Source organism: Nocardia sp. NPDC005745 (genome assembly GCF_040630775.1).
Lineage (GTDB): Bacteria > Actinomycetota > Actinomycetes > Mycobacteriales > Mycobacteriaceae > Nocardia.
This window is the reverse complement of record NZ_JBEXYF010000020.1, coordinates 57,672-152,844: the sequence shown is the minus strand read 5'-3', so window position 1 is coordinate 152,844 and position 95,173 is coordinate 57,672. Positions and strand designations below refer to the sequence as shown.

Genomic DNA, 95,173 nt, shown 5'->3' with positions numbered 1-95,173 from the left:
CATGCAGATCACGAAATTCGCGGAAACGGTCATGCCCCAGGTATCGAACTACGCCGACCAATGGGGTGGCTTCACCAAACGGTTCCAACCCCACGTCACCCCCGCCGTCTGCCCACGTGTTCAGTCGATCGTCGGATGGCTGCAGGATCCGAGACCTGCTGGAGGCTGAGGTCCGGACACCACAACTACAAGAACCAGTCCAACCACAGCTCAGAAGGAGACGTTAGATCAATGGACCTCAAAACCGACTTCGACACCGACCTCAAGACCGAACTCATCAACCGGGCCGAAAACCTTACCGACCTCGTAGCCGGCGAGGCAGCCGATACGGATCGGCGTGGCTTCGTCTCGCCAGCCGTTACCGAAGCCTTCTGCGATGCCGGATTCATGAAGATCCTGGTGCCCAAACGCTACGGCGGCTACGAACTCGACGTCGACACCATGGCTGGGGTCGTTCGAACAATCGCCACTAGCTGCACCTCGACCGCATGGGTGCTCGCCTTCTACATCGGCCACAACTGGCTGCATGCGCTCTTTCCGGAACGCTCGCAGGACGAGGTGTTCGCTGAACGATCCTTCGCACTGACACCGGGGACATTCGCCCCGTCGTTCACCCTCACGCCGACGGCGGGAGGCTATTTGGCGACCGGCCGTAGTTCCTGGAACTCGGGCGCAGCGGGCGCCGGGTGGTTCATGAACGGCGGCTTGGTCAAGGTGGACGGGCAACCTCCGACCCTACGGTTCTTCCTCGCTCCCAAGGCTGATGTGACCGTCATCGAAAACTGGGACGTCGCCGGCCTGCGCGGGACGTCAAGCCACGACGTCGCGATCGATGGCGTCTTCATTCCCGAATATCACACGGTAGATGCCGGCGACGTCTTGAACGGGACCTCGCCGGGCGCTGCGCTGCACGCCAACCCGATCTACTCGATTCCGGTGATACCCTTCATCGTTGGCGAGATCCTTCCCGTCGCGGTCGGAACCTACAACGCCGCCGCCAAAGAGTTCAGGCGTGTCACCAAGGACCGCTACCTGAGCCAGACCGGTGCGCGCGCTTCCAGCACGCAGACCGCGCGAATCAACGTCGGAAAGGGCGACGCTGGTGCGGCACTGGCCGATTCGATGCTGGACAGCTATCTCAACGTGCTCGCCAACACCGATCCCGCACTGCTGCGCGACCCCGTCACCCGGGGCAAACTGAAGGCCCAAGGTGCGGTGATCACCGATTTCTGCGGGAGCGGCATCAACCAGTTGGTCTCGGCCGCGGGCGCCAACGCGTACCGCAACAGCTCACCCCTGCAGCGTCATTTCCGGGATATCAACATGATGCGTGTACACGCCACGCTCGATGTTGAACGTGCGACCGAAACCTACGGCGAGGTCCTGCTCGGGCTGCCACCGCAGGCTCCGATCTAGCCCATCACGCCCCGCATCTGCGCGACACCACGCGGGGCAAGGCGACTCTGATTCGCCGAGGCGATCGGGGCCGCGCAGGCCCCGATCGCGGTCGGCGGCACGGACTACGCGGCGATAACTTCCCGCCTCAACGTCAGCAAGGAGTCATCAATGTCTCGACGAGACCAAATTCGTATGAGCAACGGGGAGATCGACGCCTATCTCGCCGCGGAGCGGATCATGACCTGCGCCACCTTGGCGTCCAACGGCCGCCCGCACCTGGTGCCACTGTGGTACGCGCCCGACACGCCCACGCGGTTGGACTGCTGGACTTACGCGTCATCGCAGAAGGTGCACAACTTGCGGTCGCGGCCCCAGGCCACCGTCCAGGTGGAGTCCGGTGACGGCTATGAGCGATTGCGTGGGGTGAGCATGGAGTGCGACGTCGAGCTCGTCGACGACGCCGACATCGTCGCTGGCATCGGACTGGCAGTGACTGCGCGCTACTCCGCGGAACTGACCGCCGATTCCGTTGGTGACGACCTCACCCAATTCGTCAGGAAGCAGGCGGCCAAACGCGTCGGTCTGCGGTTCCACCCGACCCGCATCGTCAGCTGGGACCATCGGAAATTGGGCGGCGTCTTTTGACATCGCTACCCGCGAGGCTGCGGATCGTCACGTGAGCGCAGTGCCGGAGCCTCGGTGTTTGTCATCGATGAAATGCCTCACGGCCGACAGCCCGCCCGGATGGGCAGAGTTCGAAGATTTTCACGCCGCGGCGATCGCAGCCGACAGCTGGGTGATCGACGGCGACTACTCCTGCTTCTGATCGCCAGTTCTGGATTTATATTCAACGCCGGATCCCCGGCGGCGTTCACCCTACCTAATGCCTCGTCAAGCCCTTGGGAGATAATCGGGCCGCCGGATCTCGGAGTTGACGGCGAACTCGCGTTTAGGTTGAGCATGCTGGTTGTACCACCGGACGTAGGCGCCGATCGCGGCGTCTTGTTCGTCGTGGCTGCGGTGATCGGTGCCGTTCAACGCGAAGTAGCACAAGGCCGCGAATTCGGACTCGGCGGGTAGCGGGGGCGTGTTGCCACACCCCCGCCCCCTAAGCCTCGATCCACCGATGAAGGTTCCTGAGTGGTCCCCGCGTCTGAGGCGCGGGGACCGCTGGTTTTGGGTAGTGGGTAGCCGCTGGTCTACCCAGCCTTTCCACTGTTACTCCTGGTTGTAGTGGTGTTCTGCGGTGTTCAAGCCGTCGACAGCGGGGTGGTGGTGGCGTGCCATAACTGCCGCCAGGCCCGTACCCAGGGCCAGTGAGCGGGCAGGTGCAGGACGGGTCTGCGTTGCGGTCGGGTGAAACGAGCGGGAATGTTGATGATCTTTCGGCGCCCCGCGAGCACGGCCCAGTTGCGGGTCGGCGAGCACACCTGCGGCGCGCAGCAGATTGTGGGCGATCGCGGCGCACAGCACCCAGGCGGAATTCGCGCCGAAACGCCCGGACGGCATGTGGGCCAGCGGGCCGTCGATCAGGTCGGCGAACACGGTTTCGATCACGGCGTGGCGGCGGTGAGTGAGGTCGGCGTCCACGACCGGTTCGGTCGAGTCGGTGAAGAACGGGTGATACCGCCAGACCGGAAACAGTTCGTCCTGGCGGGCGGCGTCTTTGACGCGGCGCACGATCAACCGGGCGGTCACCGCTTCGGGTCCGGAAGCGAACGCGGTATACGGGATTTCGGCGACCTCGGCATCGGAAATCCACGCCCCGGTATCCGGATCCTGCATTGCACCGGGGTATTTCACTGGTGTCCACGCCTGTCGCCGATCGAGTCGATCGCGCGCTGCACGGCCCGGTTCTTCGTCAACACCAGCGAGAACCGCGCTCCGCCACGTCGGCAGGCCGCGATGACCGCGCGGCCACCGAAGGCGGAATCCCCGCGGACCAGGATCTCCCCGGCCACCCCCGCCTCGCGGGCGCAGGTGATAGCTTGGGCGACCATCCGGGCAGCGCCTTTCGCCGAGCCGGCCTTCCCGGCACGCAGCCGCATTCCCGCGATCACCGGCGCGGACAGATCGGTGCTGATCGTGGTCGCCAGCGGCGAAAGGCCTTTACGCAGAACCGGTTTACCCGAAACCTTGGTGAACCCATAGGACGCGCCCTGCTTGGCATACCCATACACCGGCCGTAACAGGGAATCGATATCGACAAACGCCCGCCGGTCGGCGCCCGGCAGCAGATCGACCCGCTGACATAACCGGGCCAGGTGCGCCCTCAGCGCCGATTCCAACTGTCGTGCGTGACCGAAAGTGAACTCCCACAACAACGTGCCGATCGTCGAGGGCGCATACACCTGGTGGAACACCGGGGGCATGCCGCCGCTGCGAAGCACGCCGACATCGTCGATGCTGTCGGCGCCAGCGCACATCCCCGCGATCAACGTCGTCAGCTTCGGGCCTGCGTTCGCCGCTCCGGAGCGGACCCGCGGCTGGCTGATCGCTACCTTTCGCGTCAGCAGTTCACCCAGTCCGGTCTGCTCGGCCAGCCGCATCACCGGTATCAGCCCGGCCGGCGACACCAGACTCTGATCATCGAATACCGCTGACTCCGCGGCGAACCTATGCAAAACTTGCACCCGAAGTGCCCTTCTGAGCCGGACCGATCACTGCCTCGACAACAGTGATCTCCCCAGCTCAAAGGGCACTTCTCCATTCATTCCACCCCAACTCGACAGTAACCGATCGGTGGATCGAGGCTAAGGTTCCCGGACACCAGCCTGGGAATCCTCGCCGAGCGCCGGTACGCGCGGAGCGGATCACCTTCAGCCACCTCCAGTCTCGGGCACCGCGCAGCCGCACGCGGCCGACGCGGTCATGGGCGTGTTGACCCCACGCCCCTGCTGCCCCGAGGACCTGCCTACCGACGTCACCGTCCGGCAGATGCGCGCAGACGAATGGCAGGCGGTGCGCCGCATCTACGGCGAAGGCATCGCCACCCGCACGGCAACCCCCGCCACCGAGGTCCCCAGCCGCGACACCCTCGAGGCGCGATGGCTACCGCAGCACCGGTGGGTGGCCGAGATCGACGGCGAAGTCGTGGGCTGGGCCGCGCTCAGCCCCGCCTCCCGCGATGAGGGCTACCAGGGCGTCGCCGAGAGTTCGGTGTATGTGGCCGAGCAGCTGCGCGGGCGCGGCGTCGGCAAAGCGCTGCTGCACAAGCAGGTCATCGCGGCCGACGAAGCCGGGCTGTGGACGCTGCAAACCTCGATCTTCCCGGACAACCGCGCCGCGATCGCCCTGCACCACTCCGCGGGCTACCGCACCGTCGGGGTGCGTGAGCGCATCGCCCAACTCGACGGAAAGTGGCGCGACAGCGTGTTCCTCGAACGCCGCAGCCCGGTGGTTTGAGCCGGCGCGCTCGGCGGCATCGACATCGTGCCCGTGGTACCGATCTTCATCAACGGCGTCGCCACGCCGTTGGGGCCCGTCAGCCGAATCCGCGCGCTGGGCACCGCGATCGGACAAGCCGCCGCCGAACTCGACCGTCGCGTCCTGTTCCTCGGCTCGGGAGGTCTGTCTCACGATCCGCCGGTCCCGGTACTGGCCGGTGCTCCCCCGCGGGTGGCCGACGCGCTCATCGAAGGCCATCCTCCGACACCCGAGCAGCGCGCCAAGGGCGAGCAGCGGGTGGTGCAGGCCGGACGCGACTACGCCTCCGGCGTCGCGACGATGACACCGATCAATCCCGACTGGGACAACCACCTGCTCGATCTGCTTCAGGACAACGCGCTGGCCGACTTCGACGACTGGAGCGTGGAATGGATGACCGAGCAAGGCGGCGGATCCGCCCACGAAGTGCGTACCTGGATCGCCGCCTACGCCGCTCTCGCAGCCGGAGGGGACTACGAGATCGACTACCGCTTCTACGAAGCCATTCCCGAGTGGATCGCCGGATTCGCCGTGACCACCGCAAGCCGTCGATGACCCGAGGAACCGACATCACTGAGCACACCGTCGACCGCGACCTCGTGCTGCGTGCCGCCCTGCGCCCCCGCGCGACCGCTCCGTCCAGGTCGACCACCAAACTTCGACTCCGGGCTACGCGGGCGTGTACCCCTCGTTCCTACGCCACGCCGAGAACGCCGCCACCCGCTATGAGGTCGACACCTGCACCCTGCTGCTCGAAGTCGGCCCACGCGGCCTGGTAGGCGGACAAGTGGACATGATCGTCGACATCGCGCCCGACCTCCTCGACGCCGTCGAGGCCTCGGACGCTGTCGCCGCAGGAGTGCGATGAATCTAGTGCACCGCGTATTCGTCGATAATGACGACATGCGTACCGCAAGTGACGGACCGACCAGCGAGAACGAACTCGTCGCCCGCAATGTCCGCCGCTATCGGATGGAGCGCGCCATGTCCCTGGGGGATTTGGCGCGCCGCTCCGGACTGTCCAAACAGACCTTGTCCAAGATCGAACAGGGCATCGGCAACCCCACCGTGGAGACCCTGTCCCAGCTCGCCACCGCCCTCGACGTCTCCACCAGGCGGCTGCTCACCGAATGGGGCACCCCGGTCTACGTCCAACGCAACACCGACAGCATCTGGACCGACCACGACGGCCGCGCCGAACGCATGCTCGATGACACCTACGGCTCCGGCCACGTCCGCACCCTGGTCCTGCGACTCGAACGCGGCACCACCGACCCGCACCCGATCGAACCCTACCCACCGGGGACACTGCACCACATCTACGTGATCACCGGAAAACTGCGCACCGGCCCCCTCGACGACACCGTCGACCTCACCGCGGGCGACTTCGTCCGCTTCCCCGGCGACGTCGCCCACCGCCACATCTGTCTCAGCGAACGCGTCGTCGCGCACATGGTCAGCACCATCCCCCAGCTCCGCCAATTCGGCTCCACCCTCGAGGTCACGCCCGCATCGACACCGTCCGCCCCCGCGACGAGCGCGTGATGGCGCGGTAGTTCGCCCACCGCACCGTCGGATCCGGCCACGACGGCGCTTGCGCACGCCCGGCTTCGTTTTCCGGGCGCGAGCGTTCTTCGCCGATCACGGCATCCTCCACATCCAGCGGATCGTCACTGATAACGGCGCCTGTCACCGGGCGACCGATTTCTCGAAGGTGCTGCTCGGAGCCCGCCGCCAACGCATCACGCCCTACACCCCGCGGCACAACGGCAAGGTCGAACGCTATCACCGGATCCTGGCCGAGGAATTCCTCTACGCCCGGGAATGGACCAGCGAAAAACCAACTAGGCCCGTGAGACGACTACCCTCGACACGATCACGATCTCATCCGCTACCAGCGAACACCGTCGTCTGCTGCACTGGGCGCAGTGCTGGAGCGAGCGCTACTGGGCGATCGAAAACGCAGACGGGCTCGGACACCATCTCACTCGATGGCTGATCGGCCACGGCGAGAAGGTGGTCGACGTCCCTCCCACCGCTACCGCCGAAATCCGCGCCCTCTCCCGAGGGAGTCGCCGCAAAAACGACCCGATCGACGCCGCTGCTGGCGCCTGGGTCGCGGCGATCAGGGACGAGAGCCGACCTGTTGTCTCCGCGGGCCACGCAGATGCCCTGGCGTTGCTCGACGAGCGGCGCCACACTCTCAACCGGCACCGGCGGTCGGCAACTGGCACCCGCGGTGGTCGCCGACGCAGTGCGGAAACACGACGCCGCCAATCCGGATCGGCGGCTCAACGCCGGGCAGATCGGTGTCATCGAAGGCTTCGCCACCTCCGGTTTGCAAGTTCAGACGGCCAACGCTCCCGCCGGATCGGGGAAGACTACCGCCATGCGCGTACTGACCGACGCATGGCATCACAGCGGCGGCAAGATTCTCGGATTGGCGCCGACCGCGTCGGCCGCCGCCGTACTGGGCCAGTCGATCGGCGCCCGCACGGAAACCGTCGACAAGCTCCTTCACGACTTGAACCAGCACCTCTCATACGCCACCGACCCGATGCTGGACCGAGGAACGCCACGACTGCTGCCTGAATGGGCGCTGCGAATCGACCGCGACACGTTGGTGATCGTCGACGAGCACGTCAAGCTCGGCAACCGCAAACCATTGCGCCTGCTGGAATTCCTCACCGAGCGTGGCGCGACGGTCCGCTGTATCGGCGACGACCATCAGCTGCCCGCGATCGAAGCCGACGGCGCTGAAGCCGATGCCAGCGTCGCCACATCGGACCAGACGATGATCCTGACACAGGTGGTCCGATTCGCCTCGATGGGCGAAGCCGCCGCGAGTTTGCAGTTGCGCGAGAGTGATACCGCCGCGCTGGGCTGGTACCTGGACAACGCTCGCGTGCACGCCGGACATCAGGGCGCGACCCACGACGAGGCCTACACCACGTGGGTGACCGACCACCTTGCCGGCCGTGACACCCTCATCCTCGCCGCCACCCATGAGGTCGTGACGGCGTTGAACGCGCGTGCTCGCGCGGACCGGATCACGCGCAACGGTGGCGATATCGGTGCGGAATGCGTCCTCGCCGACGGTCTCGCTGCATCGGTAGGCGACACCATCCGCACCCGCCGCAACAACCCCCGACTGCGACTCGGCGACCACGATTGGGTGCGCAACGGCTACAGCTGGACCATTACCGACGTCTACAACGACGGCAGTATCACCGCACACGCCACCGCACTGGCGATGACAAAGCAGGCGAAAGTGTGCGCCTTCCCACCGACTACGTGCGCGCCCATGTGCGCCCCGGCTACGCGGCGACGGACGATTGATTCCGCGCAAGGAATTACCACGGATACGTGTCATGTCGCGCTCACCGGAGCCGAAACCCGGCAACAGTTCTGCGTCGCGATGACCCGCGGAAAACACGGCACCTACGTCTACGATCCGACCGCATTAGACGGCAACGAAGCATCGTTCTGGAGCGAACCAGCAGTGTTTCCACGCACCGCCGTCGAAGTCTTGGTACGCGTACTCGGCCGCGACGGCGCGCGAAAATCCGCGCACACGCAACTGCGCGATGCGCTCGACCCCTACGCGCGGATCGGACGCGCGCTCGATGTCTACCTCGACGCGCTCGGCGTCGCGGCCGAACACGCTCTCGGCCCCGACGGCGTGCACCGGATCGACACCGCCGCCGAAACGGTGCGCCCGCATCTCACCGACAGCCCCGCCTATCCAGTGCTGCGCCAACATCTCGCCGTCATCGCGATGACCGGACGCGACCCAGTCACCGCCCTAGAATCGGCAGCCGCGGCACGGGAACTCGACACCGCCGACGACCCAGCCGCGGTCCTCGACTGGCGTCTGGACCCCACAGGAATGCACACCAGCAACCCCGGACCACTGCCCTGGGCGCGCGGCCTACCCGCCACACTCCACACCGACCCCGTCGCTGAACACCTGCAAGCACGACAACGAGTCGTCACCGACCTCGCCCACCAAATCCGCGACGACACCCGCGGCGTCGATTTTGGTGGCGATGAAGCACGCACCGAACTATCGATAACACCCCGCTACCGCCGCGGACAGCGCCGACAACTACAAACACGCATCGACGCACTGCTCACCGAACGCATCAACCGCGACCGGCACCACACCACCGCTCACGACTCCGCCCGCAGCGCGCACCGCACCGCGATCCTGCTCGCCGGAGCAGAACACGAGTGGGACCAGATACTCGCCAACCACCCAAAGCCCCTGAGTGGTCCCCGATGACGCGACCACCCAGGAATAGAGTCGGGTGATGTCATTCGGTGTTCAGGTGGTCCCGCAGGCCACCGGGTGGTGGTGGGTGTGGGTGCAGGCGGCAGACGCATTCCCTGGGGACGGCTCACAGGCTATATCCCCCGACGCGGCACCCACGACAAGGTGATAGGGCGATGGATCGTCGAACAATCCCTCGCCCTGCTGCACCAGTACCGCCGCCTCGCCACCCGCTGGGAACGACGCACCGACATCCACCAAGGATTGCTCGACCTCGCCGCCGCCCTCATCTGCTGGCGAAGACTCCGCAACCGAACCGGATAGGAGCTCTACGTCATAGCACACATCACCGAGATCGCCGCCGCGGTGGCCGTGCTGATGTGAAATGCCCTGACCTATGCTGAGACTTCGTTACGGTCCCCGCTCCACTGGGTGTGGAACTTACCCTCGGCGTCGACGCGCTCGTAGGTGTGGGCGCCGAAGAAGTCGCGCTGGGCCTGGGTGAGCGCGGCGGGCAGGCGCTCGGCGCGCAGGGCGTCGTAGTACGACAGCGAGGACGCGAAGGCCGGGACCGGAATGCCCAGCAGGGTCGCGGTCGCGACCACGCGGCGCCAGCTGTCGATCCCCTGTTCGATGGCCTCGCGGAAGTAGGGGGCCAGGATCAGGCTCGGCAGATCCGGGTTCTGCTCGTAGGCCTCCTTGATCCGGTTGAGGAAGCGAGCCCGGATGATGCAGCCGCCGCGCCAGATGGTGGCCAGATCACCGGGGTGCAGATCCCAGTCGTATTCGGCACTACCGGCCGCGATCTGGTCGAAGCCCTGCGCGTAGGCGACGATCTTGGACGCGTACAGCGCGCGGCGGATGTCCTCAGTGAACTGCGCCGCATCGGCGGGCTTGTCGGCCAGTGCGCCGGAGGCCAGCCCTCGGGCGGCCTTGCGCTGAGCCCGCGAACCCGACAGCGCGCGAGCGAACACCGCCTCCGCGATCCCTGTCACCGGAATACCCAGATCCAGCGCGGATTTCACCGTCCACCGCCCGGTCCCCTTCTGCTCGGCGGCATCCACGATGACATCGACCAGCGGCTTACCGGTCTTGGCGTCGACCTGATTCAGCACCTGCGCGGTGATTTCTACCAGGTAGGACTCGAGATCGCCGGAATTCCATTGGGTGAACACATCGGCGATTTGCTCGGCGTCGAAGCTGAGCGCCTCGCGGAACAAGTTGTACGCCTCGCCGATCAGCTGCATATCGGCGTATTCGATGCCGTTGTGCACCATCTTCACGAAGTGGCCCGAGCCGTCGGGGCCGATGTGGGTGCAGCACGGGGTGCCGTCGACCTGTGCGGCGATCGTCTCCAGCATCGGGCCGAGGGACTCGTAGGACTGTTTCGGCCCACCGGGCATGATGGCCGGACCGTTGAGCGCACCCTCCTCGCCCCCGGAGATGCCGGCGCCGACGAAGTTCAACCCGCGCGCCGCCATCGCGGCTTCGCGGCGAATGGTGTCGGTGTAGAGGGCGTTCCCGCCGTCGATGATGATGTCACCGGGCTCCATCGCCGCGGCCAATTCCTCGATGACGGCGTCGGTGGCCTCGCCCGCCTTCACCATAATGAGGACCCGGCGCGGCTTCTCCAGTGCGGCCACGAACTCCTCGACGGTTTCCGTCCGCACGAAATCGCCGTCGCTACTGTGCGCCTCGAGTAGCGCATCGGTTTTGGCGATACTGCGGTTGTGCAGGGCGACGGTGTAGCCGTTGCGCGCGAAGTTGCGGGCGATATTGCTGCCCATCACCGCCAGCCCGGTCACACCGATCTGAGCACGCGCTTCATTGGTCACCATCAGTGATTGTCTCCTCGTTAGGGGTCGACGAATATTGCCGCAGACGGGGCAGCACATCGGAGGTGAACTGTTCGAGGAAACGTGCCTGATCGTGACCGGGTCCATGGAATACCAGGTGATTCAAGCCAGCGTCGAGGTAAGGCTGGATACCGGCCATGGCCTCGTCCGGATTCGACGCGACGATCCAGCGTTTGGCCACCTGCTCGATCGGTAGCTGATCAGCCAACTGCTCCATCTCCACCGATGATCCCACGCTGTGCTTCTGCTCCGCGGTCAGCGACAGGGGCGCCCAGAACCTCGTATTCGCCAGTGCGCGATCGGGATCGCGGTCGTAGGACAACTTGACCTCGATCATCTTGTCGATTTCTGTCGAATCGCGTTGCGCCACAGCGGCTCCCGATTCGACGGCAGGCATCAACTGCTCAGTATAGAGTTCCATTCCCTTACCGGAGGTGCAGATGAAACCGTCGCCCACGCGGCCCGCGTATTTGGCCACCATCGGGCCACCGGCGGCGATGTAGACCGGGACCGGTTGCTCCGGCCGATCGTAGATCGTGGCGTTGACCGTTCGGAAGTGCTGTCCCTCGAACGACACATCGCCATCTGTCCACAATGCGCGCATGATCGTGATCGCCTCACGCAACCTCGCGAAGCGCTCGTTGAAAGCCGGCCACTCCCGACCCGATACCGCGATCTCGTTGAGCGCCTCACCGGTGCCGACACCCAGTAACACCCGGCCCTCGGACAACAACGACATCGTCGCGAACGCCTGGGCAACGACGGCGGGGTTGTATCGAAACGTGGGCGTCAGCACGCTCGTGCCGATGCGAACCCGGCTGGTGCGCTCGATGACCGCGGCCATCCACGCCATCGCATAAGGAGCGTGACCGCCCTGATGCCTCCAGGGCAAGAAGTGATCGGACACCATCACCGTATCGAGCCCGAGTTCTTCGGCCCGGACCGCGAACTCGACGAGTTCCCGAGGCCCGAACTGCTCGGCCGATGCCTTGTAGCCCACTCGCAACGGCATGCTGTTCACCTTTCACTTTCACCGGCGGCTCGCCGGGCACATCGATAGCGGCCGATCAAGGCATTCGTCGAACTGTCGTGTTGCAGCGCACCTTCGCTGTCCAGCTCGGCCCGGATCCGTGTCGCCAGTACCTTCCCGAGCTCGACTCCCCATTGATCGAAGGAATTGACACCCCAAATCCAGCCTTGGGTGAAGACCTTGTGCTCGTACAGGGCTATCAGCTGCCCGAGCGTGTAGGGAGTCAACTGCGGCAACAGGATCGTGTTACTCGGACGATTCCCCGGAAACCGGCGATGGGGCGATACCTGCTCCGAACTGTCGGCCGGCTCCACCCGCCCGAACGCCAGCGCCTGGGACTGAGCGAACAGGTTCGCCATCAACAAATCGTGGTGCTCTGTCAGAGAGTGCCTCGGCTCGAGGATCCCGATGAAGTCACACGGCACGAGAGTCGTTCCCTGATGTAGCAATTGGAAGAACGCGTGCTGGCCATTGGTGCCGGGTTCACCCCAAATGACCGGCGCGGTCGCGACCGTTACGGCAGTCCCGGCGCGACAGACGGATTTGCCGTTGCTCTCCATGTCCAACTGCTGGAGGTATGCGGGCAACCGCGCGAGCCGTTGATCGTAGGGCAATACGGCGTAGGTCTGCGCGTCCCAGAAATTGCGGTACCAGATGCCGAGCAGCCCCAGCAGTACCGGAATGTTCTGTCGCAGGGGCGCTGTGCGGAAATGCCGATCCATCGAGTGTGCTCCGGCCAGCATCTCGCGAAATCGCTCGGGACCGATCCCGACCATGACCGACAGCCCGATCGCGGAATGCAGCGAGTAGCGGCCGCCGACCCAATCCCAGAACTCGAACATGTTCGCGGGGTCGATTCCGAAGGCCGATACCGCGTCCGCGTCGGAGGACACGGCGACGAAATGTTTCGCGACAGCGCCGGGAACATCGAGTGACGTCGCCAGCCACCGTCTGGCGGATCTGGCGTTGGTCAGCGTCTCGGTGGTGGTGAACGTTTTGGACGAGACAACGAACAGCGTTGTGGCAGGGTCGAGGTCGGCGAGTGTCCTCGTCAGATCGTGTCCATCGATGTTCGAAACAAATCGGACGCCGATAGCGGATGTCGCGAACTCGCGCAGGGCCTGGTATGCCATCGCCGGGCCGAGGTCGGAGCCACCGATTCCGATGTTCACCACAGTCTCGATCGGCCGGCCGGTCGCGCCCCGCCACTCGCCGCAACGAACGCGCTGCGCGAAATCGCTCATTCGCCTCAGCACGTCATGAACGCCGGTTACCACGTTGCGCCCGTCGATCTCCACGACGCCGTCCGCCGGTGTGCGCAGCGCGGTGTGCAACACCGCCCGATCCTCGGTGATGTTGATTCGTTCACCGGCGAACATGGCTTCGATGCCGGCTTCGAGCGAGCGTTGCCCGGCCAATTCGACGAGCAGGTCCATCGCGCGCGGATCGACGAGGTTCTTGGAATAATCCAAGACGATCCCGTCGTGTTCAACCGTGAAATCCGCTGCCCGCGTCGGGCAATCGGTGAACATGTCCCGCAAGTGGCGGCCGCGCAGGGACTTTTGATGCGCCGATAGCCCGTTCCACGCAGCAAGATCTGTGGTGCAAGTTATTTCAGTGCTCACGAGTTGCTCCGATGACGTGCCGTACTTGCTTCGACGTCAGCGATCAGGGCTCGCCAGGAATCCTGGAACATGACCACGCCTTCGCGTTCGAGTTGATCGCCGACATCGCCGATGTCGATCCCCAGGGCAGCGAGAGCGTCGATTACCTCACGCGCCTGTGCGTAGCCGCCGCTCAGCCGGTCACCACCAACTTCTCCGTGGTCCGCTACGGCGGCCAGCGTCTGTCCGGGCATGGTGTTGACCGTCCCGGGGGCGACCAACTGAGTCACATATCGAGTGTCGTCGTAATCGGGATTCTTCACGCTGGTCGACGCCCAGAGCAGGCGCTGCGGCCGCGCCCCGGCTTCCGCCAGCGGCGCCCAGCGGCTCGAACGCAGCATGTGCTGATACTTCTCATAGGCGAGGGTGGAGTTGGCGATGGCCGCGCGGCCGAGAAGTGCTTTCGCCTGTTCCGTTCCGATCTCGTCGAGTCGCTGATCGACCGCGGTGTCGACCCGCGAGACAAAGAAGGAAGCCACGGAGGCTATCCGGGAAAGATCGTGACCGTTGGCTCGTGCCTGTTCCAGACCGGCCAGAAAGGCATCCTGCACCTCGCCATAGCGCTGCAGCGAGAAGATCAACGTGACGTTGACGCTCATCCCCTCTGCCAGACAAGCGGTTACCGCGGGCAGGCCGCCCGGGGTCGCCGGGATCTTGATCATGACATTGGGCCGGTTCACCAGCCACCACAGCAATCGCGCCTCGGCGATTGTGCGTTGCGGCTGGTCGGCCCACGCCGGATCTACTTCGATCGACACGCGGCCGTCTTGGCCGGCGGTTTCCTCGTAGACCGGCTGTAAGACGTCACAGGCCGCTCGCACATCCGCGCAGGTGAGCATCCGTACGGTCTCCGAGGCACCAAGGCCGATTTGCGCGAATTCGCGCATGTCGAGCTCGTAGCTCTCGGAGTCGTGCAGTGCCTTGTGAAAGATCGCGGGATTGGTGGTCACGCCGACAACCTCACCGATCCGTGCGCGGCGCTCCAGGTCACCCGACACCAAACGGCGGCGACTCAAGTCGTCCAGCCAGACCGAGACTCCGGCGGCAGCCAGCGCTTCCAAGGATTGCATCATCAAGGTCCTTCGTGGTTAGCCCCCAGCCTGCGCGATAACGTGCAGCACTCGCGTGGAATACTGCAGGACAGCAGTGTCAATGTCAATCTTTCGAGCACATCGGTACCATTGAGGGTCCGTCAGGAGCCAAACCGATACGGAGGTATCCCTTGCTCGCCAGCACGCGCCGGCGCGAAATCCTGAGCCGACTGTTCGCGGAGGGATATGTCGAAGCCAAGCAGCTCGCCGGCGACCTCGGCGTCGACATCTCGACGATCCGGCGGGATTTGGATTCCCTGGAGCGCGTCGGCCAGGTTCAACGCACCCACGGCGGAGCTCGACCACTGCCGGGAGTCGCGGCCGAACTTCCCTATGCCACGAAAAAGGCCGAACACCTAGCAGAGAAGGCGGCGCTCGCCGAGGTCGCGGCACGCCGCGTAACGGACGGGGACACCGTCGTTCTGGACAGCGGGTCGACCACGTACGAGGTTGCGGTCGCACTCCGCAACCACAGCGAATTGACTGTGATCACCAACGATCTGCGCATCGCAAAGTACATCGCCGCTATCCAGAACTTCCGCCTACTCGTCACCGGCGGCGAACTTCTCGGATCCGTCTTCACCCTCGTAGGCGAGCGTGCGGTCGACTTCCTCCGCGACTACACGGCCGACTGGACCTTCCTGGGCGCCGACGCCGTCGATGCGGACGCCGGAATAACCAACACGAATACACTCGAGCTGCCGATCAAGCGCACCATGCTCGCGGTGGCCCGAACCTCGATCGTCGTAGCGGATCATGCGAAATTCGGGCACCGTGCGCTGGCCAAGGTAGCCGGCCTCGCCGAAGTGGATGCAATCATCACCGACTCCGGGCTCGCGGATGACGTGGCTGCGAAGTTCGGCGACAAGCTGATCCGCGCCGATCCCTAGATGGAGACCGCAACCAACCGAGCGGCCGCCTCTCTGACGTGATTCGTGGACAATGTTCGCCACACGGACGATGGCGATTTTCCCAGATCTCTTCGCAGCGAATGAGGTTCGAAGTTCGAATTGGACTGGTCAGGCACGCTCATCTTGCGCGTGCTCCACGACCCAACCCGCGATCTGGGTTCGTGAGGTGAACCCAAGTTTGGTGAGGATGTGTTCCACATGGCCCTGCGCGGTGCGCTGCGATATCACGAGCCTGGCGGCGATGGCCTTGTTGGTCAGGCCCTGCGCGATCAGGTCGGCGACCTGCCGCTCACGTTTGGTCAGGCCCGTTGTACCGCTACTGGCGGGCGGTGCCGCGGACTGGGTGGACTCGCCGAGGCCGTATGCCACGGCTTCCTCGAATCCCATTCCTGCCCCCTTCCTCCGGGCCGCCTCGAATCGCTCACCCAGTGCAGTGCGAGTGATCCGCTCGCAGTCCTCGTGGTGGACGCGCAGAGTGGGAAACAGTACCGCGGAGCTACCCACCGCGCGGCCCAGCGCCTCCGCGGCACCCATCAGTATGGCGGCGCGTCGTGCGCCGTCCTCGGCACCAGCAATCCACGCCAGAGCCTCCAGGGCCAGGGCGGCGGTGACGGGATCGTCGACCCGCCGGGTCAGCCGGAGGCACTGTTCCAGCAGTTCCGCCGCCCGGCCACGATCCCCCTGCTGCAAGACTGCCACTCCCAGCGCCCACAGCGCGTACGACCGGTACACCGATTCGCCGTGTGATGCGGTGATGTTCAGGACCTGCTGATGGCAGCCGATGGCGCGGGGAGCATCTCCCTGCAACTCGTATGCCAGGCCGAGCGACGTCAGAATCCACACCTGCGATGACAGGTCGCCGCGGGCGACGACCACTTCCAGTGCTTCTTCCAGACGGGTGCAGGCGCGGGAGAGGTCGCCGCTGACGAGGGCCAGGATACCGTCCGCATGGGTGATGCGTGCACGAGCCAGCGGGTCGGTTATCTGCTCGGCCAGGGCCTGCGCTTCCTCGACCAGGGCGGTTGCCGCCCGGAGGTCGCCCTGTGCGCCGGCGAGCGCGCTGTCGGCGTACAGGGCCTCGACTCGCGCCGCAGTCGGCTGCCCGGGCCGACGGGCCAGGGCGCGGTCGAGCCAGTGCCGCCCTTCCCGGATCAGGCCGCGGGAGAGCCAGAACGGGAAGAGGGCGGCGGCGATCCGCAGCCCGGCCTCGGTGTCGGTCTCCTCCGATGAGCAGAATTCCATCGCCTCACGCAGGTTCGGTTGCTCCCGCTCGAGCCGCGCAATCCACTCCAATTGCCGCGGCCCGATCCACTCGGCCTCCACTTGCAACACCAACTGCTGACACCACTCCCGATGCCGTCGGCGCAATACCGGGTGCTCGCCGGTCTGCTCCGACTTCTCGCGGCCATAGTCCCGCAGGATCTCGAGCATCCGGAATCGCACCGCCGCGCCCGCGTCCTCCCGGATCAGGATCGACTTGTCGACCAACGCCGCCACCGCATCGAGTAACTCCTCCGCGGCCACGTCGGCGCAGATTGCCTCAGCCGCATCCAGTTCGAAGCTGCCCGCGAACACCGACAGTCGTGCCCACAGCTGCTGCTCGAGCGGCGTGCAGAGTTCGTGGCTCCAGTCGATGGACAGCCGCAGGGCCTGCTGGCGTGTCGGTGCACCGCGGTTGCCGAGGGTCAGCAGTGTGTACCGGTCGGTCAGCCGCTGCAGAATCTGTTCGGGCGACATCGCCCGCAGTCGTGCCGCCGCCAGTTCGATCGGCAAAGGCAGCCCGTCGAGCTGCCGGCAGATTCGGGTCACCGTCACCCGGTTGTCCTCGGTGAGGTCGAATCCCGGCACAGCGGCGGCGGCCCGCTGCGCGAACAACCCCACCGCGTCGTATCGGGCCAGCTCGCGCAGCGACGGCTCACGGTCCGGGTCGGGGAGCGTCAGTGGGGGCACGCGCAGCACCGTCTCTCCCCCGATGCCGAGTGGTTCGCGACTGGTGGCCAGGATCCACAGCTGCGGGCAGATGCGCAGCAGCATCTCGGCCAGTGCGGCGACCGCATCCACCACCTGCTCGCAGTTGTCCAACACGAGCAGCACGTGCCGGGAGGCGAGGAACTCCGCCACCACGTCGTCGAGCTGTCGCGCGGGCTGATCCCGCAGCCTGAGGGCGGCGGCCACCATGCCCACAAGCAACGACCCGTCCCGCAACTCGCCCAGTTCGACCAAACAGACGCCGTCGCCGAATCTCCGCTGGACATCGGCGGCCACCCGAAGCGCCAGGCGCGTTTTCCCGACCCCACCGATCCCGGTCAACGTCACCAGACGAGAGGCCGACAGCAGGTTCTTCGCCTCGGACAACTCGTTGCGGCGGCCGACGAAACTGGTAAGCGCGAGCGGCAGGCTTCCCACCGAAGTCTGGGCGGCCGGCGCCGTCGACGGTGTAGGAGGCGGAGCCGCCGTGACCCTCCCAGGTTTCGGGCGTGCGCGCTCCGGATCCGGATCGCGACGGGGGGCGTCCGGTTCGCCGGACAGCGCCATCTCATCGATGGGAAGGCCGTGAGCGAATTGAATCCGGCGCAGATCGTCGCCGAACTCGGCGGCAGTGGCGGGACGCTGCCGCCGATCGACGGCCATGGCCCGGCCGATGACCCCGGATACGTCGTCGGGGACGCCGTGGTCCCGTAAGTCCGGGACCGGTCGGGTGGTGATCCGCAGGAACTGGGCGACTACGTGCTCATCGCTGCGGCGCTCGAACGCCGCGTGACCGGTGACGGCGCAGAACACCGTCGCCCCGAGACTGTAGATATCGGAGGCCTCGGTCGGGGGTTCGCCGCTGAGCACCTCGGGGGCGGTGAAGGCCGGTGACCCGGTCACTGTGCCGGTGGTGGTTTCGAAACCGCCGGCGATATGGGCGATGCCGAAATCGGTCAGCGCCGGCTCCCCGTAGTCGGTGAGCAGGATGTTTCCGGGCTTGACGTCCCGGTGCAAGATGCCGAGACGATGTGCGGTCTCAAGGGCACCGGCCATCTTCACACCTAGCCGGAGCGCTTCCTCCAAGGGCAGCGGGCCGTCGCGGCGGATCCGCGCGTCGAGCGAATCCTGGGGGTAGTAGGGCATCACGATGTAGAGGCAACCGCTATCGGTGGCCCCTACATGCAGTGCGCTGACGATATTCGGGTGTCCGGTGAGGCGGCCCATCGCCCGCTGTTCCCGAAAAAACCGGGCCCGATTGTCCTCGTCCAGGTCCGCGGTGAGGACCTTCACCGCCACGGCGCGGTCCAGTGCTGGCTGAAAGCAGCGGTAGACGACACCGAACCCGCCCCGCCCGATTTCGTCGGCGCCCTCGAACCCGGCAGCACTCAGCTCCGCCGTGACCGTGTGAGCCACGCCGCGCTGGGTCTCGAACGGATCACCTGCGGCCATCGTAGTGTCCTCACCGTCTCCCGAAGAGCCGAGAGAACGGGAGATGGGCGGTCCGATCTTCGAGAGGCAACATGCCACTCGAGGATCGGATGTGCTTTCAGGATACCGCCGCCGGACAGGTCACCTGAGACTGCGATCGATCGAATCTAATCGCCGATACGGGCTACAACGGGCCTCCAGCGGCGAAAGCCAACACATCAGCGGGAAGAAGGATCGAGGGCTGACCTACCATTAGGCCTCGTCGCCGTTGCGTCGCTCCCCGACCCGGTAGTCGCCAAAACCCGAGTCACGCTGGGTAAGGGCACGTCACGTCGGCCCGCAGGGCCTCCTTGCGGGCGAGGGCGGACGGGAGCATGCCACCGATCGTCTGGGATTCCGTCGTCGCGCGCAGCGACGTTCGGATTCCCATGAAACGGCCGCGCCGACTCGTCACGCAATCCCAGCGCCCTCGCCATGGCGACCAGAAGCGCTGACTCCGAGACATCGGCAAGCTCCACCAACCACATCCCGTCGGCGAACTCCCGGCGCACCGCCGCCGCCACCCGCAGCGCCAGCCGCGTCTTACCGATCCCACCGGTCGCGGTCAATGTCACCAACCGGGCCGAGTCCAGCAGGCTCTTCAGCTCCGTCACCTCTGCGCGGCGGCCGACGAAACTGGTCAACTCCAGCGGCAGAGCGCCGGGCCCGCGGCGACTCATCCCGGCAGGTGTCGCCGGCGGACGCCATCCGCGCACAGCTGGTGGCCGATCATGGGACCGCAGCCCTGGTTCGGCCTGCAACGCCATCTCGTCGACCGCGTACCCATGGCAGCGTTGCGCCTGTCGCAACGCCTCCCCCAGCGCCGCCGCCGACGGCCGCTGCTGAGGATCCCGTTTCATCGCTGTGGCCACCGCCGACACATCCTCGGCGATACCGCTGTCCCGCAGATCCGGCACCGCCTGGGTAGCGATCCGCAGGAACTGCGTCACCAGGTTCTCCCCGCTGCGCCGCTCGAACGCCGCGCGTAGTTGAGCTGGCGGTCGCCAGCGCGGGAGAGTCGATGCCGGCGAGTGTCTTCTGAGGAGACCTCGATCGGGGCCACGCCGCAGTAGGAAGCGAACGCGGCGGCGGACCGGAAGCGGCGTATATCGCTGATGTGGGCGAGGATCTTGGCCGCCACCACAGTGCCGACACCATGGATGGTGGTGAGCTGGGTGCGGGAGGCGATGACGGCAACGTCGAGGGAGTTGGTTGCGTTGTCGATGCGGCGATCGAGCCGGCGAAGCTCGCCGACCAGGTTGACGGCGATCTGCCGCAGGGTGCGGCGGCAGTGTTCGCGTGGGCGCACCGACAGAAGCAGCTGCGAGGCAGCCTCAGCGGTGAGTCGTTTCGGCAGCCCGGCCGGCACCAACCGGGCCAGCATGCCGTGCAACCGGTTGGCGGTCTGGGTTCGGGTACGGATCAGGTCGTCACGGTATTCGGTGAGTGTGCGCAGCACCTGCGCCGTATCGTCGGTGTGCACCGCTCGAAGTCCGGTGCTGTTGCGCGCGGCGATCCGACCGACAGTGCGTCGGCTTCGTCGTTCTTGCGGCCGTGACCGGTGGAAAGCATTCGCACCCGGTGGGCGAGTTTCGCTGGCACATCGAGGCACTCGATTCCGTCGTCGGCCAGCTTCTGTGCCAGAGGGGCGCCGAGACCGCGGGCTCCTTCGATCGCCCAGACCGCCTGGGGCCAGTCTCGGGCGAATCGACGTAGTCGCCGATAGCCTGCGCGGTTGACCTCGACGCGTAGCGAGTCCAGCGGCTGGCATTGTTGATCCACGATGACCGCCGTCCACGATGCTTTGTGCGGGTCGACAGCGATCACGACGCGATCGGCGGGAACAGATTTCGGCAAAGCACCTCCATGAAACCTTGAACAGAAACGGGTTCCAACAAGGAGGGCAACAACTTCGGGCGATGCAGACCTCTCTCGAGCCACTCCCGTCGGCGGCCGCGGCCGGGACGCAAGCCGTTGGATGGTCAGCCCCAGCAGGCGACAGGTGTTTGCCGAGCGACCCCGACCGCAGCCTCGAAGATCATGGCTGCAGACCACGAACTCCGGCCCCGATTCAACAAGTTGGTACCTCTCTACTCGTCGAGGCTTGACACAGAGAGGAGCCGCTAGATCCAGTGTCACCATCAAAAGGTCGGCTGGACATCCAAGCTCCTGGGATGTCTCTCAATCAAGCGGGTGAGCGCAAATCCGGGGCGGTTCCAGTCCGTCCGTGTTGCGACGTTGACTAGAATCCGCCCCGGAGCCGACCACGACGTCAGCGGTGATCGAGGACAACTTTGCCGAAAGCCTGCCCAGACTCGAGGTATCTATGAGCTTCGCCGGCTTCGGCCAACGGGAAGACTCTGTCGATAACAGGCGGATCGACCATTGACCTGTCGATCAGCGCCATCAACCCGCGCATATCGGCCAAGCTTCCCATTGTGGTTCCGATCAGCTCATACTGGCCGAAGTAGAACGGGCGTGTTTCCAGCGTGGCAGTTGGCGATGCGGAAGAGCCGAGAACAACACAACGCCCCCCCGGCCGAAGGCAAGCAATAGACTCCGACCATCGGCCGACCGGATCTAACACGACATCGAAGCCCTGCCGCCCAGTGGTCATGGCTCTAGCGTTCGCGATCCACCCGTCGCCTGTGTGCGAAGTGCCTTCCGCAGCACCGAGATCGATGGCAGACGCAATTTTCTCGGGGTCGTCGGAGGTAACCACAACTCGCGCTCCGACGGCGTCGGCGAGACGAATCGCCATCGTGGCGATGCCGCCACTAGCCCCGAGCACCAACAGAGACTCACCACTTCGTAGCCGGCCTCGACTGAACAGCGCGCGATACGTTGTCAGGCCGACCAGGGGTAACGCGGCGCTCTCCGCAATGCTCCAACCATGTGGTGGTGGCACCAGACACTTCTCGGGGACGCTGACACGTTCTGCGTACGTGCCCGGACGATAATCACCCAGGATTTCCCACTTCGGGCCCGGTGCTGCCGGTCTGTCACCCCAGAACAGTGAAGGCACAATCATCACCTTCTCGTCGGAGTCTCGTCGACGTCCGCACCCATCTGCCCCCGGTACGTGAGGTAGCGGCGACTTGTACACACCCTGTCTCACCAGCACGTCGTGCCAATTCAGAGCGCTCGCTGCAAGATCAACTTCGACCCACCCGGGTCTCTGCTCCGGATCCGGAAACTCCGCGAGGCGTAGAACATCTGACGAGCCGTACTGATCCATCACGGTGGCATACAAGCGCCGCGCTCCCTCGAATTCGTTTGTTCTGCAAATTTATGACGCCGCCTCAAGGTGACACCCGCGCACCATCGGCGACCGCCGAGGACAGGATTTCGGCGACCCGCGTGAACTGCGGAGCCGTCGAGATCAGCCCGATGTCGGTGGTCGGGTAGCTGGGATCGCCAATCCTGATCTGCTGAGCCCGCGCGACGAGTCGCTCGGCGAACTCGGGGTAGACGTCGCGGTGTACGAGCACCCCACGAGCCTGCGGTCCAGAACTGGCCCGACGTAGCGAACACTCCCGCGACAACGCCGTTGGTCGCTTGATCGAGATCAGCGTCGGCGAAGACGATCTGAGAGGACTTCCCGCCGAGCCCCAGCGTCACCGCCGCCAGATGCCCAAGGGCCGCCTGGACGACGGCCACCCCGGTTCGGGTCGAGCCGGTGAACGCTACCTTGTCGACGCCCGGATGTGACACGAGATGTGCTCCCGCCTGACGGGACTGACCCACCACCACGTTGAACACGCCCGGCGGGAACCCCGTCTCCTCAACGCAGGCGCCGAACGCGAGCGTCGATGCCGGGGTGAACTCTGAGGGCTTGGCCACGAAGGCGCACCCAGCGGCGAGTGCGGGCGCAAGCTTGAAGGCCAGCAGGATCAGCGCGGCGTTCCACGGCAGGATCGCGGCGACGGGGCCGATCGGATGTTGGATGGAGTAGACGTGGAGGTTCGGGGGTGCCTCTTGGAAGGCGCGACCCTCGATCTTGTCGGCGTGGCCTGCGAAGTAGCGCAGCCAGTCAGCGATGTAAGCGGCCTGGGCGTTGGCGTCCCGGCACGGCTTGCCGTTGTCCGGGGTCTCGACCTCCGCGAGCGCGCGCGCGTCGCGCTCAACGGCCCAACTGCGGCAGGCGTACGGGTCCTCGGACTCATACGACGCGCCGGTCGAGGAGCCTTCGAACCGTCCGTCGATGAAGAGCTCGAGCTCTGTGAGCACCTCGGAAACCATGGTCATCGGGACACGCTTCCCTCCTGAAGGAACTCCCCGTCGCGCTCAGCTTGGCTGCGGCACCGATGCCGCAACCGCCTCGATTGATGGTGGCGACGCGTGAGCTGCGCGTCGCCAGCCTGTTGCACTAGTGTCAACTTCTTCCGTCCCTTGATTCGGCGTCCGAAGGCGACACTAGAGGCGCCAGCGCGCTGCATCGCGGCCTCGCTGAGGCGACATTGTCGTTGATTCCAACGCCGATCCGTGAACCCAGGCGGATCATGGACTCGACGTGCAAGTCGGCCGCGGCAGTCTTGGTCACGCCCACATCGCCATGCGGGCAACACGTCGGCGTCACGCCACGCGCGCCCTGACAAATTTCCCAATCCGCGCCTGGTCCTGGCGGCTACGCCGCACCTCACGGGCTCCTTCGAGGTAGCCGTGCGGTAGGTCCGGGTAGGTAGCCACCTCGGTCAGGACCCCGGCCGCCCGCAGCGCTTGCACGTACGTCAGGCCGTCGTCGTCGTGGAGGATGTCGAAGATCAGCGAACACGAGCAGCGTCGGCGGGAGGCCGGTTAGGGCGCCGTGGATTGGCGACCAGTCCAGGTGCGGCGCACGGTCGTCGTCGCCGAGGTAGAGCCGCCAACTCGTGGCCAACGCCTCCGCCGTCAGCATGGGCGAGGGCGTATCAGAGGCCACCGTGCCGGATCGTGTCCGACGATGTCCGCTGCGTCAGCGGTCCGCACCCACTCTCCAAACACACGCCGCCAGTCGGGCAGAGGACGATCAGCTAGCAACGGGAGACTCCCAGGACAGGTCACCCACGAGCCGCATCGCCGAGACGGTGAGCTCCGCCCGGAGCTGCCCTCCGGCATCGTTGAGCAGGTCGAGACCGGGGAGCTTCTCGATGCGTCCCAGCCGGTAGCGCACGGTGTGAACCACCATTCAACCGAAGTTGACACGAATCCGGCGACGGCGAAGCACTTGGTTTGCGGCCCGTGGTTCGGATGGGCGGAGTCGCTGTTCGGCTGACGCGAACAGGCCGACACGTCGTCGGACAAGACTTCGTCAGCGGCGCAGCCGTCACCAGTGATGCGAATGCGGCGCCGGGGAGCAGCGCATGCACGATCGAGGCCGGCATGCTCGGACGTTCCGCAACCGGAAGGCTTGGTGAACCGGTTCCGCGACGGCTCCATGCCACACCGGACACTGTCACCTGACACATGCTCCCCGGGCCGCAATCCGTCACACGCTCATATCACGTTGTAGCGTTGACCTCATCCAATGAGGGGTAGTCGATGTAGCCATGCTCGTCGCCCCCGTAGAAGGTTGCACTGTCGGGCAAATTGAACGGACCGCCAGCCGCCAACCGGGCCGGCAAGTCGGGGTTGGCCAAAAACAGAGCTCCAAACGAAACGAGATCAGCGATACCGTCGTCGATCAGTTTGAGCCGACTCGGGCCCGCGATAGCCATAGCGGCGGGGGTGTTGGGATTGAGGATGAAGGTGCCTCCGAAGCGTCGGCGAATCTGCACGGTCAGATCACGGTCGCAACTTTCCGCGACGTGCAAGTAGGCCAACCCCATTGGCGCCAGGGCATCGGCCAGAGCGAGATAGGTATCGCGATAGCCCTCCTCGACGATGTCGAACAAGGGGTTGGCCGGCGAGATGCGCAGTCCAACTCGGTTCGCACCGATGGCTGCGGAAACTGCCTCAACGACTTCGAGAGTAAACCGAATTCGCCCCGCCACTGATCCGCCCCAGCCGTCAGTGCGGAGATTTGCATTGGTAGACAGGAATTGATGCAACAGGAACCCGTTGCCTCCGTGCACCTCGACTCCGTCGAATCCCGCGTCGATCGCGTTCCGCGCGGCCGCGGCGAAGTCTTGCACCGTGGCGAGGATGCGTTCCTCCGTCATTTCCACTGGGGCGACGAGGTCCTGCCAGCCTTGCACCGTAAACCCCTGCGCCGCAGCCGCCACCGGTGACGGACCCTCGGGCATCAACCCCTCAGGCAGCACGCTCGGGTGGCCGGCGCGGCCGGTATGCCAAAGTTGAGGAAAAATCACGCCGCCGGCAGCGTGCACCGCATCGGTGACGTTGCGCCACGCGTCGACCTGCTCCACCGAGTGCAAGCCGGGAGTATAGGGGTATCCCTTGCCGACGATCGATGGATAGACAGCCTCTGTGATGATCAGTCCCGCACTGGCACGTTGGGCGTAGTAGGTAGCAGCGGTGGGTGCCGGAAACCCGTCCGCAGAGGCTCGGCTACGAGTCATCGGCGCCATCACAATTCGGTTGGCGAGCATTTGACCTGATAGATCGAAGGGTTCGAATGCAATGCTCATTGCGTGTGTTTTCCTCTCACTATTTCGACGCCGCGGTTGAACAGCTGGCCCTGCAACACCTGGTAGTCGGCTACGTCCATCGCGTTCACTCGCGTGACCAGGGTGGCCTCTGACCTCGCGATCGATGCCATATCCTCCGGCTCCAGCTCGGGTTCAGCCTGACAGTAGGCGTCACGCCGCCTCTGCAAGTCGAGCGATAACCACCCCTTGTGCGGATCTCCAAAGCCGCCCCGATACGGGCTCGGAAGGGCCGAATCCGAACACTCCGCCGCCACCCCTGTTGGCGTAGTGGCCGAGCGGCATGCGACCGGGCAGCAGACCCGAACGGCCAAGGCAGGTCGACTGTCTCAGTGAGCCTGGTTTCCTAGCGTTTCGGCGGCAAAGGCACCCGAATTCCACCGCATCTCCCCTGTCTCGCTCCAATGACCACAGTGACCGGTCCCCGATGACGAGACCCGGTAGTTGAGTCCGGGTTGTTTTCGTCCGGATTCAGTTGATCCCGCCCGCCACCGGGTGGTGGCTGTGGCTGCAGCGGGCAGCGGGCAGCGTACTCGGCAGGGGTGAGATAGCCCAGTGCCGAATGCCGATGCCGCCGGTTGTGATCGTCTTTGACATCGCCGATCACTACGCGGGCCTCGAGCAGGCTCGTCCAGTGGTTGCGGTTCAGGCACTCGGTGCGCAGCCGCCGGTTGAACGACTCGACAAAGCCGTTGTTCCACGGCGTGCCCGGCGGGATATAGACGATCCCCACCTTGTCACCGCAGAACTGTTGCAGTGCTTGGAAAATCATCTCCGGACCGTTGTCGAGCCGTAGCACCTTCGGCGCACCTCAGACGGTGAACACCTTCTCCAGCGCGGCAACGAGGCGCTCGGCGGTGATCGAGCGTTCCACACGATGCAGCAGCGATTCGCGGGTGTGCTCGTCGACCATCGACGCGATCTTCACCGCTCGCCCGTCCGTGGTGGAGTCGAACTGGAAATCCAACGCCCACACCACTTTCGGTGCATCCGCCTCGATCGGCGGCCCCGACGAGACACCGGCCCGTTTGCGCGGGTGCTGCTCACGCACCTGCAGGCCCTCCTCGCGCCACGGCCGATGCACCCGCTTCTTGTTAACCACGCTGCCCTCGTCGAACCGCAACGCCGCCCACGCACGGCGGAACCCGTGGCACGGGTGTTTCGTCGCATACGAGCGCAGCCACGCCCGCGGACCGGCATCCGGGTCGGCCGGAGTCTGTGCCGGCCGCAACCGCCGGTAGGTGGATCTGTGCAGCCCAACAACCTTTGCACGCGAACCGTTCCGACAGGCCCACCGTTTCCTTGAGCATGTCCACGACCCGGCGTCCGGCTGTCGGGCTCACCATTTTCCCTTGGCGATCTCCCGCAGCGCGTCCTTCTCCAGCTCGGCATCGGCCAGCAATCGCTTCAACCGGGCGTTCTGCTCGCGCAACTCTTTGAGCTCTTTCGCCGCGTCAGTGTCCATCCCGCCGTACTGGCGGCGCCAGTTGTACAACGTGGCCGCCGACACCTCGAGCTCGGCGGCGATCTCCTCACCTGAGCGACCCTCAGCGGCCAGCTCGTCGGCATGGCGCAGCTTCCGCACGATCTCCTCCGCGGGATGCCGCTTGCGTCCTGCCATGTCCCTCAGTGTCCCTTCCAGCCTTCACCAGGGCCAACAGGACTCTAATACTGAGCGGCCTCATTCAATGGGGACGGTCCACTCGCCGATGCCCCCCGGCGCACCACACCGACGCCAGCGCGCCCTCTCCGTGTAGCCGCTCGGCACCAACTGTCCTGTTTGGCGTAGAGATCCTGGACCGTTGTGCTCACAGAGAATGGCAGTCGTTTCGGACCTGCTTTCCGCACGCCCCTGTCTCAGCGACGTGCTGCGGACGTCAGTCTCCGCTCGGCTTCGGCGAGAATCCGGGTGAACGACGGCGCGAGTATTCGCTCGGCGAGCACGGCGCTCACCTTACCGCCGGCAACGCGGGGAATGTCGAACGTCGTTCGCCACACGACGTGTGAGCCCTCTGCCACCGGCGACACGCGGATCGTCCCGCCGAAGTGCGTGATCGGCGGGATCGACCGCAGAATCCGGTACTCGAATGTGTGCGGTGGATCGATTACGGTGATCTCCTCGCGGAACCATGCGCCCGCCGCCACCACTTCGCGGACCGAGCCCGCGCTCCAACCACCTTCGCGGCCCTCACGAACGCGTTTGACACGCAGCACCACCGGAGCAAATCGCAGGTTTTCCGAGGAAGTGACAACGTCGAACACATCCGCGGGAGGCGCCGCGATGATCCGCTCGAGGTGAATCGTTCCCATGGGATTGTCGATCGGCATTTCCGGATCCTTCCGTTCGGCGCTACGCGCGCCGTTGTATCGAGTACGCCGCGAGCGGCGGGTGTTGACGCGCCGATGTGCGAAGCACGACTTCCGAACCGTGGTGGCGTGTGTCCGGGGTTCGTCGCCGGTGGTGATGTACTTTCGCTGTCAAGAGACCTCGTCGCCGTTGCGTCGCTCCCCGACCCGGTAGTCGCCAAAACCCGAGTCACGCTGGGTGAGGGCACTCGTCACGTCGGCCCGCAGGGCCTCCTTGCGGGCGAGGGCGGACGGGAGCATGCCACCGATCGTCTGGGAGTCCGTCGTCGCGCGCAGCGACGTTCGGATTCCCATGATATCCATCGCCCGGTGAACGGCGCGCTTGTTCAGGGCGAGGACCTCCGGCGGCACCTTGCTGATCCGTTCGGCCAAGGTCAGCACCGCCTCCTCGAGTTCGTCAACCGGGAATGAGCGGTTCGCGAACCCCAGCTCGACCGCCTCCTTTCCGGAGACCGAGTCCCCGGTCAGAACTGCCTCCATTCCCCGTCGCAGCCCGTAGATCCACGGCTGCCAGCACATGTCGGGCGGGCTGATGTCGCGCACCGGCGGATATCCGATGATGGCGTCGTCGGCGACGTAGACGAGGTCGCAGGCCATCGCCAACTCGGTGCCACCCGCGAGGCAGTACCCGTGCACCTGGCCGATGACAGGGGTGTCGTAGTCCCACACGTCGATCCAGCCGTCCACGATGTGGCGGGGCCAGTGGCCGGTGCGCCGGTTGGAGTGGCGAGACAGCGGCTCGGAATGGTCCTGGGCGAGATCGTAGCCCGCCGACCAGCACTTTCCCGCGCCGCGGATGACGATTACCGAGACGTCGTCATCCAAGTCGCCCTCGCGGAGCGCCTCCAGCAGCCTGCTCCGCAACGCGTTCGACATCGCATTGCGCTTAGCCGGACGGTTGAGCGTGATCCGTCGAACCCGCGGTCGCGGGTCGTCGGTGAGAACCAGGTCGTCCATGGTATGAATCCTCCTGAGATAGGGATGGGCGTTCAGGTTTCCCGGGCGTCCGAGCCGACGGCGGCCTCGGCGATCCGGGCCGCCTCTTGCAGGTCGGCCTTCCCGTTCGGGAACCGCGGCACCGTCGGGACGAACAGGACATCTTTCGGGACTTTGAATCCCGCCAGCCGGGACCGGACCGCGGCACGGACGGCTTGGGCGGTCAAGCTCTCGGCGGTGCGGGATACCACAGCGACCACCCGTTGCCCCCAACGAGGGTCGGTCACGCCGACGACCAGGCAGTCGGTGACCCCGTCGAGGCCGCGAACGACGTCCTCGACCTCCGCCGGGAAAACCTTCTCCCCACCGGTGTTCACGACCTGACCGCCTCGGCCGAGCGGTTCGAGGCTGCCGTCGGGGAGCAACCGGCCCAGGTCACCGAGCACGGCGTAACGTTGGCCGTCGAGTATCCGGAAGGTCTCGGCCGTCTTCTCGGGATCGCCGCGGTAGTACACGGCGTCGGCGACGGGGAAGGCAATGAGGCCGGTCTCCCCCGGCGCGGCGTCGGATGCGTCCTCCCGCAGGATTCGCAGCCCCGCGACGGGCGTGAATCGAGGGTTGCTGTGTACCGGCGTCTCGGCTGTCCACCTACTCGTCCCCATCAGGCCCTCGGTCGCACCGAACACCTCGACCAACTGCAGGTGCGGCAGGTGGGCCAAGAGCCCTGCTTTCGTCGTGGAATTCCAGGCCATGCCGGTGGACGTGACGGTGCGAAGGTTGGCAGCAGATGTTCGTCCTCGCCGCACGCGATCGTCGAGCGCCTGCAGCAACGGCCTGCCCATTGCGTCCCCCACGATCGTCATCGAAGTAACGTCTCTGCGATCGACGACGTCCCAGACCTCATCGGGATCGAACGCGGCCGATGGCACCGTCACCACCGTGCCGCCGAGCAACAGCGTGGGTAGGGCACAGGTCACAAGCGCCGCGTTGTGCATCAGCGGCGAAGCGGGCAGCCCGACCGGACTCGCCCCCCGTTCGGCGAGAGCCGCTGCGGCCTCGACGAATCCCGCGGTGCCGGGGTCGGGAAGACCCACCAGGCGTGCGAACTCGGCCACCCGCCCGCGCAGCCGCGACCGGATCGGGTAGGTGAGCGCCTTGGGCAGTCCGGTGGTCCCGCCGGTATAGACGACGAGGGGATCATCCCCAGAGCGCTTGACCGGCGGTGCCGGGGCGGCGGCCGCCATAACCGATTCGTAGTCCAGCACCCCGTCGGGCACGGGTGACGTACCGTCATCGGTGCCGTCCTGCACCATCAGCAGCAAGGACAGACTCGGGACCCGGTCCCGCACGGCGAGCACACGGTCGGCGAAGGCAGCGCCGAACACCAAGGCCTCGCACGCGCTGCCTCGCAGCAGGCTGACGAGCTCGTCCTCCGCGTAGCGGTAGTTGATGCTTGTCGGCACGCCGCGAATCTTGAGTGCGGCGAGGTAGGTCTCCAGGTACTCGTTCGAGTTACGCAGGCAGATCCCGACCGAGCCGTGCCGCGACAGCCGGGCGTCCTGGAGTTGCCGGGCGAGTCGGGAGGCTCGGTCGTCGAACTCGCCCCAGGTGCGCACGCAGTCGCCGGACACCAGAGCCGCCCGGTCCGGGCGGCTCGCGGCGATCGCCTCGAGCACGTCCGCGAAATGCGACCCGATCGGCGCATCGAGCCGGGGTTCGCGTGATGGAGCCGGGGCCCCCTCGGTCCTACGTTCAGCCGTGGACAAGCTCGCCTCCCAAAGCGTCGTGGTGCTGCGCGGGCGAGCCGAACAAGGCCTTGAACGCGACCGCCCGCTTGAGGTACCAGTGAGCGTCGTGCTCCCAGGTGATGGCGATGCCGCCGTGGACCTGGACGCTGGTCGTGGCGGCGAGCTGGAGTGTGGTCGCGGCCTGACTCCACGCCGCTCGCGGCAAGCGGGACTCGACGCCGTTCTCCAGCTCCCAGGCAGCGAGCCAGGTCGCGCGCCGAGCGAAGGTCAGCTCGATGAACACGTCTACGAGCAGGTGCTTGACAGCTTGGAAGGAGCCGATGGGCCGAGCGAACTGCGTTCGTTCCTTCGCATACGCCTGCGCCGTTTCGAGGCATTTCCCCGCCGCGCCCACCTGTTCGGCGGCGAGTGCGGTCGCGGCCTGCGTGAGAGCTCGGTCGTGTGCGCTGGCGACGCCAACCCCATGAGCCAGGAGGACGCCTGGCGTGTTGTCCAGGGTGACCGTGCCGAAGCGTTGGGTAGGGTCGATCGACACGTGAGTCTCGATCGGGGGGCGCTCGCCCAGCGGCACTGCCACGAGTTCGTCCGCGGTGGTCACGAGGAGGAGGAGATCGGCCTCGGCGGCGAATGGCAGCGGCCCGACGGCGCCGCTGACTCGCACTGATCCGGTCGAGGTCCCACCGCCGGCCATCTTCACATCGGTTCGCTCGAACGGCACGGTGACCACAAGCTCCCCCTGCGCCAGCTGGGCGGACCACTCGGCGCCCTGCTCGGCCTCCGCGGCCGCCAGCAGGTTAGGGGCCTGCACGAGCGAGGCCACATACGGGCCGGAAAGCAAGCTGCGGCCGAGCTCCTCGAAGGCGGCGACAGCATCGAGCAGGTCGCCCTCGGACCCGCCCACCGCTTGCGGGAGAAGTATCCCGTGCAGGCCGATCTCATTCGCCAGACGGCTCCAGATCTTGCGGTCGAAGGGGCTGTCCGCGGGCTCGGCGTCACGGAGCTCCCGGAGGGGATCGGCGTCGTCGAGGAACTGGCGGAGGGCGGCAGCGAAGACGCGCTGCTCGTCACTGGGGTCGAGATTCATATCGTCCGATCACGCTCCGGGACCGGCTGCGGGCTCACGGGGAAGTCCCAGCACCTGCTCGCCGATCGTGTTCTTCTGGATCTGCTCGGAACCGCCATAAATGGTTCCAGCCCGAGCGAAAAGGAAGTCCCGGGCCCAGACGTTCGTCGCAAGCGGGTCCGTGCCGCGCGGCTGAGCACGCAGAATCTCCGGTCCCGGCTCGCCGTGCAGGTCGTTGACCGCCGTTCCGAGCACGTCGATCGCGAGTTCATGGACACGCTGGCGGTGCTGGGACACGCGCAGCTTCACGATCGAGGACAGCGGGCCGACCTCGGCGCTGTTGGCGGTGGCACCGAGCAGCCACAACGCGAATGCCCGCTGGATCTCGACATCCGCGGCCAGTTTGCCGAGCCTGCGGCGGATCTCGTCGTCGGACGCCAGACCGCGACCGGCGACCAGTTTCCCCAGACGGTCGATCTCGATCCGGCTGGCCAGCGCCAGCGACAACCCGTTGGCACCGCGCTCGTGCCCGAGCAGGGTCAGTGCGACCTTGGCGCCATTGCCGACCTCCCCGATGACGTTGTCCGCCGACGCGTAGGCGTCGCGGAAGAAGACCTCACAGAACTCGGGCTCGCCATTGAGGTTCCGGATGCCGTGCACCTCGACCCCGGGCTGGTCGAGCTCCGCCACCAGAAACGTCAGACCACGGGACTTGCGCACCTCCGGGTTGGTCCGCACGAGCGCGAAAATCCAGTTGGCGGTCAGACCGGCGGTCTGCCAGATCTTCTGGCCGTTGAGCACGAACCCACCGTCGGCAGGCTCGGCGCGCGTCTTGAGCCCGAACAGGTCCGAACCCGCCTCGGGCTCGGAATACCCCTGCGCCCAGCGGATCTCGCCGCTGAGCGTAGCGGGCAGAAGTCGCTGCTTCTGCTCCTCGGTGCCCCATGCGAGCACGGCGGGCCCGAGCAGGCTGATCCCGATGCCGTCGTTGGGTGCGGGGTACTGCGGCACACCCGCGGCGACGAACTCCTCCACCACGATCGAATACTCGATCGGGCCCAGGCCCCGACCTCCGTAGGCGGCCGGCCAGTGCGGCGCGAGCAGGTGGGCCGCAACAAGTGCCTCCCGCCATTCCGCCCGGAACCTCTGGATCGCCGCCGGAGCCAGGGAGCCTTCCCCCGCCCAGTCCTTCGGGACATGTGCGGTTATGAACTCGCGCACCTCTGTGCGCAGCTGCTCGGCCGTGGCCGGTGTCGCTAGATCCATCTCTCCTCCTTCGATCCCTACGAACCGGTCAGCCGATGCGGAACGGGTCGCGGGACTCGTCGGCGATTTCGATCCACACCGACTTCGTCTCGAGGTAAGAGTCGAGTGCCTCCTGACCGTTCTCCCGCCCCAGCCCGCTCGCCTTCATACCGCCGAAGGGAACGCCGGGTGCGTTGGTGCGGTACGCGTTGACCCATACCGTCCCAGCCGCCAGCCGCGCGGCGCACCGGTGCGCCCGGCGAACGTCCCGCGTCCAAACGCCTGCGGCAAGGCCGTACTGCGTGTCGTTGGCCAACGTCACCGCCTCCTCTTCCGTGTCGAACGGCAGCAGGCCGACAACCGGGCCGAACACCTCCTCCTTCATCACCGCCATCGACGACGTCACCCCGGTCAGCACGGTCGGGCGGACGAAGTACCGGCCCACGTCCGGCGCGAGGCCTCCCCGAGGTGACAGCCGCGCGCCTGCGCCGACCGCCGACGACAGGATCTCAGCCACCCGAGCGAACTGCGGAGCTGTCGATATCGGTCCGATGTCGGTGGTCGGTTCACTGGGATTTCCGATCCTGACCTGCTCGGCCCGGGAAATGAGCCGCGCGGCGAACTCGTCATAGAGGTCGCGATGTACGAGCACCCGCGAGCCCGCGGTGCAGAACTGACCCGACGCGGCGAACGCCCCGGCTACCACGCCGTTGGTCGCCTGGTCGAGATCGGCGTCCGCGAAGATGATTTGCGGAGACTTGCCACCCAGCTCCAGCGTCACCGCCGCCACGTGCCCGAGCGCCGCCTGAGCGACGGCAACCCCGGTGTGGGTCGAGCCGGTGAACGCGACTTTGTCGACGCCCGGGTGCGCTACGAGATGTGCTCCCACCTCACGGGACCGGCCCGCCACCACATTGAATACACCCGGCGGGAACCCCGCCTCGTCGACGCAGGCGGCGAACGCGAGCGTCGAGGCCGGGGTGAACTCCGACGGCTTGGCCACAAAGGTGCACCCAGCGGCGAGCGCCGGCGCCAGCTTGAAGGCCAGCAGGATCAGCGGTGCGTTCCACGGCAGGATCGCCGCGACGACGCCGATCGGCTGTCGAATCGAGTAGACGTGGAAGTTCGGGTGTGCCTCCTGGAAGGCCCGGCCCTCGATCTTGTCCGCATATCCCGCGAAATAGCGCAGCCAGTCGGCGACATAAGCGACCTGGGCGTTGGCGTCCCGGAACGGCTTGCCGTTGTCCCGTGTCTCGACCTCCGCCAGAGCGCGCGCGTCCCGCTCGACGATATCGGCAAGGCGGAGCAACAGGCGGGCCCGCTCGCGGCCCGGCATCCTGCCCCACTCCCCGGACAGGGCTGCTTGCGCCGCGTCCACGGCGCGGTCGACGTCCTCGGTGGTGGCATCCGCTATCCGGGCCCAGCTGCGGCAAGCGTAGGGATCCTCGGACTCGTAAGTCGTGCCGGTCGAGGAACCCGTGAACCGCCCGTCGATGTACAGCTCGAAATCCGTAAGCACGTCGGTCACCGCGGTCATCGCCCCGGCCTCCGTATGCCCTGTCATCGGTCCAGCATCGCTGTAAGCGTGCGGCGACCCGCCGTGCGCAGCGGCACGCGAGGCATCCAGCGGACGCGGGTACCGCCGCAACCGGCACGGCGGAGGCTGCCGATTGTCGGCTTGTTGGAGGCGAGATTCAGCATCTTCTGTCCTTCGTTTCGGCGTCTTGGGGCGACAATAGAGGCGCAGGCGTTCCGCATCGCCGCCCCGCTGTGGGGTCGTTGTCGTGCGTTCCAATATCGGATCCGAACGGCCGGTCCGGTCTCGTAGGCATGACATCGCCGCATCGAGCGCCAGGACTCCCGAACGCGGCATTCGCGCCGGTCCGGCCCTGCGCCGACCGCTCGTCGACGGCCGGTGTCGACCATCGCCGGGCAAAGCGCCGTCATCGGATTCCTCAGTGGCGTAGTGCCGGTGCCGCGGTCTTGTTCAAGCCCATAACGGCACGGTGGCGACATAAGCGGGCGAGGTCTCGACCCGAGGTGAAGGAGTTCCGTTACGCCACGCGCGCCCGCACGAAGTCCCCAATCAGCGCGTGGGCATGGCGGCTGCGCCGCACCTCACGGGCCCATTCGAGGAAGACATGCGGGAGGTCGGAGTAGGTGACTATCTCGGTCGGGACGCCCGCCGCCCGAAGCGCTTGCCCGTAGATCACGCCGGTGTCATACAGGATGTCCAGGCCGGCGAGCACAAGCAATGTCGGCGGCAGCCCGGCGAGGTCTCCGTGAATCGGTGAGAAGTCGGGGTGCGGTGCGCGTTCGGTGTCGCCGAGGTAGAGCTGCCAACAGGTGGTCAGGGCCTCCGCCGTGAGCGCGGGCGAGGGCGTGTCGGAGGCCGTGCTCACCCGGCAGTCCGTCACCGGGTACGCGAGCACCTGTCCCGCGAGCGGCACCGCCCCCGATGCCTGTGCGGCGGCAACCGTGATGAGGTTGCCTCCCGCACTGTCGCCGCCCACGACGACCCGTGCCGGATCGTGTCCGAGCATGTCGGAGGCCTCGGCGGTCCGCACCCAGTCGATCACGGCCCGGACCTCGTCGAGTGCACAAGGGAATGGGTTCTCGGGCGCCAGCGAGTAGTCGATCGAGAGCGTCCTGGTACCGCTGTGGGCCGCCAGCGCTGCCGCCGTGCCGTCAAAGCCCGCCGCAGACCCGATGATCCAGCCTCCGCCGTGGGCCCAGACGAGCAGTCCCTCCGTGACGGGCGCACCTGCGGGAAGATAGCTGCGAACCGAGACGGATCCGGTGTCGCGGAACTCGATCTCGATGTCACGCACCGACATATCCGGTGGAACCTCGGGAGCGAACCGCCGCCCCACAGTCTCGTATTTGAGCCGCATTTCGCTGAGATCGGCAGCCGGGATGGCAGCGCGGGCGGCGATGACGATCGCGGCCTCCGGATCGAGGACTTCGATCGGAGCGGGCTGTGCGGGCACGGTCTCCTCCTGGGACGTCTCGGATGACCCGAGTCGCCCCACAGCGGGGAAGCGGTCCGGGTCTCGGACGGACCCACCGTAAGGAGGCCGAGCTTTGCCCTCCCGAGAATCGTCGACCGCGCTGTCCAAACCTCCAATCGGATGCTGTCGGCAGTCGGACGCGCCCCCGTTCACGTGGTGCCGGGGAACTCCCAAGGCAGGTCGCCCACAAGCCGCATCGCCGAGACGGTGAGCTCCGCTCGCAGTTGTCCGCTGGCGTCGTTGAGCAGGTCGAGTCCGGTGAGCTTCTCGATGCGAGACAGCCTGTAGCGCACGGTGTTCTCGTGCACCCCCAGGACGCGAGCACACCGACGCACGTTGAAGGAGTCGACGAATACACGCAAGGTGGTAATCAGATCGTCCTCCCCCACCGCGCCGTCGAGGCCCCGCAGTTGCCGACGCGCGTAGGCACGGGCCTCGTCGACGTTTACGGAGGCCATGAAGGGCAGGGCCGCACCGAACTCGCGCACCCGGGCGGCACGAGGAAACCCCGGGTGCCGGAAACGATGGACGCATCGCATCGCATGTCGACACTCGACATAGGCTTCCTTGGCGCCGCTCGGTTCCGGGAACGGGCTCGAGATCACTGCGGACACCTCGTCCAGCATGGGGTCCTCCCCCAGACGTTCGTTCAGTACGCACGCCAGCTTCGCCGCGTCAGCCGAAGCAGCGCTGAGGATGGCAAGACCTCCCCCCTCGACCGAGGGTACTACGGTCGCTGCTCCCAGGACTGAGCCCACGAGCTGGGTGAGACGCTCCTCGACCTCCGGCCGTAGCACCGTCGTCGACGGCGAGTCGAAGAGGACAAGCATGTGTGCGGTGTCGGGCCCGAAGCCGGCGGCATGGGCCCGCCCCGCCAGTTCGGCCTCGTCTGTTCCGCCGTGCACCAGGTCGCGGGCGACAGCCGAGCGCAGCGCTGCGACGGTCGTGGCCTCGCTGTTCGCGGCGGCCAGCGCCGCTCCGAAGCGGGCCCCCACCCTGGCCGAAGCTTCTGCTTCGAACGGCTGCAACGTCCTCCCGGCCTCATGGACCACCAGCACACCCCAGTTCTCGGCGCCCAGTACCACCGGAGCGACGATGCACCTCGTGTGCATGCCGATCGCAGGTAGAGGTCCGAGTATGCGGGTCTGCCCTCGACGGACCAACTCCAACTCCGCCTCGATCTTTCGATGTGACCGGACAGCGCGGTCACCGAGATCGACGTGCGGGGCGCCGACTTGACCGCCGACATCGGCAGCGCCCATCCGCGTCCAGGTCCGGTCGTACACCGTGACCGGTCTGCCGAGTAACCTGGCGGCGTTGCGTGCGTATAGCGACGGCGAGAGCCCCTCCGAGGTGAGTTTTTCGAGGAAGGAGTCGAGCCGGGACATCCGCCGTAGCGTCTCGTTCTCCTGACGGGCACGTCGGAGAGCCTCCCCACGGTCGACCAGCATCGAGGCCGTCACCAGGGACGCCCCGCACAACGCACCCAGCTGACGCGCTGCCTCGACCTGCCACGGCGAGTAGCTCACCTGCTCGAACTCGCTGTCGAGGAAGGCCAACGCGACGGTCTTCTCGCCGAAGATGATCGGAACCCCGATCATCGAGTAAGCGCCGAGCGCATTCGCGGCACGGACCAGGGGAGACAGGCGCGGATCGCCTCGGGTGTCATCGATGATCACCGGCGCCCGCCGGTCCAGCACCTCTTTGGCGAAAGCATCCGTGCCGTCGATCACGCGCTGCCCGAGTGCGGTGTAGTCCGACTTGCCGAGCGAGAGTGCAAGCCGGTACACGTTCGACGCCGGGTCCGGGAGGCGGAGCGAGCATCGGCTCACGCCCGTGGACGCCGCAAACGCGTGCGCGACGGCGCGCAGGACCCCGTCGAAGTTCTGTGCTTCGTGCACCGCCCCGGCGATCGAATTCACGGCGTCGATCACGGACGGGAAGACCGAGTCGCCGGTTCGGGGGACGCGGTAGGGGGAAACGGCCAAACTCATCTGTGCTGGTCTTCCTCGTTCAGCGGCGTTGTATGAACGGTGGAAGTATGACGCGCGACACAATTATTCGTCAAGTAGTTGACGAACTTGTCGCGACTGCCCATTTGTCCGTGGCGAGCAGCCGTCAGCTGGCATCGACGCGGTCAAGTGCGTGCGTCGACGAACCGCTTCGCCTACGACCTGCTCTTGGAGATCTGCACAAGCGGTGTTCGTCGGCCCGGTCTGCACGGGATGGCGTGATGCATACAGTCAGGCCCAACCCGAGGATGGAGCCGGAAGACATGGCAATCGATTTTGAGGTCAGCGACCACATCGCCCTGGTCACACTGAACAGCCCGCAGCGACTGAACGCGATGGACGCAGCCGACTACCAGGCATTGTCGGAAGCCTGGACCGAGGTACGCGACAACACGGACATACGCGTCGCCGTGGTCACCGGTGCCGGCGATAGGGCGTTCAGCGCCGGAGCGGACCTGAAATCGTTCCTCGGCACCCCGACCGACCTCTCGGATTTCTGGCTCACCCAGCAGGGGCAACTGCTCAATCGTGGCATCGAAATGTGGAAACCCGTGATCGCCGCGGTGAACGGCTACTGCCTCGGCGGCGGCCTCACTCTGATGCTGGCCACCGACATTCGCTTCGCCACGCCGTCGGCCAGCTTCGGCCTGACCGAGGTCAAACGCGGCGTGCTGGCCGCTAACGGTGGTACGCAGCGCCTCATCGAACAGCTGCCGCACGCCCTCGCGATGGAACTGCTGCTCACCGGCGACCGCTTCGACGTGCAGACCGCCCTGCAGTGGGGTCTGGTCAATCGAGTCGTCGAAACCGACGACCTGCTCGACACGGCGTTCGCGACCGCCCGTCGGATCAGCGCGAACGCGCCGCTCGCGGTCCAGGCCACGAAGGAGCTCGCGTTGCGGTCCCGCGACGTCGACCGCGCCACCGGCCTACGGCTGGAGGAGGCCATGCTCAAGTTGTTGCGCCATTCCGAGGACGCCCTCGAGGGACCGAGAGCATTCGCCGAGAAGCGTGCCCCGACCTTCACCGGCCGCTGAAGAGGGAGCTGACATGCGCGGGAATATCGTAATCGCGGGCATCGGGCACACCGCCTATGGCAAACTGCCCGGCCGTTCCACGACATCGCTGAACGTCGAGGCATCGCGAAAGGCCATCGCCGACGCGAGGATCGACAAGGACGAGATCGACGCCGTCTTCGTCAAGTACCCCACATCCGGGCACCGGATGATGTACGGGCAGACCGTCGCCGAGGCGCTCGGGCTGCAGCCCCGCATCGGCGGCGTGTGGGACCAGGGTGGCGCGACCAACATCTCGATGATCTCGTACGCGGCGATGGCGATCGAGCACGGGCAGTGCGAGGTCGCGCTCGTCACCATCGCCGACAACCCGAGGACCGGGACACGGCACGTTTACGAGAAGGGCTGGGGGGATGACGCCGTGTACGGCTGGTTCGGAACTCCCGCCGGCTACGCCCTGATCGCGCGCAGGCACATGGAGGAGCACGGCACCACGCAGTACGATCTCGGGGCGATAGCGGTCGCCGCGCGGGCTCACGGGGCGCGCAATCCCCACGCTCAGCTTCGGAAGCCCCTCTCTCTGGCCGAGTACGAAGAGTCGCGACAAGTAGTCGATCCGCTCCGGCGCGACGACTGCTGTCTCATCTCCGACGGCGGCGCCGCCGTCGTCGTGATGAGCCGTGAGCGTGCGGCGGCGGTTGGTGCGACCGGAGTCCCCATCCTCGGCTTCGGCCAGGGACAGACGTCCTGGGAGGTCGCCCAGCGCCCGAACCTCACGACCACCGCCGCGGCAGTCTCGGCGCGGACCGCGTTCGAGATGGCCGGGATGACCCCTGCCGACATCGACGTCGCGCAGCTTTACGACTGCTTCACCATTGCCCCGTTGATGACGCTGGAGGACTACGGTTTCTGCGCCAAAGGCGAGGGCGGAAAGTTCGTCCGCGACGGCGCCATCGAACTCGGGGGAACACTGCCGATCAACACCAGCGGTGGCCTGCTGTCCGAGACCGGGATGCCCGGAATGCAGTTGGTGATCGAAGGCGTCCGTCAGATACGAGCAATCTCGACGGCGCAAGTGGCAGGTGCGTCGACCTGCATCGTCAGCAACCAAGGAGGAATAATGACCACGCACTCGACCCTCATCCTGGGCGACCGATGAGCGCCGCTCCGCTGCCCGAGGTCACGCCGCTGACCGAGCCGTACTGGAACGGACTGGCCGAAGGCCGGTTGCTGCACCAGCGGTGCTCAGTATGCCTGCATGCCTGGCTGCCCGCCCGTGAGGAGTGCCCGCGCTGCCTTGCGGCGAACCCCGGTTGGGTGCAGTCCGCAGGCACGGGACGCCTGATCAGTTGGGTCGTCTACCGTCAGCCCTTGCACGCTTACTTCGCCGACCGGGTGCCCTACACGGTCGCGGTGATCGAACTGGCCGAAGGGCCCCGGCTGATCGGCTCGCTGAGCGGCGACAACCCAGCCATCGAGGCGCCGGTCCGGTTCCGGCCCGTCGACGTCGAGGGATTTGCCGTGGCTTCCTTCGCGCTCGTCACCGACTAACTCCGGGGAGAGACGACGGACATGAGACACGACCTCAACTCAGAGGAGTACCGCGAGCTTCAGATACGCTACCGCAACTGGGGCCGATGGGGCGCGGAGGACGAGATCGGCACGGCCAACCTCGTCGGTCCCGAGACGGTTGCGCGGGCAGTGGGCCTGGTCCGCCTCGGCAAGGTCTACTCGCTGGCCCTGCCCCTCGATCGCAACGGTCCGCAGACTGGTAAGGGGCTGACCGGACGGTCGAACATCCAGCACTACATGGCCCGCGACGGCGGTGACATCGCGGCCGCCGCGGGTGACGAGCCGCAATTCGACGGCACGGACGATCTGGTTCAGCTCTATCTGCAGGCCGGCACCCAATGGGACGCCTTGGCCCACGCCTTCTACGACAACCGGATGTACAACGGCCGGCCGACCACGGACGTGACCAGCGCCGGGGCAGCCCGCAACGCGGTCACCGGACTCGTGGACCGCGCACTGGGCCGCGGCGTGCTCCTCGACGTGCCCCGAAACGAGGGCGTCGAGTGGCTCGAACCGGGCCGCGCCATCGACACAGCCGACCTCGAACGGTGCGCGGACCAGCAGGGCGTCGAGATCGGCCCGGGTGACTTCGTGCTCGTCCGCACCGGACAGCTAGCCCAGGTCCGGGCCCGCGGAGCTTGGGAGGACTACGCCGGCGGGCCGGCTCCCGGCCTGTCCGTCGACGCCGCGCATTTCTTCTGCTCGCGCGATGTCGCCGCCGTCGCCGGGGACACCTGGGGGTTGGAGGTGCGACCGCCCGAGGGCGACCTCGTGGCACCTGTGCATGTCCTGCTGATGGTCAATGCCGGGATCCACATCGGCGAGATGTGGGACATGGAGGAGTTGGCCGGCGACTGCGCCGCAGAGGGGTGCTACGAGTTCCTCGTTGTCGCCCCGCCACTGAACATCACGGGCGCTGTCGGCTCCCCGGTCACCCCGCTGGCGATCCGCTGAACAGTGCCGGGAGGGTGAAGGCGTCGGCCCGCCCTCCCGGCACTCAGCAGCGATGGAGCACACCACCATGTGCCTGCGACGAATCAACAGTCTCCGGACTCCTTCGTGAGCAAGTCGTCGTAGTAGCCCAGAGAGCAGGGCTCTATAACCGAGCCGGCCAACTCGAACGCGGTCGTCTCCGAACGTGCGTGGGCCTCGTCCCAGCCGGTGAAGGCGATGATCGGGACGCCGACGAGACGGACCGAGCTCCCTGCGCCCGGCGTCGGCACACGCTTCTCGGCCGTACGGTTGAAGTACCTCATGATCGCGTCGCGGCCCTCACACCGGATCGGCGCCCCGGCGGCGATCCAGACCGCGTCCTCGGTCCAGACCCGAAGAACATCTCGCGGTCCACGCGGTCCATCCCCAGACATAGCGGGAGAACAGTTCCGCGATCCGGATCCGGCCGAGCCGGCGTCACAGCACGGATGTCAGGTCCGGCGGCGACACGCAGCAATGACACATCGACGTCAGACGTGCCCGCCCTCGCGTAGTGCCGCCAGCCGGTCCTCATCGATCCCCAAGCCGCCATAGATCTCCGCGTTGTGCGCGCCGAGCTCCCAAGGACCCGTCCAGCGCACCCGGCCGGGGGTGCGGTCCAGCCGAGGTACGACATCCTGAGACAGGAAGTCCCCGAAATGGTCGTCGTGGTGGACGACGAGCGAGCCGCGCTCCCGGAAGTGCGGGTCGGCGACGATGTCGGCCACACTGTAGACAGGACCGGCCGCAATCTCGTGCCTGGTCAGAATGTCGTCCAGCTCCGCGGAGTCGTGCTCACCGGCCCAGTCCGCGACGAGGCGCTCCAGTTCCTGCTGGTGTGCCGCGCGGCCGATATGGGTGTCGTAGCGGGGGTCGGAGGCGAGTTCCGGACGGCCCATCGCCGCGCATAACCGCCCGAAGATCTGGTCCTGGTTCGCGGCGATGACGAACCACTTACCGTCCCGCGCGCGAAAAAGATTCGAGGGTGAGACGCCGGGCAACCCGGTACCGGACGGCCCGCGCACCTCCCCTAGCTTGTCGTACTCGGCGAAAGCGCTCTCCATCACCGCCATACACGCCTCGGCCAGGGAGACGTCGATGACCTGTCCCCGGCCGCTGCGCCGCCGCTCGTACAGCGCGGCCATGATTCCCTGCGCGGCGAACATCCCGGCGAGCGTGTCGCCGAGGGACAGACCGCTGCGCGGCGGCGGCATGTCCGGGTACCCATTGACGTAGCGGATGCCGCCCATCGCCTCACCCACGGCCGCATAGCCCGGGCGGGAGGCGTACGGGCCCGTCTGGCCGTAACCTGAGATCCTGGCCACGACCAAACCCGGGTTGTCCCTGGAAAGGCGCTCGTAGCCAAGTCCCCACTTCTCCAGTGTGCCCGGCCGGAAGTTCTCCACCAGCACGTCCGCGGAGTCGCAGAGCCTGGTGAAAACGTCCGCTCCCTGCTCGGTGCGCAGGTTGGCCGTCACGAGCTTCTTGTTCCGCGACTGCACCGGCCACCACAGGGCTCGCCCCTCGAAGGTGCCGCGCCCCCAGTACCGCATCGGGTCCGGACGGTCCGGAGCCTCTACCTTGATCACCTCGGCGCCAAGGTCCCCCAGGGTGCGGGCAGCCGTCGCCGCAGCCAGGATCGTGCCCAACTCGATCACCCGAAGACCCTCGAGTGGCCCCGCAACGGTCGATCGCTCAGACATCGGTTCCCCTTTCCGAGGACGCGCGCCCGGTCCGCCACACGGTACGGGCGAGTACGTCGAAGTAGGTCAGGGCACCCGGATTCGCGAGGGAACCGGGACTGACGACCTCATCGGTCCGCGCGCCCATGAGGATCCGCTTGACGGGAACTTCCAAGAGCTTGCCGGACAGCGTCCGCGGCACTTCGGCCACGGCATGAACCTCGTCCGGGACGTGCCGAGGCGAACAGTCGCGGCGGATACGGTCACGGAGAGTCCCGGTCAGGCAGTCGTCGAGGATGGCGCCCGGACGCAGTACGACGAACAGCATCACCCAGCCCGGGGTACCCTCCCGCGGCACGTCCACGACCAGGGCGTCGACCACCTCATCGATCGTGAGCAGCGCCCGGTAGATCTCCGCCGTGCCGATCCGTACGCCGCCGCGGTTGATCGTCGAGTCCGAGCGGCCATGGATGATCGCACCGCCGCTCGGGGTCATCTCCACCCAGTCGCCGTGCCGCCAGACCCCCGGGTACATGTCGAAGTACGACGCCTGGAGCCGCTCGCCCGATTCGTCGCCCCACAGCCGGAGCGGCATGGACGGCATCGGCTCGGTGACGACCAGCTCACCTACGGTCTCCTGCACCGGCCGGCCCTGCGGGTCCCACGCCGCCACGGCGACGCCCAGTGCGGGGGCCTGCAACTCACCGCGATGCACCGGGAGGGTTGGCACCCCGGCCAGGAACGAGGTGCAGACGTCCGTCCCGCCGCTGGTGGAGAATAACCAGACATCCCTGCCGACACGGTCGTAAACCCAGTCGAAGCCTTCCGGAGTCAGCGGAGACCCCGTCGAGCCGACCGCGCGCAGTGCCGTCAGGCCGAACCGCTCGCGAGGGGCGAGGTCTGCCTTCGCGCAGGCGGACAGATAACTCGCGCTGGTCCCGAAGCAGGTAACGCCGGCCTGTTCGGCGAGTTCCCAGAGCACCTCGGGCCCGGGATGGGTCGGGCTGCCGTCGTACAGCACGATCGACGCCGGCGTGAGCAAGCAGCTCACCAGGAAGTTCCACATCGTCCAACCGGTGGTGGTGAACCACAGGATCCGATCGCCCGGCCGGGCGTCGACGTGCAGCGTCATCATCTTGAGGTGCTCGAGCAGGATGCCGCCCTGACTGTGCACGATGGCCTTGGGCAGCCCGGTTGTGCCGCTGCTGTACAGCACCCAGAGCGGGTGGTCGAACGGCAGCTCGGTGAACTCGAGATCCTCCGGTGTAGCCGGGGCGACCAGCTGCGACCAGGGCCGGGTCCCCGGGATGGGGGCGTCGTCCAAGTAGGACAACGCATACGCTTCCCGTACGGTCGGCAGCCCGGCCAACAGCTCGCCCACGGTCTCTCGACGGTCGAAGTCCTTGCCCCCGTAGCGGTAACCGTCCACAGTGAGCAGTACCTTCGGCTCAATCTGGGTGAACCGATCCAACACGGCCCGGGTGCCGAACTCCGGTGCCGCGCTCGACCAGACCGCACCGATCGAGGCACAGGCCAGAAACGCAGCCACCGTCTCGGGAATGTTCGGCATGTAGGCCGCCACCACATCGCCGCGCCCCACCCCGGCCGCCTTCAGCGACCGGGCGACACCCGCCGTCTCCGCCCTGAGCCGCCCCCACGTCCAGGTGTCGAGCGGGCGGATCTCGGAGGCATGGTGCAGTGCGACGTCATCGTCGGCCCGGTCGCGGAAGATATGCCGGGCATAGCTCAACTCGGCGCCGGGGAACCACTCGGCACCGGGCATCGCCCGCGAGCCGAGAGGAGCGCGCGCCGGAACCGACGCCTCGACGCGAAAATAATCCCAGATCGCGGTCCAGAAGCCTTCGACGTCCCCGATCGACCAAGCCCACAGGTCCCGGTATGCCGTGAGGTCTTGCCCGGTCCTGGCTCCCGCCCAGCGGGCGAAGTGCGTGATCGTGGCCCGTTCGATGGAGGTGGCTTCCGGCTCCCAACTCGGCTCGACGGCCTCACGTACCGCAGCCTCGCTATCGATGTCCTCGAGAGTCATCGGGTGGTCTCTACTCTCTTTTGTCGTCAGAACTGCAGCCGGGACTGCAGGCGGGACGCGAGCCCAGCCGCGGCCGGGAGGCACCAGCACTCCGCAGCCGCAGCCAGGCTCGCGTGGGTTCGGATCGACTCATACGTTGGTGGGGCGCATAGCCCCGTCGATCCGGAGGGTCGCCCCGTTGATGTAAGGGTTCTCGATGATGTGCGCCACCAGCGCGGCGAACTCCGGTGCGTCTCCCAGCCGGTGCGGGTGCGGCACCTGACCGGCGACCTGGGCTCCTGCCCCGCGGAGCAACGCGGTGTCGAACGCCCCCGGCGCCACGCTGACGATCCGGATCGCCGACGGCGCGAGGGCACGCGCGGCGGGCAGGGTGAACGAAACGACCCCACCCTTGGTAGCGGAATAGGCGGGGGCAGTCCCCTCGTAGGCCGCGATGGACGCGGTCGTCACAATCACCCCGCGATCCCCGTCCACCGGGTCCAGCTGCCCCATCGACCGGACGGCGTACTGCACCACGTTGAATGTCCCGGTGAGGTTCACGTCGACTATCCGGCGGAAGGACGCCAGAGCCTCCTTCGGGTTCTCGCCGAACACCGACACCGGAGACGCGATACCGGCGGTGTGCACGACCGCCCGTAGCGGCCCCCATTCGTCGGCGACACGGAACGCCTGCTCGACGTCATCGGCATCGGTGACGTCCCCCGCCACGAACCGGATGTTCTCGGCGGCATCGGCGACCTCGTCACCCGCCGTCCCCGGGAGGTCGACAAGTACCACGCGGGCGCGCGCCGCCGCCAACCGGTTCACCGTCGCGCGCCCCAGACCCGAGGCTCCGCCGGTGACGACCACCACCTGATCGTCGATCCTCATGGCCGACTCACAGATCGGTCGCTCGCCGTGGTCAGGGTGATGCCATCGAAGGTCTCGACCTCCCACCAGTCCTCGATCAGCTGCCAGTACTCGACCTCGTTACCGAGGTACCCCTCAATGAAGAAGCTGCGGCCGAGATCTCCCTGGCCGTTGTAGAACCCCGGAGTGCAGACCGACCAGTACCCCTCGCGAAGCTTGAATGTCTCCCTGGAGAGGGCGCGCCACTGCAAAGCCGCCTCCTCCGTCGGCTCCATCCGCACGACATCCTGTTTCAGCGCGTATCCCACCAGCCGCGCAGCGTGCCGAGCCTTCTGCTCGAGCATGTACACGACATTGACGGTGAAGCCGTTCTGGCTCAATCCGATCTCGAGGTAGTTGGGGAACCCCGGCGTCAGAAAGCCATGCAGGGTCTTGTGGCCGTCCGCGAAGTACTCACGCAGGGACCTGCCTGCACGCCCGACGATGTCGTAACCGTAGCGGCTGGCCGGCGAGGTGCCCGTCTCGAAGCCGGTCGCGAAGACGATGAGGTCGACCTCGTAATGAACACCGTCGACTACGAAGCCGGTCTCGGTGACCCGCTCGAGTCCAAGCGGGGAGTTCACCAGCTCGACATTCTCGCGGTTGAAGGACGGATAGTAGTCGTCGTTGAAGCACGGCCGCTTGCACATCACCGCATACCACGGCTTCAGCCCCGCGGCGGTTTCCGGGTCCTCGATGACCTCATCGATCAGCTTGTGGGTCTCCTGTACCCGGATCATATCGGCCAGCTCGGCGACGGCGAGCTGGTCCTCCATCGACAGCGACTCCACCGGCACGTCGACCAGGTTCTGCCCGTTCGCCTGCCCGAAGATCCCGGTCCAGGCATCGCCGACGAGATTCTCGTCCTCCGGGAATCCGTTGAGGATCCGCACGAAGTTGTTCGTCCGGTCCTGCCGCCAGTTCTGGCGCAGCGAGGCCGCCCACTCCGGGTCCGTCGGCCAGTTGTGCCGACGCCCGACATTGGTCGGCGTGCGCTGCACGACGTACAGCTTCTCGGCGTCCGCGGCCAGGTGGGAAACCGCCTGGATACCGGTCGCGCCGGTACCCACGATGGCGACGCGCTTGTCTGCGAGCTTGTCGAGTCCGCCGCTCGGCCCACCGCCGGAGTACTCGTAGTCCCACCGCGAAGTGTGCATGATCTTGCCTTGGAACGCGGCGATTCCCGGCACCGCCGGGATCTGCGGCTTGTTCAGCGGACCATTAGCCCGGAGCAGGAAGCGCGATTCGATCACGTCACCGCGATTGGTGCGCACGATCCACTGGTCGTCCTTCTCGCTCCACTCGGTACTCGTAACCCTGGTCTGGAACAGAGCGACGTCGTACAGGTCGAAGTGATGCCCGATTCGCCGAGCGTGCTCCAAGATCTCCGGGCCGAACGCGTACCGCGTCGTCGGAATATAGCCCGTCTCCTCGAGCAACGGCATGTAGATGTACGACTCCACGTCGCACTGGAGGCCGGGGTAGCGGTTCCAGTACCACGTACCTCCGAAATCACCGGCCTCGTCGATGATCCGGAAGTTGTCGACGCCGTTCTTGCGCAGTTCGGCTGCCGTGAGCAGGCCGCCGAAACCTCCGCCGAGCACCACGGCGTCGAGCTGGATGCGGACCGGATCGCGCTCCAGCGGTTCGCTCCATGGATCGGAGGAGTCGATCTCGACCGTATCGAGGAGGCCTTGCCATTGGTCGGCTCCGTTCGGGCGAAGTCTCTTCGCCCGCTCCTCGGCATATTTCCGTCGGACCTCATTTGGGTCGAAGTCGACCTCGATCGGGATACCGGACACGGGAAGATTGACAATCATCGGATAACACTCCCTACTGCGGCACTGCGTGGGCATTCGTCGCGTTGTGGCACTGGACACTATTTGCGCTTCGTTCTCTCCTCCCAGCGCTCGGTTCCCTCATGTTGTGGCGCCCTACAACGCTGATGGAACGGTCGGCGAGAGTCGCAGGCCGAGTCGGGTGCCCAACGCGCACCGGAGGAGAACGGCCACGATGACGACGGGGAACGCGACGCCGAGTAGCTGACGCTGACCGATTGCGCGAGCCGTACCGAGGTGGCGATGAGCGATTCGACGCTCCGGCCGGTCACAAGGAAAGCGTTGAGGAGACCTACAAGAAGAGACAGCGGGGGCCTTCCGGCACCGCTACGAGCTGTCGGCGGCGATCGAGCTGATCGGGTCGGTGCCGATGACGCCGGTGGCGACATCGGCTCCGCTGTCCAACCCGAGGGGGTCGCGGTGGGCCGACGCCCGCTCCGGCCGCCTGGCCGAGCTGACTGGTCCAGGACAACCTTGACGTCCACCAGCTCCCCGTCAGCCGCAACCAGCGCCGAGGTCAGCTTCCCCAGCTGTTCCAGTGCAGTACGTCCCGGACGGGTCCGCGTCGAGCGGGCTTGAAGTCGGTCCCTTTCGTATAGGCGACCGGGAACAGCCCTACCTGAGTGTTGTCGGCGGGGAGGCCGAGAAGCTCCGTCATGTCTTTCTCGCACCACAGGTGCGCGGTCGTCCACACGCTCCCCAGCCCGCGGGCCCGCAGCGCGAGCATGAAATTCCATGCTGCCGGCATGACTGAACCCCAGGCCGACGCCGCCTCGAACAACCTCAAATTCTCGAATCGCGTCTTCAGAAGTGGGACCACGAGAACCGGCACTTCCTGAAGGTGGTCAGCCAGGTACATAGCGGATTCCCATACCCGCTGGGTCCCCTCGACGTCCGTGATCTCCATGCCCATCCGATCGAGAGGCCCCTGCCTGTCCTCCGCGGCTGCTGCCTCTGCGGCTGCTGCTTCTGCGGCTGCTGCCTCCTCCTTCACGAAGACGTTCACACCTGCGCGGTAGATGTCGGCCATCTGGGCACGCACGGCGGGATCGTCTACGGCAACCCAGCCCCACGCCTGGGTGTTTTCTCCACTCGGGGCTTGGAAGCCGATCTCGAGACACTTCTCGATCACGGACCTGTCCACCGGACGGTTGAGATCGAGCCGCCGACGGACGGCGCGCGTCGTGGTGAGCAGCTCATCCGGCGAGAGGTCGAGAATCTCGGTCATTTTGGACTCCTTTGTCTTTTTTGCTGGGACTGTGTGTGATGTGCGACCCGAGGCAGAAATGGGGCTGCTGCGGGTCTCTTCGCGGATGCCGTCAGGCGGTGACGAAGGCGTTGAGGCCGTCCTGCGCCTCGTGGGCGCGGTTGCGGTAGTTGGCGAACCCGCCGCTATAAGCCAGACCCTGGCGGGGTTTGCCCGGGATGTTGGAGCCGAGCCACCAGCTGTCGGTCTTCCAGATCAGAGTCGCCGCGTAGAGCGAGGTGACGTGCTCGGACCACTCCGTCTCGGCATCCGCCCGAGGCTCGATCCGAGTCAGGCCCTTGTCGGCCAGTGACTCGATCAGATCCGCCACATAGTTGCTCTGGAAGTCGGCCAGCGTCGGCGGCGAGAAGTGGAACGCGGGTGACTGAGGTCCGAGTAACATGAACAGGTTCGGAAACTTCGACGTCATGATTCCCAGCACAGTCCGAGCGCCACCCGCCCAGTGATCGCGGAGTAGCACGCCGTCCCGGCCGCGGATGTCGATCCGCAGTGCCGCACCGGTGCCGCCGTCGAACCCGGTGGCGAAGACGAGTACGTCGACCTCGCGCACCGCGCCGCTCGCCAGCCGAACACCCTCGGCGACGATCTCGGCGATGGGGTCTTCGCGGACGTCGACGAGTTCCACGTCCGGCCGGTTGAACGCCGCGTAATAGCCGCTTTCACCCGGGGGGCGCCGCGATAGCGGCGGATGTGTCGGAACCAGCTTCTCTGCGATCGCCTGGTCCTCGACGATCTCGCGGATCTTGCCCTCCAGGAACGTCCGGAGTTCCTGGTTGGCCTCTTCGCTGCGGACCAGGTCGACGAAGCTGCGGCCCATGTGCACGCCGCCCGCCTGCCACCGCCATTCGAAGTCCGAGATCCGCTCGGCGTGGCCGAGATCCATCGCGTTGCGCATCTCCGACCGGGAGATCCGGCCGTCCATCAGCACCATTCCCGGCCCGCGGACCTCCTGTTCGAGGGCCCGGATCTCGGCATAGTTCTCTTTGACGAACCGCTCGTAGTCGGGATCCATCGGCTTGTTACGCAGTGGAAAGCACCAGTTCGCGGTGCGCTGGAAGACGAAGAGGTGCGCTGCGTTGCCCGCACACTCCTGAATGACCTGTACACCGCTCGCTCCGGTCCCGACGACACCGACCCGGCGGCCCTCGATCACCGGACCGGGCTCCGGCCACCTGCCGGTATGTACTAGTTCGCCGCGGAAGTTGTCGAGGCCCGGGATGACGGGGAAGGTGGGAACCGACAGAAAGCCGGTCGCCAGCACGACGTTCGGCGACTCGTAGATCTCCTCATCGTCACCGCCGACAGCGGCCACGGAACGCCAGATCCCGGTCGACTCGTCGAACTCCATGGAGGTGACACGGCGTCCGAAGCGGATGTCGGGTCGCAGTTCCAGGCGGTCTGCTACCCAGTTGAGATAGCGCTCCACCTCCGGCTGACTCGCATACTTTTCCGACCAGCTCCAGTCCTGCTGGAGGTCGTCGCGAAACGAGTAGGAATACTCCAACGATTCCACGTCGACCCGGGCGCCGGGGTAGCGGTTCCAATACCAGGTACCGCCGACCCCGTCGCCTGCCTCGAGCAGGATGCTCGAATGTCCACGCTCACGCATGGTGTCCAGTGCACGGAGCCCGCCGAAGCCGGCACCGACGATGAGCACATCGACCCTGGTAGGTGTCTCGTTGATGGGCATGCTTTCTCCTGTTTCGGCTTACTCGCTGTCGAGTTCGGGGCGACATTGTCAGGGCCGTGTGGGCGGGGGTGGCAACGAACCGACTTAGGTCGACTCGAGGTATCCGATGACGACAGCGCGCTGCGCTGCCATGTCCTCCAGCTCCGCGGCCGGTTAGCCGAGAAAGCTAGCGAGCGCGGACGGCCCGAGTCCGGCTCGTTCGACGCCGCTTGTGAGGATCTCCATCGGGGTCCGCGCTACGGCGCTGGCGGCTCCGCGAGCGGAATCCGTCCGCCGCGAAGGTTGTCGATCGCGCCCGCTGTAAAGCGGATCGAGACCAGGCGGCGGGGTCGAGGCGGTTGGGCTCGCAGACACCCCGATCTGAGGGTGTCCGCCCTGTCGGCCGCCCGTTGTGGGGGGACACAATGGGACCGTGAACGCCGCAGTGGTGATACCGCATGTCCATCCGCGGTCCGGCGACACATCGCGGCTCCGGCGGTCGGCTCTGCTCGCTCCTGCGCGGAGGTGGGTGGTGGGTGTAGACCCTGGTGAGGAAGGCACCGGGCCGGCTCCGACGATCCGGTGGTGGGCCGGGCCGATCAGGCCCACCACCGATCCGACCGCGCCGCCCGTGGTCCGGGGTGCGTCGGCCGACGGGTAACGGGCGGGTGATTCACCGTCCCACGACAGGTGCGGATCGCACCACGTTCTTGGCTGTCGGGACGATCGGCAGCTGCTGATCGAGCGGACGTCCGCCGAACTCGGGGGTCTGGACCGTCGCTGCTCCACTGCTCAGGATGAGCCACTGGGCGTGGTTGAGTTCATGGAGCGTGAACGCCGCCTGCAGCGCCTGTGGGAAGCCCTGGGCATCCTGGGCCTGGTTGACCTGGTTCTTGATCATTGCTGAGGTGAACGCGGGCAGCTCGGCGATCCGCCGAGCATAGGCCAGGGTGGACTCGGCCAGGTCCGAAGAGGCGAAGACTCGACTGACCATGCCGATCCGGAAAGCCTCGTCCGAGGTGAGGGCGTCGCCGGTGAGCAGAAGGTCCTTGGTCCGGCGGAACCCCAGTTCCCAGGGGTGGGCGAAGTACTCCACTCCACACATGCCGAGCCGGGTGCCGACGACGTCGGCGAAGGTGGCCGTCTCGTCTGCGACGATGAGGTCGCAGGACCACATCAACATCAGCCCAGCCGCATAGACGGGGCCCTGAACCGAGGCGATGGTGATCTTCTGAAGGTCCCGCCAGCGTTTCGTCCGCGTCAGATAGAACTCGTGCTCCTGCCCCCACATGCGCTCGATACCCGCCTTGGTACCGCCCCAGCTGCGGTAGGTCGGGTGCTGTCCGGGCCCCGGATCCTTCTCGAGTCGCTGTTGGGCGGAACCGAGGTCATGTCCGGCGGAGAACGAGGTGCCCGCACCGCGCAGCACGATCACCCGGACGTCGTCGTCGGCCGCGGCCTTCTCGAAGGCATGATCGAGCTCGACCAGTAGGCCGCGACTCTGGGCGTTGCGCTGGCGGGGCCGGTTGAGCGTGATGACGGCGATGACGCCGCCGTCGATCGTCTCGTATTCGATCCATTGATACGTCGAAGTCATGGTTGGCTGCTCTGCGGTCAGGCCGGCTCGGACGCCTTCCGGCTGATCTCCAGCCGGGCGGGCGAGATTGTCAGCGGACGCTGATAACTGATGTCCTGACGGTCTCGGCGGCTCAGCTCGCGGGCGCGAGCCATAGCCTGCTCTCGTGGTGGGAAATGGCCGAGTGCGGCCGGATCGGGCTGCTCGAACGCGTCCGCGGCCAGTGGCAGCTGCCAGTCAGTCAACAGGACCCGCTTGAGAACCGACCACCGGCCATCCTCCCGGACGAGCTGGTCGATGTAACGCCCACCCACCATGCTGAACGGCTTTCCCTGTTTGGTCATACTGCTGGTGATGAAGTACGTCTCGGCGTGGGCGGTGTCCCCGTCGATTTCCACCGTGTGGTTGCCCATGAAGTGCTGCGTGCTGTGCCGCTGTTCGCGGAGCACCGGCTCCATCCAGTCGTAGAAGTCCGCACGTCCGCCGACGAACACACCGTGGTCGTCGAGCGCGTCCCGATGGTAGGTCGTCTCGTACAGGTCACGGTCCAGCCGGTCCACCGACCGGGCGAAAGCGATGATGACGTCGTGGATCTCCTGGCGGTCGATCAGCCGCTGGACCTGTTCCTTCAGCGCGTTGTCGGACATGAGGTCTCCTTCTTCTCCTGCGGGCGGGCCATCACCGAGGCTAAGAGAGCCGGGGGCAGACGATGGCCGCGTTTTCCGGGCAGTGTTGTGAGGATTCACAGCCATCGGTCACCCCATGCAGCAGGCCGCCCCGGACGGTATGTGGCGAGCGAGGACGGGGCGGGCGGTTCCCCACCGATTCCGCGCCCGATGACACGATGTGTGTTCGCGACGTCTCGGCCTGCCATCGAGTTCGCAGGCGGACGGGTCGACGGAACGGCGCCGGTACTGGTCGAACCCGACGGGACCTTCCGTGCTGCGAAGTGTGTTCTCAGTCGCTAGTCCAGCGAGTCGATGTAACGGATCTCTTCGAACAGGGGATTTGGGGCGTCGTAGGTCTTATCCCCTGCTCGATCACCCTCGCCCCACTGTTTGTCATTTCCGACAGGACGCCGGATCGTCGGCTCTCAGCCCGGAACCGTGGGCCATATAGTGGAGGCGACTGGTAGATCGGTAGGTAATTGGTGAGGGGAGGACCATGGCTCAGCCTGCGATGCGCCGGCCGCCGGGCCGTGCAAAGGTCTCGGCCGACGAGATGGCCGATTTGATCGACTCGGTACTCACGGAGTATGAACCGACGCTCGACAGCGAGGCGCTGCTGTTATCCACGAACCTCAAGAGGACCTTGACGCTCTTGGGACACCGGGAGTTCGAGGCGGTCCACAAGCAGGTCGGCTATCCTGCCGCCGGCTTCCGCGTCCTGGCAATGCTGTGGATCTTCGGTGAGTTGTCGACTCGAGATATCTGCAAGCTCTCGGGGGTGTCGCGGCAAGCGTTGGCCGGTGTGCTGAGCACCATGGAGAAGGGCGGCCTGGTAGAGAGGGACCGGGCTACCGGGGCGGACCGCAGGCAGTACACGGTGCGCATCACGCCCCAAGGTATGGACGTGATCGGGCCAGGCCTGCGGATCCAGAACGAGGTGCACAGCCGATTCTTCGGCGTCCTTGAGCCCGAGGAGCAACGGCAACTATCGGCATTGTTGGGCAAGCTCGTCGCTGGCCAGACGCACTTTGTCGCCGGTTTCTAGCGGCGGCCGGGGGCGCCACCCGTAGCACTGTCTGTCGACCAGCGCCACAGATGGCGGCGGATCGTGCTCGGCCGGACGGTCGCCGGACCCGGTGACTCGACCAGCCCTACGGACGTCAGGGCTGGTGTCGTCGTGGAGTTGGCTGAAGCCATGGCTCCGGCGCTCCTCCGGCCTGCCGCTGCGCGCAGGACGGAAGTCAGCTGCGGCCCAGGCCTCGGTAGACCTCGGTCAGCAGCTTGGCTGTGCGCTCGTCACCGACCGTTCCCTGCCCCAGCCGGTTCATTGTGTACGCGAAGGTCATGCGGGCGTCGGGGTCATTGACGACGAGCGAACCGCCCCAGCCTCCCCAGAAGATCGAGCGAGGACCCGCGGTGAACGGCATGCCCTCCGTGGAGACGGCGTATCCCAGCCCGAACTTGACAGGGATGCCGAGCACCTGGTCGATTCCGGAGGACTGCTCACGCCATGCCTGCCTGCAGCCTTGCTCGGACAGCAGACGGACGCCGTCGATCTCGCCGCCATGAGACATAACGGCCTGGACCCGGGCGACCGAACGGGCGTTGCCGTGCCCGTTGGCTCCTGGGACCTCGGCGTGCAGCCATCCATCGTGGGTCATCCACTCGGCGTCCGGCGCGGGATTGGCTACGGTCCGAAACATGATCGACTTCGGGTCGAGTTCGACGTCCATCGGATCCGGGGGCACCAGCCTGGCGACACGGCTGTCATCGGACGGATCGATCCCGATCTGGAAGTCCGCATTCAATGGTTCTGCGATCCGGGTGGCGAAGAACCGTCCGACTGTGGTCCCGGTGATCCTACGGATCACCTCGCCGACGAGGTATCCGAAAGTGATGCCGTGATATCCGGATGAGGTACCGGGCTCCCACCATGGCTCTTGCGCGGCGAGTCGCGAACAGGCGAGGTCCCAGTCGTAGAGGTCCTCCTCGCGCATCGGCAAATCCCAGCCGGAGAGCCCCGAGGTGTGGCTGAGAAGGTGCCGTACAGCGATCCTGTCCTTCCCCGCGGCACCGAACTCGGGCCAGTAGCGTGCCACCGGCGCGTCGAGATCGAGCTCGCCCTCGTCGGCCAGGACGAGCGCGCACAACGCCGTCATCGTCTTGGTCGTCGACATCGTCGACACAATGGTGTCGGCGGTCCACGGGGTTCCAGCATCTCGGTCGGCGAGCCCGCCCCAAAGATCGACGACCGGCTGCCCGTCGACGATCACCGCCACCGAGGCACCGACTTCCACCCCAGTCCGCAGGGACTCGTCCAGCACCTCCCTCACACCTTCGAATGGCTCCTGACACTTCCCGTCGATGCGGCTCATGGCTCCTCGTCTCCTCGTCCCGGCGACCATCGGTGGCGCGCCACAGGCTGGACGGTAAGACACTGCGGCCAGAAGGGACACGCCCAGCCACGGATGGTTGTCCTCAGCTACAACCGCCCACGGTGGCCTCGTCGCCCGCGCCTCGGGGGCGGGACGTTTACATGAGGCCTTCGCCGCTCGTACTGGCGTGGCAGGTCGATGCGCCGACGTCCGGGCCAACGCCGGGACCCGCCGATCGTTCTACTCAGCCACGCACGCCCCTGTTGTCACGCTCCTGGTCCTCCGGATAGACGACATCAGACTCGGGCGTGTGTGTCGCACGTCGGTGCGTCAGCATCCGCCGCGTGCTTTGTGGTCGAGAACAACGGACCGCTCAGCAGCATCGAGCTGCGGGGCCCTCGACCATATGGTGGCGTGACGCATCCCACCGGCCGTGCCCGGTCCCGGGCACGGGGTGCATTTGTCAGGCGCAACGGAGGAGGCCACCGATGACGGACATCGACTACGCGACTCGGATCGAGATCGAGGCATTGGTCGACGGCTCCATCCGCGCGGTGGACAGGCGCCGGGATGAGAATCATCTACTGCAGCTCCGGAGCAGCGGCGGCGCGCACGACATCGGGATGGAACCGAACCTCTTCACCGAGTTGGCCGGCCTGAAGGCATTCCTCGAGTCGATCAACGACGCATCCGTGTTCACTGCACACCGGAGCATCGACCACCGGATGCGCGTCGCGGACAAGCAGAGCATCGCCGGTGAGGAGCTGGCACACGCGATCTGCGTCGCCCACGACAACCGGGGGTTCGCACGGTCGACGACCGTCGACCATGCGAAGAGAACAGCCGGGGCTCCAGCACCGGCTGCGCGACGAGGCAGCCGTAGCAGTCCCCGGTCTGTTCATGCCATGGACCCCAACGCCCCGCACATCCTGCTGGCAGGACACGCTCGGGTGTCAACGACTGCCTGGAGGTCGGCGTGAACATTGCGGATCGAGAAGGAACGGGCCAGCCGCAGTGCGGCGTCTCGGCGTCAGCGATGCGCCGCGCCCTGCGTCGGGCCGGGCACGGGGCGACGCTGGACGTGACCGAGGCGTCGATCCTGATGGCCGCGCGCGGGGAGCAACTGGAGGAGCTGTTCGAGGCCGCGTCGACCGTGCGGGACGCGGGCCTGGTCGTCGCCGACCGTCCCGGTATCGTCACGTACTCGCGGAAAGTCTTCATCCCGCTGACGCGGCTGTGCCGGGACCGCTGCCATTACTGCGTCTTCGCGACCGTGCCGCACCGGGTGCCGGCGGCGTTTTTGGAGCGCGACGAAGTGCTGGAGATCGCGCGGGCCGGCGCCCTGCAGGGCTGTAAGGAAGCGCTGTTCACGCTTGGGGACCGGCCTGAGGACCGGTGGCCGGCGGCGCGGGAGTGGCTCGAGGAGCGCGGCTACGACTCGACACTGGACTACGTCCGCGCGTGCGCGATCGCGGTGCTGGAGGAGACCGGCCTCTTGCCGCACCTCAATCCCGGCGTGCTGTCGTGGGAGGAGTTCATGCGGCTCAAGCCTGTCGCCCCGTCGATGGGGATGATGCTGGAGACGACCGCGACGCGACTGTGGTCGCAGAAGGGCGGCCCGCACTACGGCAGCCCGGACAAGGAGCCGGCGGTCCGGCTGCGGGCGTTGACCGACGCTGGGCGGGTGGGGGTGCCGTTCACGACCGGGATCCTGATCGGCATCGGGGAGACCCGGACCGAGCGGGCGGAGTCGATCTTCGCGATCCGCTCGGCGGCACGAGCCCACGGGCACGTGCAGGAGGTGATCGTGCAGAACTTCAGGGCAAAGCCGGACACCGCGATGGCCGAGGACCCTGACGCCGACCTCCAGGACCTCGCGGCGTCGATTGCGGTGACCCGGCTGGTGCTGGGCCCGAAGATGCGCGTGCAGGCTCCGCCGAACCTGGTGGGGAGTGAGTTCGCGCTGATGCTGCGGGCGGGGATCGATGACTGGGGTGGTGTCTCGCCGGTTACGCCGGACCATGTGAACCCCGAGCGGCCATGGCCGGTGATCGAGGAACTCGCGGCGCGTTCCGCGGAGTCGGGGTTCACGCTGCGAGAGCGGTTGACGGCCTACCCGAAGTACGTGCTGGCGGGCTCGCCGTGGATCGACACACGGCTGCACGCGCACGTCGCGGCGCTGGCCGACCCACAGACCGGGCTGGCGGACGAGCTGGCCGTCGCCGAGGGGCGGCCGTGGCAGGAGCCCGACGGCGGGTCCGAGTCCACCGGTCGCACCGACCTGCACACCAGTATCGACAAGGCGGGGCGCACGCAGGACCGGCGCGGGGACTTCGCCTCCGTCTACGGCGACTGGGACGAGCTGCGGGGCGAGCTCGCCGCCCAGAGATTCCGGGCAGCGCAGCGGTCCGGGGGGCCCGAGCGGCTGACCAGCGATGCCCGGACGGGACTGGACCTGGCCGCCTCGGACCCGGCGGCGCTGCTGGCCCCGTCGAACGAGACGGCGGCGATGGCGGTGCTGACCGCGCAGGGCCCGGCACTGCAGGAGCTCGTCCGCCTCGCCGACGACCTTCGACGGCAAGTCGTGGGCGACGAGGTCACCTACGTGATCAACCGGAATATCAACTTCTCCAATGTCTGCTACGTCGGCTGCCGGTTCTGCGCCTTCGCCCAGCGCGAGCGCGACGCCGACGCCTACCGGCTCTCGCTGCCCGAGATAGCCTCGCGCGCGGTGGAGGCAGCTCGGGACGGGGCAACCGAGATCTGCGTGCAAGGCGGGATCGACCCGCAACTACCGGTGACCTTCTACGCCGACCTGGTCCGCGCGGTGCGCGAGGCCGTGCCGGAGATGCATGTGCACGCCTTCTCGCCGATGGAGATCGTTTCAGCGGCGGCGAAGGCGGGGGCGTCGATCCGCGACTGGCTCACCGAACTCAAGGCCGCCGGGCTGGGGTCGATCCCTGGTACTGCCGCCGAAATCCTCGACGACGAAGTCCGCTGGGTCCTGACCAAGGGCAAACTCCCCACGGCGCAATGGATCGAGGTCGTGTCCACCGCGCACGAGCTGGGGATCCCGTCGTCGTCGACGATGATGTACGGCCACATCGACGAGCCACGGCACTGGCTCGGGCACCTGCGCACCCTCGCCGCGATCCAGGACAGGTCGCTCGAGGCGGGTGCAGCGTCCTTCACCGAGTTCGTGCCGCTGCCTTTCGTGCACCACAACGCACCGATCTACCTGGCCGGGATCGCCCGGCCCGGACCGACCGAGCGGGACAACCGCGCGGTGCACGCCTTCGCACGGCTCGCCCTGCACGGCCGGATCGACCACATCCAATGCTCGTGGGTCAAGCTCGGCGACAACCTCGCCGCCGATATCCTCCGCGGCGGCGCAGACGACATGGGCGGCACCCTCATGGAAGAGACGATCTCCCGCATGGCCGGTTCGGAGAACGGCTCGCAGCGATCGGTGGAGGAGCTGACCGCGATCGCCGCGGCGGCCGGGCGTTCGGTGCGGCAGCGCAGCACCACCTACGGTCAGCCCCACATGGCGCAACAAGCGAGCGAAGCGCATGCCGAGCACTAGGCAGAAGGTCGCCCCCGCCCTGCTTCTACTACCCATGAAGGCGCCGAGCCGAGCAAAGACCCGCCTCCGTGCAAGTCTGCACACCGACATTCCCCACGAGCGTGTCGTACATGCCCTGTTCTGCGACACGCTCAGCGCCGCACTGAGCTGCCCTGATGTCGCGAACGTACTCGTACTGACCACCGACCGGCGGATCAGCCAGGAAGCCCGCGCTCTCGGCGCCCAGGTGTGGACCGAGGAAGATCCGCGCGCCGAGCTCAACCACACATTGCAGAGCGCGGCTTCAACCGCGTACCAGCAAGGCCTACGCATCGGTGTCCTCCCGGGCGACCTACCAGCGCTCCGGCCGCACGAGCTGGGACAGGCACTGGCTGCCGCAGGCACCCAGCGAGCCTTCTGCGCTGACCGGCACAGCACGGGCACCACACTGCTGCTAGCCGGCGAAGCACCATTGGCTCCCCAGTTCGGACCGGGCTCAGCGCAAGCACACAGGCAATCCGGCGCCAAACAACTCCTCGGGGAGTGGAAGTCTCTGCGCACCGACGTCGACACCGCGACCGATCTACTTGCGGCGGCAACCCTCGGTCTCGGACAGCGGACTACGGCCCTACTCCGGAGCAGCCTCCCACCAGCTGCTCAGGTCCCAGATGGCGGAACCGGTGTCAGCGCAGTGCGGCGGTGACGGCGGTGTACATGGTGGTCTTGATGGCGCCGAGGGTGGCGGGATTCTTCCCGATGACCGCGGCGATCCGATCGAGCGCGCTGTCCAGCAGCTCGGATTCGGTGGCGGTGGCATCGACGATCCCGGCGGTCTGCGCTTCGGCGCCGCCGAACCGGTGGCCGGTGGTCATGGCGGTGGCGGCGGCCTGCGCGCTGAGTTTGGCTTGGATGAGGGCGGCCATGCCGGGGGTGAAGGGGATGTCGATGTCGACCTCGGGGAAACAGTAGTAGCCGCGGTCGGCGCGCATGAGTCGGTTGTCGTGGGCGAGGGCGAGCATGGCGCCGGCGCCGAAGGCGTGGCCGTTGATCGCGGCGAGAGTGGGCAGCGGGAAGGTGAGTACGCGGGCGAACAGTTCCTGGACGCGGGCGACATACCACTCGGTGCGCTCGCTGTTGGCCAGTAGCCAGTCCAGGTCCAGGCCGTTGGAGTAGAACTTGCCGGTGCCGATGGTCACCAGGGCTTGTGCGTTGCTTCCGGCCGCGTCGAGGTGGACGTCGATGGTGTCGAGCCAGGCGGGGGTGAAGCGGTTCTCGTCGTCGCCAAGGGTGAGCACGGCGATCTTGTCGTGGTAGTCGAGGGTGGCGGTCATGCGAGGGTCCCCCCGGAAACACCGTGAGCAATGGGGTGAGTGCGTTCGGCGGACCCCGCAGGGGTGAATCTCTGCGCGAGTTCGCGTCGGGCTCGGCCGTATTGCTCGGCGAGGTGGCCGACGAGTTCGGCGGTGCTGTGGCCGGCAGTGATCGCGCCGATGCCTTGTCCGGCTCCCCAGATGTCGCGCCAGGCTTTGGCGTCGAAGTCGGTGGAGCCGAAGTTCATGGCGGAGGGGTCGGATTGGGGCAGGTTGTCGGGGTCGAGTCCGGCTGCGACGATGCTGCCGCGGAGGTAGTTCCCGTGTACGCCGGTGAACAGGTTGCTGTAGACGATGTCGGCGGCGGAGGAGTCGGCGATCATCTGCTTGTAGCCGGGCACGGCGTTGGCTTCCTCGGTCGACAGGAACGCCGATCCGATATAGGCGAAGTCGGCGCCGGCAGCCAGGGCTGCCAGGATCGAGTTGCCGTGGGCTATGGCGCCGGACAGGGCCAGGGGGCCGTCGAACCATTCGCGGATCTCGCGGACCAGTGCGAACGGTGATTGGGTTCCGGCGTGTCCGCCGGCGCCGGCGGCGACGGCGATGATGCCGTCGGCGCCCTTGTCGATCGCTTTGCGCGCGAAGTGATTGTTGGTGACGTCGTGCAGCACGATCCCGCCGTAGGAGTGGACGGCGTCGTTGATTTCGGGCCGTGCGCCGAGTGAGGTGATCACGATCGGCACGCGGTGTTCGGCGATGACGGCCATGTCGTGGTCGAGGCGGTCGTTGGAGCGGTGCACGATCTGGTTGACGGCGAAGGGTGCGACCACCGCGCCGGGGTTGTCTCGGGCGAAGGCGTGGTTGCGTTCGGCGATTTCGCGCAGCCATTCGTCGAGCATGCTTGCCGGGCGGGCGTTCAAAGCCGGGAACGAGCCGATGATCCCGGCTTGGCATTGGGCAATCACCAGGTCGACGCCGGAGGCGATGAACAGCGGTGATCCGATGACCGGGAGGGTGAGCGGACCGGCAAGCGCGGGAGGCAGCGCCACGGGAACTCCTTTGACGGTGGCGGTTACGTGTGATCGAAGGCGAGGTTATGACTCCCGCCGATGTTATGCAACGAGTTGCATAATGCGAGAAGGGGCGAGCGCCCGGCCTGGAATGGCTGCGGGCAGAAACTGTCGAGGTGGAAGAGGTTTTGACATCGACACAGAGTTAACGTTTGTAATCTAAAACACACTTGTGCACAATGGGGTTATGGGAACCGAGCTGTCGAGGGGCTCCTGGTCCGGCGATCGTCGAGTGCGGCGGACGCGGTCGGCGTTGGTCGCCGCGGCTGTCGAGCTCGTGAGCGAGCGGGGATCGACCGAGGTCTCGGTGGCCGAGTTGGCCGACGCCGCGGATGTGAGCCGCCGGGTGCTGTATCAACATTTCGGCGATCGAGAGACGTTGTTCGCCGAGGCGGCGGCGGAGTTGCTGCGGCAACAGTTGCTGCCGCGGTTGCGGCATGACGACAGAATCGAGATCGGCGCCACGACCGGGGCGATAGCCGAGCACTTCGCCGAGCATTGGCGGTTCTACCGCGCCGTGCTGGCTGGGTCCTGCGCCTATGCCGTCGGGCGGACGCTGGCGGCCGTCTTTCATCCTTACAGCGCTGCCGCCGCTCATCGGATGTTCGGCCCGCTGGATGACCGGACCGCCGCCGAAGTGGCGAACTTCTTCACCGGCGCGACGGCGGCCGCGCTTACCGAGTGGCTGACCGAAGCGCCGACTCCCTTGGATCCGGACGAGTTCACCCAGCGTCTGGCCCGCATTCAATCGGTCCTCGAAGGAGTGCCCCGCCGGTCCTGACCGCTTTGGGTTGAGGAGTGCCGCACTCGCAGCCGGCGATCCGACCTGCTTGCTCGCGATCGGACCTCCATTCGGCTGAGCTTCGTTAAGTAACACTTGTAATTTTAAGAACGTATGTGCAATATGTTCAGGTGGGCGTTGCTGCTCACGGTGCGTCCGGCACCGGTGTCGGACGCACGCACTACAGACGCCGCGGGCAGAGTGGACGTGCCGACCAAGCCGATCTCGGACTGCCCGGGGCATTCGATCCATGCCGCCACCGCGACTGCGCGGCAGGTCTCGCGCATACAGGTCTCGCGCATACGAAGGACTTCGATGAGAACACCTCCGCTGTCAAGCTTTCTCGCCCAACGGATGCTGAAGCTGTCGCCGCCGCCGACCCGGGATGTGCGGATCGAGCGCGGGCTGCGGGTTCCGATGCGCGACGGCACGGTCCTGCTCGCAGATCGCTACGCACCGCGCGACGGCGGTGACGGCTTGCCCACCGCGTTGATGCGCGGACCGTACGGCCGGGGCGGGGCGATCGCGTTGCAGATGGCACGGCCACTGGCCGAACGGGGTTATCAAGTGCTGTATCAGAGCAGCCGGGGCACGGCCGGTTCGGGCGGTGAGTTCGATCCCCTGCGCGACGAGCGGCGCGACGGCTTGGACACCATCGCTGGATCTGCAAGCAGCCCTGGTTCGGGGATTCCTTGGTGCTCTATGGCATGAGTTACCTCGGCTACACACAGTGGGCGGTAGCGGATCAGGTACCAGCGCAGGTCAAAGCCATTATCCCGGCGGTGACCAATTCCGCGATCGCCCTGAACTGGATGCGCGAGGATGGCTTCGCGCTGGAGTCGGCGCTGGGATGGGGTGTACTGACCGATCTGCAGCGCCGACCCCAGGCGACGATCCGTTTCCTGCTCGGTAGCCGCCGCCGTCATCGCGCCGAGTGGACGCTGCCGCTCTCCGAGGCTGACCGTGTCGCATTGGGTCATCGAGTCAAGACGATTCAGGACTTCCTGGTGCACAACGGCTCCGACCCGTACTGGGCCGAGGCGGACATCAGCGACAAGGTCAAGGACGTCGAGGTCCCGGCGAGCCTGGTGGCCGGCTGGTTCGACGTCTTCCTCGTCAATCAACTGCGCGACTACATCGCGTTGCAGCAGGCCGGCCGTCCGGCCAGGCTGACCGTGGGGCCGTGGTCGCACAATTCCCCCGAGGTCGTCTCCACTGCAGTGCAGGAGGTCCTCAGGTTCGGTATGGCGCACGCGCACGGGATCGAGCCGGAGCACCGCGAGCCGGTGCGAGTGTTCGTGATGGGTGCCGAGCGGTGGCGTGACCTGCCCGCCTGGCCGCCCGCGGGATACGCGCCGGACCGGTTCCACCTGCACCCGGGCGGCAAGCTCGCGCAGGAGCAGCCCGAGCTGGCGACGAGCCCGGACGAATACCGCTACGGCCCCGCCGATCCGACGCCGATCCTCGGCGGCTCGCGCCTGCTGCCCGGTACGACGGCTGGTCGGGTCGACAACGCCGCGGTGGAGGCGCGCCAGGATGTGCTGACCTACACCAGCGATCCGCTCACCGAGGAACTCGAGATCATAGGTGACGTCGCCGCCGAGATTTGGTTCCGATCCAGCGCATCCCATGCGGATGTGTTCGTGCGGCTGTGCGTCGTCGACCCCGCCGGGCGCTCCATCAATATCTGCGACGGCCTGACCGGCGTGGCCGACGCCGACGAACTTCGCTGTGTGACTGTGTCGTTGAGTCCCACCGCGTACCTGTTCAAGCGCGGCCACCGGATCCGCATCCAGGTGTCGAGCGGGGCGTTCCCGCTTCACAACCGCAATCTGGGCTTCGGTGATCCCCGCCGTGCAGCCACACGGATGCGGGTCGCCGATCAGCAGGTGCACCACGGCCCCGAGCATGCCTCGGCGATCATCCTGCCGGTCCGGAGAGGTTGAGAGCGCGGACACGAACGGGCAGAGAACCTCGTCGAGGAGCACGATGCAGAACGAGTCGCTGTCGCTGGCGACTCACTGCGCTACGCTTCAACCTTTTCGGCGATTCCACGGCGTCCACCTGGACCGGCGGCCGATCGCGGAGCAAGACCTACAGGGAGGTCGGCGCCGAGTCCGCACGGCTTGCCAACCTGTTGCACAGCCTGGGTATCGGGGGGCGAACCGCGTCGACACGTTCCTGTGAAGGTGGGACGAACGCCTGTCGTGGCGGTCGTACTCGCCGAGGGCGCGCACGCCGATCCGGCCGAGCTTCGGAAGTTCCGTGTCCGGGATTCCGAATACCAGCGCGGGCGGATTCGACAACAAGCGGCAGTGCAGCCGCTGCACCAACGGCTCGCTCGCGGCGGACCCTGCCCTGAACCCTGCACCGCGGGCATGCGGCCGGCCCTCGAAAGCTCTGTGGCCGAGATGGTTCGGGCCAGGCGAAACGGTGCCGGTGACCATCGCCGGGCGATGGTCACCGGCACCGGACGGGTCATCGGGCGAGGAACGCCTCGGCGATGAGATTCGCGCTGTACTCGCGTCCCGTGAGGGTGGGGTGATAGGCCACGCCCTCGTCGCCCGGGCCGAGCCCGGTGGCGGTGACGTAACGCTCCCCATCGGGTGCGCAGACACTGTTGGCGCCGTCCTGCCACCGGTTGAGCATGATGAATCCAGCCCGTGCGGCGGCCGCGGCGACCTCGTCGTTGAGCCGGCGCTGCAAACGGTTGCCGAAGTCTACGATGTCCTGGGTCAGGATCGACTCGATGAAGCAACCGGCGATGGTGTCGGGCAGGATGCGGTGGTAACCCAGTACGACGACCGTGGCATTGGGTGCCTTCGTCCGGATGAGGGCATAGGTGGCGTCGAGACTGGCGGAGAGACGGTCGAGCTTGGCCTCAGCGGCCCGCCGATCAAGGCGGTGCCTGCGTATCCGAGAACCGGAATCTTCATGGTGTAACTCCTGACGACGTCGTCGGTCGAAAAGCCGCGGCGATCCGGCCCACCGGGGTCGCGGCCTCAGCCAGGCTGACCCCTGAACTGCGGGTCCGCAGCGGCGAAAAGGGCGCTGCCCTCTTCAGATCATGCACATCTGTGACTCACGGAACAAGTGTTACCTTACATTTGCCGAAAGCCCGCTCGATACATCCATCCCTGACCGCATCGACAGAGCCCGCTCGCGCAGTAAACACCCGGCCGCTGATCGCACTGCTCGCGTGTGCGGGGTTTCGTGGTGGTGCTCAACGAGATGATCATGGGTGTAGCGGCTCGGGCCGCGCCCGCTCGTCATCCCCGGCATGATCATCTGCGCCAGTGCGCTGGCGGTCATGACCTCCATGGACGCGCGCACCGGTGCCGGGCGGGCGCTGACAGCGCACCTGCTGCTGTGCCTGGGCTTCGCTCTCGCCTTCACGCCGGTGCTCGCCTGCGCGCTCGCCGATCTCGCCCTACGCCCACGGCAGCGCCCTGATCAACACGATCCAGCAGGTCGGAGTCGCCGCCGGAACCGCCCTGTTCATCGCCGTCATGTCGACGCACTCGGCGATAGGCGTCGGCGTGAACGCCGTCCCTGAGGCCGCCGCGCAGGGCGCGCGCCGCATTCATCGCCGGCGCCGCCATCGTGCTCACCGCGACGGCACTGGCACTGCTGGTCCGCAGATCCGGCCCGCCGCCGCAGCCGACATCGACCCGGCACTGAGACTGCGGGCACGGCCGCATCGCATTTTGTAAACACTTGTGCTTTTGTAAACAGATGTGCATTATCTGTGGCGATCGGAGTAGGGAGGTCCGCACCAGCGGTCCCACCGGCCACTCGGACTCAGCACAACAGGAGGAACCCCGGTGACAACGGCGCGCCATGACGAAATCCACCAGCTGTTGACCGACGCACGAAGCGTCTGCGATCTTCTGCGGGCCACCGCCGGCAAATATCCCGACCACATCGCGCTGCGCTCCTATGAAACCGGGGTCGAATGGACCTACCGGCAGGCGATCACACGCATCGGAGCCGTCGCCGAGCGACTGCGCGAACTGGGCGTGGCTCGCGGTGACACGGTGGCGCTGATGATGCGCAACATCCCGCAGTTCCACATCGTCGACGCGGCCCTGATGATGCTGGGCGCGGTGCCGTTCAGCGTTTATAACACCCTTCCCGCCGAGGACGTCAGACACGTGCTCGCCAACGCCGGCGCGTGTGTGGTGATCGCCGAATCGGGCTTCGTTCCCGTGCTGCGCCGCGCCACCGAACTCGGAGCGCCGCTCGGGCAACTGCTGGCTGTCGACGCGGCCGCCGAAGACGGACAGGACCTGCTGGCCGAACTCGCAGCTGAGGAGACAACTTTCGACTTCGGTGCCGCCGATGAAGTCGGTCCCGACGATCTGCTCACCCTGATCTACACCTCGGGCACGACCGACCCCTCCAAGGGCGTCGAGCTGACCCACGCCGGCATGCTCACCCAGCTCCGCGGTATCCACGCTGTTCATCCGCTCGACGGTCACGGCCGCCAGATCAGTTTCTTGTCCGCCGCCCATGTAGCCGACCGATGGAGCTCGCACTATTCGGCGTTCATGACCTACGCCAACACCCTGACCTGTGTTGCCGACGCCGCGAACCTTCCCGCTTGCGTGGCCGAGACCGAGCCGACCGTCTTCGGGGGCGTGCCCCGAGTGTGGGAGAAGTTCAAGACCGCCCTCGAGCTCCAGTTCCCCGGCGACCTGCTGGCCGAGGTCGTCGCGGATCCCGCGCTCGGACAACGTCTGCTCCAGCGGCTCGGACTCGGATCGACGCTCTGGGCGGTGACCGGCGCGGCACCGACACCACGCGCGGTGATCGACTTCTTCGTCACGCTGGGCCTGCCCCTGTGCGAGCTGCTGGGAATGTCGGAAACTTCCTGCGCGATCGCGACGAACACCCCGGACGAACTGCGCCCCGGCAGCGTCGGACGTGCTCTGCCCGGCGTCGAAATCGCGTTGGCGCCCGACGGAGAACTGCTCGTCCGCGGCCCGCAACTCATGCGCGGCTACCGCGGCCAGCCCGAGAAGACCGCCGAGGCGATCGACGGCGAGGGCTGGCTGCACACCGGCGACATCGCCAGTATCGAGGACGGGACGATCTGGATCGTCGACCGCAAGAAAGAACTCCTGATCACCTCGGGCGGAAAAAACTTGTCTCCGGCCAACATCGAGATGGCAGTCCGCTCCGCGGGCAACCTCATCAGCCAGGTCTGCGCGATCGGCGACGGTCTGCCGTATGTCGTCGCACTCGTCGTCGCGGACCCGGCCGCTGCCGGCGCGATCGATACTTCGCACTCCGACCTCTACGAGCAGGTGAACAAACAGATCCAGCGAGCCAACACGACCCTCGCACGGGTCGCGCAGATCAAGAAATTCAAGATCCTCGATAGCGAGTGGACGCCTGGAGTCGAGCTGACGCCCACGTTGAAGCTGCGCCGCGCCGCGATCCTCGACAAATACACCACCGAAATCGCGGAGCTCTACACTGCGAGCTCAGCCGGGGTCGGGAATGTCACTTAGTTAACAATGGTAAATATCTGTACAACTGTGCAGTATTGAACGTGTGAATGTCGAACTCTCGGCCCAGGGGGCAGTGACCGATCGGCGCGTGCGCAAGACGCGAGCGGCGTTACTGGGAGCGGCGGTGCGACTGGTGGAGGAGCGCGGAACCACCGATATCTCGGTGACCGACCTGGTCGAGGCCGCCGACGTCAGCCGGCGCGTGCTGTACCAGCACTTCGGCGACCGCGATGCGCTGCTCGCCGACGCGGTCGCGCATCTGCTGACCGAGGAACTACTGACCGGCTTCACGCTCGGCGAGATCGGTGCCCTGCCCACCATGCTCGACACTGCCCGCCATTTCGCCGCGCATCGCACTTTCTACCGGGCCGTGCTGGTCGGATCCTGCTCCCACGCTGCCACGCGCACGGTCGCACAGTTGTTCCGGCCCTACAGCATCCTCGGCGCCCGCGAATTGTTCGGTGACCTCGACGACGCCACAGCCGTCGAGATCGCCGACTTCTTCACCGGCGGCACCACAGCGGTGCTCAGCGAGTGGCTCATCGAAGGACCCGAACCATTGGACCCGGTCGCCCTCGGCGAACGCATGGCAAGACTCCAAGCCGTCATCAGCCCCCGCATTCCCGACAGCGACCATTGAACGACCGAACCCGAGCGTGCGGCCCGGTTCGTGAAACCAGTGCTTCGCGAACGCGAACAATCGCGGCCAGCGACCGGCACACCGAGTCGGGCCGTCCGGGCTCGCCGGAAAGGTCGGTTACTTCGATCCGAGCAGACCGTCGTCGCTGATGTCGCTACCGCTGCCGTCGGATCGGTCGTCCCGGCAGCCGAATAAAGCTGGCCTTATCGTTCTCGGCCGCAGGTTTTCCAGGATATCCCTCGCCCATGTGGCGGGTACCGCATCCGGGCCTGCCACGCGCATCGCGATCATGGCGGTGAGGAGCATTCCGGTGGACAGGAAGTGGCGCGTCTCGGTTTCCGAGACTCCGGTCAGATCGCGGATCAGGTGGTAGATCCCATCTAAGCGAGCCCGGGCCTGGTCGCCGATCGCCGGGTGCGCGCCGGCCGCGAATCCGTGTAGCAGCAGTTGGAGGGCTGCGACCTGCCCGCTCGCCGGGCGACCTCATCGGTGCGAGTGGCGGCGTAACCGATTCGACGAACGTGGAGACCGCCGCGCGTAGCACCTGCCCGCCCCGCTGGGAGGCCGTCATCCGGGGTCTGGTCGCCATGCTGCTCCGTTTACGCGAGACGACCGCAAAATGTAACACTTGTGCATTTATATACATGTGTTTAGCATCAGTCGCTATGGATGCGGCACTCCCGGACAACCCCGGAAGCCCGAATCAACGGGTGCGCGGCCGGCGGTCGGGCGTTGCTCACATTGGCGTAGGTCGGGTGACTCGGCGCGAGAGGTCTGATGTCCCGCACCGAGCTGACCCGCACCGTGGCCGCGTCCGCATCGCCCCAGGGAGGACCCCCACGAGAAGACCCTCTGCGGCCAGCCTCCTGCTGCAGCGAATGCTGAAGCTGCCGCCCCCGATCACCCGAGATCTGATTGTCGAGCGTGATCTGCAGGTGCCCATGCGCGACGGCGCCATTCTGTTGGCCGATCGATGGGCCCCTCGCTCAGGCGGCCAGGGCCTGCCCACGGTGCTGGTGCGCGGCCCCTACGGTCGCGGTGGGCCGGTCGCAGCGCAGCTGGTCCGCCCGCTGGCCGAGCGGGGCTTTCAGGTAGTGATGCAGAGTGCGCGCGGTACCGGTGGCTCCACCGGAAGGTTTTTCTCCGATGCGGCACGAGCGGCTGGATGGACTCGACACCGTCGAGCGGGTGTGCAAGCAGCCGTGGTTCGGGGACTCGATCGTGCTCTACGGGCCCAGCTACCTCGGGTACACCCAGTGGGCGATGGCAGACCAGCCGCCGCCCAAGTCAAGGCGATGATCCCGGCGGTGACCGAATCGGCGCTAGGTCTGGAATTCCTGCGCAGGGACGCCTTCAACCTGGAGACGGCGGCGTGCGGGTGGGGCGTACTCGTCATGCAGACGAGGCCGTGGGCCACCTCCCGGTTCCTGCTGGGCGCCCGGCGCCGCCGCCGCGCCGAGCTGACACTCCCGCCGTCGGACGCCGACCGAGTGGCGCTGGGCCAGCGATCGGAGATCATTCAGGACTTCCTCACACGACTCCGAATCCACATACTGGGCCGGAGCCCGTCACGACGACAAGGTCGCCCAGGTCGAGGTTCCGGTGAGCACGATCACCAGCTGGTTCGATGTTTTCCTACAGGGCCAGCTCCGCGACTACATCACGCTGCAACAGGCCGGGCGCGTGGACAACACAGCGCTGGAAGCACGACCCGATGTCCTCCCGCATACCAGCGACATACTCGACGACGATCTCGAAATTATCGGCGAGGTCTGCGCGCAGCTCTGGTTTCGCTCCAGCCGGCACCACGCCGATGTATTCGTCCGTCTCTGCGACGTCGATCCCACCGGACGCTCGACCAACATTTGCGATGGCCTCACCGGCCTCACCGGAGCCGACGAACTCGGGTGTGTCACCGTCGCTCTGGCCTCGACGCGTATCTGTTCAAGCGTGGCCATCGCATCCGCGTCCAGGTCTCCAGCGGCGCGTTCCCCCTCTACAACCGCAACCTCGGCACCGGTGAACCCCGCCTAACCGCCACCAGACTGCAGAGCGCCTCTCCGCACATCCATCACGACCCGACCACCCCTCCGCCGTCCTACTTCCCGTGCGAACCCACTGACCCCACCACCACAAGGTAAAACCGTGACAGACATAGCATTTCCCAGCACTATGCAGGACGAGCCGTTGTCGCTGGCGACGTTGCTGCGCTACGCATCGACGTTCGCCGGCGATTCGACCGTGTCCACCTGGACCGGGTCCGGCGTGCGCACCATGACCTACCGCGAGGTCGGCGCCGAGTCGGCGCGGTTGGCGAACGCGCTGCGCTCGTTGGGTATCGGGGTCGGCGACCGGGTGGGCACGTTCATGTGGAACAACAACGAGCACCTGGTCGCCTACATCGCGGTGCCCGCGATGGGCGCGGTGCTGCACGCGCTGAACATCCGGTTGTTCCCCGAGCAGGTCGTCTACGTGGCCGATCACGCCGAGGACCAGGTGGTGCTGGTGGACGGCACGCTGGTGCCGCTGTTCAGCCAGATCCTGCCGCACCTGATGACGGTCCGCCACGTCATCGTGGTCAATGGCGACGCGGCGACGCTCACCGCGCCCGAGGGCATCCAGGTGCACTCCTACACCGAGTTGCTCGGCGCGCAGCCGGACACCTACGACTTCCCGGTGATCGACGAGCGCTCCGCCGCGGCGATGTGCTACACCTCCGGCACCACCGGCGATCCGAAGGGTGTGGTGTACTCGCACCGCTCGAACTGGCTGCACGCCATGCAGGTCTGCGCGAACAACGGCTTGGGCCTTATGGAGTCCGACACCCTCCTGGCCATCGTCCCGCTGTTCCACGCCAACGCGTGGGGAATCCCCTACGCGGCACTCATGTCGGGAGCGAATGTGCTGATGCCGGACCGGTTCCTGCAGCCGAGACCGCTACTGGAGATGATGGCCGCGCAGCAGCCGACCTTCGCCGCCGCCGTCCCCACCATCTGGGGCGGCGTGCTAGCGGAACTGGGCCCCCACTCGCAGGACCTCACGCACCTGCGTGCGGTGGTGGTCGCCGGATCGGCTGCACCGCCGTCGATGATGCGCACCTTCGAGGAGAAGCACGGCGTGCGGGTGCTGCACGCGTGGGGCATGACCGAGACCTCGCCGCTGGGCAGCGTCGCGCATCCGCCCGCCACCGCGGTGACCGACGAGGACAAGTGGGCCTACCGGGTGACTCAGGGCCGTTTCCCGGCCGGTGTGCGCGCGCGTCTGGTCGGTGACGACGGCGTGGTGCCCAACGACGGTGTGTCGCTGGGCGAGCTGGAAGTGCGCGGTCCGTGGATCACCGGCTCCTACTACTCGCCGGACGGCACCGTTGTCGACCCGGAGAAGTTCGACGAGGGCTGGTTGCGTACCGGCGATGTCGGCAAGATCAGCTCCGACGGCTACCTCACTCTGGTGGACCGATCCAAGGACGTGATCAAGTCCGGTGGCGAGTGGATCTCGTCGGTGGATCTGGAGAACGCCGTGATCGGCCATCCCGCGGTCGCCGAGGCCGCCGTGATCGGCGTGCCGGACGAGAAGTGGGACGAGCGCCCGCTGGTGGCGATCGTGCTCGCCGAGGGCGCCGAAGCCAAACCCGAAGAACTGCGCGAGTTCCTGGCCGACAAGTTCGCCAAGTGGCAGTTGCCCGAACGCTGGACGTTCGTCGCCGAGGTTCCCAAGACCAGTGTGGGCAAGTTCGACAAGAAGCGGCTGCGCAGCCAGTACGCCGACGGCGACCTGGACATCACCACACTCACCTGATGTTTCCGCTCAGCAAAGCCCGAGGCGTGCTTGCCCGCTCGAACTATCGTGTCCCCGATCCGGAGCTGCTGCCCGGATCGGAGTACGGTACCGCTTCGACAACGTCGCCGGCTTCCTCTCCTTTGCACCGAGCCCATCTCACGGTTCCGCCCCGGACAGGCGCGACAGCTCGGCGGTCGAGTCTCGTCTCACCGGAGTTCAGGACCCAGTGGTCGGGAGACGAAATGCAATCAACAGTGATAAAAGACGTTGCAGCGGTGCACTTGAAAGCGCGTAGCTCTCGATACTTGTACGCGAAAGGAGCCGGGCAGCATGCTAGATGACGAATGGCTCCTCTCCGAAGGCGACATCCATGTACGAGTATGGATGGCGGGCCTGGTCTTCGACTACGCGGTGGCTTCGACCGCCGCTCGCCGCGTCGTTCGCGACTGGCAGAAAAGACGTTGGTGCACGATCGAATTCCTTCGCGACACGACCGAAGGGCTGCGCCTACTGCCTCGCATGCCATGCGAGCGGTTGTTCCTCGGACAGTGAGCTGTCCCATGACGTCGCAAGCGGGCAACCGAGCGAAGCGTGGCTTCGTGAAGTAGCCACCGGACTATCGCCGTCGATCCGTTACCACCGGCGATCCGGCCGAGCCGGCCCGGGAACCCGAATTGAAACCACTACGGGAGAGCTGGCACCAACCTTCCTTGGATGGCACGCCACGTCGCCGAACACCGCAACTTCTACCGCGCGGTTCTCACCGGTTCGTGCGCCTACCCTGCCGCCCGCGCGGTAATGGCACTGCTGTTCCCCGAAAACCTGGCCATGGCCCGGCGAGCAACCTCGACGAGATCGTCGGACGGATGAACGCGCTCACGAAGCACTGCTCGACCCTGCGGTGATCCGCGCGCAGATCGAAGCGCGCGATCTGCAGGTGGCCAACTCGTACTCCAAGAACGCGCAGTTCCAGGGCGTTTACAATTCACGGCGCCTCCGCGGGGACCGGCTCGGGCGCATCGCCACTCCTCACCGGATCCTCGACCCCGACGCCGGTCCCCTGCTCGGACTTCAGGCGGCGGGCGATTTCCACCCGGTCGGCAGGTTGCCGACCCGGATGCGCTGCGGGTGGTCGCCGACCGGAATGGAGGTGATCTTGTTGCCGGTGGCGAAGTCGATCGCGGTCACCTGGTCGGCGGCGCTCTCGGAGATCACGCACGCCTTCCCGTCGCCGCTCACGGTCGCCCAGTAGGGCTTGGCTGCGGGCACCAGCGGTCCCTCCTTCAGGGTCGCGCGGTCGACGACGGTGGCGTAGTCGTCCATCGTTCCCGCGATGCACAGCTTGTTGCCCGACGGATCCATCGACATCCCGTGATGGCGGGAATCGTTGACGTAGGTGCTGCGTTCGTCGCTGGTCTTGGGATTCTTCGGCAGTACCTTCATCCGCCGGATCTTGTCGGAAGCCACGTCGTATTCGAGGAACCCATTGAAGAACGACACCTGGAAATACAGCGTGGACTCGTCCGGGGTGAACGCCACCGGACGCACGGCATCGGAGAGACCCTTCTGACCGAATGCGTCCAGACGGTCTCGCATGTCGATGGTCTCGACGACCTTGTAGGTCGCGGCGTCGGCGATGGTGATCTTGCGATCGCCCTTGGTGAAGTCCAGCTCCGGGGCGTCGAGGCCGGAGTTGACGTCACCGATGGCCATGTTCCAGATCTTGCCGTCGGAGGTGAAGACGTTCTCGTGCGGTTTGTCGCCGGTGGCGAACCTGCCCAGTTCGGCGCCGCTGGCGATGTCGAGTAGGTGCACGATGTTACTGGTCGAGGCCGACACCGCGACCCGGGCACCGTCCGGGGAGACGGCCATATGATCGGCGCGGTTGCCCGATACCGGGAACCGCCAGTTGACTTTGCCGGTGGCACTGTCGATGGAGACGACGTCGGCGAAGCTGGGCCGGGAGACGACGATGGCCGTTCCGTTCGGTGTGGTGTACATGTCGTCGATGTACTGGTCGTGTCCTTCGCCGACCGTTTGCCGGATGCCGAGGAAGAACGCGAGTTCAACCGGGTCGAGGTAAATTTCGCGCAGGCGCTCGTCCTTGTCGGGGATGAGGTCGATGCGCCCGATCTTGGCGAAGGAGCCGCTGGATTCGATCACGTCGGCGACCCCTTCCCAGTTGTTGCCGACGAGCATCACCTCCCGCAGGCCCGGCGCTGCCTGCACCTGGGCGACCTCGTAGGTGAACAGGCCGGCCATCACGGTGGCGGCCATGGCCGTTGCCGCGCTGCGCCACAATCGCCGGCGGTGACGAGTGGCTGCTGGAACGCGCATAGGATTCCTCCAGAGAAGTACCGCGGATCGTGGGGCTCGGGTGGAACCGCGCCCCACGACGCTGGGGCCGCCCTGGGCAGGGCGGGCCCAGCAACCGCAACGGTGAACAACCGGGCCCGGCAGGGCACCGAACGCAGAGCCTTGTGAGCGTTGCGACCCAAGTTTGAACATTCGCGTAACCAAACTTGGGCTACCGAAGAGTAGCCATTCGTGTCGTGGCCCACAACCCCTCGGTGCCGGTTTCGCCGACCCGCAGAAAGGGGCAGATGTGGCCAGGATCGCCTCCGCGACAGGCCGTTACGGTGGCCGACCAGCAGCGGAGCGACACGCCGAGCGACGCCTGCGACTCCGCGAAGCCGGACTGGATCTGTTCGGCTCAGGCCCGGGATATCGCAAGAGCCGTTTGGTGGATGTGTCCAAGCACGCGGGCCTGTCGACCCGGCAGTTCTACGAGGAGTACAACACTCTCGAGGATCTGCTGGCCGATCTCCACCTGTACGTCAACGATTTGGTCGAAAGACGTGTCATCGAGGAGATCGAGGCAGTCGAGTGCCTATCCCACGCTGACCGGCTGGCGCGGCTCGTGCACGCCTACATCGATGCCGTCACCCGCGACCCGCGCTACGTCCGTATCCTGTTCGTCGAAATCGTCGGCGTGGGCGAGCAACTCGACCAGCAGCGCCTTCAACGGCGATCCCGCTGGATCGAGTTGTGTGTCGGGCTGTTCGAGGACGCGCTTCGGCGCGGCTACATCGAGCAATTCGACTTCCGCCTCGCCGCGGCGGCGTTCATCGGCGCGATCAACGGCCTGATGCACGACTGGGCTGTCGGGTGGATCGATGCCACCGGCGAGCAGATCGCCGACGAACTGTGCCGCATGATGGCGGGTCGGCTGAAGATGGAATAACCCCCGCTGGTCGTCGCTGAGGCCGAGGGACCCTTGCGACCGCGCCGGGACGCGCCGCCGTCGGCCGGTCTCACAGGGAGAAGGTCAGCCGCTTCGGGGCGATGTAGTCGGCGGGATCGAGCAGCAGTCGCTGCAGGCCGCGGGAGGGTCGAGTACCTGTGGCGCGTCCGTGCTCACCGGCCCGGAGGTGTCGTGCCAGGTCAATACGAAATCGCCCACGCGGAATTGATAGAGCAAGCTTCCGCCCTCCGGATCACCGGCATGCTCGCACAGATGCGCCAGGTCCGCCGACGACGGCGGATGCCGCAGTTCCGGACCGAAGTTCGGTGGTACGGGGAGGGAATCGAGCGGGCCGTCCGGCACGCGCAGCGCCGAATGTGGGTGCGCCACGACCCGCACGCCGACCCCGCCCGGCAGGCTGAGTTCCGTTATGGGACGGGGTGGCGAACTTCACCCCGTCCCGCAACGGCACCATGACGTCCTTCCCCCACCCGGAAGCTCAACTCGATCTCCCTCACACTCGCTGCAAACGGTGAAACCTGTAGAACTTCCTTCGGGGGTCGGCTGCACGGATCACCGACGTTGTCCGCACACCTGAACACCGTGCGGCAGGCGGAGGGCGCCTATCGGAGGGAATCGGCGGCTTCCGGGACGACGCGGGTGTAGTTCGCCGGGTCGGTTCGGTCGCCCTGGCCGGTGTAGCGGGACTGGGCCGGGTAGGGGAACAGCGGTCGAGCCTCGAGCAGTTGGGTGCCGGTCGCGTCGTAGCGCTCGCCCACGATCGAGTCGGGGGCGACCCCGTGCTCCACCCAGTTCATCAGCGCCGCCATGCCGCTGGCCATGGACAGACCGGGTCCATCGCCGGCGAGGTGGCCGTGTCCGTCACCAGGGGACAGGAACAGCCTGAAGAACGGGTCGGTGTTGTCCGGGCCTCCCATCGTCTCCAGGACCCGCTGGTAGTAGTGCAGGGTTCCCTCGGGGAAAATGACTTCGTCGGCCAGCCCGTGGGAGAGCAGCACCTTCGCTCCGGCGTCACGCACGCCGGACAGGTCGGGGTTGTCGGCGTCGAGTGCCGCGAACTCGGCCACGCTGTGGTCGAAGAGCCGCTCGAATTCCTCGTAGGTCAGCGTTGTCCAGTCCCAGTTGGGCTCCCGCTGCAGCCAGCCACCGACGTAGCCATTACAAATGAAGAACGGCACGGGCTGCACCTTCCCGTCGACGGTCGCGCTGCCCGCCAGACCGAAGCCAGCCCCGACCGGGGCCCCCCAGCATTGGGTGCCGGGCCGCAGGCCGTACCAGAGTTGTTCGCCGGAGGCTCGGCGTGGACCGTCCCAGATCTTGCGCATGACGCGGGCGTCGGTCTCGGTGATCACGCCCGCGTCGGTGTGGGTGCCGACGATGCTGTGCGGATCCCAGTCCGGGACCGAAACGTCGGGCAGGAAACGGTCGCCGTCGGACCCGCTGACGGCGTCGAGCACCGCCTCGCGGAAGGCCTCGAGCTTCGCCTGGGCCAGCGGGTTGTTCTCCTCGTTCATCACCAGGACCGGCCAGATCTCGGCGAGGATGAACCGGCTCCAGTTCAGTGCCGGGTCGGCGGCCCAGATTCCGTCGTAGTTCTGGGAGTAACGCTGGGCCTGCATCATCGCCTCCCGCCCGCCGCCCGAGGTGCCCTGGAGGTAGGAGTACTGCGGGGGCACACCGTGGACGGCCTCGGTGACGGCTTTGCCGATGATGGTCATTTCGTGGGTGCTGCGGTGGACCCAGTTTTCGATCAGGTCCCAGTCCAGTTCCCGGGTCTCGGGGTCCAGGCCCCAGTCCACCGGCCGGGGGTCGCGATTGCCGGCATCGGTCCCCGCGGTTGCGAACCCGTTCCGAATGGCGATCGGCATGGTATTGCCGCGGAAGGCAGCGGGCAGCGGGAAGGCCCAGGCGGGCTCCGTCCGGTTCCCGCCGCCAGTGCAGCCCAGAAAGCGACCGTTCCAGTCCAGCGGAAGCCAGACGACCACCTCGGCGACATGTCCGCCGGGGCCGGTCTGGCGGATGCGGACGTCGCAGTAGTCGGGCAGCCCGGTGATCTCGGGCAGCGGGGGGAAGCCGGGCATCATCGGCGGTGGTGGCTGGAATCGTCCGGTGGTGTTGACGGTGACCGACACGACCTCGGCCCCATCAATGTGGGAGATCGCCGCGGCGACGACCTCAGGCGTGCACCGCTCGAGGACCTGCGGATCGCGAACCGGACGATCCATGATGACCCATTGTTCGGGGTTTACCTGCACGTACAACGGCGATGTTGCCATGTTTTTTCCTCATGGATCGGACGAACCCAGACGGTGCGAGTGGGCCAATCGGCTACCGCCGGGACATTCGTCAATTTACTAGCGTTGCGCGCTATTCATGTAGAGTCTCTGCTGTAATGATGCACACATGTGGAAAAACGCGCAACTGTTACCCATGAACCTGGTCAGCCATCTCCTGCAGCGCACGATCGGACTGGAGGCCCCGGCGACCCGGGACGTGATCATCCAGCGTGATCTCCGCGTCCCCATGCCCGACGGCGTCGAGCTGCTGGCCGACCGGTGGGCGCCACGAGTCGACGGCGAATCGCTGCCAACGGCATTGCTGCGGGTCCCCTACGGCCGGGCCGGTTTGATCGGGATGGGCATGGCCCGACCACTGGCCGAACGCGGGTTCCAGGTGCTGATGCAGAGCACCCGCGGCACATTCGGCTCGGGCGGAGTGTTCGACCCGTTCCGCGATGAGCGCGAGGACGGCCTGGCGACCCTGGACTGGCTGGTGCAACAGCCATGGTTCGGCGGCTCCATCGTGCTGGTCGGCGCCAGTTACCTCGGGTACACGCAGTGGGCAATGGCCGATCGGCTGCCGCCCGAGGTCAAGGCGATGATCCCGCATGTGACCGAGTCGGCGCTGACGCTGGAGTTCCTGCGCAAGGACGGTCTGTCACTGGAGACGCCGTTCGGGTGGGGAGTCATGATCGCGGAGCAGGAACTTTCCTTTCCCATACTGAGAAGGATCGTCCAGGGCCGCAAGATCCGCCGGGCACTGGCGACGCTTCCGCTCGGTCGCGCCGATGTCGCCGCGATCGGTCGTCGCGACGACTACATCCAGGACATCCTCGCCCACGACCGCGATACCGAGCGTTGGGCCGATATCGACCACCGGCATCGCGTAGCCGAGGTAACCGTGCCGGTCAGCTCGATCGGCGGCTGGTACGACATTTTCCTGCCCGGCCAACTCCGCGACTTCAAGATCCTGCAGGAGGCCGGACGCCCGGCTCGGCTGACGGTCGGGCCGTGGACACACATCGCCCGCGACGGCCTGCCGATACGCGAAGCACTCGAGTTCGGGCTCGCCCACGCGCGTGGCGAGCAACCCCCGCAGCGCGGGCCGGTACGGCTGTACGTCATGGGTCAGGAGGCCTGGCGCGACTTCGACTACTGGCCGCCGCGTGGCTATGCGCCCGAGCGCTTCCACATGCACTCCGACGGAATGCTGTCGAACCAGGTTCCCGATGAGTCGACACCCGATACGTACCGCTACGACCCGACAGACTCGACGCCGGCGGCCGGTGGCGTCCGAACGGTCCGCGACAGCGGCCGAGTCGATAACACCGAACTGGAAGCACGACCGGACGTCCTCCTCTACACCACGCCACCGCTCGAGCAGGACGTGGAAGTCATCGGCGAGGTCAGTGCCGAGATCTGGTTCCGCTCCAGCCTGCCCTACGCCGACGTCTTCGTCCGGCTCTGCGACGTCGACCCCAGCGGCCGTTCACACAACGTCTGCGATGGCCTGACCAGTCTGTCCGACGCGGACGAAATCACTGCCACCACCGTCACACTCTGGCCGACCGCACACCGTTTCGAACGCGGCCACCGCATCCGGGTCCAAGTGTCCAGCGGCGCCTTTCCACGATTTGCCCGAAACTCCGGCACCGGCGAACCACACACCACCGCGACCACCCTCCTCGCCGCAGACCAAGACGTGTACCACGACCCGGATCACCCCTCGGCAATCATCCTTCCGGTGCGCCGAATGCCACAGCCATGACACGGCGGTTATACGCGTCGGTCCGACATCATCCAGAACTTCCTGGCCACGACGCCGACTCCACGCTGGTCGGCATCCGCCTTCGCGATGATTCCCCAGATGACGGAATCCGCGCTCAGCCTGGAGTTCCTGCGCGCCGACGCTCTGTCCCTGGAAAGCCCCTTCGCCTGGGGCGTGCTGGTCGCAGGTCAGGAGCGCACGGGCGCCCTCCTCCGCCAGCAGTTGGAGGCCAGGAAGCAAAAGCGGGCCCTGGCCTCCCTGCCCTTGGGAGAGGCCGACCTCGTCGTCATCGGGCAGCGGTCGCAGTACATCCAGGACATCCTCCGCCACGACGCCACCTCCGAACGCTGGGCCGGTATCGACCACCGGGCCCGTGTCAGCGACGTCACGGTCCCGCTCAGCTCGATCGCTGGCTGGTATGACGTCTTCCTGCCCGGTCAACTCCGCGACTTCACCATCCTTCAGGACAGCGGAGCCGACGCGCGCTTGACCATCGGGCCCTCGACCCATACGTCGATGGGCCAGCTCGGGGCCTCTGTCAAGGAAACTATCGACTTCGGCCTGGCCCACGCCGAGGGCCGGCAGCCGCCTGAGCGCGACGCAGTCCGTCTGTTCGTGATGGGCGCGGATGAATGGCGGGACTACTCCTCCTGGCCACCACCGGGATACGCCCCGCAACGCTGGCACCTCGGCTCATCCGGGACGCTCACTGCTCAGGCTCCCGACAGGAGACAACCCGATCGGTACCGTTACGACCCCGCCGACCCCACCCCCCGCTGTCGGCGGAGCCCGGCTGACCGCCACCACCGGACGCGTCAACAACAAGACCCTGGAAGCTCGCCGCGACGTACTCACCTACACCACCCCCGCCTTGGGGCACGATATCGAGGTCATCGGCGAGATCAGCGCGGAGATCTGGTTCCGCTCCAGCCTGTCCCACGCCGACATCTTCGTGCGGCTGTGCGACGTCGACCCGCGCGGCCGCTCGTTCAACATCTGCGACGGGCTGATCAGCCTCACCGACGCCGACCGGCTCGCGTGCCGCAGCATCACCCTCTGGCCGACGGCTCACCGGTTCAAGAAAGGCCACCGGATCAGAGTCCAGGTCTGCAGCGGCGCCTTCCCCCGCTTCGCACGCAACACCGGCACTGGGGAATCCCACGCGACCGCGGTGGAACTCCGCGTCGCCGAGCAAGAGATCTATCACGACCCGGATCATCCGTCCGCCATTGTCCTCCTGCCCCAGCGAACCGTCTGACACGACGCTCGGTCCTTCTCGCTACTCCGGCGGGAAGGACCCTCGTCGCAAGGGAAGCTCAGCGAATGGCAACTCGAGTGCGACTCGCGGATGCTGACCACCCGTCGATCTTCATGAGATCGTTTGTCGCACGTCGACCTCGAGACCTTCGTGGACTCAGCTTCAGGGCTACAAGCGTCACGATGTCCGCAACTGCAGATCCGTCCAGTAGCCCTGCGCCGCCTTATGCCATTCGTCGTGGCGGCGATGGAACAGTGCGGCGGCATCCGGCCCCGGCCAATCGTGATCGAGCAATTCCCGTGGCAGCGCGGGGTCCAAGAACGGGAACCGGCGCCATGCCTGGACCAGCCGTACCTGGGCCTGAAACGCCTCCGCCGCTGTTGTGACGGCCAGATCACCGAATGTCGACAGAAATTCGGCGTACCGCTGCTCGACGTCGTCGAGCGCCCAGGCGTCGGCGATTATGGCATCGGGGCTACCGATCGACGCTACGGTTCCGGTCCACGCGAACGCCTTGTCGGCCAGGCCGAGTTCCTCGATGACCGTAGCGACCGCGGACTCCCGGCCGGTGTCGGGCACGATCCAGATGCCGGCCGTCGGCGAACCCATACCCAGCCAGGTCAATTGAGTGCGAAGTTTGTGACGGAGCTGCCGTTGGGTCTCCGGAATGGCGACCGACAGCACCAGCCAACGTCCGTCCCAGGCCGGGGCATCGGTGAGGAAGGTATAGATCCGGCGAGTTCCCTCGGCCAGTAGCCGAGTACCAGGCGTAGTCACCTGCCAGCAGACCCGCCGCCCGTCCCGTTGAGATACCAGCAGGCCGTCGGCGGCCGAGCGAGCTATCGCCTGACGAGCCGACTTCTCCTCCACACCCAACGCTCCGAGCGCGCCGACCAATGTCGCGGTCCACACCGGAACACCGCGTGGGTGAACGAACTCGCCCAGGATGGTCAGCAGCAAGCTGCGGGCGCTACCCGCGCCGATCTGACGACGCCGGGAGCCGGCGGCCAGAACATCGTCGTCCTCCATGAACGGCGATACCGACATTCCTGGACACCTTTCATCAACAGTCTTCATTCAGCAAGCGCCCCGCCGCTCACCGTGCTCATAAAGATACCGGGCTCGCGCCATGCTGTTGCGCCCACCAGGCCGCAGAGCGCGAGACGAACTCCCACGGCTTCAATCTACATCATTTTGATTGATCGCATGTTTTATGTAGACTAATGGCATCCTACTCATCACGGTTCCGAGGTGATCCATGATCAACGGCTACCCGGTCATCGATGCTCACGTACACGCGCCGGCGCTGAACACCCTGAGGCCGGCGTGGCTCGAGTGGGCCGAGAGCTTTTCGAAGGACCATCCATGGCGTGACGCGTACGTGGGTGAGCGAGCCGATCCCGTCGCATTCGACGGATTGCTGCGCGGCGAGGGTGTGGATCACGCACTGCTGTTCTGCGAATACAGCCCCCGCGCCACCGGCATCCAGCCGATCGAAGATGTGGCGCGCCTCGCGGCAGTCAACAACGCCAGATTCAGTCTTGTCGCGAACCTCAATCCGCACTTACATTTTCCGCTGCTGGACGAATTGCAGCGTCAGCTCGACCTGGGCGCGGTCGCGGTGAAACTGCACCCGGTGCACGGCGTTTTCGACCCGGGCGACAAGGAGCTCTATCCGGTCTACGCCCGCTGCGGCGACCTCGGTGTACCGGTGATCTTCCACTCCGGCGTCTCCAGCTTCCCCGGTTCACGTACCAGCTATGGCAATCCGGAGTTGCTGCTGGATGCGGTGGACTACTTTCCCGATCTGCAATTCGTCTTCGCCCATGGTGGGCGGGGCTGGTGGTACGACGTCGCCGCGTTCATGGCCCAGACCAAGTCCAACGTTTGGCTGGACCTGGCCGGGTTGCCGCCGAAGAAGCTGCCGGAGTATTACGGCCGATTCGATCTGAATCGCATCGCCCAGAAGATGATCTTCGGCACGGATTGGCCGGGTGTGCCCGGCATACGCAACAACGTCGAGGCCCTGATGGGACTGGGCCTGCCCGAGGAGACGTTGGCAAAGGTGTTGTCGGGCAACGCTCGGGCGATCTTCACCCGTTTGCCGTCCAAGTTAGGAAACTCGTGAACAAACCGCCTGTCCGCAGTGTTGGTGTCATCGGTGGAGGCACGATGGGTGTGGGCATTGCCTACGTCTTCGCCGAGGCCGGATGCGACTGCGTGGTCATCGCCGACAGCGATCGTTCGCGCGCGGATCACGCGCGCGAGACGATCGCGTCGCGCGCGGACAAGCTACTGCACCAGGGCCGGCTCGAACCCGAATCCGTCGAGCACATCGCTTCGTCGGTATCGACGGTCGGCTCGGTCGAGGGCCTGCCGATCGACCTGGATCTGATCATCGAGGCGGTTCCCGAGAACCTCGAGTTGAAGCTGGATGTGCTCGCCGCCGCCGAACGCCGTGAGCCGGTGATGCTGGCCACCAACACCAGCGCCCTGAGCATTTCGCGACTGGCCGATGCGTTGCGGCGACCGGCCAATCTCATCGGGTTGCACTTCTTCAACCCCGTATGGACCATGCCGTTGCTCGAAATCGTCTGCGGCACAGCGACGTCCGACGACACGGTGACTGCCGCCCGGGAAATCGGCGACTATCTGAAAAAGGAAACGATCGTCGTGCGCGACGTTCCCGGTTTCGCGACGAGCCGACTCGGGCTGGCACTGGGGCTGGAGGCAATACGAATGCTCGAGGACAATGTCGCCTCGGCAGCCGATATCGATCGCGCCATGGAGTTGGGTTACCGCCATCCGATGGGGCCGCTGCGGCTGACCGATCTGGTCGGGCTCGACGTACGACTCCATATCGCCGAGCAACTGTCGGCCAGTCTGGGGCCGCGGTTCGCACCGCCCCGACTTCTCATCGACAAGGTCGCGGCGGGTGAGTTGGGCAAGAAGTCGGGGCGCGGGTTCTTCGACTGGAGCGATCAATGACCGGCTACCGGGGTCTGCGCCTGACCGAAACCGACGGAGTCTTCGAGATCACCCTCGAGCGCCCCGATCGACGCAACGCGATCGACGCACAGATGATCGACGAATTGCACCAAGTCTGTGCGGATTTGGAGGCCAATCCACGGCTGGCGATTCTCACCGGCGGCGCCGACGGGGTATTCGCCGCCGGCGCCGATATCGCGGAGCTGAACCGGCGCGGCCGTGCGGACGCACTCGCGGGCATCAACCTGAACCTGTTCGACCGGATCCGCAGACTACCGATGCCGACAATCGCCGCGATGGACGGTCACGCCCTCGGCGGGGGTGCGGAACTCAGCTACGCCTGCGATATCCGCATCGCCACACCCCGCACTGTCTTCGGGCAACCGGAACCGCGGTTGGGCATCATCGCCGGCGCCGGCGCCACCCATCGGCTCGTGCGCCTCGTCGGTGAAAGTATCGCGAAGCAGGTACTGCTGGCAGGCGCGAATCTGACGGCCGAGCGCGCGCTGGCCATCGGACTCGTGCATTCGGTGGTGCAGCCCAGCGAACTGCTCACCGCCGCACACGAACTCGCGGCGAATATCGCGAAGAGTTCGGCGATCGCTCTGCGCATGACCAAGCTCGCCGTCGACGCCGGCCCCGACGCACACCCCGAGCTGGACCTCGTCATCCAGGCGATGCTGTTCGAGGACGACGAAAAGTACCGACGCATGGACGCATTCCTGTCCAGGACAACAACTCCCAGCGAGAGGGCGAACCGCCGATGACCGAAATCCTGCACAGCTACACAGGCGGGCAATGGCATCGTCCCGGTGATGCCGGTCGTCCCCTCCTCGACGCCGCCACGGCCGAACCGGTGGCCCGCATTTCCACCGAGCCGTTGGACTATGCGCGAGTACTCGACTATGCCCGCGTTGTCGGCGGAAGTGCTTTGCGCGGGTTGACCTTTCAGGATCGGGCCGCGCTGCTCAAGAATCTGGGAAAACATCTGACTGCGAAGATCCCCGAATTCACCGAGCTCTCATTGTGCACCGGCAGCACGCGTCGCGATGCCGCGGTGGATATCGACGGGGGTATCGGTGTGCTGTTCGTCTACGGCAGCAAAGGCGCGAAGGAACTGCCCGCCAGCCATGTCCTGCTCGACGGCGACGTCGAATTGCTCGGCAAAGCAGGCACATTCGGGGTCCAGCATCTGCTCACGCCGTTGCTGGGCGCGGCCGTTCAGATCAACGCGTTCAATTTCCCGGTATGGGGCATGCTCGAAAAGTTCGCACCGGCCTTCTTGGCCGGGGTGCCCAGCGTCGTAAAACCGGCGTCGGCGACGGCATATCTCACCGAAGCGGTGGTCCGGGAGATCATCGAATCCGCCATCCTGCCCGAGGGCGCGCTGCAGCTTGCCTGCGCGCCGGCCGATGGCCTGCTCGATGCCCTCACCGGGCAGGATCTGCTCTCGGTCACCGGATCGCACCAGACAGCGGCCGCGTTGCGGCGCCACCCGGTCGTGACCTCGAACGCGGTGCGATATACCGCTGAGGCCGATTCGCTCAACAGCAGCCTGCTGGGTGCCGACGCGACACCGGAAACCGCCGAGTTCGATCTTTTCGTGCGCGGCATCGTCACCGAAATGACGCAGAAGACCGGGCAGAAGTGCACCGCGATCCGCCGGGCCTTCGTTCCGCACGATCTCATCGACGCGGTCGAGAACGCGGTACGCGAACGCCTGTCCAGCATGCCTATCGGCGATCCTCGGGACCCTGCCGTCCGAATAGGTCCGCTGGTCGGACGCGACCAGCGCGAGGACGTTCGCGCGGCAGTCGCACGCTTGGGCAAGACTGGGCGACTCGTCTACGGCGATCCCGAGGCTGTGCCGCACAACCTCACCAGCACAGCAGATTTCGACAACGGCGCATACATTTCGCCGCTGCTACTGCGATTCGACAGTCCCGACGCGGTCGAGCCGCACACAATCGAAGCGTTCGGTCCGGTGAGTTCTTTGCTGCCCTACGACAACCTCGATCACGCGATGGATCAGATCGCCCGCGGCGGTGGCAGCCTGGCCGCGTCGATCGTTACGGCGGACGAGCGGATCGCCGCCCGCGCGGTAATCGCCGCCGCCCCGTGGCACGGCAGACTTCTGGTCCTCAATTCCGACAACGCGGCCGAATCCACCGGTCATGGTGCGGCGATTCCACACGCGGTACATGGTGGGCCCGGCCGCGCCGGCGGCGGCGAGGAGCTCGCGGGGCTGCGCAGCCTCAGCCACTTCATGCAGCGAACCGCGATACAGGGCAGCCCCGAGTTCCTCGCGGCCATGGCGCGCGCATGAACACCGAGGACCGCACCGCGGCGCTGGTCCTGGGCGGCGGCGGGGGAATCGGCGCGGCGATCTGCGCCGAACTGGCCCGCACGCACGCCGTTCTTGTCGGCTACCACCGAAACCGGGGACGTGCCGAGGCCGTCGTCGGCGACATCACCGCAACCGGTGGGACCGCGGCCTGCGCGGCGACCGACGCGACCACCCGTATCGGCGTCGAATCCGCCCTGGCGGCCGCCGAGCAATTGGGCCGGTTACATACCGTCGTGCATTGCATCGGCGCATGGGATTACACGAGACTGACCGACCTCGACGAAGACGGCATCGATCGGGACTATCGCACGAATCTGCGCTCCGCGCTGATCACCCTCGCAGCGGCGGCCACCCATGTCATCGATCATGGACGCATCATCATGTTGTCCAGTGCCGCGGCCTATCTCTGCCCCGCCCGGCAGGCGTCCTATGCCGTTATGAAGGCCGGTGTCGAAGCCGCGGCCCGCGTGGCGGCCAAGGAATTGGGCCGCCGATCGATCACGGTCAACGTGGTGCGGCCCGGTGCGACCGACACCGAAACACTGCGAACGGGCACCGATCCGAAAGCCATAGATGCCATGTCCACCGCCAATACGTTGCGTCGTCTCGGTGCGCCGACCGATATCGCTCCGGTCGTCTCCTGGCTGACATCGCCACAAGCACAGTGGGTTACCGGTGCCACCATCGACGCCACCGGGGGGCTGTGGTGAACCGGCCACCAAGATTCTTCTACATATCCATAGACGGTTCGATAATCTTTTGTAGACTATTAATGGACCACAGGAGGACACCATGACCGACAACCAGGACCGCACCGGCGCCGCTCCCACGCCCACCGGCCCGCTCAGCGCCATCGACTACAGCGAGCGCATCCCCAACAACGTCAACCTGTCCGAGGACCGCCGACTGCAACGCGCACTGGAGAGTTGGCAGCCGAAATTCCTGGACTGGTGGAAAACACTCGGCCCCGCGCTGCCGACCAAGGATGTCTACCTGCGCACCGCGATCGCGGTCGGCCGCGACGGCTGGGCCCATTTCGACCATGTCCCGATGGAGCAGTACCGGTGGGGCATCTTCCTCGCCGAGCGCGATCCGGACCGCACAATCGCCTTCGGTCAGCACAAGGGTGAACCGGTTTGGCAAGAGGTCCCCGGCGAGTACCGAGCCGAACTCATGCGTCTGATCACCGTGCAGGGCGATACCGAGCCCGCCTCGGTAGAGCAGCAGCGAATCCTGGGCAATACCGCGCCGAGCCTGTATGACCTGCGCAATTTGTTCCAGGTCAATGTCGAAGAGGGCCGCCACCTCTGGGCGATGGTGTATCTGCTGCAGGCATACTTCGGCCGCGAAGGGCGTGAGGAAGCCGAACAACTGCTCAAACGCAATTCCGGAGATCTGGACTCGCCGCGCATTCTCGGCGCGTTCAACGAGCAGACCACCGACTGGCTGCAGTTCTTCATGTTCACCTACTTCACCGATCGCGACGGCAAATACCAGCTGGGCACCCTGAAGGAATCCGCGTTCGACCCCTTGGCACGCACCTGCGAGTTCATGCTCAAGGAGGAAGCCCATCACATGTTCGTCGGCACCACCGGAGTGCAGCGCACTGTCGAGCGCACCGCTGAACTCACCGTCAGGCACGGCACCGACGACATCTTCGAGCACGGCGGCATCCCGCTCGCCGTTATTCAGAAGTACTTGAACTTCCAGTACTCGGTCTCGATGGACCTGTTCGGCTCCGAGCAGTCCACCAACGTGGCCGCCTACTACACCGGCGGACTCAAGGGCCGCTGGCAAGAGACCCGCCGCAAAGACGACCATCAGCTCACCGACGCCACCGTCACGATCCGCACCATTCGTGACGGCGCCATCGTCGAGCAGGAAGTTCCGGCACTGACCGCACTCAACCTCGACCTGCGCGACGAGTACGTCGCGGACTGCGAGAACGGCGTGCGCCGCTGGAACCAAGCCCTCGAGGACGCCGGATTGGCACAGCGGCTGGTTCTGCCGCACGAAGGATTCAACCGCAAGGTCGGCAACTACGCCGGACATCACGTCTCCCCCACCGGCGAAGTACTCACCGAAGAGCAGTGGCGCGCGCATGCCGATGAGTGGCTGCCGACCGAGGCGGATCGGGCGAAGGTCGCCGAACTCATGGTGCCGCACTACGAGCCCGGCGATTTCGCGGGCTGGATCGCGCCGCCGAAGGCCGGAATCAACGACCAACCCGTCGAATTCGACTACGTGCACCTGCGTGAAGAAGCGCTCGCCTGATTCAGCAACGGGCGGTACCGGCGAGGCGAGGTCATCGTGAAGGTGTTTGTGACACTGGGGCCCGACCAGCGCCAAGCGGCCTCGGACGCGGCCGCCGCCGAGGCCGCGGGTTTCGACGGCGTCAGCACGGGTGAGCACCTGTTCTTCCATGGCGCCACGCCCAATGCGTTCGTCTCGCTCGCGGCCGCGGCGGGGGCTACCAGCCGGATCCGCCTGCTGTCCTCACTGACGATCCTGCCGCTGTACTCCGCGGCGCTGGCCGCCAAGCTCGCCATCGGCCTCGACCAGGTCTCTGAGGGTCGTTTCGATTTCGGCATCGGCGTCGGCGGTGAATTCCCCGGCGAATTCACCGCGGCCGGTGTGCCCGCCCGGGAACGCGGGCCACGCACCAACGAGGCGCTCGATGTCCTGACCAGGCTGTTCACCGGCGAGACCACCGAATTCCATGGAACCTACACCCACGTTCCCGGCCTTCGGATCATGCCGCCGCCGATCCAAGCCGGTGGGCCACCGCTCTGGGTCGGCGGCAGGCGACCGGCCGCGCTGCGCCGGGCCGGACGGTTCGCCGATGTCTGGTTTCCCTACATGTACACCCCGGAGCAACTCGCGGATTCGCTGACCGTGGTGCGCCAGCACGCCGAGCGGCACGGACGCGACCCGACGACGATCACCGGCGCCATCCACTGCTGGGGAGGTGTCGACGACGACCCCGCCCGCCCGCTCGCGCGAGGAGGTCGCCGATGCCGTCGGCGAAATCTATCAGCAGGACTTCAGCCGCCTCGTCGACCGGTATCTCCTGCACGGGACGCCGGAGCGTGTACGCGCCCGAATAGCGGAGTACCGCGACGCCGGGGCGGATGCGCTGGTCTTCTGTCCTGTCGGGTCGGGGGCGCGGCGCACAGCCATCGTCGAGTCCTTCGCGCGGGAGGTACTCGACGGGATCCCGAGCCGACCTTAATTGTCTACAAATATTCCGCGCATCACAATTGTCTAGTAGTATGATATTCGATAGCAAGGCAGCCCCTTCCCGCTGCGCCGCTGCCACGTTCCGAGAGGCACACCAATGACAACGACCGAGCTGCCCACCACGGGTTCGGCGACTGATACCACCGAGGTGGAGTTCGACACGCATCCGTCGCGCTATCGACACTGGGCGCTGACGTTCGATGGCCCGGTCGCTACGCTCACGCTCTCCGTCGATCCCCAAGGCGGATTGGTACCGGGCTACGAATTGAAGATGAACTCCTATGACCTGGGTGTGGATATCGAACTCTACGACGCCGTGCAGCGGCTGCGTTTCGAACACCCCGAGATCAAAGCAGTGGTGGTGACCGGCGAGCTCGAACGCATGTTCTGCGCCGGAGCCAACATTCGCATGCTGGCCCAGTCGACGCATTCCTGGAAGGTGAACTTCTGCAAGTTCACCAACGAAACACGCAACGGCATCGAAGACGCGACCGCGCACTCCGGCCAGATCTACCTGGCCGCACTCAACGGAACCGCAGCGGGCGGTGGCTACGAACTGGCCGTGGCATGCGACCAGATCGTCCTGGTCGACGACGGCTCCTCGGCCGTCTCACTGCCGGAAGTCCCCCTCCTCGGCGTACTTCCCGGCACCGGCGGTCTGACCCGAGTCGTCGACAAGCGCAAGGTCCGTAAGGATCGCGCCGATATCTTCGCCACCAAATCCGAAGGAGTCCGCGGCTCGACGGCCGTGGAATGGGGTCTGATCGACGAGACGGTGGCGCGCGGCCAATTCGATGAACGAGTGCGCGCACGCGCGGAAGAGGCCGCGGCCACATCGTCCCGTCCGGATGGCGCGACCGGGGTTGTACTCACCCCGCTCGAGCGAGTGACGACGGGTGACACCGTGGACTATCGCTATGTCCACGCCACCGTGCAACGCGATCTTCGCCTCGTCGAGATCGTCATCGATGGGCCCACCGAGGCCGCGCCCGCGGATATCGAGGCGGTGCTCGCCGAAGGCGCCGAATATTGGCCCCTGGCCATGACCCGGGAACTCGACGACTTGATCCTGCGGCTGCGCACCAACGAATCAGACCTCGGTACCTGGGTCATCCGCGTCACCGGCACGCCCGAAGTCGTGCGCGGCTACGACGACCAGCTGGAACAGCTGCGCGACAACTGGTTCATCAACGAGGTCCGCCACTATTACAAGCGCACACTCAAGCGCCTGGACGTGACCAGCCGCAGCCTGTTCGCCGTGATCGAACCCGGCAGCGCGTTCGTCGGTTTACTGGCCGAACTGGCATTGGCCAGCGACCGCCAATACATGCTCGACGGGGTCTTCCAGGACATCGATCCCCACGCGACCCCCGCGGCCATCGAGTTGACCGAGGCCAGCTTCGGCAGCTACCCCATGGGCAATGGACTCACACGCCTCGAATCACGCTTCTACGGCCATCCCGAGAGCCTGAAAGCGGCGGCAGACAATCTCTACACGCCGTTGCGCGCCGCCGACGCCGACCGCCTGGGTCTGGTCACCTCCGCGCTCGACGATATCGACTTCGCCGACGAATTGCGCATCGTGCTCGAGGAGCGCGCGGCATTGTCGCCGGACGCGCTGACCGGAATGGAGGCGAACCACCGGTTCGTCGGTCCGGAAACCCTGGAAACCAAGATATTCGGGCGGCTCACCGCGTGGCAGAACTGGATCTTCATCCGTCCCAACGCCGCCGGACCCGAGGGCGCACTGCGCCGGTACGGCACCGGGCAGCGCGCCAGTTTCGATGTGAAGCGGGTCTAGTTCGATGGAAATCTTCAACGCCGCGGATTTTCTCGTGCACCGGCACGTCCGGGATGGCGCGGGCGAAAAGGTCGCGCTGATCGGCTCCGAGCGGGAGCTGACCTACCGACAACTCGCCGAGGAGCTCGCCCGTGTCGCAGGCGGCCTGCGCGGACTCGGACTCAACAGAGACGACCGGGTCGTCTTGGTGATGTCCGACGACGTAGACATGGCAGTCGCCATCCTGGCGGCGTTCCATGCCGGACTCGTCGCGGTTCCGGTGTCGACCATGTTCAACAGCCGAGAACTCGGAACCGCCCTGCGTGACTGCGGTGCCCGCGTAGTGATCGCGAGTCCGGAGTTCGTCGACACCGCCCTGCTCGCGACGACGAATGCCCCTGAGCTCACCCACCTGGTGGTGGTCGACGCCGATCTACCCGCGACCGCGAACGCGGTGACTGTAAGGCGCTGGCGTGAACTCGACGGTCCGGTCGAGCCACCGACTCCGACCTCCGCCGATTCCTGGGCCTTGTGGCTCTATACATCCGGCACCACCGGCACCCCCAAAGCGGCAATGCATCGGCACGCCAACATACGCCACGTCTACGAGACCTACGGTCTGCAGACCCTCGGCATCGAGCCCAGCGATATCTGTCTATCGGTGGCAAAGATGTTCTTCGCCTACGGCGTCGGCAACAGCCTGTTCTTTCCGCTCGCGGCCGGTGCCACCACCGTCTTGCAACCGCTGCGGCCGACACCTGCGTCGATGTCCGAGCGCCTCACCGTTACCAGCCCGACGTTGTTCTTCGGCGTACCGACCTTCTACGCCGGTCTGCTCGCCGCCGACGTGCCCGTCGAAACCTTCCGCTCGGTGCGCCTGTGCGTCTCCGCGGGGGAAATTCTGCCCGAATCCCTGCAGCGCAGGTTCTACGACAGGTTCGGGGTCGAGATCCTCGACGGCATCGGATCCACCGAAGCACTCCATATCTTCATGTCCAATCGTCCCGGCGATATCCGACCGGGCTCCACCGGTAAACCCGTCCCCGGCTACACCCTCGAAATCAGGGACCCGGATGGAATACCGGTCGCACCCGGCACTCCCGGCGACCTCTACGTCAGCGGCGAATCCATCGCCTTGGGATATTGGCGCCAAACCGATGCCAGCCGGACCGTTTTCCACGGCAAATGGCTGCGAACCGGCGACACCTACGTCCTCGACGAACACGGCTACTATCACTGCCTCGGCCGCACGAACGATCTGATCAAAGCCGGGGGCATCTGGGTCTCCCCCAGCGAGGTCGAGGAGCGGCTCCGCGCCCACACGGCCGTCGCCGAAGCCGCTGTCGTCGGCATACCCGACAAGGACGGACTGGATAAACCCATCGCCTTGGTGGTCCCGACACCGGGACATGAAGACATCACCGCGGAGGCGCTGATCGGTTGGTGCCGAGACGGATTGGCGCACTTCAAGAGCCCGCGTTCGGTGATGTTCGCCAGCGAACTTCCCAAGACCGCGACCGGCAAGATTCAACGCTTCCGCGTCAAGGAACAACTTCTCCACGCTTCGGAGGCAACCCAATGACCGATTCACCAATGTCAATCGAGGTCGACATTCTGATCGTCGGCGCGGGACCGGTCGGACTCTATGGCGCGTATTACGCGGGCGTGCGCGGGTTACGCAGCGCGGTCATCGACTCGTTGCCCGAACTCGGCGGCCAAGTCAGCGCCCTGTATCCAGAGAAGCAGATCTTCGATATCGCAGGGTATCCCGCCGTTCGAGGACGTGACCTCATCGCCGCGCTGACACTGCAGGCCGCTCCGGCGGAACCGCGCTACATACTCGGACAGCACGCGCAGCGGCTACACCGCACCGACACCGGCCGATACGTCGTGACCACCAATCGCGGTACCGAAATCCATTGCGGCGCAGTGGTGATCACTGCGGGCATCGGCACCTTCACCCCCCGTGCGCTCCCAGTCGGCGAAGGGTACCTGGGCAAGGGCCTCGAGTACTTCGTGCCGGACCCGTTGTCCTACGCAGGTGCCGACGTCGTCATTGTCGGCGGCGGTGATTCGGCATTGGACTGGGCGTTGATGCTCGAGCCCATCGCTGCCACGGTCACGGTCGTGCACCGACGCGCTGCCTTCCGCGCACACGCCGCGACCGTGACCCAACTGGACCAATCCAGCGTGCAGGTGATCACCGACGCGGAGATCAGCTCCTTACATGGCGGCGACGCGGTAACCCATGCCGAAATCACCGTCAAAGGCGAAGCCGCACCCCGACGCGTCGACTGCCAACGCGTCGTCGCCGCCCTCGGCTTCTTGGCCAACCTCGGCCCACTCCGGGAGTGGGGCCTGCAACTGCACGACAACCGCCACATCGTCGTCGACTCCGCCATGCGCACCGCCGTGCCAGGGGTATTCGCGGCCGGCGACGTCGTCGACTACGACGGCAAAGTTCGATTGATCTCGGTCGGATTCGGCGAAGTCGCCACCGCCGTCAACAACGCCGCTGTTCACCTCGATCCCAGCACTCAATTGTTCCCCGGTCACTCGACCGACGAGCAGCCAGCTCCCGCACCCGTCGCGGCCTAGCCGTCCCCACTCGAAGGAAGTCGTTATGCCCTATGTGATTGCGAGCCCATGCATCGACATCATGGATAAATCCTGCATGGAGGAATGCCCGGTCGACTGCATCTACGAAGGCGACCGAAAGCTCTACATCAATCCGAAGGAATGCATCGACTGCGGTGCCTGCGAACCGGTGTGCCCGGTCCAGGCCATCAGCCAGGACCGACGAGTTTCCGACACCGATGCGGCCTTCGTCGAGGACAACCGGATCTTCTTCACTACCGTCCTGCCCGGACGTGACGAACCCGTCGGCGCCCCCGGCGGCGCACAAAAGACAGGGCCCATCGGGGTCGATACACCGCTGGTCGCGAACCGATAGCGTCGCCGACGGTCGGTGATGACCTCGCCATGACCTCAGCATCACAGCGGGTTGCCTGGTCCCCCGCTTCACTCCGTTCGACCACTACATGGAATATCAAACCTACGATGTCACCGATCGGTTTCGGGTGGGCGACAACATCATGGGGCTGGCCGTTGGCGACGGACGCTACCGGGGCCGCCTCGGCTTCGCGAGCCGCCGCAACGCCTACGGCAACCAGCTCGCCGCGCTCCTACAGATCGAACTCGACCTGGCCGACGGCACCACGCGCACAGTGGTCACCGACGAAGGCTGGGCCGCAGGTCCCGGACGGATCATCGGATCCGACCCCAAGCACGGCGAACGGGTGGATCTGCGTATCCCCGACAGCGACTGGCTGTCAGCGGCACAGCGTCCCGGCCGGTTCGGTGCGGCACAGCTACTGACCGGTCACCCACGCCGACTCGTTGCCGAGGAAGTCCCCCGAGTCGGGGAGATCTCCCGGTGGCCTGCCACCCGAGTGTGGCGCGCACCCTCGGGCCGGCATCGGCTCGTCGAACTGATCGAGCAGGCCGACCACCGCCTCGATACCGGCTTCCTCAGCACCCCAATGCTCTTGCAGGTCCTCACCGATAACGGGCACACCAACGTGGGTTTCAGGTGAGCGACGCGCTCATCGACGACAGGCGAGGCACGCGAGGATCGTCGTTCCGACGCCTGCGAGCCAGAAACGTCGAAGATCCGCGCAGTCGCGCCCAGTGTGGTCAGGGACTCTGGCGCTGGGCCTCGTCCGCGATCCAGACCGCGATCTGCGTGCGGGAGGTGAATCCCAGTTTGCTCAGGATATGCTCGACATGCCCGTCCGCGGTCCGTGGCGAGATCACCAATTTCGCGGCGATCTGCTTATTGCTGAGTCCCTGGGCCACAAGGTCTGCGACCTGCCGTTCGCGTTTGGTCAATTTCTGTTCCGAAGTGCGCGAGGTGGGGGTCGGCGACTCCCCCAGCGCGTAGGCCACCGCAGCGCTGCG

The 95,173-nt window shown here is 66.2% G+C and carries 74 protein-coding genes and 13 pseudogenes (1 of these 87 running past the window's edge); 46 read left to right on the top strand and 41 right to left on the bottom strand.

Features of this window, described 5'->3' with window-relative positions; genetic code table 11:
* The first annotated feature begins 231 nt into the window (after positions 1-231).
* Positions 232-1,416 (top strand): acyl-CoA dehydrogenase family protein, encoded by a 1,185-nt coding sequence (locus ABZ420_RS22070; RefSeq protein WP_357125676.1) that lies wholly within the window; start codon positions 232-234, stop codon positions 1,414-1,416.
* 150 nt (positions 1,417-1,566) lie between these two features.
* A complete protein-coding gene (locus tag ABZ420_RS22065; RefSeq protein WP_357125673.1) occupies positions 1,567-2,043 on the top strand; it encodes a pyridoxamine 5'-phosphate oxidase family protein in 477 nt (158 codons plus the stop codon).
* A gap of 605 nt (positions 2,044-2,648) precedes the next feature.
* Here ABZ420_RS22065 and ABZ420_RS22060 read toward each other — a convergent pair.
* Positions 2,649-4,031: pseudogene (locus tag ABZ420_RS22060) on the bottom strand (IS1380 family transposase).
* Between the two features lie 217 nt (positions 4,032-4,248).
* Here ABZ420_RS22060 and ABZ420_RS22055 point away from each other — a divergent pair.
* From ABZ420_RS22055 to ABZ420_RS22020, 8 genes and pseudogenes are all read left to right on the top strand, one after another.
* A pseudogene (locus ABZ420_RS22055) lies at positions 4,249-4,803 on the top strand (N-acetyltransferase family protein); the annotation flags it as partial.
* 12 nt (positions 4,804-4,815) lie between these two features.
* A pseudogene (mhpB, locus tag ABZ420_RS22050) lies at positions 4,816-5,379 on the top strand (3-carboxyethylcatechol 2,3-dioxygenase); the annotation flags it as partial.
* A 67-nt stretch (positions 5,380-5,446) separates the two neighbouring features.
* Positions 5,447-5,692: pseudogene (locus ABZ420_RS22045) on the top strand (4-hydroxy-2-oxovalerate aldolase); the annotation flags it as partial.
* Between the two features lie 35 nt (positions 5,693-5,727).
* Positions 5,728-6,369, top strand: coding sequence for an XRE family transcriptional regulator (locus ABZ420_RS22040; protein WP_357125670.1), 642 nt, complete (start codon positions 5,728-5,730; stop codon positions 6,367-6,369).
* Between the two features lie 73 nt (positions 6,370-6,442).
* Positions 6,443-6,664, top strand: a pseudogene (locus ABZ420_RS22035) (IS481 family transposase); the annotation flags it as partial.
* Positions 6,665-6,699: 35 nt separating this feature from the next.
* A pseudogene (locus ABZ420_RS22030) lies at positions 6,700-6,987 on the top strand (IS110 family transposase); the annotation flags it as partial.
* A 76-nt stretch (positions 6,988-7,063) separates the two neighbouring features.
* Entirely contained in the window at positions 7,064-9,109 is a 2,046-nt protein-coding gene (locus ABZ420_RS22025; protein ID WP_357125667.1) for an AAA family ATPase, read from the top strand.
* A gap of 156 nt (positions 9,110-9,265) precedes the next feature.
* A pseudogene (locus ABZ420_RS22020) lies at positions 9,266-9,421 on the top strand (IS5/IS1182 family transposase); the annotation flags it as partial.
* A gap of 71 nt (positions 9,422-9,492) precedes the next feature.
* Here ABZ420_RS22020 and gndA read toward each other — a convergent pair.
* From gndA to tal, 4 genes are read right to left on the bottom strand one after another with little or no spacing between them, the layout of a single operon-like run.
* Positions 9,493-10,935 (bottom strand): NADP-dependent phosphogluconate dehydrogenase, encoded by a 1,443-nt coding sequence (gndA, locus tag ABZ420_RS22015; protein ID WP_357125664.1) that lies wholly within the window; start codon positions 10,933-10,935, stop codon positions 9,493-9,495.
* Positions 10,922-11,965, bottom strand: coding sequence for a glucose-6-phosphate dehydrogenase (coenzyme-F420) (gene fgd, locus ABZ420_RS22010; RefSeq protein ID WP_357125661.1), 1,044 nt, complete (start codon positions 11,963-11,965; stop codon positions 10,922-10,924). The genes gndA and fgd overlap by 14 nt, the downstream gene beginning before the upstream one ends.
* 5 nt (positions 11,966-11,970) lie before the next feature.
* Positions 11,971-13,608, bottom strand: coding sequence for a glucose-6-phosphate isomerase (gene pgi, locus ABZ420_RS22005; RefSeq protein ID WP_357125658.1), 1,638 nt, complete (start codon positions 13,606-13,608; stop codon positions 11,971-11,973).
* The gene (gene tal, locus ABZ420_RS22000) at positions 13,605-14,720 is read right to left on the bottom strand and encodes a transaldolase (RefSeq protein WP_357125655.1); all 1,116 of its coding nucleotides are present in this window, start codon (positions 14,718-14,720) and stop codon (positions 13,605-13,607) included. Before tal ends, pgi begins: the two co-directional genes overlap by 4 nt.
* Before the next feature lie 149 nt (positions 14,721-14,869).
* Between tal and ABZ420_RS21995 the strand changes: the two genes are divergently transcribed.
* A complete protein-coding gene (locus ABZ420_RS21995) occupies positions 14,870-15,628 on the top strand; it encodes a DeoR/GlpR family DNA-binding transcription regulator (RefSeq protein ID WP_357125652.1) in 759 nt (252 codons plus the stop codon).
* Between the two features lie 129 nt (positions 15,629-15,757).
* Here ABZ420_RS21995 and ABZ420_RS21990 read toward each other — a convergent pair whose 3' ends face one another.
* From ABZ420_RS21990 to ABZ420_RS21905, 18 genes and pseudogenes are all read right to left on the bottom strand, one after another.
* Complete coding sequence (locus tag ABZ420_RS21990; protein WP_357125649.1) at positions 15,758-19,069, bottom strand: protein kinase; 3,312 nt, start codon at positions 19,067-19,069, stop codon at positions 15,758-15,760.
* A gap of 197 nt (positions 19,070-19,266) precedes the next feature.
* A complete protein-coding gene (locus tag ABZ420_RS21985; RefSeq protein ID WP_357125646.1) occupies positions 19,267-20,037 on the bottom strand; it encodes a hypothetical protein in 771 nt (256 codons plus the stop codon).
* A 47-nt stretch (positions 20,038-20,084) separates the two neighbouring features.
* A pseudogene (locus tag ABZ420_RS21980) lies at positions 20,085-20,471 on the bottom strand (IS110 family transposase); the annotation flags it as partial.
* A gap of 38 nt (positions 20,472-20,509) precedes the next feature.
* Complete coding sequence (locus ABZ420_RS21975; protein WP_357125643.1) at positions 20,510-21,229, bottom strand: transposase; 720 nt, start codon at positions 21,227-21,229, stop codon at positions 20,510-20,512.
* A gap of 130 nt (positions 21,230-21,359) precedes the next feature.
* The gene (locus tag ABZ420_RS21970; protein ID WP_357125640.1) at positions 21,360-22,340 is read right to left on the bottom strand and encodes a zinc-binding dehydrogenase; all 981 of its coding nucleotides are present in this window, start codon (positions 22,338-22,340) and stop codon (positions 21,360-21,362) included.
* Between the two features lie 49 nt (positions 22,341-22,389).
* Positions 22,390-22,578: an aldehyde dehydrogenase family protein gene (locus ABZ420_RS21965; protein ID WP_357125698.1), complete on the bottom strand. Its 189-nt coding sequence runs from the start codon at positions 22,576-22,578 to the stop codon at positions 22,390-22,392.
* Between the two features lie 19 nt (positions 22,579-22,597).
* A pseudogene (locus tag ABZ420_RS21960) lies at positions 22,598-23,329 on the bottom strand (aldehyde dehydrogenase family protein); the annotation flags it as partial.
* A gap of 766 nt (positions 23,330-24,095) precedes the next feature.
* The gene (locus ABZ420_RS21955; protein WP_357125638.1) at positions 24,096-24,254 is read right to left on the bottom strand and encodes a hypothetical protein; all 159 of its coding nucleotides are present in this window, start codon (positions 24,252-24,254) and stop codon (positions 24,096-24,098) included.
* A gap of 313 nt (positions 24,255-24,567) precedes the next feature.
* Positions 24,568-25,656: an alkene reductase gene (locus ABZ420_RS21950; protein WP_357125635.1), complete on the bottom strand. Its 1,089-nt coding sequence runs from the start codon at positions 25,654-25,656 to the stop codon at positions 24,568-24,570.
* A 535-nt stretch (positions 25,657-26,191) separates the two neighbouring features.
* Positions 26,192-27,295 (bottom strand): annotated as a pseudogene (locus ABZ420_RS21945) (IS3 family transposase); the annotation flags it as partial.
* A gap of 236 nt (positions 27,296-27,531) precedes the next feature.
* Positions 27,532-28,002, bottom strand: a complete 471-nt coding sequence (locus ABZ420_RS21940; protein ID WP_357125632.1) for an SRPBCC family protein — start codon at positions 28,000-28,002, stop codon at positions 27,532-27,534.
* Between the two features lie 150 nt (positions 28,003-28,152).
* The gene (locus tag ABZ420_RS21935) at positions 28,153-28,998 is read right to left on the bottom strand and encodes an enoyl-CoA hydratase-related protein (RefSeq protein ID WP_357125629.1); all 846 of its coding nucleotides are present in this window, start codon (positions 28,996-28,998) and stop codon (positions 28,153-28,155) included.
* Positions 28,999-29,030: 32 nt separating this feature from the next.
* A complete protein-coding gene (locus ABZ420_RS21930) occupies positions 29,031-30,743 on the bottom strand; it encodes an AMP-binding protein (protein WP_357125626.1) in 1,713 nt (570 codons plus the stop codon).
* Positions 30,730-31,809, bottom strand: coding sequence for an acyl-CoA dehydrogenase family protein (locus tag ABZ420_RS21925; protein WP_357125623.1), 1,080 nt, complete (start codon positions 31,807-31,809; stop codon positions 30,730-30,732). Before ABZ420_RS21925 ends, ABZ420_RS21930 begins: the two co-directional genes overlap by 14 nt.
* A gap of 9 nt (positions 31,810-31,818) precedes the next feature.
* Entirely contained in the window at positions 31,819-33,054 is a 1,236-nt protein-coding gene (locus ABZ420_RS21920) for an acyl-CoA dehydrogenase family protein (protein WP_357125620.1), read from the bottom strand.
* A gap of 28 nt (positions 33,055-33,082) precedes the next feature.
* Positions 33,083-34,570 (bottom strand): aldehyde dehydrogenase, encoded by a 1,488-nt coding sequence (locus ABZ420_RS21915; RefSeq protein WP_357125695.1) that lies wholly within the window; start codon positions 34,568-34,570, stop codon positions 33,083-33,085.
* A gap of 517 nt (positions 34,571-35,087) precedes the next feature.
* Entirely contained in the window at positions 35,088-36,023 is a 936-nt protein-coding gene (locus ABZ420_RS21910; protein ID WP_357125617.1) for an alpha/beta hydrolase, read from the bottom strand.
* A gap of 170 nt (positions 36,024-36,193) precedes the next feature.
* Positions 36,194-38,038: a helix-turn-helix domain-containing protein gene (locus ABZ420_RS21905; protein WP_357125615.1), complete on the bottom strand. Its 1,845-nt coding sequence runs from the start codon at positions 38,036-38,038 to the stop codon at positions 36,194-36,196.
* Between the two features lie 47 nt (positions 38,039-38,085).
* Here ABZ420_RS21905 and ABZ420_RS21900 point away from each other — a divergent pair, with 47 nt between their 5' ends.
* From ABZ420_RS21900 to ABZ420_RS21885, 4 genes are read left to right on the top strand one after another with little or no spacing between them, the layout of a single operon-like run.
* Positions 38,086-39,093, top strand: a complete 1,008-nt coding sequence (locus ABZ420_RS21900; protein ID WP_357125612.1) for an enoyl-CoA hydratase/isomerase family protein — start codon at positions 38,086-38,088, stop codon at positions 39,091-39,093.
* Between the two features lie 13 nt (positions 39,094-39,106).
* A complete protein-coding gene (locus ABZ420_RS21895; RefSeq protein WP_357125609.1) occupies positions 39,107-40,231 on the top strand; it encodes a thiolase family protein in 1,125 nt (374 codons plus the stop codon).
* Positions 40,228-40,623, top strand: coding sequence for an OB-fold domain-containing protein (locus tag ABZ420_RS21890; protein WP_357125606.1), 396 nt, complete (start codon positions 40,228-40,230; stop codon positions 40,621-40,623). Before ABZ420_RS21895 ends, ABZ420_RS21890 begins: the two co-directional genes overlap by 4 nt.
* A gap of 21 nt (positions 40,624-40,644) precedes the next feature.
* Positions 40,645-41,598: a cyclase family protein gene (locus ABZ420_RS21885; protein WP_357125603.1), complete on the top strand. Its 954-nt coding sequence runs from the start codon at positions 40,645-40,647 to the stop codon at positions 41,596-41,598.
* 83 nt (positions 41,599-41,681) lie between these two features.
* Here the strand turns inward: ABZ420_RS21885 and ABZ420_RS21880 are convergent, their stop codons facing one another.
* The 9 genes from ABZ420_RS21880 to ABZ420_RS21840 form a co-directional block, all read right to left on the bottom strand.
* The gene (locus ABZ420_RS21880; RefSeq protein ID WP_357125600.1) at positions 41,682-42,011 is read right to left on the bottom strand and encodes a nuclear transport factor 2 family protein; all 330 of its coding nucleotides are present in this window, start codon (positions 42,009-42,011) and stop codon (positions 41,682-41,684) included.
* Positions 42,012-42,107: 96 nt separating this feature from the next.
* On the bottom strand, positions 42,108-43,319 hold the full coding sequence (locus ABZ420_RS21875; RefSeq protein ID WP_357125597.1) for a CoA transferase: 1,212 nt from the start codon (positions 43,317-43,319) through the stop codon (positions 42,108-42,110).
* On the bottom strand, positions 43,312-45,345 hold the full coding sequence (locus ABZ420_RS21870) for an acetoacetate--CoA ligase (protein ID WP_357125594.1): 2,034 nt from the start codon (positions 45,343-45,345) through the stop codon (positions 43,312-43,314). The genes ABZ420_RS21875 and ABZ420_RS21870 overlap by 8 nt, the downstream gene beginning before the upstream one ends.
* Positions 45,346-45,474: 129 nt before the next feature.
* Positions 45,475-46,215, bottom strand: a complete 741-nt coding sequence (locus ABZ420_RS21865; protein ID WP_357125591.1) for an SDR family NAD(P)-dependent oxidoreductase — start codon at positions 46,213-46,215, stop codon at positions 45,475-45,477.
* Positions 46,212-48,053 (bottom strand): NAD(P)/FAD-dependent oxidoreductase, encoded by a 1,842-nt coding sequence (locus ABZ420_RS21860; RefSeq protein ID WP_357125588.1) that lies wholly within the window; start codon positions 48,051-48,053, stop codon positions 46,212-46,214. Before ABZ420_RS21860 ends, ABZ420_RS21865 begins: the two co-directional genes overlap by 4 nt.
* A gap of 535 nt (positions 48,054-48,588) precedes the next feature.
* Positions 48,589-49,299: a nitroreductase family protein gene (locus ABZ420_RS21855; protein WP_357125585.1), complete on the bottom strand. Its 711-nt coding sequence runs from the start codon at positions 49,297-49,299 to the stop codon at positions 48,589-48,591.
* A gap of 91 nt (positions 49,300-49,390) precedes the next feature.
* Complete coding sequence (locus tag ABZ420_RS21850; protein WP_357125582.1) at positions 49,391-51,028, bottom strand: NAD(P)/FAD-dependent oxidoreductase; 1,638 nt, start codon at positions 51,026-51,028, stop codon at positions 49,391-49,393.
* 652 nt (positions 51,029-51,680) lie between these two features.
* Entirely contained in the window at positions 51,681-52,604 is a 924-nt protein-coding gene (locus tag ABZ420_RS21845; protein WP_357125579.1) for an enoyl-CoA hydratase, read from the bottom strand.
* Between the two features lie 17 nt (positions 52,605-52,621).
* Positions 52,622-53,230, bottom strand: coding sequence for a nuclear transport factor 2 family protein (locus tag ABZ420_RS21840; protein WP_357125576.1), 609 nt, complete (start codon positions 53,228-53,230; stop codon positions 52,622-52,624).
* 517 nt (positions 53,231-53,747) lie between these two features.
* On the opposite strand from ABZ420_RS21840, the gene ABZ420_RS21835 reads away from it, so the two are divergent.
* Positions 53,748-54,296 carry a MarR family transcriptional regulator gene (locus tag ABZ420_RS21835; protein ID WP_357125573.1) on the top strand — a complete coding sequence of 183 codons (549 nt, stop codon included), beginning with the start codon at positions 53,748-53,750 and terminating at the stop codon, positions 54,294-54,296.
* Between the two features lie 196 nt (positions 54,297-54,492).
* Here the strand turns inward: ABZ420_RS21835 and ABZ420_RS21830 are convergent, their stop codons facing one another.
* Entirely contained in the window at positions 54,493-55,626 is a 1,134-nt protein-coding gene (locus ABZ420_RS21830; protein ID WP_357125570.1) for a serine hydrolase domain-containing protein, read from the bottom strand.
* A 488-nt stretch (positions 55,627-56,114) separates the two neighbouring features.
* On the opposite strand from ABZ420_RS21830, the gene ABZ420_RS21825 reads away from it, so the two are divergent.
* The 3 genes from ABZ420_RS21825 to cofC are packed head-to-tail and all read left to right on the top strand — an operon-like array spanning position 56,115 to position 59,894.
* Positions 56,115-56,606, top strand: coding sequence for a hypothetical protein (locus tag ABZ420_RS21825; RefSeq protein WP_357125567.1), 492 nt, complete (start codon positions 56,115-56,117; stop codon positions 56,604-56,606).
* Positions 56,603-59,212, top strand: coding sequence for a bifunctional FO biosynthesis protein CofGH (locus tag ABZ420_RS21820; RefSeq protein ID WP_357125564.1), 2,610 nt, complete (start codon positions 56,603-56,605; stop codon positions 59,210-59,212). The genes ABZ420_RS21825 and ABZ420_RS21820 overlap by 4 nt, the downstream gene beginning before the upstream one ends.
* Entirely contained in the window at positions 59,199-59,894 is a 696-nt protein-coding gene (cofC, locus tag ABZ420_RS21815; protein ID WP_357125561.1) for a 2-phospho-L-lactate guanylyltransferase, read from the top strand. The genes ABZ420_RS21820 and cofC overlap by 14 nt, the downstream gene beginning before the upstream one ends.
* Here the strand turns inward: cofC and ABZ420_RS21810 are convergent.
* Both ABZ420_RS21810 and ABZ420_RS21805 read right to left on the bottom strand, forming a co-directional pair.
* Complete coding sequence (locus tag ABZ420_RS21810) at positions 59,875-60,522, bottom strand: enoyl-CoA hydratase-related protein (protein ID WP_357125558.1); 648 nt, start codon at positions 60,520-60,522, stop codon at positions 59,875-59,877. The genes cofC and ABZ420_RS21810 overlap by 20 nt on opposite strands.
* The gene (locus ABZ420_RS21805; RefSeq protein WP_357125555.1) at positions 60,519-61,550 is read right to left on the bottom strand and encodes a nitronate monooxygenase family protein; all 1,032 of its coding nucleotides are present in this window, start codon (positions 61,548-61,550) and stop codon (positions 60,519-60,521) included. The genes ABZ420_RS21810 and ABZ420_RS21805 overlap by 4 nt, the downstream gene beginning before the upstream one ends.
* A gap of 208 nt (positions 61,551-61,758) precedes the next feature.
* On the opposite strand from ABZ420_RS21805, the gene ABZ420_RS21800 reads away from it, so the two are divergent.
* Both ABZ420_RS21800 and ABZ420_RS21795 read left to right on the top strand, forming a co-directional pair.
* Positions 61,759-62,352, top strand: a complete 594-nt coding sequence (locus ABZ420_RS21800) for a TetR/AcrR family transcriptional regulator (protein WP_357125552.1) — start codon at positions 61,759-61,761, stop codon at positions 62,350-62,352.
* A gap of 114 nt (positions 62,353-62,466) precedes the next feature.
* Positions 62,467-64,298 (top strand): annotated as a pseudogene (locus ABZ420_RS21795) (CocE/NonD family hydrolase).
* Between the two features lie 532 nt (positions 64,299-64,830).
* Here ABZ420_RS21795 and ABZ420_RS21790 read toward each other — a convergent pair.
* On the bottom strand, positions 64,831-65,058 hold the full coding sequence (locus tag ABZ420_RS21790; protein ID WP_357125549.1) for a hypothetical protein: 228 nt from the start codon (positions 65,056-65,058) through the stop codon (positions 64,831-64,833).
* A gap of 1,118 nt (positions 65,059-66,176) precedes the next feature.
* On the opposite strand from ABZ420_RS21790, the gene ABZ420_RS21785 reads away from it, so the two are divergent.
* From ABZ420_RS21785 to ABZ420_RS21745, 9 genes and pseudogenes are all read left to right on the top strand, one after another.
* Positions 66,177-67,868 carry an AMP-dependent synthetase/ligase gene (locus ABZ420_RS21785; protein WP_357125546.1) on the top strand — a complete coding sequence of 564 codons (1,692 nt, stop codon included), beginning with the start codon at positions 66,177-66,179 and terminating at the stop codon, positions 67,866-67,868.
* 43 nt (positions 67,869-67,911) lie between these two features.
* Positions 67,912-68,508: a TetR/AcrR family transcriptional regulator gene (locus ABZ420_RS21780; RefSeq protein WP_357125545.1), complete on the top strand. Its 597-nt coding sequence runs from the start codon at positions 67,912-67,914 to the stop codon at positions 68,506-68,508.
* A gap of 587 nt (positions 68,509-69,095) precedes the next feature.
* Positions 69,096-69,593, top strand: a pseudogene (locus ABZ420_RS21775) (hypothetical protein); the annotation flags it as partial.
* Between the two features lie 61 nt (positions 69,594-69,654).
* Positions 69,655-69,807: a CocE/NonD family hydrolase gene (locus tag ABZ420_RS21770; RefSeq protein WP_357125542.1), complete on the top strand. Its 153-nt coding sequence runs from the start codon at positions 69,655-69,657 to the stop codon at positions 69,805-69,807.
* A 303-nt stretch (positions 69,808-70,110) separates the two neighbouring features.
* A complete protein-coding gene (locus ABZ420_RS21765) occupies positions 70,111-70,542 on the top strand; it encodes a CocE/NonD family hydrolase C-terminal non-catalytic domain-containing protein (RefSeq protein ID WP_357125539.1) in 432 nt (143 codons plus the stop codon).
* Positions 70,449-70,649: a CocE/NonD family hydrolase C-terminal non-catalytic domain-containing protein gene (locus ABZ420_RS21760; protein ID WP_357125692.1), complete on the top strand. Its 201-nt coding sequence runs from the start codon at positions 70,449-70,451 to the stop codon at positions 70,647-70,649. The genes ABZ420_RS21765 and ABZ420_RS21760 overlap by 94 nt, the downstream gene beginning before the upstream one ends.
* A gap of 31 nt (positions 70,650-70,680) precedes the next feature.
* The gene (locus tag ABZ420_RS21755) at positions 70,681-72,306 is read left to right on the top strand and encodes a long-chain fatty acid--CoA ligase (protein ID WP_357125689.1); all 1,626 of its coding nucleotides are present in this window, start codon (positions 70,681-70,683) and stop codon (positions 72,304-72,306) included.
* A 312-nt stretch (positions 72,307-72,618) separates the two neighbouring features.
* Complete coding sequence (locus tag ABZ420_RS21750; protein WP_357125536.1) at positions 72,619-72,840, top strand: hypothetical protein; 222 nt, start codon at positions 72,619-72,621, stop codon at positions 72,838-72,840.
* A gap of 162 nt (positions 72,841-73,002) precedes the next feature.
* Positions 73,003-73,158, top strand: a complete 156-nt coding sequence (locus tag ABZ420_RS21745; RefSeq protein ID WP_357125533.1) for a hypothetical protein — start codon at positions 73,003-73,005, stop codon at positions 73,156-73,158.
* Between the two features lie 201 nt (positions 73,159-73,359).
* On the opposite strand, the gene ABZ420_RS21740 is transcribed toward ABZ420_RS21745, so the two are convergent.
* Positions 73,360-74,625, bottom strand: a complete 1,266-nt coding sequence (locus ABZ420_RS21740; RefSeq protein ID WP_357125531.1) for a YncE family protein — start codon at positions 74,623-74,625, stop codon at positions 73,360-73,362.
* A gap of 406 nt (positions 74,626-75,031) precedes the next feature.
* Between ABZ420_RS21740 and ABZ420_RS21735 the strand changes: the two genes are divergently transcribed.
* A complete protein-coding gene (locus tag ABZ420_RS21735; protein WP_357125528.1) occupies positions 75,032-75,532 on the top strand; it encodes a hypothetical protein in 501 nt (166 codons plus the stop codon).
* 84 nt (positions 75,533-75,616) lie between these two features.
* Here ABZ420_RS21735 and ABZ420_RS21730 read toward each other — a convergent pair whose 3' ends face one another.
* Together ABZ420_RS21730 and ABZ420_RS21725 are read right to left on the bottom strand one after the other, a co-directional pair.
* On the bottom strand, positions 75,617-75,922 hold the full coding sequence (locus ABZ420_RS21730) for a hypothetical protein (RefSeq protein ID WP_357125526.1): 306 nt from the start codon (positions 75,920-75,922) through the stop codon (positions 75,617-75,619).
* Between the two features lie 233 nt (positions 75,923-76,155).
* Positions 76,156-77,829, bottom strand: coding sequence for a tannase/feruloyl esterase family alpha/beta hydrolase (locus ABZ420_RS21725; RefSeq protein WP_357125523.1), 1,674 nt, complete (start codon positions 77,827-77,829; stop codon positions 76,156-76,158).
* A 127-nt stretch (positions 77,830-77,956) separates the two neighbouring features.
* On the opposite strand from ABZ420_RS21725, the gene ABZ420_RS21720 reads away from it, so the two are divergent.
* The 3 genes and pseudogenes from ABZ420_RS21720 to ABZ420_RS21710 all read left to right on the top strand — a co-directional run bounded on the left by ABZ420_RS21720 (position 77,957) and on the right by ABZ420_RS21710 (position 80,858).
* On the top strand, positions 77,957-79,600 hold the full coding sequence (locus ABZ420_RS21720) for a CocE/NonD family hydrolase (RefSeq protein WP_357125520.1): 1,644 nt from the start codon (positions 77,957-77,959) through the stop codon (positions 79,598-79,600).
* Between the two features lie 27 nt (positions 79,601-79,627).
* Positions 79,628-80,335: pseudogene (locus ABZ420_RS21715) on the top strand (CocE/NonD family hydrolase); the annotation flags it as partial.
* Positions 80,229-80,858 carry a CocE/NonD family hydrolase gene (locus ABZ420_RS21710; RefSeq protein WP_357125517.1) on the top strand — a complete coding sequence of 210 codons (630 nt, stop codon included), beginning with the start codon at positions 80,229-80,231 and terminating at the stop codon, positions 80,856-80,858. The pseudogene ABZ420_RS21715 and the gene ABZ420_RS21710, both read left to right, overlap by 107 nt.
* Positions 80,859-81,035: 177 nt before the next feature.
* Here ABZ420_RS21710 and ABZ420_RS21705 read toward each other — a convergent pair whose 3' ends face one another.
* Positions 81,036-81,905 carry a PaaX family transcriptional regulator C-terminal domain-containing protein gene (locus ABZ420_RS21705; protein WP_357125514.1) on the bottom strand — a complete coding sequence of 290 codons (870 nt, stop codon included), beginning with the start codon at positions 81,903-81,905 and terminating at the stop codon, positions 81,036-81,038.
* A 211-nt stretch (positions 81,906-82,116) separates the two neighbouring features.
* Between ABZ420_RS21705 and ABZ420_RS21700 the strand changes: the two genes are divergently transcribed.
* The 12 genes from ABZ420_RS21700 to ABZ420_RS21645 all read left to right on the top strand — a co-directional run bounded on the left by ABZ420_RS21700 (position 82,117) and on the right by ABZ420_RS21645 (position 94,809).
* The gene (locus ABZ420_RS21700; protein ID WP_357125511.1) at positions 82,117-82,986 is read left to right on the top strand and encodes an amidohydrolase family protein; all 870 of its coding nucleotides are present in this window, start codon (positions 82,117-82,119) and stop codon (positions 82,984-82,986) included.
* Positions 82,983-83,846 (top strand): 3-hydroxyacyl-CoA dehydrogenase family protein, encoded by an 864-nt coding sequence (locus ABZ420_RS21695; RefSeq protein WP_357125508.1) that lies wholly within the window; start codon positions 82,983-82,985, stop codon positions 83,844-83,846. Before ABZ420_RS21700 ends, ABZ420_RS21695 begins: the two co-directional genes overlap by 4 nt.
* Positions 83,843-84,613, top strand: a complete 771-nt coding sequence (locus ABZ420_RS21690; protein WP_357125505.1) for an enoyl-CoA hydratase/isomerase family protein — start codon at positions 83,843-83,845, stop codon at positions 84,611-84,613. The genes ABZ420_RS21695 and ABZ420_RS21690 overlap by 4 nt, the downstream gene beginning before the upstream one ends.
* Positions 84,610-86,172, top strand: a complete 1,563-nt coding sequence (gene paaZ / locus ABZ420_RS21685; RefSeq protein ID WP_357125502.1) for a phenylacetic acid degradation bifunctional protein PaaZ — start codon at positions 84,610-84,612, stop codon at positions 86,170-86,172. The genes ABZ420_RS21690 and paaZ overlap by 4 nt, the downstream gene beginning before the upstream one ends.
* Positions 86,169-86,903, top strand: coding sequence for an SDR family oxidoreductase (locus ABZ420_RS21680; protein ID WP_357125499.1), 735 nt, complete (start codon positions 86,169-86,171; stop codon positions 86,901-86,903). Before paaZ ends, ABZ420_RS21680 begins: the two co-directional genes overlap by 4 nt.
* A gap of 82 nt (positions 86,904-86,985) precedes the next feature.
* Positions 86,986-88,467: a benzoyl-CoA 2,3-epoxidase subunit BoxB gene (gene boxB, locus ABZ420_RS21675; protein WP_357125496.1), complete on the top strand. Its 1,482-nt coding sequence runs from the start codon at positions 86,986-86,988 to the stop codon at positions 88,465-88,467.
* A gap of 36 nt (positions 88,468-88,503) precedes the next feature.
* Positions 88,504-89,469 (top strand): LLM class flavin-dependent oxidoreductase, encoded by a 966-nt coding sequence (locus ABZ420_RS21670; protein WP_357125493.1) that lies wholly within the window; start codon positions 88,504-88,506, stop codon positions 89,467-89,469.
* 61 nt (positions 89,470-89,530) lie between these two features.
* Positions 89,531-91,234 (top strand): 2,3-epoxybenzoyl-CoA dihydrolase, encoded by a 1,704-nt coding sequence (boxC, locus tag ABZ420_RS21665; RefSeq protein WP_357125490.1) that lies wholly within the window; start codon positions 89,531-89,533, stop codon positions 91,232-91,234.
* Positions 91,235-91,238: 4 nt separating this feature from the next.
* On the top strand, positions 91,239-92,795 hold the full coding sequence (locus ABZ420_RS21660) for a benzoate-CoA ligase family protein (protein WP_357125487.1): 1,557 nt from the start codon (positions 91,239-91,241) through the stop codon (positions 92,793-92,795).
* Positions 92,796-92,806: 11 nt separating this feature from the next.
* The gene (locus tag ABZ420_RS21655) at positions 92,807-93,811 is read left to right on the top strand and encodes an NAD(P)/FAD-dependent oxidoreductase (protein WP_357125484.1); all 1,005 of its coding nucleotides are present in this window, start codon (positions 92,807-92,809) and stop codon (positions 93,809-93,811) included.
* Between the two features lie 25 nt (positions 93,812-93,836).
* The gene (gene fdxA / locus ABZ420_RS21650; protein ID WP_357125481.1) at positions 93,837-94,166 is read left to right on the top strand and encodes a ferredoxin; all 330 of its coding nucleotides are present in this window, start codon (positions 93,837-93,839) and stop codon (positions 94,164-94,166) included.
* 40 nt (positions 94,167-94,206) lie between these two features.
* On the top strand, positions 94,207-94,809 hold the full coding sequence (locus ABZ420_RS21645) for an alpha-L-rhamnosidase N-terminal domain-containing protein (RefSeq protein WP_357125686.1): 603 nt from the start codon (positions 94,207-94,209) through the stop codon (positions 94,807-94,809).
* 100 nt (positions 94,810-94,909) lie between these two features.
* Here the strand turns inward: ABZ420_RS21645 and ABZ420_RS21640 are convergent, their stop codons facing one another.
* On the bottom strand, positions 94,910-95,173 hold the end of the coding sequence (locus tag ABZ420_RS21640) for a protein kinase (RefSeq protein ID WP_357125479.1). It continues 3,000 nt past the right edge of the window; 264 of the gene's 3,264 nt are visible here — the last part of the coding sequence; the start codon falls outside the window, past its right edge; its stop codon occupies positions 94,910-94,912.

What these genes read in the sequence shown, in the direction of transcription:
- ABZ420_RS22070 (WP_357125676.1), top strand. Translation starts at nt 232, where the DNA reads ATGGACCTCAAAACCGACTTCGACACCGACCTCAAGACCGAACTCATC.
- ABZ420_RS22065 (WP_357125673.1), top strand. Translation starts at nt 1,567, where the DNA reads ATGTCTCGACGAGACCAAATTCGTATGAGCAACGGGGAGATCGACGCC.
- ABZ420_RS22040 (WP_357125670.1), top strand. Translation starts at nt 5,728, where the DNA reads ATGCGTACCGCAAGTGACGGACCGACCAGCGAGAACGAACTCGTCGCC.
- gndA (WP_357125664.1), bottom strand. Translation starts at nt 10,935, where the DNA reads ATGGTGACCAATGAAGCGCGTGCTCAGATCGGTGTGACCGGGCTGGCG.
- fgd (WP_357125661.1), bottom strand. Translation starts at nt 11,965, where the DNA reads ATGCCGTTGCGAGTGGGCTACAAGGCATCGGCCGAGCAGTTCGGGCCT.
- tal (WP_357125655.1), bottom strand. Translation starts at nt 14,720, where the DNA reads ATGATGCAATCCTTGGAAGCGCTGGCTGCCGCCGGAGTCTCGGTCTGG.
- ABZ420_RS21990 (WP_357125649.1), bottom strand. Translation starts at nt 19,069, where the DNA reads ATGGCCGCAGGTGATCCGTTCGAGACCCAGCGCGGCGTGGCTCACACG.
- ABZ420_RS21975 (WP_357125643.1), bottom strand. Translation starts at nt 21,229, where the DNA reads ATGGTGACACTGGATCTAGCGGCTCCTCTCTGTGTCAAGCCTCGACGA.
- ABZ420_RS21955 (WP_357125638.1), bottom strand. Translation starts at nt 24,254, where the DNA reads ATGGTGGTTCACACCGTGCGCTACCGGCTGGGACGCATCGAGAAGCTC.
- ABZ420_RS21950 (WP_357125635.1), bottom strand. Translation starts at nt 25,656, where the DNA reads ATGAGCATTGCATTCGAACCCTTCGATCTATCAGGTCAAATGCTCGCC.
- ABZ420_RS21940 (WP_357125632.1), bottom strand. Translation starts at nt 28,002, where the DNA reads ATGCCGATCGACAATCCCATGGGAACGATTCACCTCGAGCGGATCATC.
- ABZ420_RS21935 (WP_357125629.1), bottom strand. Translation starts at nt 28,998, where the DNA reads ATGGACGACCTGGTTCTCACCGACGACCCGCGACCGCGGGTTCGACGG.
- ABZ420_RS21925 (WP_357125623.1), bottom strand. Translation starts at nt 31,809, where the DNA reads ATGAATCTCGACCCCAGTGACGAGCAGCGCGTCTTCGCTGCCGCCCTC.
- ABZ420_RS21920 (WP_357125620.1), bottom strand. Translation starts at nt 33,054, where the DNA reads ATGGATCTAGCGACACCGGCCACGGCCGAGCAGCTGCGCACAGAGGTG.
- ABZ420_RS21915 (WP_357125695.1), bottom strand. Translation starts at nt 34,570, where the DNA reads ATGACCGCGGTGACCGACGTGCTTACGGATTTCGAGCTGTACATCGAC.
- ABZ420_RS21905 (WP_357125615.1), bottom strand. Translation starts at nt 38,038, where the DNA reads ATGAGTTTGGCCGTTTCCCCCTACCGCGTCCCCCGAACCGGCGACTCG.
- ABZ420_RS21900 (WP_357125612.1), top strand. Translation starts at nt 38,086, where the DNA reads ATGACGCGCGACACAATTATTCGTCAAGTAGTTGACGAACTTGTCGCG.
- ABZ420_RS21895 (WP_357125609.1), top strand. Translation starts at nt 39,107, where the DNA reads ATGCGCGGGAATATCGTAATCGCGGGCATCGGGCACACCGCCTATGGC.
- ABZ420_RS21890 (WP_357125606.1), top strand. Translation starts at nt 40,228, where the DNA reads ATGAGCGCCGCTCCGCTGCCCGAGGTCACGCCGCTGACCGAGCCGTAC.
- ABZ420_RS21885 (WP_357125603.1), top strand. Translation starts at nt 40,645, where the DNA reads ATGAGACACGACCTCAACTCAGAGGAGTACCGCGAGCTTCAGATACGC.
- ABZ420_RS21880 (WP_357125600.1), bottom strand. Translation starts at nt 42,011, where the DNA reads ATGTCTGGGGATGGACCGCGTGGACCGCGAGATGTTCTTCGGGTCTGG.
- ABZ420_RS21875 (WP_357125597.1), bottom strand. Translation starts at nt 43,319, where the DNA reads ATGTCTGAGCGATCGACCGTTGCGGGGCCACTCGAGGGTCTTCGGGTG.
- ABZ420_RS21870 (WP_357125594.1), bottom strand. Translation starts at nt 45,345, where the DNA reads ATGACTCTCGAGGACATCGATAGCGAGGCTGCGGTACGTGAGGCCGTC.
- ABZ420_RS21865 (WP_357125591.1), bottom strand. Translation starts at nt 46,215, where the DNA reads ATGAGGATCGACGATCAGGTGGTGGTCGTCACCGGCGGAGCCTCGGGT.
- ABZ420_RS21860 (WP_357125588.1), bottom strand. Translation starts at nt 48,053, where the DNA reads ATGATTGTCAATCTTCCCGTGTCCGGTATCCCGATCGAGGTCGACTTC.
- ABZ420_RS21855 (WP_357125585.1), bottom strand. Translation starts at nt 49,299, where the DNA reads ATGACCGAGATTCTCGACCTCTCGCCGGATGAGCTGCTCACCACGACG.
- ABZ420_RS21850 (WP_357125582.1), bottom strand. Translation starts at nt 51,028, where the DNA reads ATGCCCATCAACGAGACACCTACCAGGGTCGATGTGCTCATCGTCGGT.
- ABZ420_RS21845 (WP_357125579.1), bottom strand. Translation starts at nt 52,604, where the DNA reads ATGACTTCGACGTATCAATGGATCGAATACGAGACGATCGACGGCGGC.
- ABZ420_RS21840 (WP_357125576.1), bottom strand. Translation starts at nt 53,230, where the DNA reads ATGTCCGACAACGCGCTGAAGGAACAGGTCCAGCGGCTGATCGACCGC.
- ABZ420_RS21835 (WP_357125573.1), top strand. Translation starts at nt 53,748, where the DNA reads ATGGCTCAGCCTGCGATGCGCCGGCCGCCGGGCCGTGCAAAGGTCTCG.
- ABZ420_RS21830 (WP_357125570.1), bottom strand. Translation starts at nt 55,626, where the DNA reads ATGAGCCGCATCGACGGGAAGTGTCAGGAGCCATTCGAAGGTGTGAGG.
- ABZ420_RS21825 (WP_357125567.1), top strand. Translation starts at nt 56,115, where the DNA reads ATGACGGACATCGACTACGCGACTCGGATCGAGATCGAGGCATTGGTC.
- cofC (WP_357125561.1), top strand. Translation starts at nt 59,199, where the DNA reads ATGCCGAGCACTAGGCAGAAGGTCGCCCCCGCCCTGCTTCTACTACCC.
- ABZ420_RS21810 (WP_357125558.1), bottom strand. Translation starts at nt 60,522, where the DNA reads ATGACCGCCACCCTCGACTACCACGACAAGATCGCCGTGCTCACCCTT.
- ABZ420_RS21800 (WP_357125552.1), top strand. Translation starts at nt 61,759, where the DNA reads ATGGGAACCGAGCTGTCGAGGGGCTCCTGGTCCGGCGATCGTCGAGTG.
- ABZ420_RS21770 (WP_357125542.1), top strand. Translation starts at nt 69,655, where the DNA reads ATGCGGCACGAGCGGCTGGATGGACTCGACACCGTCGAGCGGGTGTGC.
- ABZ420_RS21755 (WP_357125689.1), top strand. Translation starts at nt 70,681, where the DNA reads ATGCAGGACGAGCCGTTGTCGCTGGCGACGTTGCTGCGCTACGCATCG.
- ABZ420_RS21750 (WP_357125536.1), top strand. Translation starts at nt 72,619, where the DNA reads ATGCTAGATGACGAATGGCTCCTCTCCGAAGGCGACATCCATGTACGA.
- ABZ420_RS21745 (WP_357125533.1), top strand. Translation starts at nt 73,003, where the DNA reads ATGGCACGCCACGTCGCCGAACACCGCAACTTCTACCGCGCGGTTCTC.
- ABZ420_RS21740 (WP_357125531.1), bottom strand. Translation starts at nt 74,625, where the DNA reads ATGCGCGTTCCAGCAGCCACTCGTCACCGCCGGCGATTGTGGCGCAGC.
- ABZ420_RS21725 (WP_357125523.1), bottom strand. Translation starts at nt 77,829, where the DNA reads ATGGCAACATCGCCGTTGTACGTGCAGGTAAACCCCGAACAATGGGTC.
- ABZ420_RS21720 (WP_357125520.1), top strand. Translation starts at nt 77,957, where the DNA reads ATGTGGAAAAACGCGCAACTGTTACCCATGAACCTGGTCAGCCATCTC.
- ABZ420_RS21710 (WP_357125517.1), top strand. Translation starts at nt 80,229, where the DNA reads ATGAATGGCGGGACTACTCCTCCTGGCCACCACCGGGATACGCCCCGC.
- ABZ420_RS21705 (WP_357125514.1), bottom strand. Translation starts at nt 81,905, where the DNA reads ATGTCGGTATCGCCGTTCATGGAGGACGACGATGTTCTGGCCGCCGGC.
- ABZ420_RS21700 (WP_357125511.1), top strand. Translation starts at nt 82,117, where the DNA reads ATGATCAACGGCTACCCGGTCATCGATGCTCACGTACACGCGCCGGCG.
- ABZ420_RS21690 (WP_357125505.1), top strand. Translation starts at nt 83,843, where the DNA reads ATGACCGGCTACCGGGGTCTGCGCCTGACCGAAACCGACGGAGTCTTC.
- paaZ (WP_357125502.1), top strand. Translation starts at nt 84,610, where the DNA reads ATGACCGAAATCCTGCACAGCTACACAGGCGGGCAATGGCATCGTCCC.
- ABZ420_RS21680 (WP_357125499.1), top strand. Translation starts at nt 86,169, where the DNA reads ATGAACACCGAGGACCGCACCGCGGCGCTGGTCCTGGGCGGCGGCGGG.
- boxB (WP_357125496.1), top strand. Translation starts at nt 86,986, where the DNA reads ATGACCGACAACCAGGACCGCACCGGCGCCGCTCCCACGCCCACCGGC.
- boxC (WP_357125490.1), top strand. Translation starts at nt 89,531, where the DNA reads ATGACAACGACCGAGCTGCCCACCACGGGTTCGGCGACTGATACCACC.
- ABZ420_RS21660 (WP_357125487.1), top strand. Translation starts at nt 91,239, where the DNA reads ATGGAAATCTTCAACGCCGCGGATTTTCTCGTGCACCGGCACGTCCGG.
- ABZ420_RS21655 (WP_357125484.1), top strand. Translation starts at nt 92,807, where the DNA reads ATGTCAATCGAGGTCGACATTCTGATCGTCGGCGCGGGACCGGTCGGA.
- fdxA (WP_357125481.1), top strand. Translation starts at nt 93,837, where the DNA reads ATGCCCTATGTGATTGCGAGCCCATGCATCGACATCATGGATAAATCC.